91 protein-coding genes, 1 tRNA gene, 1 rRNA gene, 1 other RNA gene and 2 pseudogenes (1 of these 96 running past the window's edge) are annotated in these 115,343 nt (G+C 71.9%); 61 read left to right on the forward strand and 35 right to left on the reverse strand.

The genetic code is table 11. The features are described from left to right. Nucleotides 1-136: 136 nt before the first annotated feature. Nucleotides 137-253 (forward strand): 5S ribosomal RNA (rrf, locus tag AC07AW_RS06680). A 94-nt stretch (nucleotides 254-347) separates the two neighbouring features. Here rrf and AC07AW_RS06685 read toward each other — a convergent pair. Genes AC07AW_RS06685 through AC07AW_RS06705 form a run of 5 tightly spaced genes read right to left on the reverse strand, consistent with a single transcriptional unit; the run spans nucleotide 348 to nucleotide 5,776 of the window. Beyond that, nucleotides 348-1,658, reverse strand: coding sequence for a DUF58 domain-containing protein (locus AC07AW_RS06685; protein ID WP_478814403.1), 1,311 nt, complete (start codon nucleotides 1,656-1,658; stop codon nucleotides 348-350). 12 nt (nucleotides 1,659-1,670) lie between these two features. Beyond that, nucleotides 1,671-2,654 carry an AAA family ATPase gene (locus tag AC07AW_RS06690; RefSeq protein ID WP_478814404.1) on the reverse strand — a complete coding sequence of 328 codons (984 nt, stop codon included), beginning with the start codon at nucleotides 2,652-2,654 and terminating at the stop codon, nucleotides 1,671-1,673. Further along, on the reverse strand, nucleotides 2,651-3,868 hold the full coding sequence (locus AC07AW_RS06695) for a DUF4350 domain-containing protein (protein WP_478814405.1): 1,218 nt from the start codon (nucleotides 3,866-3,868) through the stop codon (nucleotides 2,651-2,653). The genes AC07AW_RS06690 and AC07AW_RS06695 overlap by 4 nt, the downstream gene beginning before the upstream one ends. After that, nucleotides 3,865-4,557 (reverse strand): DUF4129 domain-containing protein, encoded by a 693-nt coding sequence (locus AC07AW_RS06700; RefSeq protein ID WP_478814406.1) that lies wholly within the window; start codon nucleotides 4,555-4,557, stop codon nucleotides 3,865-3,867. The genes AC07AW_RS06695 and AC07AW_RS06700 overlap by 4 nt, the downstream gene beginning before the upstream one ends. 4 nt (nucleotides 4,558-4,561) lie before the next feature. After that, complete coding sequence (locus AC07AW_RS06705; RefSeq protein WP_478814407.1) at nucleotides 4,562-5,776, reverse strand: DUF7847 domain-containing protein; 1,215 nt, start codon at nucleotides 5,774-5,776, stop codon at nucleotides 4,562-4,564. A gap of 329 nt (nucleotides 5,777-6,105) precedes the next feature. On the opposite strand from AC07AW_RS06705, the gene mtrA reads away from it, so the two are divergent. The 6 genes from mtrA to AC07AW_RS06735 all read left to right on the forward strand — a co-directional run bounded on the left by mtrA (nucleotide 6,106) and on the right by AC07AW_RS06735 (nucleotide 13,455). Next, nucleotides 6,106-6,783: a two-component system response regulator MtrA gene (gene mtrA / locus AC07AW_RS06710; protein ID WP_010356958.1), complete on the forward strand. Its 678-nt coding sequence runs from the start codon at nucleotides 6,106-6,108 to the stop codon at nucleotides 6,781-6,783. 1 nt (nucleotide 6,784) lies between these two features. Further along, the gene (gene mtrB, locus AC07AW_RS06715) at nucleotides 6,785-8,770 is read left to right on the forward strand and encodes an MtrAB system histidine kinase MtrB (protein WP_478814408.1); all 1,986 of its coding nucleotides are present in this window, start codon (nucleotides 6,785-6,787) and stop codon (nucleotides 8,768-8,770) included. Then, entirely contained in the window at nucleotides 8,760-10,625 is a 1,866-nt protein-coding gene (locus AC07AW_RS06720) for an LpqB family beta-propeller domain-containing protein (RefSeq protein WP_478814409.1), read from the forward strand. The genes mtrB and AC07AW_RS06720 overlap by 11 nt, the downstream gene beginning before the upstream one ends. Before the next feature lie 88 nt (nucleotides 10,626-10,713). Further along, a complete protein-coding gene (locus tag AC07AW_RS06725) occupies nucleotides 10,714-11,517 on the forward strand; it encodes a ComF family protein (protein WP_478814410.1) in 804 nt (267 codons plus the stop codon). A 294-nt stretch (nucleotides 11,518-11,811) separates the two neighbouring features. After that, complete coding sequence (gene hpf, locus AC07AW_RS06730; RefSeq protein ID WP_478814411.1) at nucleotides 11,812-12,492, forward strand: ribosome hibernation-promoting factor, HPF/YfiA family; 681 nt, start codon at nucleotides 11,812-11,814, stop codon at nucleotides 12,490-12,492. 210 nt (nucleotides 12,493-12,702) lie between these two features. After that, nucleotides 12,703-13,455, forward strand: coding sequence for a response regulator (locus AC07AW_RS06735; protein WP_017237000.1), 753 nt, complete (start codon nucleotides 12,703-12,705; stop codon nucleotides 13,453-13,455). 12 nt (nucleotides 13,456-13,467) lie between these two features. Here the strand turns inward: AC07AW_RS06735 and AC07AW_RS06740 are convergent, their stop codons facing one another. Next, the gene (locus tag AC07AW_RS06740; protein ID WP_478814412.1) at nucleotides 13,468-14,631 is read right to left on the reverse strand and encodes a winged helix-turn-helix domain-containing protein; all 1,164 of its coding nucleotides are present in this window, start codon (nucleotides 14,629-14,631) and stop codon (nucleotides 13,468-13,470) included. 39 nt (nucleotides 14,632-14,670) lie between these two features. Continuing rightward, the gene (locus tag AC07AW_RS06745) at nucleotides 14,671-15,246 is read right to left on the reverse strand and encodes a GNAT family N-acetyltransferase (protein WP_478814413.1); all 576 of its coding nucleotides are present in this window, start codon (nucleotides 15,244-15,246) and stop codon (nucleotides 14,671-14,673) included. Between the two features lie 239 nt (nucleotides 15,247-15,485). Between AC07AW_RS06745 and secA the strand changes: the two genes are divergently transcribed. Continuing rightward, complete coding sequence (gene secA / locus AC07AW_RS06750) at nucleotides 15,486-18,296, forward strand: preprotein translocase subunit SecA (RefSeq protein WP_478814414.1); 2,811 nt, start codon at nucleotides 15,486-15,488, stop codon at nucleotides 18,294-18,296. Between the two features lie 52 nt (nucleotides 18,297-18,348). On the opposite strand, the gene AC07AW_RS06755 is transcribed toward secA, so the two are convergent. Beyond that, a complete protein-coding gene (locus AC07AW_RS06755; protein ID WP_478814415.1) occupies nucleotides 18,349-18,831 on the reverse strand; it encodes an Rv3235 family protein in 483 nt (160 codons plus the stop codon). Nucleotides 18,832-19,105: 274 nt separating this feature from the next. Here AC07AW_RS06755 and AC07AW_RS06760 point away from each other — a divergent pair, with 274 nt between their 5' ends. Together AC07AW_RS06760 and AC07AW_RS06765 are read left to right on the forward strand one after the other, a co-directional pair. After that, nucleotides 19,106-19,612: a DUF6912 family protein gene (locus AC07AW_RS06760; protein WP_478814416.1), complete on the forward strand. Its 507-nt coding sequence runs from the start codon at nucleotides 19,106-19,108 to the stop codon at nucleotides 19,610-19,612. A gap of 34 nt (nucleotides 19,613-19,646) precedes the next feature. Then, a complete protein-coding gene (locus AC07AW_RS06765; RefSeq protein ID WP_478814417.1) occupies nucleotides 19,647-20,303 on the forward strand; it encodes an HAD family hydrolase in 657 nt (218 codons plus the stop codon). 175 nt (nucleotides 20,304-20,478) lie between these two features. On the opposite strand, the gene AC07AW_RS06770 is transcribed toward AC07AW_RS06765, so the two are convergent. Next, nucleotides 20,479-21,033, reverse strand: a complete 555-nt coding sequence (locus AC07AW_RS06770) for a DJ-1/PfpI family protein (RefSeq protein WP_478814418.1) — start codon at nucleotides 21,031-21,033, stop codon at nucleotides 20,479-20,481. A gap of 430 nt (nucleotides 21,034-21,463) precedes the next feature. On the opposite strand from AC07AW_RS06770, the gene AC07AW_RS06775 reads away from it, so the two are divergent. Next, on the forward strand, nucleotides 21,464-26,431 hold the full coding sequence (locus tag AC07AW_RS06775; RefSeq protein ID WP_478814419.1) for an NAD-glutamate dehydrogenase: 4,968 nt from the start codon (nucleotides 21,464-21,466) through the stop codon (nucleotides 26,429-26,431). A 140-nt stretch (nucleotides 26,432-26,571) separates the two neighbouring features. On the opposite strand, the gene AC07AW_RS06780 is transcribed toward AC07AW_RS06775, so the two are convergent. The 5 genes from AC07AW_RS06780 to AC07AW_RS06800 all read right to left on the reverse strand — a co-directional run bounded on the left by AC07AW_RS06780 (nucleotide 26,572) and on the right by AC07AW_RS06800 (nucleotide 32,060). Next, a complete protein-coding gene (locus tag AC07AW_RS06780; RefSeq protein ID WP_478814420.1) occupies nucleotides 26,572-27,030 on the reverse strand; it encodes a hypothetical protein in 459 nt (152 codons plus the stop codon). Nucleotides 27,031-27,049: 19 nt separating this feature from the next. After that, nucleotides 27,050-28,891 (reverse strand): serine/threonine-protein kinase, encoded by a 1,842-nt coding sequence (locus AC07AW_RS06785; protein WP_478815294.1) that lies wholly within the window; start codon nucleotides 28,889-28,891, stop codon nucleotides 27,050-27,052. A 109-nt stretch (nucleotides 28,892-29,000) separates the two neighbouring features. Continuing rightward, on the reverse strand, nucleotides 29,001-30,314 hold the full coding sequence (locus AC07AW_RS06790; protein ID WP_478814421.1) for a glycosyltransferase 87 family protein: 1,314 nt from the start codon (nucleotides 30,312-30,314) through the stop codon (nucleotides 29,001-29,003). 26 nt (nucleotides 30,315-30,340) lie between these two features. After that, nucleotides 30,341-31,150 carry an ABC transporter ATP-binding protein gene (locus AC07AW_RS06795; protein ID WP_478814422.1) on the reverse strand — a complete coding sequence of 270 codons (810 nt, stop codon included), beginning with the start codon at nucleotides 31,148-31,150 and terminating at the stop codon, nucleotides 30,341-30,343. Next, nucleotides 31,143-32,060, reverse strand: a complete 918-nt coding sequence (locus AC07AW_RS06800; RefSeq protein WP_478814423.1) for an ABC transporter permease — start codon at nucleotides 32,058-32,060, stop codon at nucleotides 31,143-31,145. Before AC07AW_RS06800 ends, AC07AW_RS06795 begins: the two co-directional genes overlap by 8 nt. Before the next feature lie 312 nt (nucleotides 32,061-32,372). On the opposite strand from AC07AW_RS06800, the gene AC07AW_RS06805 reads away from it, so the two are divergent. Next, nucleotides 32,373-32,972 (forward strand): TetR/AcrR family transcriptional regulator, encoded by a 600-nt coding sequence (locus AC07AW_RS06805; protein WP_478814424.1) that lies wholly within the window; start codon nucleotides 32,373-32,375, stop codon nucleotides 32,970-32,972. Nucleotides 32,973-32,982: 10 nt separating this feature from the next. Here AC07AW_RS06805 and AC07AW_RS06810 read toward each other — a convergent pair whose 3' ends face one another. The 4 genes from AC07AW_RS06810 to AC07AW_RS06825 all read right to left on the reverse strand — a co-directional run bounded on the left by AC07AW_RS06810 (nucleotide 32,983) and on the right by AC07AW_RS06825 (nucleotide 40,585). After that, nucleotides 32,983-33,834 carry a carbohydrate ABC transporter permease gene (locus AC07AW_RS06810; protein ID WP_478814425.1) on the reverse strand — a complete coding sequence of 284 codons (852 nt, stop codon included), beginning with the start codon at nucleotides 33,832-33,834 and terminating at the stop codon, nucleotides 32,983-32,985. Beyond that, on the reverse strand, nucleotides 33,831-35,123 hold the full coding sequence (locus AC07AW_RS06815) for a carbohydrate ABC transporter permease (protein ID WP_478814426.1): 1,293 nt from the start codon (nucleotides 35,121-35,123) through the stop codon (nucleotides 33,831-33,833). The genes AC07AW_RS06810 and AC07AW_RS06815 overlap by 4 nt, the downstream gene beginning before the upstream one ends. 9 nt (nucleotides 35,124-35,132) lie before the next feature. Beyond that, the gene (locus tag AC07AW_RS06820) at nucleotides 35,133-36,485 is read right to left on the reverse strand and encodes an ABC transporter substrate-binding protein (protein ID WP_478814427.1); all 1,353 of its coding nucleotides are present in this window, start codon (nucleotides 36,483-36,485) and stop codon (nucleotides 35,133-35,135) included. Between the two features lie 131 nt (nucleotides 36,486-36,616). Further along, the gene (locus AC07AW_RS06825) at nucleotides 36,617-40,585 is read right to left on the reverse strand and encodes an FHA domain-containing protein (protein ID WP_478815295.1); all 3,969 of its coding nucleotides are present in this window, start codon (nucleotides 40,583-40,585) and stop codon (nucleotides 36,617-36,619) included. Between the two features lie 486 nt (nucleotides 40,586-41,071). Here AC07AW_RS06825 and AC07AW_RS06830 point away from each other — a divergent pair, with 486 nt between their 5' ends. From AC07AW_RS06830 to prfB, 3 genes are all read left to right on the forward strand, one after another. Further along, entirely contained in the window at nucleotides 41,072-42,796 is a 1,725-nt protein-coding gene (locus AC07AW_RS06830) for a serine/threonine-protein kinase (protein WP_478814428.1), read from the forward strand. Nucleotides 42,797-42,903: 107 nt separating this feature from the next. Further along, entirely contained in the window at nucleotides 42,904-44,136 is a 1,233-nt protein-coding gene (locus AC07AW_RS06835; RefSeq protein WP_478814429.1) for a serine/threonine-protein kinase, read from the forward strand. Between the two features lie 29 nt (nucleotides 44,137-44,165). Further along, nucleotides 44,166-45,269, forward strand: coding sequence for a peptide chain release factor 2 (gene prfB / locus AC07AW_RS06840; RefSeq protein ID WP_478814430.1), 1,104 nt, complete (start codon nucleotides 44,166-44,168; stop codon nucleotides 45,267-45,269). A 243-nt stretch (nucleotides 45,270-45,512) separates the two neighbouring features. On the opposite strand, the gene AC07AW_RS06845 is transcribed toward prfB, so the two are convergent. Further along, nucleotides 45,513-46,349, reverse strand: a complete 837-nt coding sequence (locus AC07AW_RS06845; protein WP_478814431.1) for a hypothetical protein — start codon at nucleotides 46,347-46,349, stop codon at nucleotides 45,513-45,515. Nucleotides 46,350-46,467: 118 nt separating this feature from the next. Between AC07AW_RS06845 and AC07AW_RS06850 the strand changes: the two genes are divergently transcribed. Then, on the forward strand, nucleotides 46,468-46,665 hold the full coding sequence (locus AC07AW_RS06850) for an LPXTG cell wall anchor domain-containing protein (protein ID WP_478814432.1): 198 nt from the start codon (nucleotides 46,468-46,470) through the stop codon (nucleotides 46,663-46,665). A gap of 102 nt (nucleotides 46,666-46,767) precedes the next feature. Here the strand turns inward: AC07AW_RS06850 and AC07AW_RS06855 are convergent, their stop codons facing one another. Next, on the reverse strand, nucleotides 46,768-46,950 hold the full coding sequence (locus tag AC07AW_RS06855; RefSeq protein ID WP_478814433.1) for a hypothetical protein: 183 nt from the start codon (nucleotides 46,948-46,950) through the stop codon (nucleotides 46,768-46,770). A gap of 235 nt (nucleotides 46,951-47,185) precedes the next feature. Here AC07AW_RS06855 and ftsE point away from each other — a divergent pair, with 235 nt between their 5' ends. The 6 genes from ftsE (at nucleotide 47,186) to AC07AW_RS06885 (ending at nucleotide 52,343) form a co-directional block, all read left to right on the forward strand. Next, entirely contained in the window at nucleotides 47,186-47,875 is a 690-nt protein-coding gene (ftsE, locus tag AC07AW_RS06860; RefSeq protein WP_030692056.1) for a cell division ATP-binding protein FtsE, read from the forward strand. Between the two features lie 21 nt (nucleotides 47,876-47,896). Next, the gene (gene ftsX / locus AC07AW_RS06865) at nucleotides 47,897-48,814 is read left to right on the forward strand and encodes a permease-like cell division protein FtsX (protein ID WP_478814434.1); all 918 of its coding nucleotides are present in this window, start codon (nucleotides 47,897-47,899) and stop codon (nucleotides 48,812-48,814) included. A 78-nt stretch (nucleotides 48,815-48,892) separates the two neighbouring features. Further along, nucleotides 48,893-50,071, forward strand: coding sequence for a S41 family peptidase (locus AC07AW_RS06870; protein WP_478814435.1), 1,179 nt, complete (start codon nucleotides 48,893-48,895; stop codon nucleotides 50,069-50,071). Nucleotides 50,072-50,089: 18 nt separating this feature from the next. Then, nucleotides 50,090-50,626, forward strand: coding sequence for an SsrA-binding protein SmpB (smpB, locus tag AC07AW_RS06875; protein WP_478814436.1), 537 nt, complete (start codon nucleotides 50,090-50,092; stop codon nucleotides 50,624-50,626). 100 nt (nucleotides 50,627-50,726) lie between these two features. Beyond that, nucleotides 50,727-51,120: a transfer-messenger RNA gene (ssrA, locus tag AC07AW_RS06880) on the forward strand. A 140-nt stretch (nucleotides 51,121-51,260) separates the two neighbouring features. Next, the gene (locus tag AC07AW_RS06885) at nucleotides 51,261-52,343 is read left to right on the forward strand and encodes a glycoside hydrolase family 18 protein (protein WP_478814437.1); all 1,083 of its coding nucleotides are present in this window, start codon (nucleotides 51,261-51,263) and stop codon (nucleotides 52,341-52,343) included. A 40-nt stretch (nucleotides 52,344-52,383) separates the two neighbouring features. On the opposite strand, the gene AC07AW_RS06890 is transcribed toward AC07AW_RS06885, so the two are convergent. After that, on the reverse strand, nucleotides 52,384-53,631 hold the full coding sequence (locus tag AC07AW_RS06890; RefSeq protein WP_478814438.1) for an MFS transporter: 1,248 nt from the start codon (nucleotides 53,629-53,631) through the stop codon (nucleotides 52,384-52,386). Nucleotides 53,632-53,714: 83 nt separating this feature from the next. On the opposite strand from AC07AW_RS06890, the gene AC07AW_RS06895 reads away from it, so the two are divergent. From AC07AW_RS06895 to AC07AW_RS06920, 6 genes are all read left to right on the forward strand, one after another. Continuing rightward, the gene (locus AC07AW_RS06895) at nucleotides 53,715-54,665 is read left to right on the forward strand and encodes a LysR family transcriptional regulator (protein WP_478814439.1); all 951 of its coding nucleotides are present in this window, start codon (nucleotides 53,715-53,717) and stop codon (nucleotides 54,663-54,665) included. A gap of 131 nt (nucleotides 54,666-54,796) precedes the next feature. Next, nucleotides 54,797-56,152: a nitrate/nitrite transporter gene (locus tag AC07AW_RS06900; protein ID WP_478814440.1), complete on the forward strand. Its 1,356-nt coding sequence runs from the start codon at nucleotides 54,797-54,799 to the stop codon at nucleotides 56,150-56,152. Between the two features lie 84 nt (nucleotides 56,153-56,236). Continuing rightward, a complete protein-coding gene (locus tag AC07AW_RS06905; protein WP_478814441.1) occupies nucleotides 56,237-57,373 on the forward strand; it encodes a uroporphyrinogen-III synthase in 1,137 nt (378 codons plus the stop codon). A gap of 88 nt (nucleotides 57,374-57,461) precedes the next feature. Continuing rightward, the gene (locus tag AC07AW_RS06910; RefSeq protein ID WP_478814442.1) at nucleotides 57,462-59,741 is read left to right on the forward strand and encodes a HelD family protein; all 2,280 of its coding nucleotides are present in this window, start codon (nucleotides 57,462-57,464) and stop codon (nucleotides 59,739-59,741) included. A 434-nt stretch (nucleotides 59,742-60,175) separates the two neighbouring features. Continuing rightward, nucleotides 60,176-61,606, forward strand: a complete 1,431-nt coding sequence (locus AC07AW_RS06915) for an NAD-dependent malic enzyme (RefSeq protein ID WP_478814443.1) — start codon at nucleotides 60,176-60,178, stop codon at nucleotides 61,604-61,606. A gap of 312 nt (nucleotides 61,607-61,918) precedes the next feature. Next, nucleotides 61,919-62,200: an HU family DNA-binding protein gene (locus AC07AW_RS06920; RefSeq protein WP_015033921.1), complete on the forward strand. Its 282-nt coding sequence runs from the start codon at nucleotides 61,919-61,921 to the stop codon at nucleotides 62,198-62,200. 130 nt (nucleotides 62,201-62,330) lie between these two features. Here AC07AW_RS06920 and murA read toward each other — a convergent pair whose 3' ends face one another. After that, nucleotides 62,331-63,671, reverse strand: coding sequence for a UDP-N-acetylglucosamine 1-carboxyvinyltransferase (gene murA / locus AC07AW_RS06925; protein WP_351191071.1), 1,341 nt, complete (start codon nucleotides 63,669-63,671; stop codon nucleotides 62,331-62,333). 278 nt (nucleotides 63,672-63,949) lie between these two features. On the opposite strand from murA, the gene AC07AW_RS06930 reads away from it, so the two are divergent. From AC07AW_RS06930 to AC07AW_RS07010, 17 genes and pseudogenes are all read left to right on the forward strand, one after another. Further along, nucleotides 63,950-64,510 carry a YqgE/AlgH family protein gene (locus AC07AW_RS06930; RefSeq protein ID WP_369144515.1) on the forward strand — a complete coding sequence of 187 codons (561 nt, stop codon included), beginning with the start codon at nucleotides 63,950-63,952 and terminating at the stop codon, nucleotides 64,508-64,510. A gap of 30 nt (nucleotides 64,511-64,540) precedes the next feature. Then, on the forward strand, nucleotides 64,541-64,825 hold the full coding sequence (locus AC07AW_RS06935; RefSeq protein ID WP_056558193.1) for a DUF3039 domain-containing protein: 285 nt from the start codon (nucleotides 64,541-64,543) through the stop codon (nucleotides 64,823-64,825). A gap of 260 nt (nucleotides 64,826-65,085) precedes the next feature. Beyond that, nucleotides 65,086-65,604 (forward strand): annotated as a pseudogene (locus AC07AW_RS06940) (extracellular solute-binding protein); the annotation flags it as partial. A 267-nt stretch (nucleotides 65,605-65,871) separates the two neighbouring features. Then, the gene (locus tag AC07AW_RS06945) at nucleotides 65,872-67,134 is read left to right on the forward strand and encodes an RNA-guided endonuclease InsQ/TnpB family protein (RefSeq protein ID WP_478815296.1); all 1,263 of its coding nucleotides are present in this window, start codon (nucleotides 65,872-65,874) and stop codon (nucleotides 67,132-67,134) included. A 38-nt stretch (nucleotides 67,135-67,172) separates the two neighbouring features. Beyond that, nucleotides 67,173-67,298 (forward strand): annotated as a pseudogene (locus tag AC07AW_RS06950) (sugar ABC transporter permease); the annotation flags it as partial. Continuing rightward, a complete protein-coding gene (locus tag AC07AW_RS06955; protein WP_478814444.1) occupies nucleotides 67,295-68,134 on the forward strand; it encodes a carbohydrate ABC transporter permease in 840 nt (279 codons plus the stop codon). The pseudogene AC07AW_RS06950 and the gene AC07AW_RS06955, both read left to right, overlap by 4 nt. 4 nt (nucleotides 68,135-68,138) lie before the next feature. Further along, nucleotides 68,139-69,770 carry a beta-N-acetylhexosaminidase gene (locus AC07AW_RS06960; RefSeq protein WP_478814445.1) on the forward strand — a complete coding sequence of 544 codons (1,632 nt, stop codon included), beginning with the start codon at nucleotides 68,139-68,141 and terminating at the stop codon, nucleotides 69,768-69,770. Nucleotides 69,771-70,019: 249 nt separating this feature from the next. After that, on the forward strand, nucleotides 70,020-70,907 hold the full coding sequence (locus AC07AW_RS06965) for an FAD binding domain-containing protein (RefSeq protein WP_478814446.1): 888 nt from the start codon (nucleotides 70,020-70,022) through the stop codon (nucleotides 70,905-70,907). Further along, a complete protein-coding gene (locus AC07AW_RS06970) occupies nucleotides 70,904-72,289 on the forward strand; it encodes a (2Fe-2S)-binding protein (protein WP_478814447.1) in 1,386 nt (461 codons plus the stop codon). Before AC07AW_RS06965 ends, AC07AW_RS06970 begins: the two co-directional genes overlap by 4 nt. Further along, nucleotides 72,286-74,607, forward strand: coding sequence for a xanthine dehydrogenase family protein molybdopterin-binding subunit (locus AC07AW_RS06975; RefSeq protein WP_478814448.1), 2,322 nt, complete (start codon nucleotides 72,286-72,288; stop codon nucleotides 74,605-74,607). Before AC07AW_RS06970 ends, AC07AW_RS06975 begins: the two co-directional genes overlap by 4 nt. Before the next feature lie 119 nt (nucleotides 74,608-74,726). Then, a complete protein-coding gene (locus tag AC07AW_RS06980) occupies nucleotides 74,727-75,197 on the forward strand; it encodes a hypothetical protein (RefSeq protein WP_478814449.1) in 471 nt (156 codons plus the stop codon). Nucleotides 75,198-75,241: 44 nt separating this feature from the next. After that, a complete protein-coding gene (locus AC07AW_RS06985) occupies nucleotides 75,242-76,744 on the forward strand; it encodes a WXG100 family type VII secretion target (RefSeq protein ID WP_478814450.1) in 1,503 nt (500 codons plus the stop codon). 77 nt (nucleotides 76,745-76,821) lie between these two features. After that, entirely contained in the window at nucleotides 76,822-78,000 is a 1,179-nt protein-coding gene (gene mycP, locus AC07AW_RS06990; protein ID WP_478815297.1) for a type VII secretion-associated serine protease mycosin, read from the forward strand. 48 nt (nucleotides 78,001-78,048) lie between these two features. Then, a complete protein-coding gene (locus AC07AW_RS06995) occupies nucleotides 78,049-78,471 on the forward strand; it encodes a hypothetical protein (protein WP_478814451.1) in 423 nt (140 codons plus the stop codon). Between the two features lie 46 nt (nucleotides 78,472-78,517). Further along, entirely contained in the window at nucleotides 78,518-80,836 is a 2,319-nt protein-coding gene (locus AC07AW_RS07000) for a hypothetical protein (RefSeq protein ID WP_478814452.1), read from the forward strand. Nucleotide 80,837: 1 nt separating this feature from the next. Continuing rightward, the gene (locus tag AC07AW_RS07005; RefSeq protein WP_478814453.1) at nucleotides 80,838-81,494 is read left to right on the forward strand and encodes a hypothetical protein; all 657 of its coding nucleotides are present in this window, start codon (nucleotides 80,838-80,840) and stop codon (nucleotides 81,492-81,494) included. Nucleotides 81,495-81,506: 12 nt separating this feature from the next. Further along, a complete protein-coding gene (locus AC07AW_RS07010) occupies nucleotides 81,507-82,157 on the forward strand; it encodes a hypothetical protein (RefSeq protein WP_478814454.1) in 651 nt (216 codons plus the stop codon). A gap of 9 nt (nucleotides 82,158-82,166) precedes the next feature. Here the strand turns inward: AC07AW_RS07010 and AC07AW_RS07015 are convergent, their stop codons facing one another. From AC07AW_RS07015 to AC07AW_RS07025, 3 genes are all read right to left on the reverse strand, one after another. Then, nucleotides 82,167-84,272 carry a protein kinase domain-containing protein gene (locus AC07AW_RS07015; RefSeq protein ID WP_478814455.1) on the reverse strand — a complete coding sequence of 702 codons (2,106 nt, stop codon included), beginning with the start codon at nucleotides 84,270-84,272 and terminating at the stop codon, nucleotides 82,167-82,169. Nucleotides 84,273-84,365: 93 nt separating this feature from the next. After that, nucleotides 84,366-86,558, reverse strand: coding sequence for a protein kinase domain-containing protein (locus tag AC07AW_RS07020; RefSeq protein ID WP_478814456.1), 2,193 nt, complete (start codon nucleotides 86,556-86,558; stop codon nucleotides 84,366-84,368). A 4-nt stretch (nucleotides 86,559-86,562) separates the two neighbouring features. Beyond that, nucleotides 86,563-87,459, reverse strand: coding sequence for a protein kinase family protein (locus AC07AW_RS07025; protein WP_478814457.1), 897 nt, complete (start codon nucleotides 87,457-87,459; stop codon nucleotides 86,563-86,565). Nucleotides 87,460-87,851: 392 nt separating this feature from the next. Between AC07AW_RS07025 and AC07AW_RS07030 the strand changes: the two genes are divergently transcribed. Genes AC07AW_RS07030 through AC07AW_RS07040 form a run of 3 tightly spaced genes read left to right on the forward strand, consistent with a single transcriptional unit; the run spans nucleotide 87,852 to nucleotide 91,299 of the window. Further along, a complete protein-coding gene (locus AC07AW_RS07030; protein ID WP_478814458.1) occupies nucleotides 87,852-88,280 on the forward strand; it encodes a hypothetical protein in 429 nt (142 codons plus the stop codon). 14 nt (nucleotides 88,281-88,294) lie between these two features. Then, nucleotides 88,295-90,616, forward strand: a complete 2,322-nt coding sequence (locus AC07AW_RS07035) for a hypothetical protein (protein ID WP_478814459.1) — start codon at nucleotides 88,295-88,297, stop codon at nucleotides 90,614-90,616. An 11-nt stretch (nucleotides 90,617-90,627) separates the two neighbouring features. After that, the gene (locus AC07AW_RS07040) at nucleotides 90,628-91,299 is read left to right on the forward strand and encodes a hypothetical protein (protein WP_478814460.1); all 672 of its coding nucleotides are present in this window, start codon (nucleotides 90,628-90,630) and stop codon (nucleotides 91,297-91,299) included. 63 nt (nucleotides 91,300-91,362) lie between these two features. On the opposite strand, the gene AC07AW_RS07045 is transcribed toward AC07AW_RS07040, so the two are convergent. Both AC07AW_RS07045 and AC07AW_RS07050 read right to left on the reverse strand, forming a co-directional pair. Further along, nucleotides 91,363-91,749, reverse strand: coding sequence for a hypothetical protein (locus AC07AW_RS07045; protein WP_478814461.1), 387 nt, complete (start codon nucleotides 91,747-91,749; stop codon nucleotides 91,363-91,365). 60 nt (nucleotides 91,750-91,809) lie between these two features. Then, nucleotides 91,810-91,881, reverse strand: a tRNA-Cys gene (locus AC07AW_RS07050). Nucleotides 91,882-92,060: 179 nt separating this feature from the next. On the opposite strand from AC07AW_RS07050, the gene AC07AW_RS07055 reads away from it, so the two are divergent. The 5 genes from AC07AW_RS07055 to AC07AW_RS07075 all read left to right on the forward strand — a co-directional run bounded on the left by AC07AW_RS07055 (nucleotide 92,061) and on the right by AC07AW_RS07075 (nucleotide 97,137). After that, the gene (locus AC07AW_RS07055; RefSeq protein ID WP_478814462.1) at nucleotides 92,061-93,536 is read left to right on the forward strand and encodes an MFS transporter; all 1,476 of its coding nucleotides are present in this window, start codon (nucleotides 92,061-92,063) and stop codon (nucleotides 93,534-93,536) included. Between the two features lie 64 nt (nucleotides 93,537-93,600). Continuing rightward, the gene (locus AC07AW_RS07060) at nucleotides 93,601-93,801 is read left to right on the forward strand and encodes a ribbon-helix-helix protein, CopG family (RefSeq protein ID WP_015033897.1); all 201 of its coding nucleotides are present in this window, start codon (nucleotides 93,601-93,603) and stop codon (nucleotides 93,799-93,801) included. Then, complete coding sequence (locus tag AC07AW_RS07065) at nucleotides 93,798-94,190, forward strand: type II toxin-antitoxin system death-on-curing family toxin (RefSeq protein ID WP_478814463.1); 393 nt, start codon at nucleotides 93,798-93,800, stop codon at nucleotides 94,188-94,190. Before AC07AW_RS07060 ends, AC07AW_RS07065 begins: the two co-directional genes overlap by 4 nt. A 100-nt stretch (nucleotides 94,191-94,290) precedes the next feature. Next, entirely contained in the window at nucleotides 94,291-96,087 is a 1,797-nt protein-coding gene (locus AC07AW_RS07070) for a DEAD/DEAH box helicase (protein WP_478815298.1), read from the forward strand. A 408-nt stretch (nucleotides 96,088-96,495) separates the two neighbouring features. Further along, a complete protein-coding gene (locus AC07AW_RS07075) occupies nucleotides 96,496-97,137 on the forward strand; it encodes an IclR family transcriptional regulator (RefSeq protein WP_041129456.1) in 642 nt (213 codons plus the stop codon). Nucleotides 97,138-97,214: 77 nt separating this feature from the next. Here AC07AW_RS07075 and AC07AW_RS07080 read toward each other — a convergent pair whose 3' ends face one another. Further along, the gene (locus AC07AW_RS07080; protein ID WP_478814464.1) at nucleotides 97,215-98,156 is read right to left on the reverse strand and encodes an ArsR/SmtB family transcription factor; all 942 of its coding nucleotides are present in this window, start codon (nucleotides 98,154-98,156) and stop codon (nucleotides 97,215-97,217) included. Between the two features lie 84 nt (nucleotides 98,157-98,240). On the opposite strand from AC07AW_RS07080, the gene AC07AW_RS07085 reads away from it, so the two are divergent. Next, entirely contained in the window at nucleotides 98,241-99,350 is a 1,110-nt protein-coding gene (locus AC07AW_RS07085; protein WP_478814465.1) for an alpha/beta hydrolase family protein, read from the forward strand. A 46-nt stretch (nucleotides 99,351-99,396) separates the two neighbouring features. Beyond that, nucleotides 99,397-100,179 carry a YlbL family protein gene (locus tag AC07AW_RS07090; RefSeq protein ID WP_478814466.1) on the forward strand — a complete coding sequence of 261 codons (783 nt, stop codon included), beginning with the start codon at nucleotides 99,397-99,399 and terminating at the stop codon, nucleotides 100,177-100,179. Here the strand turns inward: AC07AW_RS07090 and AC07AW_RS07095 are convergent. The 4 genes from AC07AW_RS07095 to AC07AW_RS07110 all read right to left on the reverse strand — a co-directional run bounded on the left by AC07AW_RS07095 (nucleotide 100,112) and on the right by AC07AW_RS07110 (nucleotide 102,864). Beyond that, a complete protein-coding gene (locus tag AC07AW_RS07095) occupies nucleotides 100,112-101,467 on the reverse strand; it encodes an MFS transporter (protein WP_478814467.1) in 1,356 nt (451 codons plus the stop codon). The two genes, AC07AW_RS07090 and AC07AW_RS07095, sit on opposite strands and share 68 nt — an antisense overlap. Beyond that, nucleotides 101,464-101,646, reverse strand: coding sequence for a hypothetical protein (locus AC07AW_RS07100; protein WP_478814468.1), 183 nt, complete (start codon nucleotides 101,644-101,646; stop codon nucleotides 101,464-101,466). Before AC07AW_RS07100 ends, AC07AW_RS07095 begins: the two co-directional genes overlap by 4 nt. Nucleotides 101,647-101,665: 19 nt before the next feature. Further along, entirely contained in the window at nucleotides 101,666-102,301 is a 636-nt protein-coding gene (locus AC07AW_RS07105; protein ID WP_478814469.1) for an ArsR/SmtB family transcription factor, read from the reverse strand. 83 nt (nucleotides 102,302-102,384) lie between these two features. Continuing rightward, entirely contained in the window at nucleotides 102,385-102,864 is a 480-nt protein-coding gene (locus tag AC07AW_RS07110; RefSeq protein ID WP_478814470.1) for an Lrp/AsnC family transcriptional regulator, read from the reverse strand. 121 nt (nucleotides 102,865-102,985) lie between these two features. Between AC07AW_RS07110 and hppD the strand changes: the two genes are divergently transcribed. Then, nucleotides 102,986-104,131 (forward strand): 4-hydroxyphenylpyruvate dioxygenase, encoded by a 1,146-nt coding sequence (hppD, locus tag AC07AW_RS07115; RefSeq protein ID WP_478814471.1) that lies wholly within the window; start codon nucleotides 102,986-102,988, stop codon nucleotides 104,129-104,131. Nucleotides 104,132-104,498: 367 nt separating this feature from the next. On the opposite strand, the gene AC07AW_RS07120 is transcribed toward hppD, so the two are convergent. Next, the gene (locus tag AC07AW_RS07120; RefSeq protein ID WP_478814472.1) at nucleotides 104,499-105,896 is read right to left on the reverse strand and encodes a tetratricopeptide repeat protein; all 1,398 of its coding nucleotides are present in this window, start codon (nucleotides 105,894-105,896) and stop codon (nucleotides 104,499-104,501) included. Between the two features lie 207 nt (nucleotides 105,897-106,103). Between AC07AW_RS07120 and AC07AW_RS07125 the strand changes: the two genes are divergently transcribed. Both AC07AW_RS07125 and AC07AW_RS07130 read left to right on the forward strand, forming a co-directional pair. Then, a complete protein-coding gene (locus AC07AW_RS07125) occupies nucleotides 106,104-107,909 on the forward strand; it encodes a nuclease/transposase family protein (protein ID WP_478814473.1) in 1,806 nt (601 codons plus the stop codon). After that, on the forward strand, nucleotides 107,834-109,222 hold the full coding sequence (locus AC07AW_RS07130) for an FAD-binding oxidoreductase (RefSeq protein WP_478814474.1): 1,389 nt from the start codon (nucleotides 107,834-107,836) through the stop codon (nucleotides 109,220-109,222). The genes AC07AW_RS07125 and AC07AW_RS07130 overlap by 76 nt, the downstream gene beginning before the upstream one ends. A 23-nt stretch (nucleotides 109,223-109,245) precedes the next feature. Here the strand turns inward: AC07AW_RS07130 and AC07AW_RS07135 are convergent, their stop codons facing one another. After that, nucleotides 109,246-109,737, reverse strand: coding sequence for an SsgA family sporulation/cell division regulator (locus AC07AW_RS07135; RefSeq protein WP_478814475.1), 492 nt, complete (start codon nucleotides 109,735-109,737; stop codon nucleotides 109,246-109,248). 332 nt (nucleotides 109,738-110,069) lie between these two features. On the opposite strand from AC07AW_RS07135, the gene AC07AW_RS07140 reads away from it, so the two are divergent. Then, a complete protein-coding gene (locus AC07AW_RS07140) occupies nucleotides 110,070-111,509 on the forward strand; it encodes an RDD family protein (RefSeq protein WP_478814476.1) in 1,440 nt (479 codons plus the stop codon). A gap of 121 nt (nucleotides 111,510-111,630) precedes the next feature. After that, nucleotides 111,631-112,371: an RDD family protein gene (locus tag AC07AW_RS07145; protein WP_478814477.1), complete on the forward strand. Its 741-nt coding sequence runs from the start codon at nucleotides 111,631-111,633 to the stop codon at nucleotides 112,369-112,371. A gap of 13 nt (nucleotides 112,372-112,384) precedes the next feature. Here AC07AW_RS07145 and AC07AW_RS07150 read toward each other — a convergent pair whose 3' ends face one another. After that, nucleotides 112,385-112,642 (reverse strand): hypothetical protein, encoded by a 258-nt coding sequence (locus tag AC07AW_RS07150; protein WP_478814478.1) that lies wholly within the window; start codon nucleotides 112,640-112,642, stop codon nucleotides 112,385-112,387. A gap of 328 nt (nucleotides 112,643-112,970) precedes the next feature. On the opposite strand from AC07AW_RS07150, the gene AC07AW_RS07155 reads away from it, so the two are divergent. Beyond that, a protein-coding gene (locus AC07AW_RS07155) for an immune inhibitor A domain-containing protein (protein ID WP_478814479.1) crosses the window boundary here: on the forward strand, nucleotides 112,971-115,343 show its 5' portion. The gene runs 36 nt beyond the window's last position; only the first 2,373 of its 2,409 coding nucleotides appear in the window; the start codon lies at nucleotides 112,971-112,973; the stop codon falls past the right edge of the window.

The following is a 115,343-nucleotide window of genomic DNA, read 5'->3' on the forward strand; positions in this document are numbered from 1 at the left end:
AAGCCCAGTAATGGGTGGAGCTGACCGGTACTAATAGGCCGAGGGCTTGTCCTCAGTTGCTCGCGTCCACTGTGTTAGTTCTGAAGCAACGAACACGCCCCCTGCGGGGTGCGGCGGTTCGTGAACTTCATAGAGTTTCGGTGGTCATAGCGTTAGGGAAACGCCCGGTTACATTCCGAACCCGGAAGCTAAGCCTTTCAGCGCCGATGGTACTGCAGGGGGGACCCTGTGGGAGAGTAGGACGCCGCCGAACAATCATTGTGGGAAAGCCCCGCACCTCATGGTGCGGGGCTTTTCTGCGTTTACGGCACGTCCCCTTTCGGAGGGGGCGTTCGTCGCCGTCCGGCTCAGAGGCGGCCGGCTGCTTTCAGGGCCAGGTAGGCGTCTGCCAGGGCGGGGGCGAGGGTGTCGGGGGTGGCGTCGACGACCGTGACGCCATGACGCTGGAGCTGGTCCGCGGTGCGGGCGCGCTGGGACTGGGTCTGAGTGGCCGCTGCGGCCTCGTAGACGGCTTCGATGGTGCCGCGGGCCTCGGCCATGCGCGTGACGTGAGGATCGGCGACCGAGGCCACCAGGACCGTGTGGCGCTGGGCGAGCTGCGGGAGGACCGGGAGGAGGCCCTCCTCGATCGGGGCCGCGTCGAGGCTGGTCAGGAGGACGATCAGCGAGCGGCGCGGGGCGCGTGCCAGAGCCGTCGCGGCCAGGCCGCGGGCGTCCGTCTCGACTAGTTCGGGTTCCAGCGGGGCGAGGGCGTTGACCACGGCCGGGAGGACGTCGCCGGCGGAGCGGCCCTGGACCTGGGCGCGGAGGCGGCGGTCGTAGGCCAGCAGGTCCACACGATCACCGGCGCGGGAGGCGAGCGCGGTGAGGAGGAGAGCCGCGTCCATCGAGGCGTCCAGGCGGGGCACGTCGCCGACGCGGCCCGCCGAGGTACGACCGGTGTCGAGGACGATCAGGATGTGCCGGTCGCGCTCGGGGCGCCAGGTGCGGACCGCGACAGCGGTCTGCCGGGCCGTGGCCCGCCAGTCGATCGAGCGGGTGTCGTCGCCGGGGACGTACTCGCGGAGGCTGTCGAACTCCGTGCCCTCGCCCCGGGTGAGCACGCTGGTGCGGCCGTCGAGTTCGCGGAGCCGGGCCAGGCGCGACGGCAGGTGCTTGCGGCTGGTGAAGGGCGGCAGGACACGGACGGCCCAGGGGACCTCGTGGTGGCCCTGGCGGGCCGCGAGGCCGAGGGGGCCGAAGGAACGGACCGTGATCCGTTCGGCGTGGCGGTCTCCGCGACGGGTCGGGCGCAGGCTCGTGGTGAGGCGGCGGCGCTCGCCGGCGGGGACGGTCAGCCGGCGGCGTGAGGAGGCCTGTTCGGTGCCGGGGAGCCAGCTGCTGGGCGGCCAGGCGTCGCGGAGCTGGGCGCGGAGGCGGCGGCGGGACGGGTTGGTGACGGTGAGCTGGACCTCGGCTCCGTCACCGAGTCGAACGGATGTGTCACCACTTCGGGTGAATTGGAGCGTTCGCACTGGCGCCGCCAGAGCGTAGTCGCACAGAATTGCGAGGGAGAGAGGCGCGTTCACCGCGAGCATCCCCGCCCAGCTGGGGGCGAGGATGCCGACGGGGAGCGATCCGAGGGCGGCGAGCAGCGCGGTTCGTCCGGTGAGGGCCATGGGGCGCCGTTCTCAGCGGGGGACGGGGACGTGGGCGAGGATCGAGTTGATGACGGAGTCGGGGGTGACTCCCTCCATCTCGGCCTCGGGCCGCAGGTGGATGCGATGACGCAGGGTGGGGAGAGCGAGGGCCTTCACATCGTCCGGGGTGACGTAGTCCCGGCCGGTGAGCCAGGCCCAGGCGCGGGCGGTGGAGAGCAGGGCGGTGGCGCCTCGGGGAGAGACCCCGAGCGTGAGTGAGGGGGATTCACGCGTGGCACGACAGATATCGACGACATAGCCGGCGATCTCGGCGGAGACCGAGACCTTGGCGACGGCGGCCCTGGCCGCTTCCAGCTCGGCGGGTCCTGCGACGGGGCGGACGCCGGCGGCCTTCAGGTCGCGGGGGTCGAATCCCTCGGCGTGACGGGTGAGGACATGGATCTCGTCCGCACGCGAGGGCAGAGGGACCGTCAGCTTCAGGAGGAACCGGTCCAGTTGGGCCTCGGGGAGCGGGTAGGTGCCCTCGTACTCGACGGGGTTCTGGGTCGCGGCGACCAGGAACGGCTCCGGGAGGAGGCGCGGGGTGCCGTCGACCGTGACCTGGCGCTCCTCCATCGCCTCCAGGAGGGAGGACTGGGTCTTCGGGGGCGTGCGGTTGATCTCGTCGGCGAGCAGCAGGTTGGTGAAGACCGGGCCGGGCTGGAAGGAGAACTCCGCGGTGCGGGCGTCGTAGACCAGGGAGCCGGTGACGTCGCTCGGCATCAGGTCGGGGGTGAACTGGACGCGCTTGGTGTCGAGTTCGAGCGCGGCGGCCAAGGAGCGGACCAGGAGGGTCTTGGCGACTCCGGGGACGCCTTCGAGGAGGACGTGTCCCCGGCAGAGCAGGGCGACGACGAGACCGGTGACGGCGGGGTCCTGGCCGACCACGGCCTTCGCGATCTCGGTGCGCAGGGCCTCCAGGGAGGCGCGGGCGCTGTCCGAGTGCGTGGCGGTCTCGGGGGTCGGGGCGCTCATGAGGTGCGTACCTCTCTTTCTAGGGCGTCGAGTTGGTCCGCCAGGCGGATGAGGGTGGCGTCGTCGGCGGGAGCCGGGCCGAAGAGGAGGTTCTTGGGATCCGCGGTGGTCTCGGGGAGACGGGCGGAGAGTGCGGGGAGGAGACGGTCGGGGGAGTGGGCGTCCTGGACGGGGACGCCGAGCAGCGGGGCGAGCCGGGAGCGGGTCGCGGTGCGCAGGACGGAGGCGGCGCGGTCGCGGGCGTTGGCCTTGCGGTAGAGGCGGGCGCGGCCCTCGGTGGCCTCCGAGGCGCGGAGGGCCACGGGGAGGCGCTCGGTGACCAGGGGGCCGAGGCGGCGGCCGCGCCAGAGGGCGGCGAGCAGGGCGGCGAGGGCGAGTTGGAGGGCGCCCCACAGCCAGCCGGAGGGGATGAGGGCGAGGAAGTTGCCCGTGGTGTCGTCGGCCGGTGTGTCGGCGGTGGCCGAGGCATCGGAGAGGGAGGGGAGGTACCAGACGAGATGGGGCTGGGAGCCGAGGAGTTGCAGGGCCAGCGAGGCGTTGCCCCGTTGGTCGAGGCGGGAGTTGTAGAGGATGTCGGGCGAGCCGAGGAGGACCGTGTCGCAGGTGCCGGTGCCGGTGCCGGTGTTGTCGGCGGGGAGCTGGAGCAGGGTCGGCAGGCCGTCGGCGCGGTAGCAGGCGGAGGCGGTGGTGGCGGGGGAGGTCTCGTAGCGTTCGCCGCCGAGGTCGACGCTGCCGGCGCGGGTGGCGGCCGGGAGGGTGCAGGCGGGAGTGCGTTCCCGTACCGGAGTGCTCGGGGCGCTGGTGACTCCCGGAGCGAGGGTGGAGAGGGAGGCACGGCCGGCGCCGATGAGGACCGTGCGGCCGGTGGAGTTCTCCATGGCCCTGTGGAGTGTGGACTGCTGGTTGTCCGTCAGCAGGTCGGGGGTGGTGACCAGGAGGGTCGTTCCGGTGTCCGTGGCCGCGGTGGCCTCGTCGAGGCTGGTGGCGAGGGTGACGGTGACACCGCGGGCCTTGAGGAGCTCGGCGACGGCCAGGCTGCCATGGGGGTCGGCGGAGCGCGGGTCGAGGGAGCCGTGGGCGTCGGTGGACCGGATCGTCGCGAGGGCGAGGCCGCCGATCAGGACCAGGGCGAGGACGAGGGCGGTGCCGCGGACGCGGGTCCACACCTGGCGGGCGGTGGGGGCGGTCGACGTGACGGCGGCCGGGCGGCTCATGCGGGGGTCCCCGTGGAGGCGGTGTCGAGGGTGGGGCGGGTCCGCTCCAGGGCGGTGTCCAGTGCCTCGACGCGGCGGTATGCGGGCTCGTCGGCGGTGCGGCCGCCGTATGTGACGTCGTCGAAGGTGCGGGCCGCGAGGCGCAGGTCGTCCGCGTGGGAAGGGAGGGAGCGGCCGGCTTCGGCGGCGGCCTCGTCGGCGGTGCGGCCGGGGCGGGGTTCGAGGAGGGTGCGCTCTTCGAGGGAGCGGACGATGGCGCGCATCCGTTCCTGGACGGCCTCGTTCCAGCGGCCGGCGGAGGCGTGCCGGGCGGCGGCCGTGCGGTGGTCCCGTGCGGTGAGGGGGCCGTCGGCGAAGAGCGAGTCGCCGGTGGTGCCGGGGGAGCGGTGCGGGGTGCCGAGGCGCCACCAGAGGGCGGCGGCGAGGGCGGCCACGAGCAGGACGACGACGACCAGGCCGAGGACGCCGCCCGGGGTGGCCCCCGCAGCGGTGCCGAAGAGGTCGTCCAGCCACTCCCAGAAGCGGTCGAGGCCGCGCTGGAGGAGGTTCGGGTCGTTCTGGTGGTACTTCGGGTCGGACAGCTCCCGCTCCGCCGCCTCGCGGGCGGGGATGCGGGAGATGTCCACCGGTGTGTCGCCGTCGGCGCGCAGCCGTGTCAGTGCTGCGGCCGCTCCCCCCGTGACGGTCACCGCATCAGCCCCCGACGGTGTCGGTGCCCGGCGTGGGGCCGTAGCCGGGGAGACCCGCGGCCCGGGCCAGTTCGAGGTCCAGGGCTTCGCGGCGGATGCGCTGGTCCACGTAGAGCAGGACCGTGACACCGGCCGAGATCGGGTAGGTGATCGCGCTGGTGATCACGCCGCCGATGCCCGTGACGATGAGGAACGGCCAGCCGAAGGTGGTGGCGGTGCCGGAGAGCAGGCCCTCGAAGCCGTCGCCGTCCACGGCGAAGCCGATGACGGTGAACGGGATCGCGATGATCATGGCGAAGAGGAAGATCAGCAGCTGCGTGAGCATCGTGATGCCGAAGATCCGCCACCACGAGCCCTGCACCAGCTTCGCCGAGCGCTTCAGCGACGGGACGACGCCCCGGCGCTCCAGCATCAGGGCGGGGGAGGAGAGGCTGAAGCGGATCATCAGCCAGACGACCGCCACGATGGCGCCGAGACCGCCGAGGAAGGTGAGGGCCACGCCGGCGGCGCCGCCGATCAGGAGGCCGGGGAACAGGCCGACGCTCACGATGGCGACGGCCATCGCCGCGAGCAGCAGGGTCAGGCCGAGCAGCTGGAGCAGCCGCGGGCGGGCCTCCTGCCAGGCGGAGCCCAGCGAGACCGGGCGGCCGAGGACCGCGCGGCTGATGACGACGGTCAGCAGGGCGGCGCTCACGAGCGACGCCATCATCGTCACGAGCAGTGCGGGGCCCAGGCCGATCAGGGAGGCCTGGGCGGAGTCCAGGGACTGCTCCAGCTGTTCGGCGGGCGTGGCGTCCGGGTTGAGTTCCGGGGCGGCCGGCACGAGGTAGCGCTGGGCCAGGATGTCGGCGATCTGGGAGATCACCGCGACCGTGACCGTGATGGAGAGGACCGTGCGCCAGTAGGTGCGGAGGGTCTTCACCGCGCCGTCGAGGATCTCGCCCATGCCCAGCGGCCGCAGCGGGATGACTCCGGGCTTCGCGGCCGGAGGCCTGCCCCAGTTGACGTTCGGAGGCGGGGTTCCCCAGTTCTGGCCGGGTGCGGAGGGCGGGGTCCGGTCGGTCGGCGGGGACCACTGGCCGGCGGGCGGCTGGTCCTTGGACCACTGGGTGGCGGAGCCGTTCGCGTCGGCCGCGGCGGGGGGCACGGGGGTCCCCGAGCCGTCCGGGCCGTCGGAGGGGGCGGATCCGGGCGAGGTCCAGCCCGGAGTGTCGTTCACGGTCGTCCACCTCGGAGGAATGGTCGCGGTGCCGGATCGGCGAACCGGCTCGGTCACGGCGGCCGACACCTGACACGGCGGCGGGCCGGGTGCCATCGTGCCACGCGGGGCCCGCCCGTGGGCCGGAGCCGTGATCTCCTTCGTACCTTTGTCCGGACCTTCATTGTGCGAGCGGTACGCGGCACACTGTGCGGATGCCCGATCAGGTCGCACGAACCGTGCACCGGCGGGCCGAGCGGGCCGTCGACCACAAGATCAGGCCCGGGCTGGGGGAGGCGCTGTGGGACAGGTCACGGCAGGTAACGATTGGCTAATGGGATGATGTCGATATGAAGGGACGCGTTCTTGTCGTCGACGACGACACCGCACTGGCCGAGATGCTCGGCATCGTGCTGCGGGGTGAAGGGTTCGAGCCGTCGTTCGTCGCGGACGGTGACAAGGCGCTTGCCGCTTTCAGAGAGGCAAAGCCCGACCTGGTGCTGCTCGACCTGATGCTGCCCGGAAGGGACGGCATCGAGGTGTGCCGGCTCATCCGGGCCGAGTCCGGGGTGCCGATCGTCATGCTCACGGCCAAGAGCGACACCGTCGACGTGGTCGTGGGCCTGGAGTCGGGCGCCGACGACTACATCGTGAAGCCGTTCAAGCCGAAGGAGCTCGTCGCCCGGATCCGGGCGCGGCTGCGGAGGTCCGAGGAGCCCGCTCCCGAGCAGCTCACCATCGGCGACCTGGTCATCGACGTGGCCGGGCACTCCGTGAAGCGGGACGGCCAGTCCATCGCGCTGACCCCGCTGGAGTTCGACCTGCTGGTCGCGCTGGCGCGCAAGCCGTGGCAGGTGTTCACGCGTGAGGTGCTTCTGGAGCAGGTGTGGGGCTACCGGCACGCGGCCGACACCCGGCTGGTGAACGTGCACGTCCAGCGGCTGCGCTCGAAGGTCGAGAAGGACCCCGAGCGCCCGGAGATCGTGGTCACCGTCCGCGGTGTCGGTTACAAGGCGGGACCGAGCTGACATGAGTACAGGCAGTACTGCTCCGAGGCCCGGGGACCCGGGAGTCCGTACGGGGCGGACTGCCGGACCGGGGCGGGGGGGCTCGCGTTTCGGCCGTCTGCTCCGCAGCAGGGCCGTCCTTCGGCTCTTCGCGCGCTGGGTGCGCCGTCCGCTGCTGCCCGCCGTGCGGCTGTGGCGACGGAACATCCAGCTGAGGATCGTCGCGGGCACCCTGCTGATGTCCCTCGGAGTCGTGCTGCTGCTCGGCATCGTCGTCATCGGGCAGGTCCGCAACGGTCTGCTCGACGCCAAGGAGAGGGCCGCCCAGAGCCAGGCCGCCGGAGGGTTCTCCGCCGCCCAGGACCGGGCGGCGACCACCCCCTCGGCGCCCGGGCAGCAGGACGGCGGACGGGCCGGCGCCTCCGTGAACTGGCGCTCCACGCTGGTCGAACAACTCGCCAGCGGTGGTCAGAGCGCCTTCAACGTGGTCGCGCTCTCCCTCGACACCGGTGACACCGCGAGCCGCGGCGCCCGCGCCTCCGGCGAGGTCGACCCGACCACGAGCATCCCGGCGGACCTGCGGCCCTCGGTCGCCCAGGGCACCGGGACCTTCCAGAAGTTCACGCGCATCCACTACACCAGCGGCAAGGCGTCCGAGGCCGGACTGGTGATCGGCAAGCGGCTGAACGACGCCGACGGCGACCAGTACGAGCTGTACTACCTCTTCCCGCTGACCCAGGAGGAGGACTCCCTCACCCTGGTCAAGGGCACCCTGGCGACCGCCGGACTCTTCGTCGTCGTCCTGCTCGGCGCCATCGCCTGGCTCATGGTGCGCCAGGTCGTCACGCCCGTACGGATGGCCGCGGGGATCGCCGAACGGCTCTCGGCCGGCCGCCTGCAGGAACGCATGAAGGTCACCGGCGAGGACGACATCGCGCGCCTCGGCGAGGCCTTCAACAAGATGGCCTCCAACCTCCAGCTGAAGATCCAGCAGCTGGAGGAGCTCTCGCGGATGCAGCGGCGCTTCGTCTCCGACGTCTCGCACGAGCTGCGCACCCCGCTGACCACCGTCCGGATGGCCGCCGACGTCATCCACGAGGCCCGCGCCGACTTCGACCCGATCACCGCCCGCTCCGCCGAGCTCCTCGGCGACCAGCTCGACCGCTTCGAGTCGCTGCTCTCCGACCTCCTGGAGATCAGCCGCTTCGACGCGGGCGCGGCCGCCCTGGAAGCCGAGCCGATAGACCTGCGCCAGGTCGTCCGCCGGGTCATCGGCGGTGCCGAACCCCTCGCCGAGCGCAAGGGCACCCGGATCGTCGTCCTCGGCGACCAGCAGCCCGTGGTGGCCGAGGCGGACGCCCGCCGGGTCGAGCGGGTGCTGCGCAACCTCGTCGTCAACGCCGTCGAGCACGGCGAGGGCCGCGACGTGGTCGTGAAGCTCGCCGCCGCCGGCGGGGCCGTCGCGGTCGCCGTCCGCGACTACGGCGTCGGGCTCAAGCCCGGCGAGGCCACCCGGGTCTTCAACCGCTTCTGGCGCGCCGACCCGGCACGCGCGCGGACGACCGGCGGCACCGGCCTCGGCCTGTCGATCGCCGTCGAGGACGCGCGGCTGCACGGCGGCTGGCTCCAGGCCTGGGGCGAGGCCGGCGGCGGATCGCAGTTCCGGCTCACCCTGCCGCGCACCGCGGACGAGCCGCTGCGGGGCTCCCCGATCCCGCTGGAGCCCGAGGACTCGCGGCGCAACCGCGAGCAGGCGGCCGCCAGGCGCGAGCAGGAGAGCGGCCGGCTCACCTCGGTGCCGGCGCAGCCCGCGGGCGACCGGCCGGCGCTCGCCGTACCGCCGAGGCTGCCCGCGCCGCCGCGGGCTACCGTCGACCCGACGGCGCTGCCCGGCAGCGGCGCCCGTGTCGTGGCGCGATCGGCGACGGACGGTGACGGTGGGGCGGGTACGACGACGGCCGGCGGGAACGGGCAACTGGAGCGGGAGGACGGGACACGTGGGCGCTGACTCCCGAGCGGAGCACGCGGGGCGGGGACGGAGTACACGCACGGTGGTCCTCGCCGCGTGCGGCGGGCTCCTGGTGACCGGCTGCGCGTCGATGCCCGACAGCGGGGACGTCCAGGCGGTCAAGGGCTCCAACACGGGCGACTCGCAGGTGCGGGTCTACGCCGTCGCGCCCCGGGAGAACGCGGACCCGGACGAGATCGTCGACGGCTTCCTGGAAGCCATGACCAGTGACGACCCCGGCTTCGCCACCGCCCGCAAGTACCTCACGAAGAAGGCCGCGTGGAGCTGGAAGCCGGAGCAGAGCATCACCGTGCTCACCACCGCACCCGACCGCGAGCCGACCGACCGCAACGCCGACCCCGACAACCAGGGCCGCGCCTATCCGCTGTCCGGCCGCAAGATCGCGACCGTGGACGCCCGGCACGCCTACCAGCCGGTCAGCCCCGCCGAGTACCTCCAGTCGATCCATGTGGTGCAGCAGCCGTTGCCGAACGGCAAGGGCAAGGAGTGGCGCATCGACAGCCTCCCGCCCGGCCTGGTCCTCGGCGAGGCCGACTTCCTCCGCAACTACCGGTCGGTCAACAAGTACTACTTCGCCTCCGGGGAGGATCGGGTCGTCGCCGACCCCATCTACATCCGGCAGCGGCAGGACCCCGTCACCCGGATGGATACGGTGACGCAGACGGTCAAGGCGCTCCTCGAAGGCCCGACGAACTGGCTGAAGCCGGCCGTCGACTCGCGGTTCCCCTCCGGTACGGAGCTGAAGAGCGGCGTCACCACCCTGACCACGGACGACCAGTCCACGCTGAGGGTGCCGCTCAACCGCAAGGCGGACCGGGCCGGCGCGGAGGCGTGCCGGCGGATGGCGGCGCAGCTGCTGTTCACGCTGGGCGACCTGACCTCCGTACGGGTCGAGCAGGTGGAGCTCCTCGGGTCGGGCGGGCAGTCGCTGTGCCGGCTGGGCAAGGGCCAGGCCGTCGAGTTCGCGGCGGTGAGCGACACCGAGCGCGAGGAGCACCCCTACTTCGTCGACGAGCACGGCAAGCTGATGAAGCTCCTGGTCGGCGGCAAGGAGGCGGACGCGCCGATCGAGGTTCCGGGGCCGTTCGGGAAGGGCACCGTGCCGCTCGGCTCCGTCGCCGTCGACCGGGGCGAGACCCGGGCCGCCGGGGTCGGCGAGGCCGGCCGCCAGCTCCTCGTCTCCTCCATCACCACGGAGCAGGACCCGCTGCCGCCGGTCCTGACCAGCCGGGCCGCCCGCCCGGCCGACCGGCTGTCCGCCCCCAGCTGGGACGGCAGGGGCGACCTGTGGGTCGCGGACCGGGACCCCGCCGCGCCCCGGCTGTGGATGGTGCCCGACGGCACCGGTCACCCCGTCAGGGTCCACACGCCCTGGCTGGGGGACGACACCCGCATCGAGTCCCTGCGGGTCTCGGCGGACGGCGTACGGATCGCCATGGTCGTCACGCGGGGCGAGCGCACGACCCTGCAGATCGGCCGGATCCAGCGGCAGACGACGGGCGAGGAAACGGTCGTCTCCGTCCTCGACCTCCAGCCCGCCGCGCCCCGGATGGAGTCGGTCACGGCCGTCTCCTGGGCGGGGCCGAGCCGTCTCGTCGTGGTCGGCAAGGAGGCGGGCGGCGTCCAGCAGATCCGCTACCTCCAGACCGACGGCTCGACGTCGACGACCTCGGTGCTCCCCGGTCTGAACGGGGTGACGTCGGTGGCCGCGCCGCACACGGACAAGGCGTCGGTGGTGGCCGACTCCGGCGACGACGGCATCGTCCGGCTGGCGCCCGGGACGAACTGGCAGCCGGTGGCCAAGAAGGGCTTCTCGCCGGTCTACCCGGGCTAGCGCACCCGCGCACCTGACGTACTTCCAGGCTCCCGGCGGGTTTTCCACAGGGGTGGCCGGGAGGCGTCCCGAGGCGCACAGTGGAGCCATGCGGGGGTGGTGGCGCGAGATCGCCGGGCTGGTGCTGCCGGTCGCCTGCGGAGGCTGCGGCAGACCGCGGACGGAGGTGTGCGCGGCCTGCGCGGACGCGCTCGCCGGGGCGGCGCCGCGCAGGGTGCGGCCCTCGCCCGAGCCCGCCGGGCTGCCCGTGGTGCACGCCGCCGCGCCGTACGCCGACGCCGTACGTGAGCTGCTCATCGCCCACAAGGAGCGCGGGGCGCTCACGCTCGCCGGGCCTCTGGGCGGCGCCCTCGCCGGGGCCGTGGCGGCCGCTGCCGGGCCCGTGGCGGGACCCGCGGACGGACCCTTGCTTCTCGTACCCGTGCCGTCCTCGCGGCGTTCCGTACGGGCGCGTGGCCATGATTCGACGCGGCGGATCGCGCTGGCCGCGGCGGCCCGGCTGCGGCGGGCGGGCAGGCCGGCGCGGGTCCTGCCCGTGCTGCGGCAGCGGCGGTACGTGGCGGACCAGGCGGGTCTCGGGGCGCGCGGACGGCTCGCGAACCTGTCGGGGGCGCTGGAGGTCGTGCCGGGCGGGGCGCGGCTCCTGACGGCGGGAAAGGTGATCCTCGTGGACGACCTGATGACCACGGGGGCCTCGCTCGCGGAGGCGGCGCGCGCGCTCGGAGCCGTACACCCGTCGTTCATTCGTGGAATACCGCACGGCTTACCGGCCGGTTCGGCGCAGCGCGGAATCGAACAGCGGGGAGCGGCTGTGATCGCATCCTCTCCCGTCTCGTTCGAAATAAACCGGAACTCGCCGGAAACTTGGATCGTTGCAGGTGGTGAGAGGTGAAAGCACTCGAACGGAGGTATGTCGCGGTAGCGGGTGCCGACACCCGTCCGAAGGGGCTATGTTCGGTTGTGAGGAATGGCGAATGCCATCGCCTCGGCGAATACATGGTTGCGCCTACAGGACAGGAGTTCAGGGCGAATTAACCTCTTGTCGATGGGGTGGAGATCTTGTCGACTGGGGAGGTGGAGGTCGAAGTCGCCAAGTCCGAGCTCCGGTAACCACCGGAGTCTGGTGCAAAGGGAGATGCCCGGCGGCCAAGGAGCCGACCAGGGCGATCCGGGAACGGAGTTCTGCGTGGACATCGTCGTCAAGGGCCGCAAGACCGAGGTGCCCGAGCGGTTCCGCAAGCACGTGGCCGAGAAGCTGAACCTGGAGAAGATCCAGAAGCTCGACGGCAAGGTGATCAGCCTCGACGTCGAGGTGTCCAAGGAGACCAACCCGCGGCAGGCCGACCGGTCCGACCGTGTGGAGATCACCGTCCATTCCCGAGGCCCGGTGATCCGGGCGGAAGCAGCGGCAGGCGACCCTTACGCAGCGCTCGACCTCGCCCACGGCAAGCTCGAGGCCCGACTGCGCAAGCAGCACGACAAGCGGTACACCCGCCGTGGTAACGGCCGGCTGTCCGCGGCGGAGGTCGGGGACGTGGTGCCCGGCGCCGCGAAGCTCAACGGAGACGGCCAACTGGCCGTGGACGAGGCCGACAAGGTGCCCACCACGATGATGGGCTCCATCGAGGTCCAGGGCGAAGGCCCGCTCGTGGTCCGCGAGAAGACCCACCGGGCCGCACCGATGACGCTCGACCAGGCGCTCTACGAGATGGAGCTGGTCGGGCACGACTTCTACCTCTTCGTCGACTCCGACACCAAGCAGCCCAGCGTCGTCTACCGGCGACACGCCTACGACTACGGCGTCATCCACCTGGAGAGCGACCCGCTCGCCGAGGGCGGCGGCGCCGGCGGAGCGCTCGGCGGCTGACCCGCCGCCCCGCACCGCCTCCGAACTGAGGTGTCCCTCTCGGTGCCCCTGGAGCGCATTTTGCGCCCCCAGGGGCACCCCCGTGCGTCCGTGGATCGCCCCGTGGCCGTCCGGGCATGAAATCATGGCGTGCACGCCAACCGGTGCCGAGCGAGCACGGGTTGGAGGACCGGAAACGAATTCAGGCCACGGCCTTCAGGGGGAGGAACGATGGCGGACAGCTTCGGACCGGTGCTCAGCGGGCGCGAGCACGGCGGTGCGGTCCCGGAGGGATCGGATTCGGACAGCGGAGCATTCCGTAAGGAGCCGATCCGGGTCCTCGTCGTGGACGACCATGCCCTCTTCCGTCGGGGACTCGAGATCGTCCTCGCCCAGGAAGAGGACATCCAGGTGGTCGGCGAGGCCGGTGACGGCGCCGAGGCCGTCGACAAGGCCGCCGATCTGCTGCCCGACATCGTTCTGATGGACGTACGGATGCCCCGGCGCGGCGGCATCGAGGCGTGCACCTCCATCAAGGAGGTGGCCCCCAGCGCGAAGATCATCATGCTGACGATCAGCGACGAGGAGGCCGACCTCTACGACGCGATCAAGGCGGGGGCGACCGGCTACCTCCTCAAGGAGATCTCCACCGACGAGGTCGCCACCGCGATCCGCGCGGTCGCCGACGGGCAGTCGCAGATCAGCCCGTCGATGGCGTCCAAGCTCCTCACCGAGTTCAAGTCGATGATCCAGCGCACCGACGAGCGCCGGCTCGTGCCCGCGCCCCGGCTGACCGACCGGGAGCTGGAGGTCCTCAAGCTCGTCGCGACCGGGATGAACAACCGGGACATCGCCAAGGAGCTGTTCATCTCGGAGAACACGGTGAAGAACCACGTCCGGAACATCCTGGAGAAGCTCCAGCTGCACTCCCGGATGGAGGCCGTGGTCTACGCGATGCGGGAGAAGATCCTGGAGATCCGCTGACCCCTTCCGGGCTTAGCCCAGGGCCGCCACCAGGGACTTCGCCAGGTCCGGGTGGTCCACCCGCTCCACCGTCACCGCGTCGCAGCCCACCCACTCGGCCGCCTCGCGCAGGGCCTTCGCCACCGCCGGTACGGCCTTGGGGCCGTCGAGCGAGACCTGCTTCGCCACCAGCGTCCGGCCCTCCCGCGCCGGGTCCACCCGGCCGACGAGCCTGCCCCCGGAGAGGACCGGCATCGCGAAGTAGCCGTGGATCCGCTTCTGCTTCGGCACGTATGCCTCCAGGCGGTGCGTGAAGCCGAAGATCCGCTCCGTGCGGGGCCGCTCCCAGATCAGCGAGTCGAAGGGCGACAGCAGCGTCGTGCGGTGCCGGCCGCGCGGCTCCGTCGCCAGCGCCGCCGGATCCGCCCAGGCGGGCTTCCCCCAGCCCGCCACCGTCACCGGCACCAGGCCCGAGGCCTCCACCACCGCGTCGAACTGCTCGGCCTTGATCCGGTGGTAGTCGGCGATGTCCGCGCGCGTGCCCACGCCGAGCGCCTCGCCCGCCTGCCGCACCAGCCGCCGCACGCACTCGGCGTCGTCCAGCTCGTCATGGAGCAGCGCCTCCGGGATCGCCCGCTCGGCCAGGTCGTACACCCGCTTCCAGCCGCGCCGCTCCGTGACCACGACCTCGCCGTACATCAGGGCCCGCTCGACGGCGATCTTGCTGTCGGACCAGTCCCACCACTCGCCCTTGTTCTTCGCGCCGCCCAGCTCGGTCGCCGTCAGCGGGCCCTGGTCCCGCAGCTGGTCGATCACTTTCTCGTACGCCCCGGCCGACAGCTCGTGTCCCCAGTGCGGCCGGTCGCGGTAGGCACGCCGGCGGAAGGCGAAGTGCGGCCACTCCTCGACGGGCAGGATGCAGGCGGCGTGCGACCAGTACTCGAAGGCGTGCGCCTCGGACCAGTACGCCTTCTCCACCGTCGGGCGCCCCACCGCGCCCAGGCGCGCGTACGGGATGAGCTCGTGCGAGCGGGCGAGGACCGAGATGGTGTCGAGCTGGACCTGCCCGAGCGACCGGAGGACCCCGCGCACCCCGGCCCTGCGGTCGGGCGCGCCCAGGAAGCCCTGGGCGCGCAGGGCGATCCTGCGGGCGTCGTCGGCGGACAGTTCGGCGGCGGGGCGCGGCGCAGTCGTCATGGACCGCACCCTAGGCCCCGCCTCTGACAGCGGGAGCGCTCAGACGTCACGGGCCGGGAGGTACGGCAGCGGGCTCGGCAGGCCGAAGTCGGAGGGGAGCAGGGAGCCGACCCAGGCGTCCCGGAGCGTGCCCTTGTTGGCGAGCCCGGCGCGCTGGACGCCCTCCAGGGCGAAGCCGACGCGCTCGGCCACCGCGCGCGAGCCGGCGTTGCCGACCTCGGCGCGCCAGATCAGACGCGTGCAGCCGAGTCCGGTGAAGGCCCAGTGGGCCAGCGCCCGGACGATCTCGGTCATGTGGCCGGCGCCGCGGTGTTCCTTCGCCAGCCAGTAGCCGACCTCCCAGACGCCCGCGCCGCGACTGGTCAGGCTGGCCGCGGCGAGCAGCGGGCCGCCCTCCACGGGCTCCGCGGCGAAGGCGTACTCGGTGTCCTCGCGCCAGCCGTCCGGGACGAGGCGGTGGACGAAGAGTTCGGCGTCCTCGCGCTTGTACGGGGAGGGGACGACGGTCCAGCGCTGGATGTCGGGGTCCTGGCAGATGGCGTACACGGTGTCGATGTCCTCGGGGACGAAGCTCCGCAGACGCAGCCGGTCGGTGGTGAGGGTGATGGGATCCATGCCGGGATTGTGGTGACCGCGCGGACCGGAAGCGAACACTTTTCGGATGGTGCGGCACCTTCCGCCCACCTCGTGCGTTCTCTTTACGGGCGGACGTACGGCTCCGGCACTGCGGGCCTCCCTGTGCGAGGGCGGTCTCGCTTACGATGGCCGTTGCGGTGGGGACCACCTGCCGTGCCCGCGCTCGCGTCCATCACAAGACCCAGTGCCAGGCCCGACCGGCAAGGAGACCAGCCTCAGTGTCCGTCTTCAACAAGCTCATGCGTGCAGGCGAAGGCAAGATCCTGCGCAAACTGCACCGCATCGCGGACCAGGTCAACTCCATCGAAGAGGACTTCGTCAACCTCTCCGACGCCGACCTGCGGGCGCTCACCGAGGAGTACAAGCAGCGGTACGCCGACGGCGAGAGCCTCGACGACCTGATGCCCGAGGCCTTCGCGACCGTTCGCGAGGCCGCCAAGCGTGTCCTCGGCCAGCGCCACTACGACGTCCAGCTGATGGGCGGCGCCGCGCTCCACCTCGGCCATGTCGCCGAGATGAAGACCGGTGAGGGCAAGACCCTCGTCGGCACCCTCCCGGCGTACCTCAACGCGCTCTCCGGCAAGGGCGTGCACCTGATCACGGTCAACGACTACCTGGCCGAGCGTGACTCCGAGCTCATGGGCCGGGTGCACAAGTTCCTCGGCCTGTCCGTCGGCTGCATCCTGGCCAACATGACGCCGGCCCAGCGCCGCGAGCAGTACGCCTGCGACATCACGTACGGCACGAACAACGAGTTCGGCTTCGACTACCTCCGCGACAACATGGCGTGGTCCAAGGACGAGCTCGTCCAGCGCGGCCACAACTTCGCCTGTGTCGACGAGGTCGACTCCATCCTCGTCGACGAGGCCCGTACGCCGCTGATCATCTCCGGCCCGGCCGACCAGGCGACCAAGTGGTACGGCGACTTCGCCAAGCTGGTCACCCGCCTGAGCAAGGGCGAGCCCGGCAACCCGCTCAAGGGCATCGAGGAGACCGGCGACTACGAGGTCGACGAGAAGAAGCGCACCGTCGCCATCCACGAGGCGGGCGTCGCCAAGGTCGAGGACTGGCTGGGCATCGACAACCTCTACGAGTCGGTGAACACCCCGCTCGTCGGCTACCTGAACAACGCCATCAAGGCGAAGGAACTGTTCAAGAAGGACAAGGACTACGTCGTCATGGACGGCGAAGTCATGATCGTCGACGAGCACACCGGCCGTATCCTCGCCGGCCGCCGCTACAACGAGGGCATGCACCAGGCGATCGAGGCGAAGGAGGGGGTGCCGATCAAGGACGAGAACCAGACCCTCGCCACGATCACCCTCCAGAACTTCTTCCGCCTGTACTCGAAGCTCTCCGGCATGACCGGTACGGCCATGACCGAGGCGGCCGAGTTCCACCAGATCTACAAGCTCGGCGTCGTCCCGATCCCCACGAACAAGCCGATGGTCCGCAAGGACCAGTCGGACCTGATCTACCGGACCGAGGTCGCCAAGTTCGCCGCCGTCGTCGACGACATCGCGGAGAAGCACGAGAAGGGTCAGCCGATCCTCGTCGGCACGACCTCCGTCGAGAAGTCCGAGTACCTCTCGCAGCAGCTCTCCAAGCGCGGCATCCAGCACGAGGTCCTCAACGCCAAGCACCACGAGCGCGAGGCCAGCATCGTCGCCCAGGCCGGCCGCCGCGGCGCCGTCACCGTCGCCACGAACATGGCCGGCCGTGGTACCGACATCAAGCTCGGCGGCAACCCGGACGACCTCGCCGAGGCCGAGCTGCGCCAGGCGGGCCTGGACCCGGTCGAGCACGTCGAGGAGTGGGCCGCGGCCCTGCCCGGCGCCCTGGAGCGGGCCGAGAAGGCCGTGAAGGCGGAGTTCGAGGAGGTCAAGGACCTCGGCGGTCTCTACGTCCTCGGCACCGAGCGCCACGAGTCGCGCCGTATCGACAACCAGCTGCGCGGTCGTTCCGGCCGTCAGGGCGACCCCGGCGAGTCCCGCTTCTACCTCTCGCTCGGCGACGACCTGATGCGTCTGTTCAAGGCGCAGATGGTCGAGCGCGTGATGGCCATGGCCAACGTGCCGGACGACGTCCCGATCGAGAACAAGATGGTCACCCGCGCCATCGCCTCCGCCCAGTCCCAGGTCGAGACCCAGAACTTCGAGACCCGTAAGAACGTCCTGAAGTACGACGAGGTCCTCAACCGGCAGCGCGAGGTCATCTACGGCGAGCGCCGCCGCGTCCTGGAGGGCGAGGACCTGCACGAGCAGATCCGCCACTTCATGGACGACACGATCGACGACTACATCCGCCAGGAGACCGCCGAGGGCTTCGCGGAGGAGTGGGACCTCGACCGTCTGTGGAACGCCTTCAAGCAGCTCTACCCGGTGAAGGTCACCGTGGACGAGCTGGAGGACGCGGCCGGGGACCGGGCCGGCATCACCGCCGAGTTCATCGCCGAGTCCATCAAGGACGACGGCCGCGAGCAGTACGACACCCGCGAGAAGCAGCTCGGCTCGGACATCATGCGCGAGCTGGAGCGGCGCGTGGTCCTCTCCGTCCTCGACCGCAAGTGGCGCGAGCACCTCTACGAGATGGACTACCTCCAGGAGGGCATCGGCCTGCGCGCCATGGCGCAGAAGGACCCGCTGGTCGAGTACCAGCGCGAGGGCTTCGACATGTTCACCGCCATGATGGAGGGCATCAAGGAGGAGTCCGTCGGCTACCTGTTCAACCTGGAGGTCCAGGTCGAGCAGCAGGTCGAGGAGGTCCCGGTGCAGGCGAGCGCGCCGTCGCTCGACAAGGAGGACGTCGTGCCGGCGGGTGCCGGGCGTCCGGAGATCCGCGCCAAGGGGCTCGACACCCCGCAGCGGCCGGACCGGCTGCACTTCTCCGCGCCGACCGTGGACGGGGACGGCGGCGTCGTCGAGGGCGACTTCGCCTCCGACGACATGGACTCCGGCGACGGGCTGACCCGTGCGGAGCGCCGCAAGGCGCAGAAGAACGCGGGTGGCGGGCGTCGCCGCAAGAAGTGACGTTCTGAAGCGGTAGGAGGGGTCGGTCGCCCGGTGGCGGCCGGCCCCTTCGTCATGGGTGGCGGGCGGCCACGCCGAGGCCGTCCAGTTCCACGGCGGCGCAGCGCCAGCGCTGGTCCTCGCCGCGCTCCAGGCGGAACGCCATGGCCCGTACGCGGGCGCCGGTCGCGATGGTCGCGAAGGCCTCGATCGCCGCGTGCGGGTGGTGCACCTGGATCGAGCAGCGGCGGAGGACCGGGCGGGGGCCGAGTGAGCGCAGGGGTGTCTCCGGGGCCAGCCGGACGAGCTGCTCGTACGCGTCTCCGACGGTGTGGCCGAGCATCCAGTGCACGGGCCGCTCCCCGCTCAGGACGGCGAGCAGGCGCTCGGCGAAGACGGTGTGCGGGGGGAGCGTGCGGGGCGGGCCGCCTTGGGCGGGGGTGCGGGGGCGGGTTCCGGCGGAACCACGCGGGCGCGTGCCGGCCGGGCCGCCGGGGGCGTTGCGGGGGCGGGGCCGGGGGAGCGGGGAGGGCGTGGTGGTGAGCGTGGCGTTCATGGCGGTCCCCTGTCGTTGCGTAACCGAGTGATACCAGTCGGTAACTTCCGTTGGGGATCTTGTACGGGGGGACCCCGAGGCCCCGCAAGGACCCCGCCGCGCCGGAGCACCCTCGAAATCGGATCACCTATCCGGGTGACGCGGTCGAAAATCGGCTCTCCGGCGGCTCGGCGGGCGGCCTTCCGCGGTGGACGGACGGCGTGTCCGGCCCGCCGCCCCGAAGGGGGACTCCGCACGTATCCTGAGGGCTCTCCGTCTACGAAAGCGGCCTGCCATGCGCGTCTACGTCCCTCTGACCCTCCCCGGTCTCGCACAGGCGCACAAGGCGGGCGAGCTGGGGCCCGGTCCGCTGACCGCCTACGCCGTCACCCCCGCGCTGCGCGAGTGGTACGTCTCCGACGACATCGAGGAGCTGGAGTACGCGGCGCTCAACCGGGCCGCCTCCGCCTCCCTGCGGCTCCTCGCCGGTGACCCCGAGGCGCCCCGGCGCCGGATCGTCGTCGCCGTGGACGTGGCCGACAAGGACGCGACCGTCGACCCCGACCGCGGGCTCGACGCCGGCTCCATCGGCGAGGTCCGCGTCGCCGGAGCCGTACCGCTGGCCAAGGCCGCGGCCGTGCACGCCGACGCGGACGACGCCGAGGCGGACGTCACGGCGGCGGCGGACGCGCTCGGCGCGGCGGACCAGGGCGACGACGATGCGCAGTTCGTCGTGGACGGGGCCGAGGACCACGAGCTGCTCTGGTTCGGGGTGCAGGAGATTCCCTCCCTGCTGGGCTGACGTCGCTGTCGGCGGGGCCGGGTACCGTCTTCGCATGGGGAAGCACGGAAAGCACCTGGTCTGGGACTGGAACGGCACACTGCTCGACGACATCGGCGCGGTGATCGGCGCGACGAACGCGGCCTTCGCCGAGCTCGGACTCGAAGAGATCACGCTTGAGCGGTACCGCGAGCTGTACACGGTGCCGGTGCCGAAGTTCTACGAGCGGCTGATGGGACGGCTGCCGACGGACGAGGAGTGGACCGTCATGGACGGGACCTTCCACCGGCACTACTGGGAGCGGGCCGAGTCCTGCGGGCTCACAATCGGGGCGGCGGAGCTGCTCGCGGCCCGGCAGGCGTCCGGGTTCACGCAGTCGCTGCTGTCGCTCGCGCCGCACGCCGATCTGATACCGCTCGTGCGGCGGTACGGGATCGCCGAGCGGTTCGTCCGCATGGACGGGCGTCCCGACACCTCGACCGACGGGAAGTCCGGGCACATGGTGCGGCACCTCGACGCGCTCGCCGTCCCGGCCGAGCGTGTGGTCGTCATCGGTGACGCGGCGGACGACGCGGTGGCGGCGGCGCATGTGGGGGCGCGGGCGGTGCTGTACACCGGGGGGTCGCACAGCCGGGCTTCGCTCGCGCGGGTCGGCGTGCCGGTCGTGGACTCCCTGGAGGAGGCCGTCGCCGTCGCGGAGGAGCTGGTCTAGGGCCGTCACCTGTGCGGGCGGGGGCGGTGGTGGCTGTGCCCGCCGCCCGCAGGGCGCGGAGTCTGTCCGGTGGCGGGTGGGCGGTGCGGGGCCGGGTGCGGCCCGGTGGGGGTTGTGCCCACCCGTTCCGCACTTGCGGAACGTATGCCCACAACCCCTGCAACCGCCCGGGGCGTCAGCCCTTCGCGCGGAGGACCTTCAGGAATTCGCGCATCCAGGTGGGGTGGTCCGGCCAGGCCCGGGAGGAGACCAGGAGGCCGTCCACGACCGCCGCGCTGTCCTGGAAGGTCGCTCCCGCCGACTGCATGTCGAGCTCCAGGGCCGGGTAGGCCGTGACGCGGCGGCCCTCCAGGCCGCCGATCGCCGCCGTCAGGAGCGGGCCGTGGCAGATCTGGGCCACCGGCTTGTCGGCGTCGAAGAAGGCCTTGAGGATCTTGCGGAGCTCCGGGTCGTTGCGCAGGTACTCCGGTGCCCGGCCCCCCGGGATCACCACCGCCACGTACGCCCCCGGGTCGACCTCCGAGAAGGCCAGGTCGGCCTGCCAGGTGTAGCCCGGCTTCTCCGTGTACGTGTCGTAACCCGGCTCGAAGTCGTGGACGACGAAGCGGAGCAGCTTGCGGGCCGGAGCCGCGATGTCGACCTCGTAGCCCTCCTCCAGAAGCCGCTGGTAGGGGTACAGCACCTCCAGGGACTCCGCCGCGTCCCCGGTCACGATCAGGATCTTCGCCATGGCTCTCCCAGATCACAGATGGTCGGTCTGTCGTGCTGTGCCCATGGTTGCGCACCCGGTGCCCCCGGCGTGGTGGTTTGCCGAGGAGACACGTGTCGCTGTCCATATCGTCAAACTTCCCCCGCTCTTTTGTACGCATAAGGCTCATGACGGTTCGGGGGTCGGGAGCGATAGGCTTTTGCCGTGATCAGCGCGATACGCCAGGGGGGCAGTGAAGCCCCCGGCTGCCGCCCGGACCGCGACAGCGGCCGGGTCGACCGTGCGTTCGCCGATCCTCTCCGTCCGGGCGTGCCGCTCTCCGTGGCCGGATTCGGCCCGGGCGTCTCTCATTCGGGCATAACGTCTCCTTCGACCGGAATCACCGCGTCGTGGCGTTGTGTCCTTTCTTCCACCGACGTCACGCAACGGCGCGCGACAGGAGTCAGAGGACATGCAGACCAAGCTGGACGAAGCAAAGGCCGAGCTGCTCGAGAGGGCCGCTCGGGTAGCTGAGCACAGCCCGGTCGGGGGGCGACTTCCGACGGGCCCGGAGGGCTCTGGAGAGCGTCCGGACCGGGACACCGTGCTCGATTACCTCCAGCGCTACTACCTGCACACCGCGCCCGAGGACCTCGCCGACCGCGACCCGGTCGACGTGTTCGGCGCCGCGCTCTCTCACTACCGGCTCGCGGAGAACCGCCCGCAGGGCACCGCGAACGTGCGCGTCCACACCCCGACGGTGGAGGAGAACGGCTGGACCAGCAGCCACTCCGTCGTCGAGGTCGTCACCGACGACATGCCGTTCCTCGTCGACTCGGTCACCAACGAGCTGTCCCGCCAGGGCCGCGGCATCCACGTCGTGATCCACCCGCAGGTCCTCGTCCGCCGTGACGTCGCCGGGAAGCTCATCGAGGTCCTGTCGGCGCAGATCCAGGGCGAGCTGCCGCACGACGCGCTCACCGAGTCCTGGATCCACGTCGAGATCGACCGCGAGACCGACAAGGCCGACCTCAAGCAGATCACCAACGACCTGCTGCGCGTCCTCTCCGACGTCCGCGAGACCGTCGAGGACTGGGACAAGATGCGCGATGCCGCCCTGCGCATCGCCGAGGGCCTCCCGGCCGAGCCCACCGCCTCCGACCTGCGCCCGACCGAGGTGGAGGAGGCCCGCGAGCTGCTGCGCTGGCTCGCCGACGACCACTTCACCTTCCTCGGCTACCGCGAGTACGAGCTGGTCAACGGCGACGCCCTGTCCGCCGTCCCCGGCACCGGCCTCGGCATCCTGCGCTCCGACCCGCAGCACGGCGCCGACGACGAGGGCCACCACGCCCACCCCGTCTCGCCCTCCTTCAGCCGGCTGCCCGCCGACGCCCGCGCCAAGGCGCGCGAGCACAAGCTGCTGATCCTGACGAAGGCCAACAGCCGGGCGACCGTGCACCGCCCCTCGTACCTCGACTACGTCGGCGTGAAGAAGTTCGACGCCGAGGGCAACGTCATCGGCGAGCGCCGCTTCCTCGGCCTCTTCTCGTCCGCCGCCTACACCGAGTCCGTCCGCCGGGTCCCCGTCGTCAAGCGCAAGGTCCAGGAGGTCCTCGCGGGCGCCGGCTTCTCGCCGAACAGCCACGACGGCCGCGACCTGCTCCAGATCCTGGAGACCTACCCGCGCGACGAGCTCTTCCAGACCCCGGTCGACCAGCTGCAGTCCATCGTCACCAGCGTCCTGTACCTGCAGGAGCGGCGCCGGCTGCGGCTCTACCTGCGCCAGGACGAGTACGGCCGCTACTACTCGGCCCTCGTCTACCTGCCGCGCGACCGCTACACCACCCGCGTCCGGCTGCGACTCATCGACATCCTGAAGGAGGAGCTCGACGGCACCAGCGTCGACTTCACCGCCTGGAACACCGAGTCGATCCTGTCCCGTCTGCACTTCGTCGTCCGCGTCAAGCCCGGCACCGAGCTGGCGAAGCTCACCGACGCCGACGTCGACCGCATCGAGAACCGGCTCGTCGAGGCCGCCCGCTCCTGGGCCGACGGCTTCGGCGAGGCCCTCAACGCCGAGTGCGGCGAGGAGCGCGCCGCCGAGCTGCTGCGCCGCTACGGCAACGCCTTCCCCGAGGGCTACAAGGCCGACCACTCGCCGCGCGCGGCCGTCGCCGACCTCGTCCACCTGGAGGCCCTCGCCGGCAGCGGCAAGGACTTCGCGCTCTCCCTGTACGAGCCGGTCGTCGCCGGCCCCGGCGAGCGCCGCTTCAAGATCTACAAGACGGGCGACCAGATCTCCCTCTCCGCCGTCCTGCCGGTCCTCAACCGGCTCGGCGTCGAGGTCACCGACGAGCGCCCGTACGAGCTGCGCTGCGCCGACCGCACCCACGCCTGGATCTACGACTTCGGCCTGCGGATGCCGGTCGCCACCGGCAACGGCGGGGACTACTTCGGCGACGACGCCCGCGAGCGCTTCCAGGAGGCCTTCGCCGCCACCTGGACCGGCCTGGCCGAGAACGACAACTTCAACTCGCTCGTCCTCTCCGCCGGGCTCAACTGGCGCGAGGCGATGGTGCTGCGCGCCTACGCCAAGTACCTCCGCCAGGCCGGTGCCACCTTCAGCCAGGACTACATGGAGGACACCCTCCGCAACAACGTCCACACCACCCGGCTGCTGGTCAACCTCTTCGAGGCCCGCATGGCCCCGGAGCGCCAGCGCGCCGGCACCGAGCTGATCGACGCGCTCCTCGAAGAGCTGGACGCCGCCCTCGACCAGGTCGCGAGCCTGGACGAGGACCGGATCCTGCGGTCCTTCCTCACCGTCATCACGGCGACGCTGCGGACGAACTTCTTCCAGACGGCCGCCGACGGCAAGCCGCACTCCTACGTGTCGATGAAGTTCGACCCGCAGGCCATCCCCGACCTCCCGGCCCCGCGCCCCGCCTTCGAGATCTGGGTGTACTCCCCGCGCGTCGAGGGCGTCCACCTGCGCTTCGGCAAGGTCGCCCGAGGCGGCCTGCGCTGGTCCGACCGCCGTGAGGACTTCCGTACGGAGATCCTCGGCCTGGTCAAGGCGCAGATGGTGAAGAACACCGTCATCGTGCCGGTCGGCGCCAAGGGCGGCTTCGTCGCCAAGCAGCTCCCGGACCCGACCGTGGACCGCGACGCCTGGCTGGCCGAGGGCATCGCCTCGTACAAGACCTTCATCTCGGCGCTCCTCGACATCACCGACAACCTGGTCGCGGGCGAGGTCGTGCCGCCGGTCGACGTGGTCCGCCACGACGAGGACGACACGTACCTCGTGGTCGCCGCCGACAAGGGCACCGCCACCTTCTCCGACATCGCCAACGGCGTCGCGGAGTCGTACGGCTTCTGGCTCGGCGACGCCTTCGCCTCCGGCGGCTCCGCCGGATACGACCACAAGGGCATGGGCATCACCGCCCGCGGCGCCTGGGAGTCCGTCAAGCGGCACTTCCGCGAGCTGGGCCACGACACCCAGACCGAGGACTTCACCGTCGTCGGCGTCGGCGACATGTCCGGCGACGTCTTCGGCAACGGCATGCTGCTCTCCGAGCACATCCGCCTGGTCGCCGCCTTCGACCACCGCCACATCTTCATCGACCCGAACCCGGACGCGGCCGCCTCGTACGCCGAGCGCCGCCGGCTCTTCGACCTGCCGCGCTCCTCGTGGGCCGACTACGACACCTCGCTGCTCTCGGCGGGCGGCGGCATCCACCCCCGCAGCGCCAAGTCCATCCCGGTCAACGCGCAGATGCGGGCCGCCCTCGGCATCGAGGCCGGCGTCACCAAGATGACCCCGGCCGAGCTGATGAAGGCGATCCTCCAGTCGCCCGTCGACCTGCTGTGGAACGGCGGCATCGGCACGTACGTGAAGTCCTCGGCCGAGTCCAACGCCGACGTCGGCGACAAGGCCAACGACGCCATCCGCGTCGACGGCCAGGACGTCCGCGCCCAGGTCATCGGCGAGGGCGGCAACCTCGGCGCGACCCAGCTGGGCCGCATCGAGTTCGCCCGCACCGGCGGCCCCGAGGGCCAGGGCGGCAAGGTCAACACCGACGCCATCGACAACAGCGCCGGCGTCGACACCTCCGACCACGAGGTCAACATCAAGATCCTGCTCAACGGGCTCGTCGCCGAGGGCGACATGACCGTCAAGCAGCGCAACAAGATCCTCGCCGAGATGACGGACGAGGTCGGCTCGCTCGTCCTGCGCAACAACTACGCGCAGAACACCGCCCTGGCCAACGCCGTCGCCCAGTCGCCGTCCCTGCTCCACGCCCACCAGCGGTTCATGCGCCGCCTGGGCCGCGACGGGGCCCTCGACCGCTCCCTGGAGTTCCTGCCCAACGACCGGCAGATCCGCGAGCTCCTCAACAACGGCCGCGGCCTGAGCCAGCCCGAGCTCGCCGTCCTCCTCGCGTACACCAAGATCACGGTGGCCGACGAGCTGATCGGTACGGAACTGCCGGACGACCCGTACCTGCGCGGGCTGCTCCACGCGTACTTCCCGACGCTGCTGCGCGAGAAGTTCACCGAGGCCGTCGACAACCACGCCCTGCGCCGCGAGATCATCACCACGGTCCTGGTCAACGACACCGTCAACACCGGTGGTTCGACCTTCCTGCACCGCCTCCGCGAGGAGACCGGCGCGTCGATCGAGGAGATCGTCCGCGCGCAGACCGCCGCCCGGGTCGTCTTCCGCCTCGGCAAGGTCTGGGACGCCGTCGAGGCCCTCGACAACGTGGTGCCGGCCGACATCCAGACCCGGATGCGGCTGCACTCCCGCCGGCTCGTCGAGCGCGGCACCCGCTGGATGCTCAACAACCGGCCGCAGCCGCTCCAGCTCACCGAGACGATCGAGTTCTTCTCCGACCGCGTCGAGGAGGTCTGGGCCCAGCTGCCGCAGCTGCTGCGCGGTTCGGACCTGGAGTGGTACCAGTCGATCCTGGACGAGCTGACCGAGGTCGGCGTGCCGGAGGAGCTCGCGCTGCGGGTCGCCGGCTTCTCCTCCGCCTTCCCGATCCTCGACATCGTCGCGATCGCGGACCGCATGGGCAAGGAGCCGCTCGCGGTCGCCGAGGTCTACTACGACCTGGCCGACCGGCTGCGGATCACCGACCTGATGGACCGGATCATCGAGCTGCCGCGCAGCGACCGGTGGCAGTCGATGGCCCGTGCCTCGATCCGCGAGGACCTCTTCGCGGCGCACTCGGCGCTGACCGCCGACGTCCTGACGGTCGGCAACGGCACCACGAGCCCCGAGGAGCGGTTCAAGGCCTGGGAGGAGAAGAACGCGGCGATCCTGGGCCGCGCGCGGACGACCCTGGAGGAGATCCAGGGCTCGGACACCTTCGACCTGGCGAACCTGTCGGTGGCGATGCGGACGATGCGGACGCTGCTCCGCTCGCACAGCTGACGGTCTGAGAGGGAAGGGCCCCGCCGGTGTTCCGGCGGGGCCCTTCCCCGTGTTCCCGATGAGTGTTCCCGCCGAGCGTTTCCCGCGGAGTCAGACGTACGTCGTCGCCGCCGCGCCCGGCTCCTCCGGCGGCCTCCGGCTCAGCCGGCGCTGCGCGAGCTCCGTCGGGAAGCGGCGCCCGCTGCGGGCGAGGGCCACGCCCCGGACCAGCTCCAGCTCGTCGCCGCCGTGGAAGCCGTGGTCACGGCTCGGCACCAGCGGCGTCCACGGGTCGGGGCCGGTGCGGCGGGCGGTGGTCGCTGGTCGGCGTCCCCGAGCTCCTCGACGAGCCCGAGCCCCACCCAGCGGCCGAGCCGCTCGGCCTCCCCGGGGTCCGCCCATTCGTGGCGTCCGCCGAGCTGCAGGCTGCGGTCGGAGACGAGGTGGAGCGGGACGTCCGGGTCACGGGCGAGGGCGACGGCCGCGTCGACGACCAGCCGGCAGCCGGTGCAGGGAGCGGCCCGCCGGCCGCCGAGCGTCCGGTCGCGGACCACGTTGGAGAGGTCCACGAGGAAGGCGGCCCGCTCGAAGTCCGCGGTGAGGTGACGTTCCAGCGGCATGGTCCCCCCAGGGCCTGTCCTAGAGCTTCCAGACGGTGAGTCTGGCGAAGTAGTCGGGCAGGTCGTTCTCGGCGTTCTTGGTGATCTTGGTGATCTCCAGCATGGCGAGCCGGTCGTCGCTGGTCTTTCCGCACAGGAGGGTGCCCACGGGGATCTCCTCGCGGAGCTTGTCGGCCTCGATCTCCTGGGGGAGGACGTCGCCCTGGGAGCCCTCCAGGCACTGGCGGGCGGTCTTTCCGGCGCTCTTGCCCATGCCGCTGGGGAACTCCCAGTCCCCGCCGGAGACCTCGCTCATGATCACTTCGGAGTCGTAGCGGTTGAAGTCGCCGGTGCCCTTGATCTCGGGGACGTCGAGGTCGACCCCGGCGATCTCCGGTTCGGCGGGTGCCCGCAGGGCGAAGGGCCGGTCCTTGAAGACGGGGGTGTACCCGGCGTCGTCGGCGGCCGGCGTCGGGGTGGTGGTCTTCGGGGCGGTGCTCGCCCCGTCCTTTGACGGGCCGGCGGTCCGGTCGGCGGTCGGTGTGCTGCCACCGCCGCGGGCGTCGTCGCCGCCGTCCCCGTCGCCGCCGAAGATCTGGGCGACCTGCCAGGTGCCGACGACCAGGAGGACGGCCGCGGTCACGGCGAGCGCGATCGGCGTCCGCCGGCGCGGGGAGGGCGGGGGCATCATGGGCTGGGGTCGGTGGGCCGGAGGAACGGGCGGGGCCGGCGGGGTCGGGCCGGCGGCCGGTGGGGCGAAGGTGTGGGTCGCCTGGGCGGTCGGCGGTGCGAAGGCCTGCGTCGGGCCGGTGCCGGGCGGCGGGGTGGTGTCCCGGAGGGTGGGCTCGTGGGTGGGCGGGGGAGGGGTGGGCACTGTGCCGCCCGGGGTGGTTCCGGGGGCCGTCGCCGGGGGCGGCACGGTCGGTTCGCCGGCCGGGCCGGTGCCGTCGTCCGGACGCGGCGGACGGGCGGCCGCCCGTATGCGACGGTCGACGGTCGCCGCCACGGGGCCCGGCAGCCAGTCGCCGAGTGCGGTCAGCGGGCGTCCCGCGGCGCGCTCGCACCAGTCGGTCAGCTCGGCGGGGGTGATCCGGTCCGCCGGGTCGGCGGTGAGGCAGCGCTCCAGGAGCGGGCGCAGCTCCGTCGGGTAGCCGTCGAGGTCCGGGGGCCGCAGGGCGGTGTTGGCGATCCGGGTGCCCACGGTGAAGGCCCCGCCGTCGCCGTAGGGGTGGCGTCCGGTGGCGGCGACCGCCGCGATCAGGCCGAGGGAGAAGACGTCGCCGGCCGCGGTGACCGGCTCGCCGAGGGCGTGCTCCGGCGACATGTACTGCGGGGTGCCGATGATCCGCCCGCTGCGGGTGATCTGGGTGGCGTCGGCGGCCCGGGCGATGCCGAAGTCGATGACGTACGGGCCGGTCGGGGCGAGCATGATGTTGCTCGGCTTCAGGTCGCGGTGGACGACCCCGGCCGCGTGGATCGAGGTCAGGGCCCGGGCCGTGCAGCCGACGAGCGGGAAGACGGTGGTCAGGGGCAGCGCCCCGAAGGCGCCGAGCGCGTCGTGCAGCGCGATGCCCGGGACGAAGGCGGAGGCCAGCCAGGGGGAGGTGCCCGTGGTGTCGTGGTCGACCACGGGCACCAGGTGGTAGCCCTGCACCCGGCGGGCGGCCTGCACCTCCTGCTCGAAGCGCTGCCGGAACTCGGGGTCCTGGCCGTACTCGCGCAGGATCAGTTTCAGGGCGACGGGCTGGCCGCCGCGCGTGTGCGAGAGGTAGACGGTGCCCATGCCGCCCGCGCCGAGCCGGGCGACCAGCCGGTATCCGGCGATCTCCCGGGGGTCGTCGGGGCCCAGGGGCGTGAGTATGTCGTCGACGCCGGTACCGATGAGAGCCTCCCCCGCTTGCCCGCCGCTGCCGCAGCCAGCTGCTGACAGCGCTTTCCGAACGAGCCTACGACACGGTGGACCCCCCAACTTCCCGCCTGCGGCGGCGGGTTCAGGTGGACGGCGGCCCGCCGGCGGTCGAGGTCCACAGGCGGCGGGCGGCGAGCAGGGCCGCCGCGAGGAGCAGGGCGTTGCGGAGCACCATGACGGCCAGGCCGGTGGGGGTGCCGGCGACGACCTCGTCGTAGAGGACGGGGTACGCGAGGGAGCTCAGCGCGGCCGCCGGGAGCAGCAGCAGGGCGACCGGGCGCATCACGGTGTGGCGGGAGGTCAGGCAGGCGGCGGCGAGGCCGAGCAGCCAGATCATGTACTGGGGGCTGATCACCCGGCTGGTGACGGTGAAGAGCAGGACGGCGGCGAGGGCCGCGTCGAGCGGGGTGGCGGGGGTCCAGCGGTGGGCCGTGAGGCGCCACAGGAGCAGCCAGCCGAAGGCGATGACGGTGAGCAGCAGGGCGAGGTGCCCGAGGGTGGAGACGTAGGGGCCGACGTACTCGAAGGCCCCGTAGCGGAACTCGACCCTGCCGGGCCACGCGCCGGTGGCGCGGGCGACCGCGAGGGCCGTGCCGCCCAGGGACTCGATCTGGATGCCGCGGCTGCCCTGCTGGCGCAGGAAGCCCAGTGAGTCGGAGAAGAACAGCGCGAGGGTGGCGAGGAGGGCGAGTGCGGTGACGACGGCGGCGGTCCAGGCCTCGCGGGTGGTGCGGCCCCGGGGCGTGCCGATCAGGGCGAGCGCCGGCCACACCTTGACCATGGCGCCGATCCCGGCGAGCGCCCCGCCGAGCTGGTGGGCGGCGGTGGAGCGGGCGCCCAGGGCGAGGAGCGCGAGCACGGCGAGGGCGGTGGTCTGGACGTCGTACCGGGCGAGCGGGAGGTGCAGGAGGAGCGGGAGGCCGCAGACCCAGATCCAGGCGCCGTGGGTGAGGCGGGCGCTGTCGGCCCGGGCGAGGGCGAGGGTGACGAGGGCGTCGGCGAGGAGGGTGAGGGTGACGAAGGCCTGGAAGTAGGTGAGCCAGGGGAGGATGCCCGGCGACATGATCACGAGTCCCGCGCCGGGCGGGTACTGCCAGGTGACGTCGCCGGGCGGGAAGGTGCCGTCGGCGAACTTCCCGTACCAGTACTGGTAGAGGGCGACCTCGCGGCCGACCCCGCCGATGCCGAGGTCGTCGCGGGCGAGGAGCAGGAGCATCCCGGCCCGGGTGAGGAGCCAGACGGCGGCGAGGGCGAGGTAGGGGCCGCGGCCGACGGTGACGAAGGTGGCGGAGGTGAAGGTGTCCGAGTCGAAGGGGGACCCGGTGAGGGCGGGGGGCTCGCTCGCGGAGCGGGGTGGCGACTGAAGGGGATCCGGCTGCGGGTGATCGTTCGTCATCCCACCGCACTTTAGCCCGCTATGTCTTATTTGTTGGGCTTCTTGGTGTCCGGCTTGGCCGTGAACTCCTCGTATGCCGCCACCACCTCCTTCGCCGGGCCGTCCATCCGCAGCGTGCCCGCCTCCAGCCACAGCGCCCGCTCGCAGGTCTCCGTGATCGTGGAGTTCGAGTGGCTGACCAGGAAGACCGTGCCCGCCTCCGCCCGCAGCTCGTCGATCCGCTGCTGGCTGCGGCGGCGGAAGCGCGCGTCGCCGGTCGACAGGGCCTCGTCGATGAGGAGCACGTCGTGGCTCTTGGCGGCGGCGATGGCGAAGCGCAGTCGGGCGCCCATCCCGGAGGAGTACGTCCGCATCGGGCGGGAGATCGCGTCGTCCTTCTCGTTGATGCCGGAGAAGTCGACGATCCCGTCGTAGCGCTCCCGGACCTCCGCGCGGGTCATGCCCATCGCGAGGCCGCCCAGGATCACGTTCCGCTCGCCGGTCAGATCGTTCATCAGAGCCGCGTTGACGCCGAGGAGCGAGGGCTGTCCCTGGGTGTGGATCGCCCCCCGGTCGACCGGCTGGAGGCCCGCGATCGCCTTCAGGAGGGTGGATTTACCAGATCCGTTCGAACCGATCAGGCCAATTGCCTCGCCCCGGTACGCGACGAAGCTGACGCCCTTCACGGCATGGACCCGGCGGCCGGCCGGAGCCGTACCGCGCCGCATGATCCGGCCGAGCGCGGCGGTGGCGCCGCCCCGGCCGCCGGAGTGCCCGCCGTGGACGGTGTACGTGATGTGGACGCCGTCGGCGATGACGGTGGGGGTTCCCTGTACCTGCTGGTGCGTGTCAGCCACGGCCGTACGTCTCCTCCGCCTTCCAGAACCAGATGAAACCGCCCGCGAAGGCCAGCACGGCCCAGCCGAGGGCGAGCGCCCACACGTGCGGCGGCAGCTGCGCCCGCGTGTAGCTCTCGATCAGCGCGAAGCGCATGAGGTCGATGTAGACCGCCGCCGGGTTGCACTGGAGCGCGAGGACCACGGCCCCCGGGAAGCGTCCGCTGCTCGCCAGGTTCTGGATCGACCACATCGCGCCCGAGGCGTACATCCAGGTCCGGAGCACGAACGGCATCAGCTGGCTGATGTCCGGGGTGCGGGCCGCGACCCGGGCCAGGGCGAGCGCCACGCCCGTGCTGAACAGCGCCTGGCAGGCCAGTGCAGGGACCGCGAGCAGCCAGCTCCAGGTGGGGAACTCCCCGAAGCAGACCAGCATCACGACCAGCGCGGCGAGCGAGAACAGCAGCTGCTGGAGCTGCTGGACCGCGAGCGAGATCGGCAGGCTCGCGCGCGGGAAGTGCAGGGCGCGGACCAGTCCCAGGTTGCCGCTGATCGCCCGGGTGCCGGCCTGGGCCGTGTTGGCCGTGAAGGTCCACACGAAGATGCCGGTCATCAGGAAGGGGACGTAGTCGGGCACGCCGCTCTTCGCGTTCAGCAGGACGCCGAAGATCAGGTAGTACACGGCGGCGTTGAGGAGCGGGGTCGCCACCTGCCAGACCTGGCCGAGGCGCGCCTGGCTGAACTGGGCGGTGAGGCGGGCGGTCGCGAAGGCGGCGATGAAGTCGCGGCGGGACCAGAGCTGCCGCACGTAGACGGGGAGCGAGGGGCGGGCCCCGCTGACGCTCAGGCCGTGGCGGCGGGCGAGGGCGCCGAGGTCCTCCCGCTCCGCGAGGGCGGCCGGCTGCGCGGGTGGGGCGAGTGTCGTGGTCACGGGCGGGCGCTTTCGACGAGGGTGCGGGCTTGCGGGGCGCTTTCGGTGGGGGGTGCGGGCGCTTTCGGTGAGGGTGCGGGGGTGCGGGCGCTTTCGGTGAGGGTGCGGGCTTGCGGGGTGCTTTCGGCGGAGGTGCGGGCGCTTTCGACGACGGCGTGGGCGTGCGGGCGCGGCGGGCAGGGATGAGCGCTGCCGCCGACGACGGAACGGGTCCGTATCGTCGCTACGGGGAGGTTAGGACGCTCCCACGTCGGAACGCAACCGTCTCGTCGTAACGCCGCCGGGATGTCGCGGTTGGTTAGGATGCCGTCCATGACCGATCCGACCCCCCGCCGCGCCCCCGCCGGAGCCGCCGTACTCCGCGAGGACGTGACCGAGGCCATCCGCGCCGCCGTCTTCGAGGAGCTCGCGGCCGTCGGCTACGCCCGGATGTCCATCGAGGGCATCGCGCGCCGCGCGGGAGTCGGCAAGACGGCCGTCTACCGGCGCTGGAAGTCCAAGCTCGCCCTCGTCCTCGACCTCGTCGGCGCCTTCGCCGCCCAGGGCCTGCCGGCACCCGGCAGCGGCTCCCTGTACGGGGACGTGCGCGCCCTCCTCGAAGTGGCCTCGCACGCCCTGCGCCACCCGGTCGCCTCCCAGGTCATCCCCGACCTGCTCGTCGAGGCCGCCCGGCACCCCGAGATCGCCGAGACCGTCAAGGCCGTGCTGCTCGACGGACAGCAGGGCGTCATGACCCAGATCGTCCGCGAGGCCGTCGCACGCGGCGAACTCCCCGAGGGCACCGACCCGGGCAAGGCCCTCGACCTGGTCGTCGGCCCGCTGTACTGGCGCCTCGTCGTCGTCCGTACGCCCCTGCCGAAGGGGTACGCGGACGAGCTCGCCCGCTCGGCGGTCGCGGCGCTCAAGGCCTGACCGCGGCGGGCTACTTCACCGCGCCCGCCATCACCCCGGACGTGAACTGCCGCTGGAACGCGAAGAACACCACCAGCGGCACCACCATCGACACGAACGCCCCCGGCGCGAGCACGTCCACGTTGTTGCCGAACTGGCGCACCTGCTGCTGGAGCGCCACCGTGATCGGCGGCGACTGGGAGTCCGCGAAGATCAGCGCGATCAGCATGTCGTTCCACACCCACAGGAACTGGAAGATCCCGAGCGAGGCGATCGCCGGACCGCCGAGCGGCAGCACCACCCGGGTGAAGAGCCGGATCTCGCCCGCCCCGTCGAGCCGCGCCGCCTCCAGGAGCTCGCGCGGGATCTCCGCGAAGAAGTTCCGCAGCAGGAAGATCGCGAACGGCAGGCCGAAGGCCGTGTGGAAGAGGACCACCCCGGTCGTCGTCTCGAAGAGCCCCACCGCGCCGAACAGCTTCGACACCGGGACCAGGGCCACCTGCACCGGGACCACCAGGAGGGCGACCACGCCCAGGAACCACCAGTCCCGGCCCGGGAACTCCAGCCACGCGAAGGCGTAACCGGCGAGCGAGCCGATGAGGAGGACGAGGAGGGTGGCCGGGACGGTGATCAGGACGGTGGAGAGCAGCGAGCCGGTGATCGTGTCGTTCGCGAGGAGCCGGCTGTAGTTCTCGGTGGTCAGCTGCGCCGGGGCCGTCAGCACCCGCCACCAGCCGCTCGCCGCGATGTCGGAGGGCGAGCGGAGCGAGGAGAGCAGCAGCCCGATGGTCGGCAGCAGCCAGAACAGGCCGGTGAGCAGGAGGAAGACCCGGACGGCTCCCCCCGTCACGCGTGCCGAGGCCCTTGCCGCGAAGCTCTTCACCGGCGGGACTCCCTTCGGATGCGGCGGATGTTGACCACCATCACCGGCAGGACGAGAAGGAGCAGGACGACCGCGATGGCCGAGCCGACCCCGAGATCCGCGTCCGTGCCGAAGGACGAGCGGTACAGCTGGAGCGCGAGCACGTTCGCGTCGTCCTGCGCCGAGCCGGGCGCGATGACGAAGACCAGGTCGAAGACCTTCAGCACGTTGATCATCAGCGTGACGAGGACGACCACGAGGACCGGCGCGAGCAGCGGCACCGTGATCCGGCGGAACACCTGCCACTCGTTCGCCCCGTCCACCCGCGCCGCCTCCAGGAGTTCGCGCGGTACGGCCGCGAGTCCGGCGCCGATCAGGACCATCGCGAACCCGGCCCACATCCACACGTACGCCCCGATGACCGCGGGGGTGACGAGCGAGGGGCCCAGCCACTCCACGCCGTTGTACTGCTCCCGGAAGTTGCTCGCGGGGAGTCGGAGCACCGCTCCGTCGGCGCGGTCGGGCAGGGTGAAGCTGCCGTCGGCCGCCGCCGTGGCCGTGGCGACCACCTTCCCGTCCCGTACGGCCTCGATCCGCAGCCCCTTCAGGCCCAGCTCCTTCGGGTCGACCGCGTTCGGCTTCCCGCCGCCGCCCCGGGTGAAGTCCAGCCACGCCGTTCCGGAGACGTCCGCGCCGGTGGCGGCCGGTGTGCGCGCCGGGCGCGCGTCCTGGGGCATCCGCGCCGGAGCCACCCCGACCAGCGGCAGTCGTACGGGTACGCCCGCGTGGACCGGCTCCTTCGTGACGTACGCGCCGCCCCCGGCCTCCTTCAGCGGGTGCACGGGCAGCGGCCGGGCCTTCGGGAAGCCGGAGGACTCGGCGAAGGTGTCGTGGACCCCGACCCAGACGGCGTTGGCGACCCCGCGGTCCGGGTCCTGCTCGTAGACGAGCCGGAAGATGATCCCGGCCGCGAGCATCGAGATCGCCATCGGCATGAAGACGACCAGCTTGAACGCCGTCCCCCAGCGCACGCGTTCGGTGAGCACGGCGAAGACCAGACCGAGCGCGGTGGCGACCGCCGGGGCCACGAGGAGCCAGATCAGGTTGTTGCGGACGGCGGTGCGCAGTGAGTCGTCGGTGACGAGTGCGAGGTAGTTGTCGAGGCCGACGAAGGACGAGTCCGAGCGGTCGAAGAGCGAACGCCGGACCGAGTACCCGATCGGGTAGACGACGAGCGCGCCGAGGAGGAGCAGGGCGGGCAGCAGGAAACCCGCCGCCACGGTCCTGCTCCTGCCGTTGGTCCGCGGCATTCCGGCGCCTCAGCCCTGCGTGGCGGTCCGGTACGCCTTCGCCGCGTCCGCCTCCAGACGCGCCTGGGCCCCGGCGATGTCCTTCGGGTTCTTCAGGAAGTCCTGGAGCGCCTTCCACTCGCCCTTGCCGGGCGTCCCGCCGAAGGACTGCGGCATCTGGTCCGACATGTCGAAGCGGAAGTCGTCTCCGGCGCCGATGAGCGCCTTGGCGATCTCGCGCTGGACGTCGTTCGGGTACGCCGCCGGGTCCAGGTTCTTGTTGGGGGAGAGGAACCCGCCCTCGGCCGCCCAGATCCTCGCCGCGTCCGGGGAGGCCAGGAAGGCGAGCAGCGCCTGCGCGCCCTTGGTGTCCTTCAGGGCCACGGCCGCGTCGCCGGCCGTCACCACGGGCGCGGTGCCGGCGTCGCCGACCTTCGGGAACGGGAAGACCTTCGCGTCCTTCCCGATCTCCGCCTTGGTCTGGGCGATGTTGACGGCCGCGAAGTCGCCCTCGAAGACCATCGCCCCCTTGGGCTGGTCGCCGCCCGTGAAGGTCTGCGTGACCGAGGCCGGGTACTCCGTCTGCAGCGCACCGGACGGCCCGCCCGCGATCAGCGACGGCTTGCCGAAGAGTTCGGCGAGGGTCTTCAGGGCGGCGGCGACGGACGGGTCCGTCCACTTGATCTCGTGCTTCGCCAGCTGGTCGTACCTGGCCGGTCCCGCCTGCGAGAGGTAGACGTTCTCGAACCAGTCGGTGAGGGTCCAGCCGTCTGCGCCGCCGACCGAGACCGGGGTCACGCCGGAGGCCGAGACCGTCTCGGCGGTGGAGAGGAAGTCCTTCCAGGTCTTCGGCTCGGAGGCGCCCGCGTTCTCGAAGACGGCGGTGTTGTACCAGACCAGGGACTTGTTGGCCGCCTTGAAGTACACCCCGTACTGGGTGCCGTCCACCGCGCCGAGCTCCTGCCAGCCGCGCGAGTAGTTCGCCGCCAGCTCGGCCTTGGCGTCCGCGCCGACCGGCTTCAGCCACTTCTGGGCGGCGGCCTGCTGGATCGCGCCCACCTGCGGGAGCATCGCCACGTCGGGCGGCGAACCGCCGGCGATCTTCGTACCGAGGAAGTTCACGATCGGGTCCTGCGCGGGCACGAAGGTGACGGTCGCGCCGGTGCGCCTCTCGAACTCCTTCAGGACCTTGGTGAAGTTCTCCTGCTCGGGACCCGTCCAGACGGCCGCGACCTCGATCTTCTCGCCCTTGAGGGAGAGTTCGCGGTCGGGCGCGGGCTGTGGGTCCTTCGCGCTCTCGCCGCCGCAGCCCGCGAGGGTGAGGGCGAGGACGGCCGCCGTCGCCATGACCACGGCCTTGCGTGGACGAAGAGTTGTACGCATCGCTGCCCCGTCTCTCCCGTGCGCTTCGCTGTCCGTCCGACAGGTCTACGCCGGGCCGCGAGGCCCCGCAATACCGCCTTTCGTGTCTCCCGTGGTCAACTCGGCGATCGTGACGCCCTCGTGACGTGCCGTCAGCTGTGCGTGGCCGGGGTGAGCGGCGGCACGGGCGTCGCCTCGACCGACCGCGCGGCCCGGTCGAGCGCGCTCGCCAGGAGGGCCAGGTCCGTCGGTCCGTTGCCCAGCTCACGGACCGGGCGACGGGTGGGCGGGTCGCCCATCCGCTCCCACTCCAGCGGGACGACCGTCGGGCGGAGCGTCGCCGTCCGGGGGATCCGGCCCGTGACGCGGCCCGCCTGGAAGGGGGTCACCCGGCCGTCCGGATGCCCGAGGCGGCCCCGCCCGGCCGCCGGCACGTCCGGGCCCGCCGCCACCGGGGGCGCGTCGAGCACGATCCGCAGCCGGGCCCCGTGGGCCAGCTCCGTGTCGGCGGTACGGTCCGGGCGCGACGAGGTCGCGACGAGGTGCACCCCGAGCCGCTCGCCGTTCCGCGCGACGGCCTCCAGGGCCCGCACGACGGACCCGGCGGCCGGCCGGCCGGGGGCGCCGAGCGCGGGCGCGACCAGGGCGTCGAAGTCGTCGACGAGCACGACGAGCCGCGGCAGCGCCCTCGCGGAACCCTGCTCCCCGGAGGCGGGCCGCGGAATCCGCCCAGCGGCCTCCTCGGAGGCGGGGTGGGGGACGCGCGCGCTGCTGCGGGCGGCGACGTCGTCGGCGCCGGGGTACGGGACGCGCCCGCTGGTGCGGCTGGCGAGGTCGTCGCCGGCGGGGTGGGCGACCCGGCCGCTGGTCCGGCTGGTGACGTCGTCCGCGCCCGGGTACGGGACCCGGCTGCTGGCGCGGCTGGTCACGTCGTCCGCGTTCGGGTACGGGATCCGGCCGCTGGTCCGGCCCGTCACGTCGTCCGCCCCCGCCGCGCGCGGGACCCGGCCGCTGGGGTGGTCCGAGAGGTCTCCTTCGCCGGCGCGGAGGGTGCGGCTGCTCGGGCGGTCGTCGAGGCCGCCGTCCCGCCGCGGCAGCCGCCCGCTGGGCGTATCGGCCAGGAAGGCGTCCCCGCCGGAGCGTGTGCGGGCACCGGCCCGCTCGTCGGCCGAGCCGTCCGCGGGCCGGGGGATGCGTCCGCTGGGCCGGTCGGTCAGCTCACCCGTACGAGGGACGCGGCCGCTCGGGCGGTCGGTGAGATCGCCGGAACGCGGCACCCGCCCGCTCGGGTGATCCGTGAGATCACCGGCCCCCGGGTGGGGGATGCGGCCGCTGGTGCGGCCGGTGACGTCCTCGGCCCCCGGGTGCGGCACGCGCCCGCTGGTGCGGCTGTTGAGGTCTTCTGCGCCGGGGTACGGGACCCGCCCGCTGGTGCGGGCGCTGACGTCGTCTGCGCCGGGGTACGGGACGCGGCTGCTGGACCGGCCCGTGACGTCGTCCGCGCCCTGGTACGGGGCCCGGGCGGTCGGGAGCGCGCCGATCGGGCCGTCGCCCGTGCGGAGCGTGCGGCCGCTCGGGCGGTCCGTCAGGTCGCCGGTGTCCGGGACGCGGACCGTCGCGCGGGCGCCCTGCGGTACGGACTCCGCCGCGCTCGGGGCGCGCTGACCGATCAGCCGGTCGGCGGCGCGCGCCACCCCCCGGCGGTCGGCGAAGTGGGCGTCGCCCAGGAGCTCCGCCCTGCGCTTCAGCTCGGCGCCGAGCGCCTGTGCGAACTCCCGCATCCGTACCGGGTCCGAGGCCACCAGGTGCTCGGTGACGTGCGGCAGCTCCGTACAGACCGCGAGGCCCTCACCGCGCTCCCCGCCCGCGCCGTCCACGAGGAGCAGGCCGAGCCGGTCCGGGCGGCCGCCCGCCGCGAGCGAGGCGGCGATCGAGCGGAGGAGCTCCGTGCGCCCGCTGCCCGCGGGGCCCTCGATCAGGAGGTGCGGGCCCTCCTGGGTGAGGTCCACGGACAGCGGTCCGCGCGGGCCCGCGCCCAGGACGGCCGTGCCGTCCGCTGCGGAGGCCCAGCGGGCCATCAGGGAGGCGGGGGTGGCCCGGGCGAGCCCGAGCTCGTCGAGCAGGCGGGAGGCAGGGGGCAGCGCGGCCGTCCGGCCGTGCGGGGCGGCCGCCGTCTCGGGACGCAGCGGGGCCAGGGCCCGGCCGAACCGCTCGGCCCAGGCGACGGAGACCGCGTCGACGACGCCGACGGTGCCGTGGCCCGCGAGCCGCCCGCCGGAGGTCCGGAGCAGCCGCAGCGCGGTCGCCACGTCGCCGCTGAGGAGCGCGGCGGCCCCGCACTCGCGGAAGGCGACAGAGGCGGCGCACGCGGCCTCGTACGTGGCGGCCACCGGCGAGTCCGGGGTGGCGGCGGGCGCCTCGGCGAGGCACAGGAGGTGGATGCCGGCCGCCGCGCCGACGCCCGCGAGGCGCGCGACCGTCTCGCGCAGGGCCGCCGATCCGGGGTCGCCGTCGACGATCACGACCGTCGTCGGCCCGTCGTGGCGGGCCGCGGCCTCGGCGACGGACGCGCGGTCGGCGCTGGGCCAGCCGGGGCCGAGCGGGCCGTCGTCGAGCCGCCGGGTCAGCTCGGCCGTACGGGCCTGGGCCTGCTCGCGGTCGTACGCCAGGAGCAGCCGGCAGTCCTGGCCGTGGGCCGGGCGGACGTGCGGGAGCCAGCCGAGCCAGCCCCAGGCGCGGCGCCGCGCCTCCAGGGAGCGGTTCCGGTCGGCGCTGATGAGCACGATCTCCAGGTCGGAGGGGGAGTGCAGGGCGGCGAGCTGGGCCACGACCGAGCGCGCGAGCCCGGTGAGCCGGTCGCCGGGGCCCGCCAGGCCGAGGGAGCCGGCCTCGCGCAGGCCGACGGTGACGGGCACGCCGGAGAGTTCCGCGCGGTCCGTGGTGCCGAGCCGGACCACCAGGGACTCGGGGTGGTCCTGGGCCCGCTCCCAGAGCCGGGGGCCGGGACCGAGGGCGGTGAGCAGGACGGTGGCCGGGTCGGGCCAGGTGTCGGCGAGCGGTACGGGACCGGGGGCGTCGGCCCGCGTGCCGGGGCCGGGCCGGGTGTGGGCGTGCGTGTCCGGGGAGGCGTGGGTGGCGTGGACGTCGGTGGTGGGGAGCTCCTCGCGGCCGCCCGCGAGGCGCCGGGCCCAGGCGCCGAGCCCGCGCTTGCCTCCGCCACGCGCGGGAGCGGCGGGAGCCGTGGGCGCGTCTCCCCGGTCCCGGGTCCTGCCGTGGGGCTCGCCGCCGTCCTGGTCTGCGTACCCGTCGTGCGGGTCCCTCGCGTGCGCGTGGCCTCCGTCGTAGACCTCGCCGTACGCGATGCCGCGCGCCCCGCCGTGGGTGGCGTCGTCCGCCGGTCCCACCGGGTCGGGCCGGTCCGGCAGGTCCGTCGCGTGCGCGACGCGCAGGTGGCCCTCCCCGTCCGGGGCCGTCGCCACCGTGTCCTCCCCCACAGCCTTGAGGGCGCGGGAGGTGCCCCCGTCACCGGAGGCGCCGCCGGGGCCCGTCAGACGGAGGGCGGACTCGCCGAGGCGCAGCAGGGCGCCCGGGCGGAGCGGGACCGGGCGGTCGCCGACGGGCACGCCGTCGAGCGTCGTCCCGTTCGTCGAGCCGCGGTCGGCGACCGTGACCCGGCCGTCCTCGCCGACGGTGACCGTGCAGTGGGAGCGGGAGACGTCCGGGTCGTCGAGCGGCACGTCGGCGTCGACGGAACGGCCGATTCTGATCGCTCCGCCGTGCAGCAGGTGCACCCCGCCCGCGTCCGGGCCCGCCACCACGTGCAGCCGGGCCGCGGCCGTCTCGTCGGCCCGGTCGTCCGGTCCGGGGACCTGGAGGGAGAGGACCGCTCCGTCGACCAGCGGGGGTTCGCCGAGCACGCAGCGCCGGTTGTCGAGCCGCTCCGCGCCCGCGTAGAGCACGGTGGTGCCCGAGGCGGAGGTGTCGGGGCCGGTGACGGCGGCGGCGAGGTTCGAGGCCACGGCGGCCAGGGCCGTCCCGGCGGGGGCCGTGACGAGCACGTCGCAGGCGCGCCCGGCGCCGTTGCCGGCGTACGGCGCGAGGACGGTCAGCCGGATCTGCATCGCCGTCAGCGGTCCCTTCTGCGCGAGATGGCCCGGCAGGAGGGAACCGCCCTGTGTCTCCCCCCACCCGGCACGGACGCGTCGCCCGGTACAGGTCGGCACGGCGCGGGGGCTCCCGACCCCGTCGATGCGACGTGCTGTAGGCATCCTCGCACCTGCCACCGACAACACGCCCGCGGGTCGGCCACAAGTGATCTTGAATGGTCGGCCGTGGACGAGAAATAGCCTGGTTGGGCATGCCTTCGGAGCATGCGTGGCAACCGTCGCCTCCCGTGGAGCGTCTTCTTCCGGACAAGTTCGGTTCGCCCAGGACCTCCGACGGGGCCCGGACACGACATCGGAAACGGCCTGTGGACGACCGGCCTGCGACCCGTTCGGCGGCACTAAAGTGGGTCGGACACCCGGACGGGGTCACAACAGAGGACAGGGACCCCGGGGACAGCTCAGGAACCACCCCAGGACCACGATCAGCAGGGAGCGCGTGACGTGCGGCCTATCGGCAGCAAGTACCTGCTCGAGGAGCCGCTCGGCCGCGGCGCCACGGGCACCGTCTGGCGAGCCCGCCAGCGGGAGACGGCGGGCGCCGAGGCGGCCGTGCCCGGCGAGCCCGGCGAGACCGTCGCGATCAAGGTCCTCAAGGAGGAGCTGGCCAACGACGCGGACATCGTGATGCGCTTCCTGCGCGAGCGGTCCGTGCTGCTCCGGCTGACCCATCCGAACATCGTGCGCACCCGCGACCTGGTCGTCGAGGGCGATGTCCTCGCCCTCGTCATGGACCTCGTCGAGGGCCCCGACCTGCACCGGTACATCAGGGAGAGCGGCCCGCTCACCCCGGTCGCCGCCGCACTCCTCACCGCGCAGATCGCCGACGCGCTCGCCGCCAGCCACGCCGACGGGGTCGTCCACCGCGACCTCAAGCCGGCGAACGTGCTGCTCGCCGAGCAGGGCAGCCAGATGCACCCGATGCTGACCGACTTCGGCATCGCGCGCCTCGCCGACTCCCCGGGCCTGACCCGCACCCACGAGTTCGTCGGCACGCCCGCGTACGTGGCGCCCGAGTCCGCCGAGGGCCGCCCGCAGACCTCCGCCGTCGACATCTACGGCGCGGGCATCCTCCTCTACGAGCTGGTCACCGGCCGGCCCCCGTTCGCGGGCGGCACCGCCCTGGAGGTCCTCCACCGGCACCTCAGCGAGGAGCCGCGCCGCCCCTCGACCGTGCCCGGACCGCTGTGGACGGTGATAGAGCGCTGCCTCAGCAAGAACCCGGACCAGCGGCCGAGCGCCGTGAACCTCGCCCGCGGCCTGCGCGCCGTCGCCGCCGGCATCGGCGTGCACGCCACGCCCGCCCAGATCGAGGCGGCCGAGGGCGTCGGCGCGCTCCTCGCCCCCGACCCGGCGCCCGCGCCGGTCCCGGGGACCCCCGAGGCGCAGACTCCGGGTGCCGCCGACCCCACCCAGGTGCTGCCCACCGGCGCCGCCGGGGCCGGGATGGCCCCGCAGTACGACCCCGCCGCCGCGACCAGCGTCATGCCGACCGGCGGACCGGCGGGCGCCGCCGACCCGACGGCCGTCATGCCTCCCGTACCGCAGAATCCGCCGGCCGAGGACCCGCACCCCTGGCAGAGCCAGCTGCGCCAGGTCCGCGACCGCAACGAGCAGACCCAGGTGCAGTACCTGGACCCGAGCGACGACCCGCTGCGCCGCCGCCCGCAGCGCCGGCCGCAGCCGCCGCAGGACGCCCGCCCCGGTGCGTACGGCCAGCAGCCGCCCCAGCCGTACCAGCAGCAGCGCCCGGCCCCGCAGCGGCCGCCGCAGCCCCAGCCGTACCAGCAGCAGCCGCAGCAGTACGCGCCCCCGCCGGCCCCGCAGCAGTACGCGCCGCCCCAGCAGCAGTACACGCCGCCGCAGCCGCCGCCCCAGGCCCCCGCGCCGCGTGAGCCGCGCCCGCCGCGCCAGCGCAGCGCCAACCCGGTCCACATCCCCGGTCTCGGCTGCCTCAAGGGCTGCCTGATCATGATCGTCCTGTTCGTGGTCGCCGGCTGGCTCGTCTGGGAGCTCACCCCGCTCCAGGACTGGGTCGCCCAGGGCAAGGGCTACTGGGAGACCATCGGCGACGGCATCTCGTCGTTCACCACCTGGGTCTCCGACCTGTTCGACAGCGCGAGCACGAGCACGGGCAACTCGGGTGCTACCGGCGGTACAGGGCAGTAACGCTGCCGATTTGTCGACTTCCGAGGGGTGATTTCCCCTCGGAGGTCGAGACCGGCGGCCGTGGACGCGTAGCTTTGTCGAGAACCGCAGCCGCTGAGGGAGCAGTCTTGGCACGGAACATCGGCAGCCGCTACACCGCCCACCAGATCCTCGGACGGGGCAGCGCCGGAACGGTGTGGCTCGGCGAGGGACCCGAAGGGCCCGTCGCCGTCAAACTGCTGCGCGAGGACCTGGCCTCCGACCAGGAGCTCGTCGGCCGCTTCGTCCAGGAGCGAACCGCGCTGCTCGGCCTCGACCACCCCCGGGTGGTCAAGGTCCGCGACCTCGTCGTCGACGGCACCGACCTCGCCCTCGTCATGGACCTCGTCCGCGGCACCGACCTGCGCACCCGGCTCGACCGCGAGCGACGCCTCGCGCCCGAGGCCGCCGTCGCGATCGTCAAGGACGTCGCCGAGGCCCTCGCCGCCGCGCACGCGGCCGGGGTCGTCCACCGGGACGTCAAGCCGGAGAACATCCTGCTCGACATGGAGGGCCCGCTCGGCCCCGGCGGCGCCCACCCCGCGCTCCTCACCGACTTCGGCGTCGCCAAGCTGATCGACACCCCCGGCCGCACCAAGGCCACCCGGATCATCGGCACCCCCGACTACCTCGCCCCCGAGATCGTCGAGGGCCTCCCGCCGCGCGCCGCCGTCGACATCTACGCCCTCGCGACCGTCCTGTACGAGCTGCTCGCCGGCTTCACCCCGTTCGGCGGCGGCCACCCCGGCGCGGTCCTGCGCCGCCACGTCACCGAGACGGTCGTCCCGCTGCCCGGCATCCCCGAGGAGCTGTGGCAGCTGATCGTCCAGTGCCTCGCCAAGGCCCCGGCCTCCCGGCTGCGCGCCTCCGAGCTCGCCGCCCGCCTGGGCGACGTCCTGCCGCTGCTCAAGGGCATCCCGCCGCTCGACGTCGACGAGCCGGACGCGGAGCCGGCCCCGGAGCCGTACGAGGAGGACACGTACGCCACCGGTACGGCCGCGGGCGAGTCCGGCCCGCGCCGCGCCGCCGTCCCGCTCGTCCCCGGCGCCTCCGCCGACTCCAACCGCGACACCCACACCTCCATGCGGGTCCCGGCCCCCGACGAGCTCTCCGGCGGCCCCCTCGGCACCGCCCGGGCCCCACGCCCCGCCGGGGCCCGCCGCCCCGGCTCGGCCCGCCACAAGGCGGGCACGGTCCGCAAGAGACGGATCACCCTCGCCGTCGCGGTGGTCGTGGTCGCGCTCGGCGCGGGCGGCTACCTGGCGGTCTCCGGGGACGCGGAGGCCCCGCCGCAGGACTCCAAGCACTCCTCCCTGCCCTAGGACCGGCGGCGAGCCGTTACGCTGGACGCGTGGCAGTCGTCGATGTATCCGAAGAGCTGAAGTCCCTCTCCTCGACCATGGGGTCGATCGAGGCCGTCCTGGACCTCGAGAAGCTGAGGGCCGACATCGCCGTGCTCGAAGAGCAGGCCGCGGCCCCGTCCCTGTGGGACGACCCGGAGGCGGCGCAGAAGATCACGAGCAAGCTTTCGCACCTCCAGGCCGAGGTCCGCAAGGCCGAGACCCTGCGCGGCCGGATCGACGACCTCGGGGTGCTCTTCGAGCTCGCCGAGGAGATGGACGACCCGGACACCCTCGCCGAGGCCGAGACGGAGCTGGTCTCCGTCCGCAAGGCCCTCGACGAGATGGAGGTCCGCACCCTCCTCTCCGGCGAGTACGACGAGCGCGAGGCCCTGGTCAACATCCGGGCCGAGGCCGGCGGCGTCGACGCCTCCGACTTCGCCGAGCGGCTCCAGCGCATGTACCTGCGCTGGGCGGAGCGCCACGGCTACGCGACGGAGATCTACGAGACCTCGTACGCGGAAGAGGCGGGCATCAAGTCCACCACCTTCGTGGTGAAGGCCCCGTACGCCTACGGCACGCTCTCCGTCGAGCAGGGCACCCACCGGCTCGTCCGCATCTCGCCCTTCGACAACCAGGGCCGCCGCCAGACCTCCTTCGCCGGCGTCGAGATCCTGCCGGTCGTCGAGTCCTCCGACCACGTCGAGATCGACGAGTCCGAGCTGCGCGTCGACGTGTACCGCGCCTCGGGCCCCGGCGGTCAGGGCGTCAACACGACCGACTCGGCCGTGCGCATCACGCACCTTCCGACCGGCATCGTCGTCTCCTGCCAGAACGAGCGCTCCCAGATCCAGAACAAGGCGAGCGCCATGAACGTCCTCCAGGCCAAGCTCCTGGAGCGCCAGCGCCAGGAGGAGCGGGCCAAGATGGACGCCCTCAAGGACACCGGCAGCTCCTGGGGCAACCAGATGCGTTCGTACGTGCTCCACCCGTACCAGATGGTCAAGGACCTCCGTACGGAGTTCGAGGTCGGCAACCCGCAGTCCGTCCTGGACGGCGAGATCGACGGCTTCCTGGAGGCGGGCATCCGCTGGCGCAAGCAGCAGGACAAGTAGTCCCCTCCGCCGTACTCGGTGGACGAACCCGGGCCCCGCACCTCTCGGTGCGGGGCCCGGTGCCGTTCCGGGGCGCCCCGCGTATTCGCTGACGCAAGCGGAAGCGAGGCCGTCGGGGCGCTTTGTCGACAAGGGAACTGCCGTCACCGGGCCCGGAGTTCCGGGTTTACGTCACAGTTGCATCGTCGCATGTCGGTCACCTGGTGATCTTTCGGGCATCGCACGCGCAACGACCTTGACGCCTCATCGGAAACTCGGAAGGGTGGCGTACTGGCATGCGCTTTTCTGGGACGCGTGTGAACGGGGGCCGGTCCAGTCGTGACACGCCCCTGCTGCGCGGGGCCACGAGCGCTGCCCCATGACGAGATGAGCTACTGGGGGTAGCAGCCAGATGACCAACAAGACGCGAGTCCGCCTGGTGCGGGTCGCGGCCAGTGCCGTGATCATCGCCGGTGCGTCCCTGACGGCGGCCGGTGCCGCGCAGGCCGTCGGCGGATTCGGAACCGACTCGAACCAGACGCAGGGCGTGGATCTCGGGATCCAGTCGGAGAGCGACACCGAGGGCAACACGATCCTCGGCGGTATCTCCGGCAGCACGTCGACGTCGGGTGACCAGTCCTCTTCGACGTCGGGCGACCAGTCGTCGTCCACGTCGACGTCGGGTGACCAGTCGTCCTCGACCTCGACCTCCGGCGACCAGTCGTCCTCGACGTCGGGTGACCAGTCGTCCTCGACCTCGACCTCGGGCGACCAGTCCTCTTCGACGTCGGGCGACCAGTCGTCGTCCACGTCGACCTCGGGCGACCAGTCCTCCTCGACCTCGACGTCGGGTGACCAGTCGTCGTCCACGTCGACCTCGGGTGACCAGTCGTCGTCCACGTCGACGTCGGGTGACCAGTCGTCCTCGACCTCGACCTCGGGTGACCAGTCGTCGTCCACGTCGACGTCGGGTGACCAGTCGTCCTCGACCTCGACCTCGGGCGACCAGTCGTCGTCCACGTCGTCCTCGGGCGACCAGTCGTCCTCGTCCTCGTCGTCGTCCTCGACGTCGTCCACGGGCTCGAACGGGAACAGCTCCAACGGCTCCAACGGATCCAACGGGTCCAACGGCTCCGCGGCCACGACCACCACCGGTGGCGGCTCGTCCACCGACGGTGGCGCCGGCACCTGCACCGTCGACCTCGACGGCGCCGAGTGCGTGGACACCCCGAACAACACCGACCCCGACCAGGGCGGCTCGCAGCCCGTCCAGCAGGGTCAGGCGAAGGAGGAGCTCGCCGAGACCGGTGCGGCCGAGACCTCGTTCCTGATCATCGGTGCCGCGACGATGATCGCCGGCGGCATCGGCTTCCGGATGCTGCCGCGCCTCGTCGGCGGCGGTCGCGCCGCCGTCTGACGCACCCGCGCAGGCGCGTACACGCATGACGAAGGGCCGGGGAGCTCGCTCCCCGGCCCTTTCGCGTGGTTCCGGCTCGTGTGGGCTCCGTACGCCCTCCGGTCAGGCCGTCTGGATCGCGGCGAGCAGTGCGATCGCCGCGAGCAGGGCGACCGCCAGCGTCAGCAGCATCGCGGGCGACAGCCCCTGAGGGGTCAGACGCTCCCGGTTCGCGCGGCAGACGGGGCAGCGGCCCTCGGCGACCGGGGCCGCGCAGTTGGCGCACACCAGTCGGTCGTAGGTCATGCGCTCTCCTCCTCCCGCACTGGGGTACACACCAGGACAACGCCCGGAGGGATCCGGACGTTCCCCCTACCACTGTGCCAGCTCCGCGGCGTTTCGGCGCGCCCCGCCCGATTGCCCGCCTTCCGTCCGGAAGGGCGAAAAGGATAAACGTCGCAAGCCAGGACCGCGACTGCGCGGGCCATCCCCGGTCGCGTAAGGTCACGCACACCTACTCCCGGCCGACCGTGGTGCATCCGTGATCCGATTCGACAACGTCTCCAAGTCCTATCCGAAGCAGAGCCGCCCCGCCCTCCGGGATGTCTCCCTGGAGATCGAGAAGGGGGAGTTCGTCTTCCTCGTCGGTTCCTCCGGCTCCGGAAAGTCGACTTTCCTGCGACTGCTGCTGCGCGAGGAGCGCGCCAGCCAGGGCCAGGTGCACGTCCTCGGCAAGGACCTGGCCCGGCTCTCCAACTGGAAGGTGCCGCAGATGCGGCGCCAGCTGGGCACCGTCTTCCAGGACTTCCGCCTGCTGCCCAACAAGACCGTCGCCGAGAACGTGGCCTTCGCCCAGGAGGTCATCGGCAAGCCGCGCGGCGAGATCCGCAAGGCCGTGCCGCAGGTGCTCGACCTGGTCGGACTCGGCGGCAAGGAGGACCGGATGCCGGGCGAGCTCTCCGGCGGTGAGCAGCAGCGCGTCGCCATCGCCCGGGCCTTCGTCAACCGGCCGATGCTGCTGATCGCCGACGAGCCCACCGGCAACCTCGACCCGCAGACCTCCGTCGGCATCATGAAGCTGCTCGACCGGATCAACAGGACAGGGACCACCGTCGTCATGGCGACCCACGACCAGAACATCGTCGACCAGATGCGCAAGCGCGTCATCGAGCTCGAAAAGGGCCGCCTCGTCCGCGACCAGGCGCGCGGCGTCTACGGCTACCAGCACTGACGGCGGGGGATCCAGAACACCATGCGCGCTCAGTTCGTGCTCTCCGAGATCGGCGTCGGTCTCCGGCGCAATCTCACGATGACCTTCGCCGTCATCGTCTCCGTGGCCCTCTCGCTCGCCCTCTTCGGCGGCGCGCTGCTCATGCGCGAGCAGGTCAGCACGATGAAGGACTACTGGTACGACAAGGTCAACGTCTCCATCTTCCTCTGCAACAAGGCGGACGCGGCCACGGCGGCCAAGTGCGCCAAGGGCGCGGTCACGAAGCAGCAGATGGACCAGATCGAGGCCGATCTGAAGAAGATGGACATCGTCGAGTCCGTCCAGCACGAGACGGCCGGCGAGGCGTTCAACCACTACAAGGAGCAGTACGGCGACACCGCCATCGCCTCCGTGGTGACGCCGGACCAGATGCAGGAGTCGTTCCGGGTCAAGCTCAAGGACCCGGAGAAGTACAAGGTGGTCGCCACGGCCTTCGCCGGCCGCGACGGCGTCGAGTCGGTCCAGGACCAGCGGAACATCCTGCAGAACCTCTTCGACCTGATGAACGGCATGAACATCGCCGCCCTCGGCGTCATGGGCCTGATGCTGGTCATCGCGCTGATGCTGATCGTCAACACCGTGCGCGTCTCGGCGTTCAGCCGCCGCCGTGAGACCGGCATCATGCGGCTCGTCGGCGCGTCCAGCTTCTACATCCAGATGCCGTTCATCATGGAGGCCGCGTTCGCCGGACTCCTCGGCGGCGGCGTCGCCTGTGTGCTGCTGCTCGTCGGCCGGTACTTCCTGATCGACCACGGCATCGCGCTCGCCGAGAAGATGCAGCTGGTCAACTTCATCGGCTGGGACGCCGTCCTCGCCAAGCTGCCGCTGGTGATCGCCATCGGCCTCCTCATGCCCGCCGTGGCCGCCTTCATCGCGCTGCGCAAGTACCTGAAGGTGTGAGAAGACACGTCCGACGGTGGATGGCGTCGTATGGGCAAAGCCCGTGCGGCGCCACCGCCTTGTCCTAGAGTGGGCGCCATGCCGGCCGGGCCCGCCCCCTTCTGTATCCGGCCCCGCGGAGTCGTCCGCGGGGCCGTTCTGACGTTGGTCTTCACCGGCGTCCTCGCCACCGCCGCCGCCACCGGCGCGCTGCCCCGGCAGGAGCCCGCGGGCGCCGAGCGGCGGCCCGCCCCGGCCCGTACGCCGGACGGCACGACCGTCGACAGTGCCGCGCTCAGCCGCGCCGCCGCCGCGGCCATGGCCGACGGGAAGTCGGGCAAGCAGGCCGCGGAGGAGTTCGTCAGCCGCAGCGGGGACCGCTGGGGCGCGGTGTACGACAAGAAGGAGTACGCCGAGTTCGAGCAGGCCCTCGACGGTGCCTACACCGGGGTCGGTCTCTCCGCCGGGCGGTCCGGTGAGGGCGGGGTCCGGGTGACGCGCGTGCGGTCCGGGGGGCCCGCCGAGCGGGCCGGCCTGCGGACCGGCGACCGGCTCCTCTCCGTGGACGGACGCCCGGTCGACGGGCTCTCCGTCTCCGAGGTCGTCTCCCTGCTGCGCGGCGACGGCGTCGCCGGCTCGGCCGTCGCCCTCCGGGTCGAGCGCGGACGCTCCTCCTGGACGCAGACCCTGCGCAGGGCCCGGCTCGCGACGGACCCGGTCACCGTCCGCCGCCTCGACGACGGGACCGTACTGATCCGGGTCGCCGCCTTCACCAAGGGCGCGGGCACGCGCGTGCGTGACGCGGTACGGGCCGCCCCGGCCGGCGCGGGGGTCCTCCTGGACCTGCGGGGCAACTCCGGCGGCCTCGTCGCGGAGGCCGCCGTCGCCGCCTCCGCCTTCCTCGACGGCGGTCTCGTCGCCACGTACGACGTGAAGGGCGAGCAGCGGGCCGTGTACGCGGAGGGCGGCGGCGACACCGGCAGGCCCCTGGTGGCGCTGATCGACGGGGGCACGATGAGCGCGGCCGAGCTGCTCACCGGCGCTCTCCAGGACCGGGGCCGGGCGGTCACCGTCGGCTCGCGGACCTTCGGCAAGGGCTCGGTGCAGATGCCGAGCGCGCTGCCCGACGGCTCCGTCGCCGAGCTGACCGTCGGCCACTACCGCACTCCCGCGGGGCACACCGTCGACGGGCGGGGCATCACGCCGGACCTGGCGGCGGGGGATCGGGCAGAAGAGCGGGCGAGAACGGTATTGAGTGGCCTCGGAGGGGGCTCGTAGTGCGAAAATGAGCGCACTATGGCAAAGGGACTCGTGAACGTGCAGGGCAAGCCTGCGAAGAAGACGGACAAGGCGCCGGAGCGCAAGCTCATCGCGCAGAACAAGAAGGCGCGGCACGACTACCACATCATCGACACCTACGAGTGCGGTGTGGTGCTGATGGGCACCGAGGTGAAGTCGCTGCGCATGGGCCGGGCCTCGCTGGTCGACGGCTTCGTCCAGATCGACGGCCACGAGGCGTGGCTGCACAACATCCACGTGCCCGAGTACATGCAGGGCAGCTGGACCAACCACCACGCGAAGCGGAAGCGGAAGCTGCTGCTGCACCGGGCCGAGATCGACAAGCTGGAGTCGAAGTCGCAGGAGACGGGTCACACGATCGTGCCCCTCTCGCTGTACTTCCTGAACGGCCGGGTGAAGTGCGAGATCGCGCTGGCCAAGGGCAAGAAGGAGTACGACAAGCGCCAGACCCTGCGGGAGAAGCAGGACACGCGCGAGACGAACCGGGCGATCGCGTCGGCCCGGCGGAAGCAGCGGGCGGCGCAGAGCGCCTAGCTCGCGCCTCCCGCCGTTAATACGCTGGCAACCGGCCCCGTCGGTCACGTACGATGGCACCAGCACCCCAGAGAGGGTGCGACCTTTGAAAAAACAACATGGGGATGATCGGTTTCGACAGCGGATGTCGAAGCAGTGGGAAGCGTGTCGAGGAAGCGGCAATGATCTCGTAAACCATATGTCGCAACCAATAATCGCCAACACCAAGAGCGATAACTCCCGCTTCGCCCTCGCTGCCTAATTTTAGGTAACGAACAGAAGCCTCTGTGAGGAGCGTCAGCCCGGGGGTGGTCCCGACCCGGATCCTGGCGTCATTCAGGGATCTAAACCTCCAGCCCCGGTCACGGGGGTTGGAGGGAAATCAAACAGTGGCTGAGCCCGTTCCGGACTTGTCTGGGTGATCCGGAGGGCTGAGAAACTCGTACCAGACTGCACACGGAGAAGCCCTGATTCTGCACCGTTGGACGCGGGTTCGATTCCCGCCATCTCCACTCATCCCATGTGGGCACAGGCCCGGTGGTCGCGCGAGCGACTGCCGGGCCTTTGTCATGCCGTCGGCCCTCTTGTGGGCTTGGTCTGGACCTGACACTCTGCGGTCGCCGCCCCCCACACCACGGCATTCCCGGAGGTACGTATGCGTCACAGACCCCTCGCGGTCCTGCTCATGCTCCTCGCCCTCCTCGTCCCCGCCACCCTGCCCGCAGGAGCCGCCGCGCCCGCGCCCGTGCAGGTCTACGGCGCCTGGCACTGCGGGGACGACTACTGCACCTGGTCCACCGTCCGTGACGTCGCCGAGTTCGACGCCAAGAACCACTGGCTGATCGACCGCGGTGACGGACGGCCCTCCGTCAACCTGGTGGTGCTCAGCTTCGTCGAGCCGCTCAAGCTGCTGCACCGCACCACCGACGCGACCACCGCGAACGGCGTCCCCGTCGGCATGAGCCGCGAGATCGTCCAGTACTTCACCTCGCGCGGGATCCGCGTGATGCTCTCCATCGGCGGGATCACGTACACCGACGAGTGGGACGCCGCGCTCGCCGAGGACGCCGGCCGGCTGGGGCTCAACGCCGCCGCCGTCGCCGCCGACCTCGGGGTCGGCATCGAGATCGACTACGAGCAGAACACCGGCCCGAACCTCACCGGGCTCCAGGCCTTCATCGACGCCTACCGGTCCGTGCACCCCTACGACGCCTCCGGCACGGACCCGGCCGCGCGGCTCACCATCGACACGGCCGCCGGTGACCGCTGGCTCATCGACATCAACCGCAAGGCCACGGCCGACTGGCTGCGGACCGACCAGCCCGTGCTCGACTACGCCAACGCGATGGTGACCGCCCGGCCCACCTCCGCGAGCTCGCACATCGCGAACTGGCAGGAGCACCTCGACGGCAAGTCCCAGTTCTCGCCGCCGGTCGCCCCGCTGGCCCCCGCCAAGTTCACGGCCGGGCTGTACCTCGCGTACGGCCGCAGCCCGCTGCCCGAGTGCACCGACTTCGCGAACTCGCTGCAGAAGGCGACCGGGGACTGGGTGCGCAACGCCGCCCCCCACGGGGCCGGGACCACGGCCGGGCTGCTCGGCTACATGTTCTGGGCCGCCGAGAAGCCGTCCACGCGGGGGCTGGGCACCCAGGAGCCCGACGGCTGCGAGGGCGGGGTCGGGGCCGGAGCCACCTCGTACGGGGTGCAGGTGCCGATGCCGCCGCTGCGGCAGAGCTAGGGCCTGATCCGACGCGAAAGGCCAGACAGGCCCTGGGGCGTCAGACCCGTGCGCGGCGGCCCACGCCGGTCGCCGTGCACAGGGTCAGGGCCACGGCTGCCGCCGTCACCGGGATCAGGAAGCCGAAGGAGGCGAAGGGGGCGTGGTCGGCGGCCCAGCCGCCGGTGGCCGAGCCGGTCGCGATGCCCGCCAGGAGGGCGGTCACCGCGAGGGTCATGCCCTCGTTGAGCTGGGCCGCGGGCGTGAGGCGCTGGATCAGACCCATGCCCGTCACCATCGTCGGGGCCGTCGCCATGCCCGCCAGGAGGAGGCCGGCGGCCAGGGCGGGCAGGAAGCCCGTCGAGGCGGCGAACAGCGGCATCGCCATCAGGACGGTCATCGCGGCCAGGCAGGTGCGCAGCCGGGCCGTCCGGCGGGCCCGGCCGTAGAGCAGGCCCGCCGCGCAGGAGCCCGCGGCCTGGAGGGCGAGGACCGGTCCCGCGACGGGGCCGTCCACGTACGCGAGGGTGACCACCTCCATGGAGCCGAAGACCGCCCCCGTGGCCAGGAAGACCGCGAGCAGGGATGCCATGCCGGGGGCGCGCAGCGGGGAGCCCGCCGTGGTGCGGGGGGCGACCGGGGGTTCGGTGGAGCGCTGGGCGGCGAAGATCAGGACGCCGCCGAGGAAGAGGGCGGCCGCGGCGAGCGTGCCCGCCTCCGGGAAGAGCGCCGAGCAGAGGACGGCGGCGAGCACCGGGCCGAGCATGTAGCAGAGCTCGTCGGCGGCCTGCTCGAAGGCGTTCGCGGTGTGCAGCGCGTCCGGGTCGTCCCGGAGGAGGTGAGCCCAGCGGGCCCGGGACATGCCGCCCGTGTTCGGGGTGGTCGCGGTGACGGCGGTCGTGAGGAACAGCGCCCAGGCGGGGGCCTTCTCGTGGACGCAGAGCAGCAGGACCAGATGGCCCAGGACCGCGTAGGCGGTGGCCGGGACCGCGATCCTGGCCTGGCCGTACCGGTCGACGAGCCGGGCGATCAGCGGTCCTGTGACGGAGCCGACGGCGAGGCCGGTGGCGGTGACCGCGCCGGCCAGGGCGTAGGAGCCGTATCCGGCCGCGATCATGATCACGGCGCTGACGCCGAACATGCCCATGGGCAGCCGGGCGATCAGGTTCCCGGCGGTGAAGGCGCGGGTGCCGGGGCAGGAGAAGAGGCGGAGGTAGGGGTTGGTGGGGAGGGTTCGGGTCGCGCGGTCGCGGTAGCGGGGGGCGAGGGCCGGGCCCGCCGGGGTGAGGGTGAGGTCCGGTTGCGGCATGGACCAAGGCTCCGTCTGCCCGGCCCTGCCGGTCCAACACCTTCTCGGTGGCCATTCACGCGCCTGTGTTGTTAAATGCGGCGATGTCCACCGACCCGCGTCTGCTGCGCGCCTTCACCGCCGTCGCCGAAGAGCTGCACTTCACCCGCGCCGCCGCCCGCCTCTACGTCGCCCAGCAGGCCCTCAGTCGCGACATCCGGCGCCTGGAAGGGGAGTTGGGCACCGAACTCTTCGTACGGACCACCCGGCAGGTCGCCCTCACCCCCGACGGCGAACGCCTCCTCCCGTACGCCCGCCGGGTGTTGGCCGCCCACGACGAGCTGAGCGACGCCTTCCGCGCGGCGCCCCGGCCGCTCCTCGTCGACCTCAACAGCCCCGGCCTCGCCCCCGAGGACGTCCTGCGCCGGGCCCGCGAACTCGCCCCGGAGCAGGAGCTGATGGCCCGCTACGAGAGCGGACTCACCGGAGCCGTGCAGGAGATCCTCGCCGGGCGGATCGACACCTCCTTCGGCCGGTACGGAGGGCTCGACGCACGGCTCCGGGCGCGGCTCGACTTCCAGTTCGTCCGGTACGAGCCGATGGCCGTCATCCTCCCCGAGGACCACCCGCTCGCCGGCCTGCCCGAGGTGCCGCTCGCCCGCCTCGCCGGAGAGCGGATCTACGCCGGGGCGGGCAACGACCGCACCCCCGAGTGGACCGACCTCGCCGCCTGCCTCTTCGCCGGCCGGGGCATCGGGATCGCGCCGCCCGCGCCGCTCGCCGTCGGCAAGGAGGAGTTCCGGCGGCTCATGGCCAAATATCGCGACCCGGTGCTCGCCGTCGTCGACTTCCCGGCCATGCCGGACTGTGTGATCCGGCCACTCGTCGACCCCGTCCCCCTCTCACCCGTGAGCCTCGTGTGGCGCAAGGGACTCCGCCACCCCGGCCTGGACGCCCTCCGCCGGGCCGCCGCGGAGCTGGGCGCCCGGGAGGGCTGGCTGGAGCGCCCGCCCGGCTCCTGGCTCCCCGAGGGGGAGCCGGGGCTGCCCGCGTAGGGGGGCGCTCACAGGGCCCGCGCGCTCCGGGTGAGAGCAAGGTTCCGTCACCGTCACCTCACGGCATCGGCCTGAAACGCACCCTTCCTACCGTCGTTCGCATCAGGGATCCGACTCCGTGGAGGTGCGAGATGGGTGGCCGCTGGATCGAACGCTGGGAACCGGAGGACGAGACCTTCTGGCGGGAGAAGGGAGAGCGGATCGCACGGCGCAATCTGGTCTTCTCCGTGCTCTCCGAGCACATCGGCTTCTCCGTCTGGAGCCTCTGGTCGGTCATGGTGCTCTTCATGGGCCCGCAGTACGGGGTCGACCCGGCCGGCAAGTTCTTCCTGATCGCCACCGCGACCCTCACCGGCGCGCTGATCCGCATCCCGTACACCTTCGCCGTCGCCCGCTTCGGCGGCCGGAACTGGACGGTCTTCAGCGCCCTGCTGCTCCTGCTGCCCACCGGCCTCGCCTACGCGGTGATGCAGCCCGGCACCTCGTACACCACCTTCGTCCTCGTGGCGGCGCTCACCGGCGTCGGCGGCGGCAACTTCGCCTCCTCCATGACCAACATCAACGCCTTCTTCCCGCTCCGGAAGAAGGGCTGGGCCCTCGGCCTCAACGCGGGCGGCGGCAACATCGGCGTCCCCGTCGTCCAGCTCGTCGGCCTCCTCGTCATCGGCACCGCCGGCGCCCTCCACCCGAGGATCGTGCTCGGCGTCTACCTGCCGCTCATCGTCGTCGCCGCCGTCTGCGCCGCGCTCTTCATGGACAACCTCGCGCCGGTGAAGAACGACACCGGCGCCGCGAAGGAGGCCGTGAAGGCCCGGCACACCTGGATCATGGCCTTCCTCTACATCGGCACCTTCGGCTCCTTCATCGGCTACAGCTTCGCCTTCGGCCTGGTCCTCCAGACCCAGTTCGGCCGCACCCCGCTCCAGGCCGCCTCGCTCACCTTCATCGGCCCGCTGCTCGGCTCCCTCATCCGGCCCGTCGGCGGCACCCTCGCCGACCGGCACGGCGGCGCCCGCATCACCCTGTGGACCTTCGGCGCGATGGCCACCGCCACCGCCGTCGTGATCTACGCCTCCGTGATCGAGTCCCTCGCCGTCTTCCTCGTCGGCTTCATCGGGCTCTTCGTCCTCAGCGGGCTCGGCAACGGCTCCACGTACAAGATGATCCCGGCGATCTTCCTCGCCCAGGGACACCGCAAGGGCCTCGCCGGCGAGGCCGCCGAAGCCTACGGACGACGGCTCTCAGGGGCGTCCATGGGCCTCATCGGCGCCGTCGGAGCGCTCGGCGGACTCGGCATCAACCTCGCCTTCCGCCAGTCCTTCCAGACCGCCGGCACCGGCACCGCCGCCTTCGTCGCCTTCCTCGCCTTCTACGCGGCCTGCATGGTCGTCACCTGGGCGGTATACCTTCGGGCCCCGGCCGCCGTCCCCGAGACCGCCGCGGCGGTCACGGAGACGGAGCCCCGGTCCGGCTACGCTCGGGTGTGACCCCTCATGACCGGCGAGGACCGTAACGACCAGGAAATACGGGCGAACCGAGACCGTCACGCGTCCCCGTCAGGCTCTGGACCCATGGACGAGCAAGAACACGGCCCCCTCGCCGGCTTCACCGTCGGCGTCACCGCGGCACGCCGCGCCGACGAGCTGATCGCGCTGCTGCGCCGGCGCGGCGCGGCCGTCGTCCACGGCCCCGCCCTGCGGATCGTCCCGCTCGCCGACGACACCGAACTCCTCGCCGCCACCAAGGAACTCATCGGCCACGCCCCGGACGTCGTCGTCGCCACCACGGCGATCGGCTTCCGGGGCTGGATCGAGGCCGCGGAGGGCTGGGGGTACGGGGAGGAGCTCCTCGGCGTCCTGCGGGAGGTCGAGCTCCTGGCCCGCGGGCCGAAGGTCAAGGGAGCCGTACGGGCCGCCGGACTCACCGAGTCCTGGTCGCCCTCCTCGGAGTCCATGGCCGAGGTCCTCGACCGGCTCCTCACGGAGGGCGTGGCCGGTCGCCGGATCGCACTCCAGCTGCACGGGGAGCCGCTGCCGGGCTTCGTGGAGGCGCTCACCGCCGGCGGGGCGGAGGTCGTGGGCGTCCCCGTCTACCGCTGGATGCCGCCCGAGGACATCGGGCCGCTCGACCGGCTCCTCGACGCGACCCTCGCACGCGGGCTCGACGCCGTGACCTTCACCAGTGCGCCGGCCGCCGCGTCGCTGTTCTCCCGGGCGGCGGAGCGGGGCGTACGGGACGAACTCGTCGCCGCGCTCCGGCACGACGTCCTCGCGGTGTGCGTCGGGCCCGTGACGGCGCTGCCGCTCCAGGCGGAGGGCATCGACACGTACCAGCCCGAGCGCTTCCGGCTCGGGCCGCTCGTCCAGCTCCTCTGCCGGGAGCTCCCCGGGCGCGCGCGGGTCCTGCCGGTCGCCGGCCACCGTGTCGAGGTCCGCGGGCACGCGGTCCTCGTCGACGGCGCCCTGCGGCCCGTCCCGCCCGCCGGGATGGCCCTCCTGGGCCTCCTCGCCCGCCGCCCCGGCTGGGTCGTCTCCCGGGCCGACCTGCTCCGGGCGCTGCCCGGCGCGGGGCGCGACGAACACGCCGTGGAGACGGCGATGGCCCGCCTCCGCACGGCCCTCGGCACGCCGAAGCTGATCCAGACGGTGGTGAAGCGCGGCTACCGGCTCGCGCTCGACCCCTCGACGGAGGAGAAGTACGACGGGTAGCCCAGGGCAGGCGCACCTCGCCTGACATCAGGCCCCCCTGTGGCGTACGCTCGACGGCTGCCCAGTGCACGTGAGAAGGGGGCCTTAGGTGGCCGCGCAGGAAGCCGTGGACACGGTCAGAGACCGTGAGATCGGTGTCGAGCAGGAACATCTGGATCAGGTCTACCGCCGACTGGAGGAGAAGATCCACGAGGCGGAGTTCCTGATGAACGACGCCGCCCAGCGGGGCCAGGTCGGCACGCCCGGCGCCCTCGCCGAGCGGGACGCCCAGGTCTTCCGGGCCGGCATCCACCTCAACCGGCTCAACAACGAGTTCGAGGACTTCCTCTTCGGCCGGATCGACCTTCTGTACGGGAAGGACGGCAAGAAGGGCCCCGACGGCGCCTACACCTCCGTCGAGCCCGCCGAGGACGCCGTACGCCCCGACAACACCGCCGACATCGGCGAGACCCTCCACATCGGCCGGATCGGCGTCCTCGACTCCGACTACGCCCCGCTCGTCATCGACTGGCGGGCGCCCGCCGCCGCGCCCTTCTACCGGTCCACCCCCGTCGACCCCGGCCGCGTCGTGCGCCGTCGCGTCATCCGCTCCAAGGGCCGCCAGGTCCTCGGCGTCGAGGACGACCTCATGCGCCCCGAGCTCCGCGCCACCCTCGACGGCCGCGAGCTGCCCGTGATCGGCGACGGCGCCCTGATGGCCGCCCTCGGCCAGGCCCGCAGCCACACCATGCGGGACATCGTGTCCAGCATCCAGGCCGAGCAGGACCTCGTCATCCGCGCGCCCGCCGCCTCCGTGACGTACGTCGAGGGCGGGCCGGGCACCGGGAAGACGGCCGTCGCCCTGCACCGCGCCGCCTACCTGCTCTACCAGGACCGGCGGCGGTACGCGGGCGGCATCCTCATCGTCTCCCCGACCCCGCTCCTCGTCTCGTACACCGAGGGTGTGCTTCCTTCGCTCGGCGAGGAGGGCCAGGTCGCCATCCGCGCCGTCGGCTCGCTCGTCGACGGCGCCGAGGCCACCGCGTACGACGACCCCGCCGTCGCCCGCGTCAAGGGCTCCTCCCGCATGGTGCACGTGCTGCGGAAGGCCGCCCGGGGCGCCCTGGAGAGCCCGGAGGCCCCGCAGCTCCTGCGCGTCGTCGCCTTCGGGCGGCGGCTCGAACTCGAAGCCGACGAGCTGCGGCGCATCCGCCACAACGTCCTCGGCGGCACCGCCCCCGTCAACCTGCTCCGGCCCCGTGCCCGGCGGCTCCTCCTCGACGCGCTCTACGCCAGGTCCGGCGCCGCCGGCCGGCACAGCGACCCCGAGCTCGCCGCCGAGCTGCGTTCCTCCTTCGACGAGGACGTGTCCACCGAGGACTCCTTCCTCGGCTTCCTCGACGCCTGGTGGCCCGAGCTCACCCCCCGTCAGGTCCTCGACGCGATGGCCGACGAGCGGCGGCTCGGCCGCTGGGCCCGCCGGATCCTCAACCCGGGCGAGGTGCGGCGGCTCGCGCGCTCGCTGCGCCGCCGGGAGCTCTCCGTCCACGACGTCGCCCTCCTCGACGAGCTGAACACCCTGCTCGGCGCCCCGGCCAGGCCCCGCAAGAAGCGGGAGTACGACCCGCTGGACCAGCTCACGGGCCTGGAGGAGCTGATGCCCGTACGGGAGGAGACCCAGCGGGAGCGGGCCGAGCGGCTCGCCGCGGAGCGCACCGAGTACGCGCACGTGATCGTCGACGAGGCCCAGGACCTGACGCCCATGCAGTGGCGGATGGTCGGGCGGCGCGGCCGGCACGCCACCTGGACGGTCGTCGGCGATCCGGCGCAGTCCTCCTGGTCGGACCCGGACGAGGCCGCGGAGTCCCGCGACGAGGCCCTCGGCTCCCGGCCGCGGCGCCGCTTCGAGCTCACCGTGAACTACCGGAACCCGGCGGAGATCGCCGAGCTCGCCGCCAAGGTCCTCGCGCTCGCCATGCCGGGCAAGGAGTCGCCGCGCGCGGTCCGCTCCACGGGCGTCGAGCCCCGCTTCGTATCGGTCCCGGCGAAGAGCGATCTGGCCGAAACCGTACGTTTGGAAGCGGAGCGGCTCCTCACCCAGGTGGACGGAACCGTCGGTGTCGTCGTCGCCATGAACCGGCGGGACGAGGCCGCGCGCTGGCTCGCCGGGCTCGGCGACCGGGTGGTCGCCCTCGGCTCCCTGGAGGCGAAGGGCCTCGAGTACGACGCGACGGTGGTCGTCTCGCCCGCCGAGATCGCGGACGAGTCCCCGGCCGGCCTGCGGGTGTTGTACGTGGCCCTCACCCGGTCCACGCAGGCGCTCACGGTGCTCGCGGGCGACCGGGACATGCCGGACGAGGCGGGGGTCCCGGACCTGCTGCGGGACTGATCCCACCGGGCTGAGGGACCGGTCGGGCGGGCGCCGCGGGACCGGTCCCACCGGGGGTGAGGCGCCGATTTCAGGTCAACCTGTGGCGCTGGAATCACCAAGCAGGGTGGTTTGTTAGCCTTGTCGTGGCACCGGCTCGATCCAAGCCCCCGGGCCCAACCTTCGTCCCTCAGAGGGACCACTTGCCGCGAGGCGAGCATGGCGGGTCGGTGCCACTTAGATGTACGTACAAAGTTGAGGCCCCTGTCACCTCCGGGTGACGGGGGCCTCTTCTGTTTCGCAGCGACTTCTCGTATGGTGGAAACTACTTTCCGAAAACAAAATGACCGTATTACCTGCTACCGGCAGGTAGGTGCGACCATCGGAGGGCGCCGCCAGGCAACCAGCCGGGGCGGCGTAGCAACGAAGCTCAGGGAAAGCAGAGGAACTCGGCCATGGCAACGGCGCCCAGCGTCTCGTACTCGATGACGGTCCGGCTGGAGGTTCCCGCGAGCGGAACCGCGGTCTCCCAGCTCACCACGGCGGTGGAGTCCCACGGCGGATCCGTCACCGGCCTCGACGTGACCGCCTCCGGCCACGAGAAGCTCCGCATCGACGTCACCATCGCGGCGACCTCGACCGCGCACGCCGACGAGATCGTCGAGCAGCTGCGCACCATCGAGGGCGTCGTGCTCGGCAAGGTCTCCGACCGTACGTTCCTGATGCACCTCGGCGGCAAGATCGAGATGGCGTCGAAGCACCCCATCCGCAACCGTGACGACCTCTCCATGATCTACACCCCGGGCGTCGCCCGGGTGTGCATGGCGATCGCCGAGAACCCCGAGGACGCCCGCCGCCTCACCATCAAGCGCAACTCCGTCGCGGTCGTCACCGACGGCTCCGCCGTCCTCGGCCTCGGCAACATCGGCCCGATGGCCTCGCTGCCCGTCATGGAGGGCAAGGCCGCCCTCTTCAAGCGCTTCGCCGGCATCGACGCCTGGCCGATCTGCCTCGACACCCAGGACACCGACGAGATCGTCGCGATCGTCAAGGCGATCGCCCCCGGCTTCGCGGGCATCAACCTGGAGGACATCTCCGCGCCCCGCTGCTTCGAGATCGAGGCCCGGCTGCGCGAGGCCCTCGACATCCCCGTCTTCCACGACGACCAGCACGGCACCGCCATCGTCGTCCTCGCCGCCCTCACCAACGCGCTGCGCGTGGTCGGCAAGGGCATCGGCGACGTACGGGTCGTCATGTCCGGTGCCGGCGCCGCCGGTACGGCCATCCTCAAGCTGCTGATCGCGGCGGGCGTGAAGCACGCCGTCGTCGCCGACATCCACGGCGTCGTGCACGCGGGCCGCGAGGACCTCGTGGATGCCGCGCCCGGCACTCCGCTGCGCTGGATCGCCGACAACACCAACCCCGAGGGCGTCACCGGCACCCTCAAGCAGGCCGTCGTCGGCGCGGACGTGTTCATCGGCGTCTCGGCCCCGAACCTGCTCGGCGCGGAGGACGTCGCCGCCATGGCCGAGGGCGCCATCGTGTTCGCGCTCGCGAACCCCGACCCGGAGGTCGACCCGGCCGCCGCGCGGCAGACCGCCGCCGTGGTCGCCACCGGCCGCTCGGACTTCCCGAACCAGATCAACAACGTGCTCGTCTTCCCGGGCGTCTTCCGCGGTCTGCTCGACGCGCAGTCCCGTACGGTCAACACGGAGATGATGCTGGCGGCGGCCACCGCCCTCGCCGACGTGGTCACCGAGGACGAGCTCAACCCGAACTACATCATCCCGTCCGTCTTCAACGACAAGGTCGCCGGCGCGGTCGCCGGAGCCGTCCGGAACGCGGCGAAGGCCGCGGGCTCGGGCACGGCGCCGGGCGGGCGCTGACGGCGCGTCGCGATTCGCGGAGCCGTAAACCCGCCTTTAGGGTGGCTTTTCGGCTCCGCGCGGTTTTCGCGGCGTCGACAGAACGTCACCACCACGGGGCTCGGGCGCTTTTCGTGTGACCCGCGGGGGTGCCGGATTGGCGTTCCCGCCGCTGGTGGGGGCAGGATGCGTGTTTGGGCGCGAGGGTCTGTCGTTTGACCCGGGTCCGGGGACTGTCCGAGGGCCCTGGCAGCATCGGCTTCGCTGTACCCAATCGCGCGGCTTCCGCCGCGTGGCACGCCTCACAGGCAAGAAGAACACGGGAGTAACAACATGAACCGCAGTGAGCTGGTGGCCGCCCTGGCCGACCGCGCCGAGGTGACCCGCAAGGACGCCGACGCCGTGCTGGCCGCTCTCGCCGAGACCGTCGGTGAGGTCGTCGCCAAGGGTGACGAGAAGGTCACCATCCCCGGCTTCCTGACCTTCGAGCGCACCCACCGTGCCGCTCGCACCGCTCGTAACCCGCAGACCGGCGACCCGATCGACATCCCGGCCGGCTACAGCGTGAAGGTCTCCGCGGGCTCGAAGCTCAAGGAAGCCGCCAAGGGCAAGTAAGGCTGCCTAGAGGCGCCGAAAGGGCGGCCACCCTGTCAGGGGGTGGCCGCCCTTTCGTTCGTGCGTGTACGGGCCCGTGGGGGCCCGTGGCGCCTTACGGGGCCCCGGTCGGGGCCCCGTGAGTGCCGCGTCAGACCAGCGCGCTGCCCGGCAGCTCGACCTTCGCGCCGAGCTCCACGAGCTTCTCCATGAAGTTCTCGTAGCCGCGGTTGATCAGGTCGATGCCGTGGACCCGGCTCGTGCCCTGGGCCGCGAGCGCGGCGATGAGGTACGAGAAGCCGCCGCGCAGGTCGGGGATGACCAGGTCGGCGCCCTGGAGCCGGGTCGGTCCCGACACGACCGCCGAGTGCAGGAAGTTCCGCTGGCCGAAGCGGCAGTCGGAGCCGCCCAGGCACTCCCGGTACAGCTGGATGTGGGCGCCCATCTGGTTCAGCGCGGAGGTGAAGCCGAGCCGGGACTCGTACACCGTCTCGTGGACGATGGAGAGGCCGGAGGCCTGCGTCAGGGCCACGACCAGCGGCTGCTGCCAGTCCGTCTGGAAGCCGGGGTGCACGTCCGTCTCCAGGTGGATCGCGTTGAGCGAGCCGCCCGGGTGCCAGAAGCGGATGCCCTCGTCGTCGATCTCGAAGGCGCCGCCGACCTTCCGGTACGTGTTGAGGAAGGTCATCATCGAGCGCTGCTGGGCGCCGCGCACGTAGATGTTGCCCTCGGTCGCCAGCGCCGCGGACGCCCAGGAGGCCGCCTCCAGGCGGTCCGGGAGCGCCCGGTGGGTGTAGCCGTCGAGGCGGTCGACACCGGTGATCCGGATGGTCCGGTCGGTGTCCATGGAGATGATCGCGCCCATTTTCTGCAGGACGCAGATCAGGTCCTCGATCTCGGGCTCCACGGCCGCGTTCGACAGCTCGGTGACGCCCTCGGCGAGGACGGCGGTGAGCAGCACCTGCTCGGTCGAGCCGACCGAGGGGTACGGCAGGCGGATCTTGCAACCGCGAAGACGCTGCGGGGCCTCCAGGTACTGCCCGTCGGCGCGCTTCTCGATGGTCGCGCCGAACTGGCGGAGCACGTCGAAGTGGAAGTCGATGGGCCGGCCGCCGATGTCGCAGCCGCCCAGGCCCGGGATGAAGGCGTGGCCGAGGCGGTGCAGCAGCGGGCCGCAGAAGAGGATCGGGATGCGCGACGAACCGGCGTGGGCATCGATGTCAGCGACGTTCGCGGACTCGACGTGCGTCGGGTCGAGGACGAGCTCGCCGGGCTCCTCGCCCGGGCGGACCGTCACTCCGTGCAGCTGGAGCAGCCCGCGGACCACGCGGACGTCACGGATGTCGGGAACGTTGCGCAGGCGGCTGGGGCCGCTGCCGAGCAGGGCGGCGACCATCGCCTTGGGCACGAGGTTCTTCGCGCCGCGGACGCGGATCTCGCCCTCCAGCGGGGTGCCGCCGTGGACAAGCAGGACATCGTCTGTGCCGGTCATGAATCTCGCGTTCCGAAAGTGGGTCCGACGGGTGGCCAGAGAAAAGGGTAAGGGTCCATGAGACCCCGATCGGGTGCCTCATGGGGCCTGTCAGATGTAATGAATTCGGCACAACACCCTCTGTTTCCATGATCTTGCGGAGCGTCACCGTCCGCTTGTCCCCGAGGGGCGGCCCGGCACCGCCGTCCCGTCCGTCCTGAACTGCGGTGGTCCCCGCCTTCCCGCCATCCCGGCCGACAACCCCCCGCGAACGCCGAAGATGCGGGATCATGTGTCGCATGACCGAGGTGTCCTCGCTCACAGGACGGCTGCTCGTGGCCACCCCCGCGCTGGCGGACCCGAATTTCGACCGCGCGGTGGTCCTGCTGCTCGACCACGACGACGAGGGCTCCCTCGGCGTCGTCCTCAACCGGCCCACGCCGGTCACCGTCGGCGACATCCTCGCCCCCTGGGCCGCCCTCGCCGGCGAACCGGGCGTCGTCTTCCAGGGCGGCCCCGTCTCGCTCGACGCGGCCCTCGGTGTCGCCGTCATCCCCGGCGACGAGGGCCCCCTCGGCTGGCGGCGGGTGTACGGCGCGATCGGCCTGGTCGACCTGGAGACCCCGCCCGAGCTGCTCGGACCGGCGCTCGGCTCGCTGCGGATCTTCGCCGGCTACGCGGGCTGGGGCCCCGGCCAGCTGGAGTCCGAGCTCGGCGACGGAGCCTGGTACGTGGTCGAGTCGGAGCCCGGTGACGTCTCCTCGCCGCGCCCCGAGACGCTCTGGCGGCAGGTGCTGCGGCGGCAGCGCGGCGAGCTCGCGATGATCGCGACGTACCCGGACGACCCGTCCCTCAACTGAGGGCCACGGCTTTCAGTACCCTTGGCGGTTATGAGCACTCTCGAGCCCGAGCGCGGGGCAGGTACGGGAACCCTCGTCGAGCCGACGCCGCAGGTGTCCCACGGTGACGGCGACCACGAGCGCTACGCCCACTACGTCCAGAAGGACAAGATCATGGCGAGCGCCCTCGACGGCACGCCCGTCGTGGCGCTGTGCGGAAAGGTCTGGGTACCGGGGCGCGACCCCAAGAAGTACCCGGTCTGTCCGATGTGCAAGGAGATCTACGACTCCATGGGCGCAGGCGGCGACAAGGACAAGGGCGGCAAGGACAAGTAGTCGTGCCGTCCTGACGTCGGGGCAAGCCCTTCGCGGCCCCCGTCGCGCGTACTCCGGTACGTGCGACGGGGGCCGCTTCGCGTTGCACGGGCTGCTCTCGCCGGTCACGAAGTGGTCGAGGTGGTCGAGACCTCTTGTCGGCCCGCCCGGGGCGCGCCTAACCTCACGCGTGTTGTGCAGCACGAAACGCTCATTGCGCATGATGCAACGCCTGCATCCGGAGGGGATCCGCCGTGAAGCCCGTGAAGCCCATGAAACCCATGAAGTCCGTCGACTCCGTCACATCCGTTGAGTCCGTCAAGTCCGCCGGGAAGCCCGCCCGCCTCCTCGCCCCGGCCGACGAGAAGAGCGGGACCCTGCGCGTCTGGCTCTTCCAGGAGGTGAGCAACAAGCCCAAGGAACACGTCGTCGGACAGGCCGTCGCCGCCTTCGAGAAGAGCCACGCGGGCGCGAAGGTCGAGGTCGAGTACATCCCCGTCGAGACCCGCGCCCAGCGCGTCAAGGCCGCCTTCAACGACCCCGAGTCCGCCCCCGACCTCATCGAGTACGGCAACACCGACACCGCCGGCTACGTCGAGGACGGCGGACTCGCCGACATCAGCACCGAGTTCACCGCCTGGGACGAGGCCAAGGACACCGACCCCACCGCCAGACAGTCCGTCACCGTCGGCGGAGAGGTCTACGGCGCCCCGCTCATCGTCGGCGTCCGTGCCCTCTACTACCGCACCGACGTGTTCCGGGAGCTCGGCCTCACCGCCCCCAAGACCCAGGCCGAACTCGCCACCGCAAACGGCTCTTGGTGCACGTCCGCAATCAACAGTGAGGCCGCACGGAGGGCGCGGGCCGGGGAGCGTCGGTGATCACTCGGCGTCGGAACTCACGACAGGAAGTCGCGTGAACGTACGAATTGTGTCCAGTATGCGAGGAGTCCTGTCATCGAAGCTCGGTGTCCGAGGCGACCGTATAGCGTCGTGGTTGTCGGTGATCGGGGTGTTCCGGGCTGTTGCCTCGTCGGCGCTGGGCAACGGGCAGGATGGGGAGGGGTGTTGAAGCGTCAGTGTGGTCACAGGGCCCGGCTCTGTCTCACCCCCGCTCAGGCGCGGGCGGCTGAGGAGCAGGGGCATGCGGCCCGCGCGTTGTGGAACCTCGTGCATGACTGGTGGACGATGCTCCCCGAGGGCAAGCGGAGCCTCGCCACTGCGGATGAGGCGATCCGGCAGGGCCGCAAGGATCTTCCCTGGCTCGGTGTCCTGCCCGCTCAGGCGGCCCAGGCCGTGCTGAAGACGTACTTCCAGGCGTGGCGCAACTGCTGGGACCGCCGTGCCAAGGCCCCGGGCTTCAAGGGCCGTTTCCGCTCGCGCATGGCCATCGACATCCCTCAGAGCCGCGATCTTCAGATCGTCAGGCTGAACCGACGGTGGGGGCGTATGTGGGCGCCGAAGATCGGGCACGTCCGCTTCCGCTGGACGAAGGGCCTCCCGGTCGGTAAGCGCGCCGACAAGGGCAACCGGGTCACGGGGGCCCGGCTGGTGAAGGAAGCGGACGGCTGGCATGTCGTCTTCCGCGTCCAGACCGAGGTGCCCGAACCGGCTCCACGCGCTGGGCCGACCGTGGGTATCGATCGGGGTATCACCAAGCCGCTCGCCCTGTCCGACGGCACCTTCCGCGAACACGGCCCCTGGCTCACCAAGGGTGAGGCGGAACGGCTGCGCCGACTGGAGAAGACCAAGGACCGCAGGCGCCGGACCCGTAGGCCCGGCGAGAAGAACTCGCGTCGCCTGACGCGTACGTATGACCAGATCGCCCAGCTCCGCGCAACAGCCAAGCGCCGAGCGGTGGACTGGCAGCACAAGACCACCACCGACATCGCCGAGACGTTCTCGCGCATCGGGGTGGAAGACCTGGCCATCACCCACATGGTCAAGTCCGCCAGAGGGACGGTGGAAGCCCCCGGGAGGAACGTCCGCCAGAAGGCCGGACTGAACCGGGCGATCGCCGCCGAGGCGTGGGGCCGCACGGTGACCCTGCTGGAGTACAAGACCGCCGACCGCGGCGGCATCATGGTCAGGGTCCCCGCCCCCAACACCTCAAGGCGCTGCTCCGCCTGCGGCCTCGTCACCCCCGGCAACCGGGAGACCCAGGCCCGCTTCGTGTGCAAGAACCCCGACTGCGGGTTCGAAGACAACGCGGACACCAACGCGGGGCGCAACATCGATCACGCCGCCGGGCAGGCGGTGTCAGGACGTGGAGACCTCGGGGACACCCGGTCTGCGAAGCGTCAACCACCCACCAGGCCGCACGCGGCCTGAGAAGGGACCCTGCCCTTTTCAAGGGCGGAGGATGTCAACAGAAGGCCTTCGCCTCGTCCCAGTACAGCCTGGGCTCGGCGATCGGCGTCGTCATGCTGCTGCTCCTGCTGGCCGTGACGCTGGTCTACCTGCGCCTGCTGCGACGCCAGGGAGAAGAACTGTGAGCTCCGTACGGATACGGCGTCCCGGGCGCCTCGCGGCGGAGGCCGTCACCCTCCTCGTCGCGGCCGCCGTCGCCTTCCCGCTGTACTGGATGGTCCTCTCGGCCCTCAAGCCGGCGGGCGAGATCCAGTCCGCGCACCCCCGCCCGTGGACGCTCTCCCCGTCCCTCGACTCCTTCCGGCGCGTCTTCGAGCAGCAGGAGTTCGGCCGGTACTTCGTCAACTCGCTGATCGTCGCGGGCACGGTCGTCCTCGCCTCGGCCCTCATCGCCTTCCTCGCGGCGACGGCCGTCACCAGATTCCGCTTCCGGTTCCGGACGACCCTGCTCGTCCTGTTCCTCGTCGCCCAGATGGTGCCGGTCGAGGCGCTGACCATCCCGCTGTTCTTCCTCATGCGGGACGCCGGCCTGCTCAACACCCTCGGCTCGCTGATCCTGCCGCACCTCGCCTTCTCCCTGCCGTTCGCGATCTGGATGCTGCGCGGCTTCGTGAAGGCCGTCCCCGAGGCGCTGGAGGAACAGGCCCGGATCGACGGCGCGAGCCGCACCCGCTTCCTGTGGCAGATCCTCTTCCCGCTGGTCCTCCCCGGGCTCGTGGCGACGAGCGTCTTCTCGTTCATCTCGACCTGGAACGACTTCCTCTTCGCGAAGTCCTTCCTCATCAGCGACACCTCGCAGTCGACCCTCCCCATGGCGCTGCTCGTCTTCTTCAAGCCCGACGAGAACGACTGGGGAGGAATCATGGCCGGGTCGACCGTGATGACGATCCCGGTGCTCGTCTTCTTCGTACTCGTACAGCGCCGCCTGGTCTCGGGCCTCGGCGGGGCGGTGAAGGACTGACGCGATGACCACCGACCACGACCTCATCCCGGCACCGCTGACCGTCGAGCGCCGGGCTCCCGGGTCCGTGTCCCTCGACGAGCGGACCACGCTCGACGCCGGACCCGGCACCGGGTCCACCGCGCGCTGGCTGCGGTCCGCGCTCGGCGCCGCCACCGGCCTCGCGCTCCCCGACGGCACCGGCCCGCACGCGATCCGGCTGCGGATCAGGGAGGACACCGACCGCCCCGAGGGCTACCACCTGGCCGTCGGCGGCCCGGACACCGCCGTCGCCGTCGAGGGCGGCGGCCCCGCCGGGGTCTTCTGGGGCGTCCAGACCCTCCGCCAGCTCCTCGGCCCCGACGCGTACCGCAAGGCGCCCGTACGGAACGACGGAGCCTGGAGCCTCCCGTACGTGACGATCGAGGACTCACCCCGCTTCGGCTGGCGCGGCCTCCTGCTCGACGTCTCCCGGCACTTCACGCCCAAGGACGACGTCCTGCGGTACCTCGACCTGCTCGCCGCCCACAAGCTGAACGTCTTCCACTTCCACCTCACCGACGACCAGGGCTGGCGCATCGAGATCAAGCGCCACCCCAGGCTCACCGAGGTCGGCGCCTGGCGTGCCCGCACCAAGTGGGGGCACCGGGCCTCGCCGCTCTGGACCGAGACCCCCTACGGCGGCTTCTACACCCAGGACGACATCCGCGAGATCGTCGCGTACGCCGCCGAGCGGCACATCACCGTCGTCCCCGAGATCGACCTCCCCGGCCACGCGCAGGCCGCCATCGCCGCCCACCCCGAGCTCGGCAACACCGACGTCGTCGACACCGCCGCCCTCACCGTCTGGGACACCTGGGGCGTCAACCCCAACGTCCTCGCCCCGACCGAGGCCGTCCTCCGCTTCTACGAGGGCGTCTTCGAGGAGGTCCTCGACCTCTTCCCGTCCACCTTCGTCCACGTCGGCGGCGACGAGTGCCCCAAGGACCAGTGGAAGGCCTCCCCGGCCGCCCAGGCCCGCATCAAGGAACTCGGACTCGCCGACGAGGACGAGCTCCAGTCCTGGTTCATCCGCCACTTCGACCGCTGGCTCGCCGCCCGCGGCCGCCGCCTCATCGGCTGGGACGAGATCCTGGAGGGCGGCCTCGCCGAAGGGGCGGCCGTCTCGTCCTGGCGGGGCTACGCGGGCGGGATCGCCGCCGCCGAGGCCGGCCACGACGTCGTCATGTGCCCCGAACAGCACGTCTACCTGGACCACCGCCAGGCACCCGGCGACACCGAACCGATGCCCATCGGATACGTCCGCACCCTGGCGGACGTCTACCGCTTCGAGCCCGTCCCGCCGGGCCTCACACCCGAGGCCGCGGCCCACATCCTGGGAACCCAGGCCAACGTCTGGACCGAGGTCATGGAGAACCGCTCCCGCGTCGACTACCAGGTCTTCCCGCGCCTCGCCGCCTTCGCCGAGGTCGCCTGGTCCACGCTCCCCGCGCCGGAGGCGCGCGACCACGCCGGCTTCGAGCGCCGCATGCACACCCACTACCGGCGCCTGGACGCCCTCGGCGTCGACTACCGCCCGCCCACCGGACCCCACCCCTGGCAGCAGCGCCCCGGGGTGGCCGGCCGACCCCTGGAGGGCACGCCCCCGAACGTGTGAGAGACCCGACGTCACCCGGTCACCCACAAGCGGCGAAACGGAAGTTACCGTCGCACCCGGGGTGTCCCGGACGGAACAGTCCTTCGCGGACCCTCGCGCCGGACTCCTCGGAAGATGTGCCAGAGTTGCCACGTCCGGCCTGTGAGCACGTACGGTACGCCCACACGCAGGCGCGTCGTACCGCCCGCTCGCAGGCGCGACGGCCGGGCACAGTCGGGGACCACCGGGACACCGGGAAGGGGCAGCGGGTTGACCACGCACGCACCACAGACGGCATCACGGGCGGCGCAGTCCGTGACGCTGCCCGCCTCGCTCGACGAGGCCGTGGCAGCGCTCACGGCCATGCCGGCCGCCGTTCCCGTGGCCGGTGGCACCGACCTCATGGCCGCCGTCAACAAAGGCCAGCTCCGCCCCGCAGGACTCGTCGGCCTGAGCCGCATCAACGAGATCCGCGGCTGGCAGTACCAGGACGGCCACGCCCTCCTCGGCGCCGGCCTCACCCACGCCCGGATGGGCCGCCCCGACTTCGCCGCCCTCATCCCGGCCCTCGCCGCCGCCTCCCGCGCGGCCGGGCCGCCCCAGATCCGCAACGCCGGCACCCTCGGCGGCAACATCGTCACCGCCGCGCCCACCGGCGACTCGCTGCCCGTCCTCGCCGCCCTGGAGGCCGACCTCGTCGTCCTCGGCCCGCTCGGCACCCGCGAGATCCCCGTCTCCCACCTCCTCGCGGGCCGTGACCTGCTCGCCCCCGGTGAGCTCGTCGGCTTCGTCCGCGTCCCGCTGCTCCACGCCCCCCAGGTCTTCCTCAAGGCCACCGGCCGCACCGGCCCGGCCCGCGCCACCGCCTCCGTCGCCGTCGTCCTCGACCCGGCCCGGCGGGGCGTCCGCTGCGCGGTCGGCGCCGTCGCACCCATGCCGCTGCGGCCCCTGGAGGCCGAGCGCTGGATCGCCTCGCTCGTGGACTGGGACAACGACCGGGGGCTCGCCCCGGAGGCGCTCGCGGCGTTCGGCGAGTACGTCGCCGCCGCCTGCATCCCGGATCCGCCGGGCGACGAACAGTTGCCCCCGGCCGTACTGCACCTGCGGCGCACGGTCGCCGCACTCGCCCGACGGGCACTGGGGAGGGCACTGGCATGAGCGACGAGCACACGGGTCAGACGGGCGGCTGGGAGCCGCTCCCGCAGAGCGAGGGCTACGACGGCGACGCGACCGCCTTCGTCCAGCTGCCGCCCGACTTCATGCTGGACGGCGTCCCCCTGGAGGCGCCCGGCCACGGCTACGTACCGCCGATGATCACCCCGCTCCAGCCGCTCACCCCGGCCGCGGCGACGGACCCGTCGGCGACGGGCTCGTGGACGGTGCACGTCCCGACGGAGGCGCAGCAGCCGCAGTACTTCGAGGGCGTCGAGCAGGACTCCTCGTACCAGGGCGTCGAGCACTTCCAGGCGCCGGCGTACGTCGAGCACGCCGTCGAGCACCTCGACTACACCGAGCAGGACCCGCACGCGACGGCCGAGTGGCGCTTCGAGGAGGCGGTGGCACCGGCCGCCGACCCGGGGGCCACGGGGCAGTGGCAGATCCCGGCCGAGGCCGTGGCCGTGGCCGTGACCGAGCCGGAGGAGGCCGCCTCGGCGCCCGCCTCGCCCGCCTCGCCCGCCTCGCCCGCCTCGTACACCGAGGCTCCGGCGACGCTGCCGGGCGGCGCGCCCGCGCCGTGGGCGCTGCCGGGGGAGCCGGTCGCGGAGGAGGCGGTGGAGGCCGCTGAGGCCTCACAGGCCTCACAGGCCTCGGAGGAGGCGCCGGAGGCCGTATCGGAGGCCGTACCGGAGCGCGTGTCGGAGGTCGTACGGGAGGAGGCTCCCGAGGCCGTACGGGAGGAGGCTCCCGAGGCGCTCGCCCCCGTGCTGCCGCCCGTCGACACGTCCACTGCCACGGCCACGTCCACGGACAGCGACGAGCACCCCCACACCTCGTACACCCTGCGGGTCAACGGGACCGACCGGCCCGTCACCGGCTCCTGGATCGGCGAGTCGCTGCTCTACGTCCTGCGGGAGCGCCTCGGCCTCGCCGGGGCCAAGGACGGCTGCTCGCAGGGCGAGTGCGGCGCGTGCAACGTGCAGGTCGACGGCCGTCTCGTCGCCTCCTGCCTGGTTCCCGCGGCGACCGCCGCCGGGAGCGAGGTGCGGACGGTCGAGGGCCTCGCGGTCGACGGCGAGCCCTCGGACGTGCAGCGGGCGATGGCCAAGTGCGGCACCGTCCAGTGCGGCTTCTGCATCCCCGGCATGTGCATGACCGTGCACGACCTCCTGGAGGGCAACCACGCCCCCACGGAGCTGGAGACCCGCCAGGCCCTCGCCGGCAACCTCTGCCGCTGCTCGGGCTACCGGGGCGTGCTCGACGCCGTCCGGGACGTCGTCGCCGAGCGCGAGGCGGCCGCCGCGGCCGCCGAGCCCGAGGCCGCCGACGAGGCCCGTGTCCCGCACCAGATTCCCCACCCGCACGACGGAGGCATGGCGTGAGCAGCGACGCGACCACCGCCGCTCCCACGGCTCTGGACACCCCCGGGGGCCTCGGCCAGGAGCCGGCCGCGCACGGCCTCGGCACCTCGCTCCCGCAGGCCGAGGCGCGCGCGAAGACCGAGGGCACCTTCCCGTACGCCTCCGACCTGTGGGCCGAGGGGCTGCTCTGGGCCGCGATCCTCCGCTCGCCGCATCCGCACGCCCGGATCGTGTCGATCGACACGACGGCGGCGGAGGCCATGCCGGGCGTACGGGCCGTGGTGACGGCCGCCGACGTGCCGGGCGCGGCGACGTACGGGCGCAGGGTCGCCGACCGGCCCGTCTTCGCCTCCGAGCTGGTCCGGCACCACGGCGAGGCCCTCGCGGCGATCGCGGCCGACCACCCGGACACGGCGCGGCTCGCGACTGCGGCGATCGCCGTCGAGTACGAGGTGCTCGAACCGGTGACGGACCCGGAGAAGGCGTTCGAGGCGGAGGCGCTGCACCCCGACGGGAACCTGATCCGGCACATCCCGCTGCGCTTCGGCGACCCCGAGGCGACGGGCGAGGTCGTCGTCGAGGGCTTGTACCGGATCGGCCGCCAGGACCCGGCGCCGATCGGGGCGGAGGCGGGCCTCGCGGTTCCGCGCCCCGACGGCGGCGTGGAGCTCTACACGGCCTCCACCGACCCGCACACCGACCGCGACCTGGCCGCCGCCTGCTTCGGGCTGCCGCCCGAGCAGGTCAAGCTGGTCGTGACGGGCGTCCCGGGCGCGACGGGCGACCGCGAGGACCCGGGCTTCCAGATCCCGCTGGGCCTGCTCGCGCTGCGCACCGGATGCCCGGTCAAGCTCACCGCTACGCGCGAGGAGTCCTTCCTCGGCCACGCCCACCGCCACCCCACCCTGCTGCGCTACCGCCACCACGCGGACGCGGAGGGGCGGCTGGTGAAGGTGGAGGCGCAGATCCTGCTGGACGCGGGCGCGTACGCCGACTCCTCGTCCGAGTCCCTGGCGGCGGCGGTGGCCTTCGCGTGCGGCCCGTACGTGGTCCCGCACGCCTTCGTGGAGGGCTGGGCGGTCCGTACGAACAACCCCCCGTCCGGCCATGTGCGGGGCGAGGGCGCGATGCAGGTGTGCGCGGCGTACGAGGCGCAGATGGACAAGCTGGCGGCGAAGGTGGGCGTGGACCCGGCCGAGCTGCGCATGCGGAACGTCATGGCGACGGGCGACATCCTGCCGACCGGCCAGACGGTGACGTGCCCGGCGCCGGTGGCCGAACTCCTGGCCGCGGTCCGTGACTTCCCTCTCCCCGCCCTCCCCAAGGACACCCCGGAGGGCGACTGGCTGCTGCCCGGCGGCCCGGAGGGCGCGGGTGAACCCGGCGCGGTGCGGCGGGGCGTGGGCTACGCGCTCGGCATGGTGCACATGCTGGGTGCGGAGGGCACCGACGAGGTCTCGACGGCGACCGTGCGGGTCATGGACGGGGTGGCGACGGTCATCTGCTCGGCCGTGGACACGGGTTCGGGCTTCTCGACTCTCGCCCGCCAGATCGTGCAGGAGACCCTGGGCATCGACGAGGTGCACGTGGCCCCGGTCGACACGGACCAGCCGCCGGCGGGCCCGGCGGCCCACGGCCGCCACACCTGGGTCTCGGGCGGGGCGGTGGAACGCGCGGCGAAGATGGTCCGTACGCAGCTGCTCCAGCCGCTGGCCCACAAGTTCGGCATGTCGACGGAGCTGCTTCAGATCACGGACGGCAAGATCACCTCGTACGACGGGGTCCTGTCGACGACGGTCACGGAGGCGATGGACGGCAAGGAACTCTGGGCCACGGCCCAGTGCCGCCCCCACCCCACCGAGCCGCTGGACGAGTCCGGGCAGGGCGACGCGTTCGTGGGCCTCGCGTTCTGCGCGATCCGCGCGGTCGTGGACGTGGACATCGAACTCGGCGCGGTACGCGTGGTGGAGATGGCCGTCGCCCAGGACGTCGGCCGCATCCTGAACCCCGCGCAGCTCGCCGCGCGCATCGAGGCGGGCATCACCCAGGGCGTCGGCGCGGCCCTCACGGAGAACCTCCGCACGGCCCGCGGTCTGGTCCGGCACCCCGACTTCACGGGGTACGCACTCCCGACATCCCTGGATGCCCCGGACATTCGCATCGTGAAACTCGTCGAGGAACGCGATGTGGTGGCCCCCTTCGGCGCGAAGGCGGCGAGCGCGATCCCGGTCGTCACCTCACCGGCCGCAGTGGCCTCAGCGGTACGCGCGGCGACGGGCCGCCCGGTCAACCGCCTCCCGATCCGCCCGCAGGCGGCGGTCGCCGTGCCCAATTCGTAACCATGTGATGTCCGTTGCTTGTGCAACCGGGAGGTGCGGACTGTCGTCGTTCCTGACTACAGTGAACTTCTAGACTTGTGCCGTTGACGGCATGGTGGGTTCACGGGGGAGGAGCGGGCATGCGAGCCGAGTTGGAGGGCATGACGTCCGGGATGCGGACGCAGGCCGTGAAGTACAGCGCCGACTCCATGCAGAAGTTCAAGCAGGGTGTGGACGATCTCATCACCCAGCTCAAGGGTTCTGACGCAGGCGCCGGAAAGCTGAAGAGCGACCCGGTCAGCCGCACTCAGTTCGGCGGGGGCGGTGGGGCTTGGGCGGAGGCTCAGGGCGCCTACGCGGCCTACGACGAGGTCCTCGGCAAGCTGGTGCAGCTCTCCGGCCTGCTCAACGACTGCCTGGAAGGCCTTGGTATCGCAGTCGTCGCCTCCAAGAACGGCTTCGAGGAGATGGACGACGACATCAAGCGCAAGATGATCGCGATCCATCAGCGGACGCAGGACGCCAAGGACAGGGCTGACAAGGAAGCGGGCCGCGGCGCACCGGGGAGCGAAGGCAGTCGGGGTGCCGAGGGCGACGACTCCCTCAAGTAGGCGGGCGCGGACGGAATTTCGGGGACACGGGGAAGAGGCGAGACATGAGGCCTGCAGAGGGCGGCGGTGGCGGCGGAACCAACTTCGCCGGCATGACGCATGAGCAGATGCTGGTGTGGCTGGACGAGGCGAGCAGCTACTACGTGGGTGATGCGGCGCGGCGGTTGAAGACCGCCTCGGATCAGCTGGCCACGATCGCCAGTGACCTGCGCGCCAGCATGAGGAACATGGACTGGGAAGGCGAGGCCGAGAAGGCCTTCGTCGAGTGGGCCACCAACGTGGCCAACTCGACTACGCATCTCTCGGACTACGCCGAGCGCGGGTCCGTCTGCATGGAGGACAACTCCTCCGCCATCGCTTCGGCGCAGAGTGCCATGCCCCGCTACACCTCCCAGGCGGACGCCAAGGAGAACCTGGACGCGGCGCTGAAGTACCACAACGACCCCGACTCGCAGACCATCGCCCGCAACGCGCGGGCCTCGATGGCGACCAGCGACGACGCCGCGGCCATCAAGGCCAAGGAAGAGGCGAACCGGCAGGCGGCGGCGGACGAGATGTACCGCCTCTCGTCCGCCTACGAGTGGTCGACCTTCCGGATGAACAACGAGACGCCGCCCACGTTCCCACCGCCGCCGGGGTCGTTCGTACCGAAAGCACCCGACGCCCGGGACAGCGGCTCCTACGTCGGCTCCACGCAGGAGACCGGCGATCGCTCCACCGGCACGGATACGACCACGGGGACGCATACCACGCGCTCTCAGCCGGACACCCGGACCACGCCTGACACGCCCACGGTCCCGCCCACGGGCGACCCGACCGGGCCGACGCACGTCATCAAGCCCGAAGTCCGGCCCGATGCGCCCGTGGACCTGGGCATCGACAGTGTGGAGACCCTGCCGAAGCCGGACACCACCGGCCCGACGACGCACACCCCGGGTGGTCCGCCGCCGCTCACCAAGCCGGACGGCGGCACGCCTCCGTTCGTGACGACCACCGGCATGCCTCCGCTCACCACGAAGGGCGGCGGTCCGGGGCCCCTCGGCCCCACCTCGCCCGTCACCGGCGGCACCGGCAACCCCCGCGGTCCGGTCACCGGCGGCCTGCGTAACGGACCCGGCATGCCCCGTGAGGGCATCAGCGGCGGGCGTCAGGTCCCCAGCACCACGGGCCGGCCGCAGACCGGCATCCCGCGCAGCACCGTCATCGGCAACGAGCCCACCGGGCAGAACCGGACGGGCATGGGCCGCGGCATGGGTGGCGCACACGGCATGGGCGGTTCCATGGGCGGCGCGTCCGGCCAGAACGGCATCACCGGCGGTCGTCGCCTCGCCGGCGAGACCGGCGGAGTCGTCGGCGGCAAGGCGCAGCGCGCCGGTGCCGCGGGTGGCGGGAAGCCCTTCACAGCCGGCGGCTCGGGCCTCGTGCGCGGAAACGCCGCGAAGCCGGGCGAGCGCGAGGAGCAGAACGGAGAGCGTCCCGACTACCTGGTCGAGGACGAGGAGACCTGGCAGCAGGGCCGCCGCGTGGCGCCGCCCGTCATCGACTGATCAGCGCGAGGAAGCAGATGCGTACCAGCAGTATTCGTCGGAGCCGTGCCCGAGTCACCGCCTCGGCCGCCTTGGGGATGCTGCTGGTGGGCATCGCTTCCGTTCCCGCCCACGCGGAGAACTTCCGTGCCCAGCAGTGGTACTTGGATGCGATGGGCGCGGAGGAGATCTGGCAGCTGAGCACCGGTAAGGGTGTCACCGTCGCGGTGATCGACTCCGGCGTGGAGAAGAGCAACCCCGACCTGCGCGGTCAGGTGCTGGAAGGCAAGGACCTGGCGACCGACGAGTCCGGCGACCAGTTCACCGATTACACCGGGCACGGAACGGGCATGGCGGGTCTGATCGCGGGAACCGGCAACCGGGACGGAGGGAACGGAGCCTTCGGCCTGGCGCCGGGTGCCAAGATCCTTCCGGTACGGGTCTCCGGGCTCGACGCGGGCGAGGGCAGCATGGCGGACGGCGACAAGAACTTCAACCGCGTCATTCCACCGGCGATCAAGTACGCCGCCGACGCCGGTGCCAAGGTCATCAACATCTCCCTGGGAGCGGGAACGGGCTCCCAGGAACTCACCGACGCGGTGAAGTACGCCCTGGACAAGGGGGCGCTCGTCTTCGCGTCCGTCGGAAACAGCGGCGACAAGGGCAACAGGCCGGAATACCCGGCCGCTACGCCCGGAGTCGTCGGAGTCGGAGCCGTCGACCAGAAGCTGACGCACATCCCGACGTCTCAGCACGGCGATCAGGTCGACATCGTCGCTCCCGGCAAGGACACCGTGCACGCCTGCGGCGGTGGCACCGGCATGTGCAAGACCACCGGTACCAGTGACGCCACCGCCCTCGCCTCCGCCGCCGCCGCGCTCCTCTGGTCGAAGCACCCCGACTGGACCAACAACCAGGTCCTGAAGGTCATGCTCAACACGGTCGCCAAGCCCAAGGGCGGTGAGAAGCGCAGTGACTTCATCGGTTACGGCGCGATCCGCCCCCTTCGTACGCTGAAGACGCCCGGTGACCCGGGTCCGGCCGACGTCCGGCCCATCGATGACCTCACCGAGGCGCCGACCGCGACTCCCACGCCCACCGACCTGCCGTCGGCCGACCCGGCTCCCGCGGAGTCCTCCACCGCCCCCGCCCCCGCCGCGCAGGCCTCCAAGGACGACGGCGGCAACACCGGCCTCTGGATCGGCCTCGGGATCGGTGCCGCCGTGCTGATCGCGGGAGCCGTCGCCGTACCCGTACTCCGGTCGCGGCGGGGCTGAGTCCCGCCCCTGCCGTCGGCCGTCCGTAACTCACTCATGGGGAAGTAGATGTCGTTCGACGAGGAGTGGAGCCAAGTCCGCAGCGAGACCGCGGCGATGAGGCTCAACAGCGTGCCCATGGACCCCGGTGGCGGTGGCGGCGGCGGGGCCAGCGACTACAAGGTGACGTCCGCCGACCTCAAGGCCATCGGCAACGAGGCCCAGGAGCTCTTCCACTGGTTCGAGCGCGACGCCTTCCACGCCGGCGCCCAGACCGACACCGCCGCCAAGGGCCTCGACGGCGACGGGTTCCTGACCGGTTCGGCGATGTGGACGATGTGGGACACCTGGCGCGGCCAGGCCGAGGCGCTCCTCAGCGCCTGCGCGCACATCCACAACCACCTCGAGGACACGGTCATCAGCCACACCAACCATGAAGAAGTGCTCGTCACGAACTTCTCCATGTCCGAGATCGACAAGCACTTCACATAAGCCGGTGACGGCGACGACGACCGCGCACGGCTGACGAGGGAAAAAGATGCTGAAGTTCGACCAGGTCCTCCACGCTCATCTCAGTGGCCTCAAGGAGGCCGTCACCGTCTGGTCGGAGACGGTGTCCAAGCTGGAGAAGACCAAGGAGAAGGCGGAGACCGGCCTCCAGGGCAAGGCCGACAAGGCCGACTGGAAGGGCGAGAACGCCGGCGTGACCCAGGCGTTCGTCCGGAAGACGGCCAAGGAGTTCGGCGACGCCCTCACCGAGGCGAGCAGTATCCGCAACATCCTGCGGGACGCGGAGAGCGAGTTCCAGGCCGCCAAGACCGAGCTGGAGAAGCTCGTGGCGGAGGCCCCCGGCAAGGGCATCCGCATCGATCCGGACGGAGTCGTCAGCTATCTGATCCACCCCGACCGCCGCGCCAAGGACTACGACGGTCCCAAGCCCGAGCAGGCCGACTTCGAGGCGATGCGTTCGGCGATCAAGGCTGCGGTCGACCGGGCCAACAACGCCGACGACGTCGCCTCCCGCGCCCTGCGCGGACTCGTCGGCAGCGACAAGATGAACTTCTCCGGCACGAACTACGACTCCCTCAAGGCCGCCTCGAAGGCGCAGGACGCCGAGGACGCGCACGCCGCCTACGAGCTGTACAAGAAGGGCGACGACGCCACCCCCGAGGAGATCGACAAGCTCAACGCCCTCTTCAAGGCCAACCAGAAGGACCCGTACTTCGCCGAGAAGTTCGCCCTGGAGGTCGGGCCGAAGGGCAGCATGGAGTACTGGGCCGACATGGGCGACCCGAGCGACGGCTCGCGGCTCGGCGTCGACCACCGCGACAAGCTCAAGGAACTCCAGACGAACTGGAGTCTGACGCTCGCCACGGCGACCCATTCCACCAGCCCCGAGATGGAGCAGTGGAAGGCCGACCTCATCAAGGCCGGCAGCGAGCCGATCCAGACGCGCGGCACCAGCCCGTACGGCTTCCAGGTCATGAGCAACCTGATGCGCGTCGGCGACTACGACGACAAGTTCCTCAAGGACTACGGCAACGGCCTCGTCATCACCGAGCGCAAGATGACCCACGACGGCGCGCTGCCCGCCGACCGGGCCTGGCACCAGATCACCGGCGGGCCGAGCCACCTGAACTGGATGGGCGGCGACCTGGGCAACGACCCCATGATCGGTTTCATGGAAGGGCTCGGGCACAACCCCAAGGCGTCGACGGACTTCTTCAACGGCGACATCGACCTCACGCCCGAGAACACCAAGGACGACAAGAAGATCGACCCGTTCGACTACTTCACCAAGGACCGTGAGTGGCCCGAGGAGTTGAACGACAAGGGGGACCGGACCAAGGAGCCCGGTTACAACGCGCTCGGCCACGCCCTGGAGTCCGCGACCACCGGCCACCCGTACGACGCCGACCCCGAGGGCCTCAAGGACGTACGGACCAAGGAGAACGCCGAGGTCATGCAGAAGGTCGTCGAGCGGTACGGCGACGACCCGAAGTACATGCACAAGCAGCCGGGCATCGACGACAGCCTCGGCAAGATGGGCGCCGCCTACATCGACGAGCTGAACCGCTCCCTGGAGACGGACAGCGACACCACGATGGAGGAGAAGAAGAACTCGCCGTTCGGCTTCAACGGCGCCGACGGCAAGTCCCGGTTCGGCTCCGAGTTCGACACCGGCCTCCTCTGGAACCGCGGCGACGCCGTCAACTTCATGGGCATCGTGTCGCAGAGCGAGACCGGCCACTCCACGCTCTCGGCGGCCGAGTCCCTGTACACGACGAGCGTCCTCGACCAGGTCGGCCCCAAGCCCGGCTCCACCTTCGACGACCGCGACCTCACCGACGCGCGGACCACACTGCGCGTCGGGTCGGAGGCGCAGGGCATCCTGGACGAGTCCCGGATGGCGCAGATCGACAAGGACTACGAGAAGGACTCCGAGGAGCACAAGAAGGCCGTCGGCAGGACGACCGAATGGGTCAAGTTCGGCGTCGGCGCGGCGGCGGCGGGCGGCATCGCGGTCCTGACGGGCGGCGCCGGTGGCGTACTGGTACCGCTGGCCGCCGAGACCGTGGGCGGCGCCGTGACGACTGTCATCGGCATGGAAGCCGACGACATGGCGGAGAAGTACGAGAAGGACGAGCTGCTGAAGAAGAAGTCGGACGACCTGTCGGACGAGGCGCTGGCCATGGGCAAGGAGAACTCGCTCCGCCCCGGCATCGCCTACGCGAACGCCCCCGGCTGGAGCGAGAAGGACCGGAACTACCTCGACGAGGAGCTGGTCAAGTACGTCCGGGACTCGCGCATGCACGCCCGCGACAACTCGCTGCCCGACCCGTACGAGAAGGACTGACATGCGGTCTGCGCTGGCACGACTGGGTACGGCCGCCGCCGCGGCCGCCCTCCTCGCGGGCTGCTCCGGCGGCGGGGGATCCACGGGGGAACCGAAGGGCCTGACGGCGGCCGAGGCCTGCGGCGGCTTCGCCAAGGACGCGGCGACGGCTGCGGCGCTCAAGGGCGTCCTGGGCGGCGACCGTTTCGAGGACAACCTGTCGAAGCCGGAGAAGGCCCTCGACAAGCTGCGTGACGACGCGGCCGCGCCGTGGGCCGACTCGTACCGGCCGCAGCCTGTGACGTACTGCGGCCTCCTGCCCGCCGAGGGCGGACCGAAGAGCCTCAAGATCGAGGTGAACGCGGTGGGGAAGGGCCCGTATCTGAGCCCCAAGCTTGCCAAGAAGGTGACTTCCTATACCTCGGGACTCGAGGCCTTCACTTCCTCCGGCCTGGGCAATGTCTACTTCTCCTGCCACCTCAAGGCGCCCGCCCACGAAATCGTCGTCGAGACGACCATCTGGGGTCCGGCGGGCGTCCCGGACACGGACCTGGAGCAGCGCACCCGCCTGATCACCCTCGCCAACGCGGCGGCGCGGGACGTCTCGGCGAAGCTGGGCTGCCAGGGGGAGGACAGGCTGGCGACCGGGGTGCCTGCGCGCGCTGCGGCGGCGTCCTGAGAGAGTCGTTCCATGCGCACCACCACAGTCCACAGGATCGTGCTTCCGGTCGTCGCCCTGGTGCTGGCGGCGACCGGCTGTACGAAGGGAACCGACGATGCCGCCGCCAAGGGCCGGTCGGCCCCGGAGGTGTGCGGTGGATTCGCCAAGGAGCCTCGTGTGGCCTCGGCCCTCGAGGCCATCGCGGGCAAGGGCGTCCGGTTGACGAGCGACCAGTCCGAGCCGGAGAGGGTCGTCAGCGAGCTGCGGAAGGCCGCGCGGACGCCGCAGAGCGGCAAGGAGCGGATGCGGGGCATCCCGTTCTGCACGCTGGAGACGGCCGGGGACGAGAAGAACGTCCTGAGCATCACCCTCCGCGAGGCTCTCGCCGTTCCCGCGGGCGAGGCCTCGAAGGCGTCCGTGACCGCCTACTCCACCGGGCGCCTCGCGACCTCGTCCGATCTCTTCGCCTCGATCTACTTCACGTGCCGGCTGAAGGCGCCGGCCCATGAGATCGTCCTCGCAACCGAGCTGGAGCGGGCCGACGAGAACAAGGCCGATCATGCGGGCATCAGGGACGAACAGATCACCCTCGCCAACGCGGCGGCCCGGGACGTCTCGGCGAAGCTGGGGTGTGAGGGGGACGCGCTGGTGAGCGGCGTACCGGCGACGGCGCGGCCCTGAGGCGGCCACCTACACCCCGAACACCGGCATCGCCGCGATCCGGCCGCCCCGGGCGATGAAGACGCGGTTGGCGTCGCTCGCCAGCTGATAGGAGCCTGTACGCAGCATCGTCGCGGTGAAGAGGCGTTCGCCCGACACCTTGTGGAGGACCTGGACGGAATCGTTGTCGGGGGTGTGGACCCAGACCGTCGTGCCCTCCACGGCCGGAGGGTTGACGCTGCCGGGGCCGTAGCCGTCCAGCACCTCGGACCATTTCTGATCCGGGAGGTCGATCTCCGGAATGGTGCCGAGGCGGGACACGGTGTACGTGTCGACCGCCACGACGAGATCGCCATCAGCGGTGGGCGTGCCGTAGCCGTGGTACGAGGACGTGCGGAGGGTTTCCTGCTCCCACAGGAAGTCGCGGGGGTCGAGTCGGCGGGCCGTGAGAGTGCGGCCGCCGAGGTAGACGGTGTTGTTCTCTCCGATCGCCGGGGCCTGGCCGTCGGTGCCCTGCTTCGTGATCTCCCAGTCCCTCTCACCGTTCTCGGTGTGGAGCGCGGCGACACGGCCGTCCCTGCCATGGACCACGAGCCGCTTCCTGCCCACGGCCGCCTTCGCCGGGCCGTTGTGAGAGCGGGGTGAGGTCATCGGGCGGGACCACGTCGTGGCCAGGGTCCAGGCGTTGACGGCACGGAGTTCGTTGGCCTTCGTCACCAGGTAGACATGGGTGTCGTCGGCGGCGAGGACATCGTCGACGTCGTTGCCCGTCTGCCAGACGGGAGCCCCGGTGGCGGCGACGAAAGCCTTCAGGGCGCCTTCCTTGTCGACGCCCACGACCATCCGGTCGGCGACCGAGACGAAACCGGCGTCGGCGTCGATCTCCTCGGCCCGCCAGCGTTCCTTGCCGTTCGTGACGGAGAGGGCGAGCAGGCCGCCCATCTTCGCCTGGACGATCACCACGTCCCGTACAGGAAGGGGGAGTTCGCCCTCCGGCGCCGTCACGTCGAGAGGCCCCCATAGAGGCTTCGGGACGTCGCCCGGCTTGATGTCGATGGCCGAGATGAACGCGGCCTCCGGGGTCGCCACGGCGGCCGGCACATCGGCGGTCGGTGACTTCCCTTCGCCCCGGCTCAGCCACCACGCCCCCGCGCCGCCGCCCGTCCCCAGGACCGCCACGGTCACGGCCGCGCCGGTGAGGAAGCGGCGCCGGGACGGCGACGAGGAGGGTACGGCGGTGTCCTCGGGTGTCGCCAGGCGCTTCGTGGCCGTCTCGCGCCGCTTGATGTCCTCGGCCAGCGGGCCCTTGCGCCACGCCCGGTCGGCGCCCTTCGGCGGGGCGAAGGCCTCCGCCACCTGCGGGGGCGCCGGGCGGAACGCCGGGTCCTTCGCCAGGCACGGGCCGATCAGCGTCTGGAGCTCCGGCGGTACGAGGCTCAGGTCCGGTGTGCCGTGCACGACCTCGTACTGGACCGCCGCCACGTGCGCGCCGTCGAAGGCGCGCCGGCCGCTCGCCGCGTACGCGAGGACCGCGCCCAGCGAGAACACGTCCGAGGCCGGGCCGACGCGCTGCCCGAGGACCTGTTCCGGCGCCCCGTAGCCGGGGGTGACAGGGATCTGGCCCGTGGTGGTGAGCGTGAGGCCGTGCTCGGGGCGCGCGATGCCGAAGTCGATGATCCGGGGGCCGGTCGAGGTGAGCACGATGTTCGCGGGCTTGAGGTCGCGGTGGACCAGACCCGCCACGTGGATGTCGTGCAGGGTTCGCGCGAGCTGGGCGGCGAGGGCCCGGACCGTCGGCACGTCCATCGGGCCGTACGCACGGACGGCCTCGTCGAGCGTCGGCCCGGCGAGGTACTCGGCGGCGATCCACGGCCGCCCGCCCTCGGTCTGCGCGGCGAGGACCCGTGCCACGCCCTTGCTGGTGACGGCCCGCGCCATGTCCGCCTCGCGGACGAAACGCTGCGCGAGGTGCTGGTCGTGGGCGAGTTCGGGACGCAGGACCTTGACGGCGGCGGGCGCTCCGGCGCCGTCCCGACCCACGTACACCTTGCCCATGCCGCCCTCGCCGAGGACGCCGAGGAGCCGGTACGGGCCGAGCCGGAGCGGGTCGCCGGTGGCGAGGGGCTGTGTGGTCACGGGGTGCTCTCCGGGGCAGGGGTGGAGGGGAGGGGGCTGGGCAGTGGGCCGGTCGGCGGCCGGGGACGGGGCGACCTGCCGGGTGGTCGTCCGTCAGGCATAGGGGATGGCCATGACGGACGTCGCTCCCGCCCCGATGATCCTGGTCCGTTCCTTGTCGACGACGTAGCGGCTGGCGTCGGTCGGGAACACCCACTCCGAGCGTTTCGACAACATCGCGACCGCGCTCAGCCCGCCGCGGACGGGGGCGTACACGTACTTGTCGCCGGCCACGGGGGAGGCGAGGTAGTCGGGGGTCAGGGCACGGCCCGAGGGGAACTCCGTCCAGAACACCGTGCCCTGCTTGCCCAGGACGGCCACGAGCCCGGGAGATTCCCTCCGCTCCTGCGCGTAGATGATGTCGTTCCGCCCGACGGCCGGAAGGCCGAAGTAGGTGGAACCGGAGCCGTACTCCCAGGCGGTCCCGCCGTCGGTGAGGCGCAGGGCGCGAAGCCGGTCACCGCCGATGTACACGTGCCGCTCGTCGATCGCGAGCTGGCCCGGCTTGTAGAACTGGGAATCCTTCAGGGCGATGCTGCGCTGCCAGAGCCGGCGGCCGTTGCGCAGGTCCCGTGCCTGGACGACGAAGGACTCCAGGTCGCCACTGTTCTTGCCGAGGATCAGCCGGTCGCCGACGACCTGGGAGAGCCAGGGGCGGACGCCGTCCCACTCGTACGCCTGGCGCCATGCCTCCTTGCCGGTGCGGAGGTTGACGGCGATCAGGTGCCAGCCCGTGTTGTTCGCGTCCGGGTCGGTTTCCTTCTTGCCCCGCCGCGAGGCCGCGAAGAGCATGCCGCCGGAGGCGGTGAGGAGTTCGGTGCCCGAGTTCGATCCGTCGAATCCCTTGACGACGATCTGCGGGGCCGTCTCCTTGCCGGTGCGGGGGTCGAGCGTGCGGATCTGCAGGGCACCCGGCCCCTCGTAGGGGCCGTCGGACGCGTAGAAGGACGCGCCGTCGGTGATGATCTGGCGGGGATCCATGACCGCGCTGTCGGACCAGAGTACGCGGCCGTCCTTCGTGTCCAGTGCCCGGAAGGAGACGGTCTCCGCGAAGCCGACGACATCGCCGGCGAGCAATTGCGTGGTCGCCTCCTCGCGGTCGAGGGACGAGCCCTTCCACAGGGCCACCGGCGACCCGTCGGCGGCCGTCGCGGCGGGGATCGCGGTGGGGCCCGCGGAGGCCGGGGTGCCGCCGTCGGACTCCGGGGTGTTCCGCGACCCCAGCCATGCCCACACACCCCCGCCCGCTCCCGCTACGCCGAGCAGGGCGCCACCGCCCGCCGAGAGCAGGCGGCGGCGGGAGAGGGGGGTGTTCGGAACGGTCTCGGCCACGGCGGTGCCCGCCGGCGCCGGCAGCCGGTGCGGGGTGTGGAGCCAGACGTCCGTCGCCCTGCGGGCGATGTCGGCCAGGAGCAGCGGCGGCAGGTGGTCCGCGAACTCGCCGTGGCCGTCGTGGAGATGGTCCGTCAGGACGCCGGTGGTGGGGCGGGACGACGGGTCCTTCGCCAGGCAGGCCGTCAGGAGGGGGAGGAGGGGGTCCGGTACTCCCGCGAGGTCGGGTTCGGCGTAGCGCACGCGGTAGAGGAGGTCGGCGGGGGAGCCCGTGCCGAAGGGGCCGTGGCCCGTGGCGGCGAAGACGAGGACGCCGGCGAGGGCGAACACGTCGCCCGCCGCGGTGTGTTCCTCGCCGCTCGCCTGTTCCGGGGACATGTAGGCGGGGGTGCCGGCCGCCGCTCCCGTGCGGGTGAGGTGGTCGTCGCCGGCCGCGCGGGCGATGCCGAAGTCGATGATCTTCGGGCCGTACGCGGTCACCAGGACGTTCGAGGGCTTCAGGTCGCGGTGGACGACGTCCGAGGAGTGCAGCTGGGCGAGGGCGCCGGCGAGTGCGGCGCCGAGGGCGCGGACCGTCGGTTCGGGGAGCGGGCCGCCGAGCGCGACGGCGTCGTCCAGCGGCGGACCGAGGACGTACTCGGTGGCCAGCCACGGCGTCTCGGCCAGCGGGTCCGCGTCGACGACCGCCGCGCCGTGCCGCGCGCCGATGATCCGCGCCGCGTCGGTCTCCAGGCGGAAGCGGCTGCGGAAGGACGGGTCCGTCGCGAGCCGGGCGTGCACCGTCTTCAGGGCGACCGTGCGGCCGCCGGGCGTCCGTGCCAGGTACACCGTGCCCATGCCGCCGGAGCCGAGGCGGGCGAGGAGGCGGTACGTGGCGACGGTGGCCGGGTCGTCGTGGGTCAGGGGCGACAGCATGAGGTCAGGTCCGTGAGGTGGTGTCGGTGGGGAGTTCGGCCGCCAGGAGTTCCGAGGACTGGCGGGCCAGCGCCGCCACCACCCTCCCCGGCAGCCAGCCGGGGGTGAGGAGCGCGCCGGCCGAGTTCAGGATCGTCCGGTGCGGGGTAGGTGGCGCCAGGGCCGCCATCAGGTCGGCGGCGGTCGGGCGGTCCGCCGGGTCGCGGGCCAGGCAGGAGGAGACGACCGGACGCAGGGCGGGCGGGAGCTCGTCACGTTCGGGGACGGTGTGGCCGGTCGCGGCGTACGCCAGGACCGCGCCCAGCGCGTAGACGTCACCCGGCGGGCGCGGGCGTCCGCCGGAGGCCTGCTCGGGGGCGAGTGCGCCCGGGTCGAGGCCCGGCAGGCCGGTGCGCGGTTCGCCGTCGGCCGCGGCCGCCCGTACCGCGCCGAAGCAGCTCAGCCGGGGGCCGTCGGCGGTGAGCAGGACCGCGGCGGGGGAGACCCCGGCGTGCGTGAGGCCCTGTCCGTGCGCGGCGGCGAGTGCTTCGGCGAGGGCGGTGCCCATGGCCCGTACGGTCGTCTCGGGCAGCGGTCGGCCATGGACGGCGAGGGCCACGGGGAGGGGGAGCAGGGGGAGGTACGGGGTGGTGTACCAGGGGTGTTCGCCCGGGGCCGCCAGGTCCGTCACCGGAGCGATCCACGGGCCCAGGAGGCGGCGGGCCGCGTCGGCCTCGGTGGCGAAGCGGGCCGGGTCGGCGCCGGGCAGCGGGGCGCTCAGCAGGACCGTGCGCTCGCCGTCCTGCGTACGGGCCACGAAGCGGCGGGCCGGTACGGCCGGGCCCGGCGGGTCGAGGCGGGTGATCAGCCGGTACGGGCCGATCCGGCGCGCGGATTCCTCCCGCGTGCGCGACTGCTCCACGTTGTACGTCCCCCCGTTGTTCCGGCGCCCCGTGACGACGGGGGCGGGAGGAGCCTATCGAGGTGGGGGCGCGGGGCCTGTCCCCGGTCGGTCCAGAGGGGGGTCCCCGGTCGGTCCCCGGTCGGTCCAGAGGCCGGTTCCCGGGCCGGTCCAGGGTCGGGAACGTCCGGGCTGTCCGAGTTGCGAAGGTGAAGCGCCCGCATGGACACTGCGTCGATCTCGAACCAGCGGCCATTTCCCGGCGAGGAGTGCTCGAACGGGCGCCCGAGGGCTACCATCGCGGTGCTTCCCCGGCCGTGAAACTTGCTGAGGCGAAGCCGGAACGATCACCACGGACGGGCACTGGCACTGGCACTGGCACTGGCACTGTCACGGGAGCAGCGGGGGAGAGCATGTCGTTCGAAACGGAGTGGGCGTCCGCACGGGCCACGTCGGCCGCCGACGTGAGCATGAGGCTCAATCAGGTCGCCCCGGAGCCCGGCGGTGGCGGCGGTGGCAGTGCCGATCTGAGCGTCGACCAGGACAAGCTCGGCGCGATCGGCGGCGCCGCGTACGCCCTGCACGGCCGGCTGGTCAAGGACGGCAACCACGCCCGTACCAGCACGACGGAGGCGGGAACGGGCCTGTCCAGCCACGGCTTTCTCACCGGCTCCGCGCTGACGACCGTCCAGGAGACGTGGAGCTCGCAGCTGAACACGCTGCTCGACGCCTGCGCGAACATCTCCAATCACCTCGACTACAGCGCGGCCTCGCATGCCAAGGAAGAGGCGGACATCGCGGCGGCCCTCTCGGCCTCCAAGATCAACGAGTACCTCAAGTAGGCGGGGGACCTGCTGTGCTGACTTTCGACAACGTGTACCAGGCGCCGCTCGACAAGATGAAGGCCGCGGCCGACGACTGGGCCGCGATGAAGGGCAAGCTCGACACGCTCGCCCAGGACGCGCAGTCGACGATGGCCGCGAAGGCCAGGGACGACTACTGGCGCGGGGTGAACGCCGAGGTCACCAAGCCCTTCGTGGACAAGACGGCGAAGGAGTTCGGCGACGCCGCCAAGGCGGCCGACGGCATCCACAAGGTCCTGGAGGACGGCTACAACGCCTTCAAGAAGGCGAAGGACGACCTCAAGAAGATCGTCGAGACGGAGGCCCCCGCCAAGGGCTTCCGCGTGAGGTCCGACGGCACGGTCGAGGCCGTCGAGCCGCTGTCGCAGACCAAGGACCAGGGGATGCGGCACGACCCCGACTTCCAGGAGATGGTCCGCAAGGAGCGCGCCGACATCGAGGCGATGCAGCGGCGCATCGACGCGATCGTCGAGACCTGCGACGACGCCGACGTGTCCTGCTCCAACGCGCTCAAGGCCGATATCACCGGCGACCAGCACAACTTCAGCGCCCCGAAGTACACCAGCCTCGACGCCGAGGAGGCGCAGCGCGCCGTCGACCTCGCCAAGAGGGGCCGGGACATCTCGCACGAGGAGCTGATGCGCCTCAACGAGCTGCTCAAGGACAACAGCGGCTCCAAGGAGTTCTCCCGGGCCTTCTACGACGGGCTCGGCCCGAAGGGGGCCCTGGAGTTCTTCGGGCAGCTGTCGACCGACACGTACGACTACTCGAAGGTCGACAAGGAGCGCCTCGCCGACGTCCAGGAGCTCCAGAAGAACCTGGGCTTCAACCTGGCGACGGCCACGCAGGGCGGCGACGCCTGGACCGACAAGTGGTCCACGGACATGCGCAAGCTCGGCACGGAGCGCATCGCGCTCGCCAAGTACGACAACAACCCGGCGTACGGCTACCAGTTGCTCGGCGGCATCATGCGCTACGGCAACTACGACCCCAGGTTCCTGGTCCCGATCGCGGAGCACGTCACCCAGCTCCACGCGAAGGACCCGTACATGTTCGGCGACAGCAAGCCGCTGGGCGGCGGCTGGCTCAAGAACCAGTACAACCCCTCGGGCGTCAACGGCTCCGGCTTCGACCCGATGAACTCGATGCTGGAGGCGCTCGGGCACAGCCCGGATGCGGCGAAGGAGTACTTCTCCAAGGAGCCCACGTCCTACAACGTGGACGGCAGCGTCGGCGGGACCGTGGACCTGGACCCGAAGAAGGACGGGGCGCAGAAGGGCTATCTCGACTACTTCCAGAACAAGGAGTACGAGTTCTTCCCGGACGTCGAGGGCCACAACCCGGACGACTGGAAGAAGACCGCCGCGTACATGCCGGACGCCCTCGGCCACGCCCTGGAGGCGGCGACCACGGGCCACGGCTGGGACGACCCCGACCCCCAGCTGCACCGCGACGAGAAGTCGGCCGAGATCATGAAGCAGGTCATCGACTCGTACGGGACGAACACCGAGCTCCGCGACCAGCACAAGTCGCTGATGGACAGCCTGGGGCGGATGGGCGCGGCGTACATCGACGACCTGAACTACTCGACGTACAACTTCGGTGATTCCGGCGACGCCCTCGGCCGGGACAAGCTCTTCGGCGTGAGCAGCGACGGAAGCCCGCGCACGGACTTCGGTGAGGGCGCGAGCCTCCGGTTCATGAACGCCGTCGCGGGCGACGAGGACGGGTACAAGACGCTCTCCGCCGCGCAGCAGGTCTTCGAGGCCGGCGGTCTGAAGGCGCTGGAGGGGGACAAGGACTCCCAGCTCACCTTCCTCCACAACTCGACCAAGCTGCACGGCATCCTCGACGAGTCGCGCATCGACGCCATCTCCCTGGAGTTCAAGGACCAGGAGGAGGCCAAGAACCTGGAGATGGAGAAGCAGGCCGAGTGGCGGAAGTCCGCCGTCAGCGGCGGTGTCACCGCGGTGGTCGGCGTCGGCTCGGCCGTCGTGCTCGGGCCCGCCGCGGGACTCGTGGCGGCGACCGCGGTCCCGATCATCATGGAGAGCGTCGGCTCCGCGGTCAGCACGGACTACGCCTCGGACACCCTGCAGTACCTCAAGGACAACGAGTACAAGAACGATGACGACGCGGACTCCGCCGTCGTGGACGCCCGCCAGGCGGGCCGTCGCGCCGTGGTCGTCCCCGCGCTCAACGTCGCCGAGATGCAGGGGCTGACGCGGACCGAGCGGCAGGAACTGATCCGCGAGATCGAGTACTCGTACAACACCGGCGCGAAGAGCGTCGACGACCTGACGGCGAACAAGTGAGGCGGCGGACTGTGAGCAAGACGCGGAAGGTGTCGGGGATCGCTGCCGGCGCCCTGGCGGCGGTCCTGGTCCTGAGCGGGTGTTCCGGCGGCGGGGACGGCGAGGAACACTCGGGGGGCGTGTCCCCGGTCGCCCTGAGGAACTGCGGGCAGGTGTTCGGGGAGCGGAACGTCGAGGCGCTCCGTGCCGACTTCGGGGAGAGTTTCCAGCCGCGCGATCGCTCGCTCACCGAGATGAAGCAGCGGATGCTCGCCGAGGCGCAGGTGTGGAATCCCGACACGGACAAGCTCGTGCGGTCGACCTACCATCCCTGCCAGATCAAGGGCCGGGCCGACGGGAAGACAGCCTGGGTCATCGCCACGGTCGGCTGGTCGACGTACGACGAGACCTTCGTGACCGAGGGGAAGCACGCGCGCGACTTCCGCGAGGTGGCGAAGGGGGTCTATATCGACCTCACCGACGGGGTCGACGACCACCCCCTCATCATGCCGTGCACGGTCCCCGGCACCCGGCCCGGACAGGGCGAGGAGCTGCCGCTCCAGGTCTCCGTGACCGATACCGATACGGAGCGCACGACCCGGTCCGTGCCCACGGACCAGCTGCTGAAGGCGGTCGCGGAGAACACCCGGAAGCTGCTCGGGTGCGCCGAGAAGGTCACCCTGCCGGAGAAGCTGCTGCCCTGAGGGTGCGGGAGCGGTGGGAGACGCTCAGTCCTCGGCCGTCTCGACGGAGGGTGTGGGAGACGCTCAGTCCTCGGCCGTCTCGACGGCCGGGGACAGCTGGGACAGGAGCAGGACCGTCGCGCGGGTGATCAGGGCCGCGAGGAGGATCGTCGCGAGGCCCTCGACGTGCAGGTAGCCGATCTTCGGGCCCAGCCAGGACAGCAGCCACCAGATCAGGGCGTCCTGGACGAAGCCGGCCAGGCCGAAGGCCAGGAGGGCGGGGAGCGGGACGCGGCCCGACGGGCCTATGAAGATCACCTGGGTGAGGACCGTCATGACGACGGCCGCCATCAGGACGGCGAGGACCGTGTCGACGGTCTCCGCGCCGCCCAAGGTGATCCCGGGCAGCAGGCCGCATGCGAGGCCCACGCCGATGAGGATGCCGAGTCTGCGTCCGCCCTGAGCGTTCATGGGCGGACTGTCGCACACTCTGCGAGGTGTTGTGAAGATCCCGTAAGGAAGATCGCTTAGAGACCGTGGCGGGATTCGAACCCACGTAACTCGCTTTGCAGGCGAGCCCCTCAACCACTCGGGCACACGGTCGTGTTGTGCACGAGTACGACCGTAGGGCGGGGCCGGGAGGGGCTCAAGGGTTTCCGGGGGCATGCCATGCGACTGCCACACGGCCGCAACATTCCGTTCGTGGTCGTACGTCCATGGGCCGAGGGCACCCGGGACTCCTGACAGGAGCCAACCTTGCGATCGCCTCTTACTCTGGGGGAATGAGCGCCCTCGAACCCCGCGACGCCGACGTCGCCCCCACCCCCGGACCCCCTGCCGCACCCGACGACACCAAGGGGTCCGTCCTCGACCCGGACCACCGGGCGCTCAGCATCGGCATCGTCTCCGTCGTCCTGCTCATCGCCTTCGAGGCGACCGCCGTCGGCACCGCCATGCCCGTCGCCGCCCGTGAGCTCGACGGCATCCCCCTGTACGCCTTCGCCTTCTCCGCGTACTTCACCACCAGCCTCTTCGGCATGGTCCTCGCCGGCCAGTGGTCCGACCGCAGTGGCCCGCTCGCCCCCCTCACCACCGGCATCAGCGCCTTCGCCGCCGGACTGCTCCTCTCCGGCACCGCCGGCGCCATGTGGCAGTTCATCCTCGGCCGCGCCGTGCAGGGCCTCGGCGGCGGCCTCGTCATCGTCGCCCTGTACGTGATCGTCAGCCGCGCCTACTCCGAACACCTCAGGCCCGCGATCATGGCCGCCTTCGCCGCCTCCTGGGTCGTCCCCTCCGTCGTCGGACCGCTCGCCTCCGGGACGATCACCGAGCACCTCGGCTGGCGCTGGGTCTTCGTCGGCATCCCCGCCCTCGTCGTCTTCCCGCTGGCCCTCGCCCTCCCCGCGATCCGCCGCACCGCCTCCGGCCCCGCCGACCCGGCCGCGCCCCTCGCGCCCTGGGACCGGCGCCGGATCCTGCTGGCCCTGTCCATATCGGCGGGCGCCGCGCTCCTCCAGTACGCCGGGCAGGAACTGCGCTGGCTCTCCCTCCTGCCCGCCGCCACCGGCCTCGCGCTCCTCGTCCCCGCCGTCCGCGGCCTGCTGCCGCACGGCACCTACCGGGCCGCCCGCGGGCTGCCGTCCGTCATCCTGCTCCGCGGCATCGCCGCCGGGTCCTTCATCGCCGCCGAGTCCTTCATCCCGCTGATGCTGGTCTCCCAGCGCGGCCTCAGCCCCACCCTGGCCGGCTTCTCCCTCGCCCTCGGCGGCCTCACCTGGGCCCTCGGCTCCTGGATCCAGGCCCGGCCGTGGACGGAGCCGTACCGCGAGCGGCTCACCGTCCTCGGCATGGTCCTCGTCGCCCTCGCGATCGCCGCCGCGCCCAGCGTGCTGATCGCGTCCGTGCCCGTCTGGGTCGTCGCGGTGGCCTGGGCCTTCGGCTGCCTCGGCATGGGCGCCGTGATCTCCTCGACGAGCGTCCTCCTGATGAAGCTCTCCGCCCCCGAGGAGGTCGGCGCGAACTCGGCCGCCCTCCAGATCTCCGACGGCCTCTCCAACGTCCTGCTGCTCGCGGCCGGCGGCGCGGCCTTCGGCGCCCTCGGCGGCGGCGCGGTGGGTCACGCGATGGACGCCGGCGCCACCACCGGCTCCCACCCGGCCGCCTTCGCGGCGGTCTTCCTGCCGATGGCGGGGGTGGCGGCGGCGGGGGCGTGGGTGGCGACCAGGCTGCATGGGAGGCCGGTGGGGGGTGAGGCCTGACGGCGGACGCAGGGCCCAGTCTCGTCGGTACCACTCTGGCCCCATGGAGTGGTACCGTTCTGGTATGGCCATGAACCTGCGTCTTCGCGACGACCAGACCGAGGCACTCAAGCTGCGCGCCGAGCAGGAGGGCACGAGCATGCACGCCCTACTGCTCCAGGCCGTGGACGACTACCTCGCTCGTACCGCCCAGCAGGCGATCGTGCGGAAGACCGCCATGGAGCAGGCGGCCAAGTGGCATGAGCTCATGGAGAGGCTCAAGTGAGCTGCGTCTATCTCTCGGCCGAGGACGTTCTGCTCGTTGCCGAGCACGCGGTGGACGACCAGAAGGTCGTCGTACGCGACGCGGGGCTGCTGGAATCAGCGGTGCACCGGCCGTCCGCCGCCATGTTCGGCGAGGAGGCCTACCCGGACCTCCTCGACAAGGCCGCCGCGCTGCTCCAGTCCCTCGCGATCAACCGTCCCTTCATCGACGGGAACAAGCGCACGGCCTGGCTGTCCTGCGTCACCTTCCTGGCCATGAACGGGGTCCAGCTGCGCCCCGACATCGACGCGGCGGAACGCCTGGTCATCGCCGTCGCGACCGGCGAGGCCGACGAGGTGAAGGCGATCGCGCAAGGGCTGCGCGAGCTGATCGACCACCACGTGAGCTGAATCGCAACCGCCTCGTCCCCACCCCGTTTCGTACGAGGTTCCGACCGGGCCACCGGTAAGGTGGCCCGGTTGTCATATCTGGACGAACGTCGAACCGGAGATCGTGACTACCACCGCCACCTCCTCCCATCACCTTTCTCCCGCCTTCCCAGGACGGGCCCCCTGGGGTACCGCCAACAAGCTGCGAGCCTGGCAGCAGGGTGCGATGGAGAAGTACATCCAGGAGCAGCCCCGTGACTTCCTCGCAGTCGCCACGCCCGGCGCCGGCAAGACCACCTTCGCCCTGACCCTCGCCTCCTGGCTGCTGCACCACCACGTCGTGCAGCAGATCACCGTGGTCGCCCCCACCGAGCACCTCAAGAAGCAGTGGGCGGCCGCGGCGGCGCGGATAGGGATCAAGCTGGACCCCGACTACAGCGCAGGACCGCTGAGCAAGGAGTACGACGGGATCGCGATCACGTACGCCGGCGTCGGCGTGCGGCCCATGCTCCACCGCAACCGTTCCGAACAGCGCAAGACCCTCGTCATCCTCGACGAGATCCACCACGCCGGAGACTCCAAGTCCTGGGGCGAGGCCTGCCTGGAGGCCTTCGAGCCCGCCACCCGGCGCCTCGCCCTCACCGGTACGCCCTTCCGCTCCGACACCAACCCGATCCCCTTCGTCACGTACGAGGAGGGGAACGACGGGATCCGGCGGTCCTCCGCCGACTACACCTACGGCTACGGGAACGCCCTCGGCGACGGCGTCGTCCGGCCGGTCATCTTCCTCTCCTACAGCGGCAACATGCGCTGGCGCACCAAGGCCGGCGACGAGATCGCCGCCCGCCTCGGCGAGCCGATGACCAAGGACGCGATCTCGCAGGCCTGGCGCACCGCCCTGGACGCCAAGGGCGACTGGATGCCGAACGTCCTGCGCGCCGCCGACCAGCGGCTCACCGAGGTCCGCAAGTCCATCCCGGACGCCGGCGGCCTCGTCATCGCCTCCGACCAGGACTCGGCCCGCTCGTACGCCAAGCTGATCCGCGAGATCACCGGCACCAAGGCCACCGTCGTCCTCTCCGACGACACCGGCGCCTCGAACCGCATCGACGAGTTCAGCGAGAACAACGACCGCTGGATGGTCGCGGTCAGGATGGTGTCCGAGGGCGTCGACGTGCCGCGCCTCTCCGTCGGCGTGTACGCGACGACCATCTCGACCCCGCTCTTCTTCGCCCAGGCCGTCGGCCGCTTCGTGCGATCCCGCAGGCGCGGCGAGACCGCGTCCGTGTTCCTTCCGACGATCCCCAGCCTCCTCGGTTTCGCCAACGAGATGGAGGTCGAGCGCGACCACGTCCTCGACCGGCCGAAGAAGGCCGGCGAGGACGAGGACCCGTACGCCGAGTCCGAGAAGGAGATGGCCGAGGCCGAGCGCCAGCAGGACGAGGACACCGGCGAGCAGGACATGCTGCCCTTCGAGGCGCTGGAGTCCGACGCCGTCTTCGACCGCGTGCTGTACAACAGCGCCGAGTTCGGCATGCAGGCCCACCCCGGCAGCGAGGAGGAGCAGGACTACCTCGGCATCCCCGGCCTCCTCGAACCCGACCAGGTCCAGCTGCTCCTCCAGAAGCGCCAGGCCCGGCAGATCGCGCACAGCCGCAAGAAGCCGGACACCGAGGCGGACCTCCTGGAGCTTCCGGCGGAACGACGGCCCGTCGTTTCCCACAAGGAGCTCCTTGAGCTGAGGAAACAGCTCAACACGATGGTCGGTGCGTACGTCCACCAGAGCGGCAAGCCGCACGGCGTGATCCACACCGAGCTGCGGCGGGTGTGCGGCGGGCCGCCGAGCGCCGAGGCGACGGCCGGACAGATCCGGGAACGGATCAAGAAGGTCCAGGAGTGGGCCACGCGCATGCGGTGAGTTCCTACGACGACAGCGAGGCCCGTACGCCGGGGAGCGTACGGGCCTCGGGCATCCCGCGGGGCGGGAGCGGGCCCGGAGACCGGCCCCCACGGTCGGCCTCCGGCCGCCTCCACGCTACGGGCACGACATAGCCGATCTTGTCCGCCAAAGTCCCACGTCCGACCGACGAAAGTCCCGAACCGTCTTGATCCGCCCGCCTGCGCCCGGATTCTGGACGAGGTCTTCCGCTGAGCGGAGCGCGCCGCTACTGTCCCGGCTCACAAGCAATCGCCCCGTGGCAGCGCCGCCGCGGAGCGCAGCCGGTGTACCCCTTCCTGCCGGCGGCCTCTGACGTGCGTCGCCGCGGGACCGGCGCCGCAACTCCGTGAGAGATCCGCCGCCACTCACCTCGAAGGAGAGGGCGTCGTGACCGCGGAGACCTCCCAGACGCTCGACCGGGGACTCAGAGTCCTCAAACTACTCGCCGACACCGACCACGGCCTGACGGTCACCGAGTTGTCCAACAAACTCGGCGTCAACCGGACCGTGGTCTACCGGCTCCTCGCCACGCTCGAGCAGCACGCCCTCGTCCGCCGCGACCTCGGCGGGCGGGCCCGCGTCGGCCTCGGCGTGCTGCGGCTCGGCCGGCAGGTCCACCCGCTGGTGCGGGAGGCCGCGCTGCCCGCGCTGCGCTCGCTCGCGGAGGACATAGGGGCGACGGCCCACCTGACCCTCGTCGATGGGGCCGAGGCCCTCGCCGTCGCGGTCGTCGAACCGACCTGGACCGACTACCACGTCGCCTACCGGGCCGGCTTCCGCCACCCGCTCGACCGGGGCGCTGCCGGTCGCGCGATCCTCGCCGCCCGGCAGGGCGGCCTGACCGAACCCGGCTTCACCCTCACCCACGGCGAACTGGAGGCCGGCGCGAGCGGCGCGGCCGCGCCACTGGTCGGCGTCACGGGCGTCGAGGGCAGCGTCGGCGTCGTCATGCTGGCGGACGCGGTGCCGGAGCGGGTGGGACCGCGGGTGGTGGACGCGGCGCGAGAGGTCGCCGACGCGCTGCGCTAGAGCACGCGGCAACGGGGCGGGCCCGCACCTGACACGGGGGTGGGCACCGCCCCTGCGGAACGCTCACAGCTGCGCGGCTACGACCTCAGAAGCGTGCCCAAGGGCGTTGGGGCGTGGTGGACCGATTTGCCCGTGCGGGTCGTCGTCAGGAGGCCCGCCGCGCGCAGGGCCTGCGCATGGGCCGAGGCCGTCGCGTTGCTGACGCCAAGGCAGCGGGCCAGTTCCGTCGTCGTGCGGGGTTCCGTCAGGGACCTGAGGAGTTCGGCCCGGGTCCTGCCCAGGACCCCGGCCAGGTTGTCCTCGCCGGACATGCCCGGCGGGGCCGGCGGCAGGCCCCCGCCCGCCGGGTACGTCAGGACCACCGGCTCGCCCGGGAGGTCCTGGACCAGCGGCCCGCCCCGCCAGTGGAAGGTGGGCAGGAGGATCAGGCCCCGTCCGGCGAGGTGGACGTCACGAGGCGTTCCCGGCCACTCCCAGGTGCCCTCCCGCAGCCCCGGCGACAGGGCCCTCAGCGCCGCCCCGAGCCCCCGCTCCGCCACCACGAGCGCATGCCGGGTGAACTCCGCCCGGTGCAGGTCCTGGACCAGCGGCCACACGGGCGCGAGCACCGTCTCGTACGCCGCCCGCTGGGCCCGTTCCACCAGCCGCCACGCCTCCGGGCTCCCGGCGTGCAGGCCCCGGACCCACGACGGTGCCGCGCCCTGCCCCGCGTACACCCGCTCCAGCTCCGACCGTACGAACTCGGGCCGGGCCGAGCGGATCAGTTCGAGGCCCTCCTCCCGCGTCTCGCCGAGGACGTCGAGGAAGTACGGCGCCACCCCGCCCGGCACCAGGTCCGCGAGCGGCTCGGCCGCAGCCGGCAGAGCGCGCAGCAGCCTGCCCCGCCACCGCCCGAAGAGCAGCCCCTCGTGCGGGGCGCCCAGCATCATCAGGGCGGCGTGCAGCTCGGGCACGGGCGACGGCCGGGGCGCGAACCGCACCCGGGTGAAGTCCTCCGCCGTGAAGTGGATGCGCAGCAATCGTCGGCCTTCCCCCGTGCGCCAGCCTTTCGGGTACAGGCTGAACCTTCGCGGTCCTCCCCGCCCCGCCCAAGGATGCCGTGCATGACACCGCACTCCGCACCCAGCCGCCGTACCGTCGCCAAGGGCGCCCTCCTCGGTGCCGCCGCCGTCCTGTTCGGCCCTTCCGCCGCCCGGGCCGCGGAAGGACCGGCCGCGCTCCGGCTGCCCGCGCCCACCGGCCCCCACCCCGTGGGCCTGCGCACCTTCGTCCTGACGGACACCGCCCGCCAGGACCCCTGGGAGCCCGCCGCCGTACGCGAGATGAAGATCAGCGTCCTGTACCCGGCCCGTACCGTCCGCGGCTTCCCGCGCGCCCCGCAGCTCACCCCCGACGAGGCAGGGTATTTCGCCTTCCTCGCCTCCCGCGTGCACCCCGGGCTTCCCGAGACCGGCGTCGACTGGGGCGCGGTCCTCACCCACGGCCACGTGGACGTGCCCCCGCTCCCCGGGCGCCGCCCCGTGCTGCTCTACACCCCCGGCGGCGGCGACTCCCGCACCCTCGGTACGACCCTCGCCGAGGACCTCGCGAGCCACGGCCGGGTCGTGGTCCTCGTCGACCACCCGGGCGACGCCAGCCAGGTCGAGCTGCCGAGCGGGATGCGCGTCACCATCCTGCGCGGCGACCCCGACCCGGCGACCTTCCGCACCATGATCGACACCCGGGTCGCCGACCTCCGTTTCGTCCTCGACCGGCTCGGGGAGCTGCCCCTCGCCCCCGTCATGGACCTCGACCGGATCGGTGTGTACGGGCACTCGGCGGGCGGCACCGCCGCCGTCCACGCCCTGGCCGGCGACGGCCGGATCACCGCCGGCGTCAACCTGGAGGGGTACCTCGACCTGGACCCGGACCTCGTGGCGGGCCTTGACCGGCCGCTGCTGATGTTCCGTACGGACGGCTTCGAGTTCGCCGACCGGCTCGTACGCTCCTGGACCGGGGTCCCGGCCCGCCGGGTCCTGCTGCCCGACGCCGACCACTGGGTCCTCAGCGACTACGCGCACCTCGTCCCGCAGCTCCAGGCCGCCGGACTCGTCACCGCCGAGGCCAGGGCGGCGCTCGTCGGGGCGGGAGACCCGGCGGCGGCCACGGCCCTCGTACGGCACGGGGTGCGGTCCTTCTTCGCCCGCCGCCTGCCGGCCGCCGGTCGCCGGTAACCGCGCCCAGGCCGGGGACCGGCGCGCGCCCCAGTAGATTGGGGGCGTGCTCTCCAGCCTCTCCCGTCCCCGTGCCCTCGCCCTGTGCGCCCTGCCCGTCGCCGCGCTCTTCGCCGTCGTCGGGCTCGCGCCGCTGCCGTACGCGATCGCGCAGCCCGGCACGACCGCCGACGTGCTCGGCAAGGACCAGGGCAAGGAGGTCATCACCATCACCGGCGCCCCGGTCCATCCGACGACGGGCCAGCTGCGGATGACGACGATCCTCGCGACCGGGCCGTCCACGGACGTGGACCTCGCGGACGTCACCGACGCCTGGTTCCGGACCGACCGGGCCGTCCTGCCGCACGACTCCGTCTACCCCTCGGGGCAGTCCGACGAGGAGATCGAGAAGCGCAACCTCGGGCAGATGAAGGAGTCGCAGGACGACGCCACCCTCGCCGCCCTCGGGTACCTCGAGATGGACCCGAAGCAGGTGAAGGTGACCCTGCACCTCGCCGACATCGGCGGGCCCAGCGCCGGGCTGCTCTTCTCCCTCGGCATCGTCGACAAGCTCGACGGCGGCGACCTCACCGGCGGCCGGATCGTCGCCGGTACGGGCACGATCGACCCGGACGGCACGGTCGGGGCGGTCGGCGGGGTCTCCCTCAAGACGCAGGCCGCGGCCCGGGACGGGGCGACCGTCTTCCTCGTACCGAAGGACGAGTGCTCGGACGCCCGGGCCGAGCAGCCGAAGGGCCTGCGGCTCGTGCCCGTGACCACGCTCAGCGACGCGGTGGCGTCCCTGCGGGCCCTGGAACAGGGGCAGGAGTCGAAGGTTCCGTCCTGCTGAGCCCGCCCTTGCCGGCGGCCGGTGTGTCACGGGGCGCGTCCATCGCCCGCCAGGACGGGAAGACCACCGGACAGAGCGTGGCCAGGAAGTAGACCCCGGCGAGGCCGAGCAACGTGGTGGTGATGCCCATCCGCTCCACCAGGAAGCCGGCGGCGAGTCCGCCGAGCGGGCTCGTGAGCAGCACGCTGGCCGTACTGGCGCTGCCGACCCGGCTGCGCAGCCCCTCGGGGACGATCTCGTAGAAGACCGCGCCGAGGATCGGGTTGAGCACCCCGGCTCCGAGGCCGCCGAGCGCCATCACCACGAGCAGGGGCGGGGTGGTGTCGGTGAGGGCCGCCGTCAGGTACACGGGGGCGCCGCAGAGGAGGAAGCCGACCGTGAGGACCGGGCGGCGGGGGAAGCGGTGGCCGACCGCCGCGTACAGCAGGGCGCCGGCGAGGGCGGAGCCGCCGAAGACGGCGACGAGCAGACCGAGCGCCGCCGAACCGCCGAGCTCCTCCCGGGCGTGCACCGGCAGCAGGACCGAACTCCAGCTCTGGGCGAGTCCGTTGGTGATCATCACCATGAGGTTGACGCCGAGGAGCAGCCGGGTGCGGAGCATGAACGCGTAGCCCTCGCGCAGATCCGCCCGGTAGACGGCCAGGGACAACGGCGGTGCTCCGCGCACCGGTTCGGCGGACGGGATGCCGCGCAGGCCCAGGAGGACGAGGAGCGCGGAGACACCGAAGGTCGCGGCGTCGATGTACAGGACCGAGTCGGCGCCGAGGAGTGCCACGAGCAGGCCGGCGAGCGCGGCTCCGGTCATCCGGGCGCCGCGCGAGACGGCGTCGTAGAAGCTGGTGGCGCGGGAGAGCGGGGTGCCGGCCCGCTCGGCCAGGTCGGGCGTGAGGACGTTGCGGGCGGTCTCGCCGGGGGCGTGGAAGAGGCCGGTGACGGCCATCAGCGCACACAGCATCCAGAACCGGAGCACGCCGGCGTGGTTGAGCAGCGGGATGGCGGTGAGCGCGAGGGCGCAGACGAGGTCGGAGGCGATGGAGACCCGGCGGCGGCCGATCCGGTCGATGACGGGGCCGCCGACGAGGGCGGAGAGGAGGACGGGCAGCGCGGCGCAGAAGGCCACGAAGCCGGCCTTGCCGGGGCTGCCCGTGGTCTCCAGGGCGAACCACGGGACGGCGATGAGGGTGAGTGAATTGCCGCTGATCGAGATGGCGTTGGCGGCCAGGACGGTGGCCAGTGGTGTGCGGTCGCGGTGCGTCGTACCCGCTGTGTGTCCCCCCGGCGCGGTCATGCGGCGAAGGCGATCGGCTGCCGCGCGGGAGTCGCCAGGCGCAGGCCCAGCTCGACGAGCCTCCAGCCGAGCTGGACGCGGAGGGGCGGGGAGACCGAGGCGGGGACACGGCTCTCGGCGGCGTGGTGGAGATCGGCGGCGTTCAGGTGGTGCAGCTGGAGGTGGATGTCGGCGTGCATGATGCCGTGGTTCCTTCCGTCAGTTGTCGTGCTGCGGGAACGCGTGCAGGTGCATCCGTACGCGCTCGGCGCCCGGCGCGTCGGGGTCGGAGGTGGCGCTGTACTCGTCGATCAGCGCGTGGATCTTCTCGTTCAGCTCGCGCAGCCGCTCCGGCGGGAGGTTCAGCCTGAAGTCGCTGAAGTCCGAGGCGCCGGCCCAGGCGTCGTCCCACGTGTGGCGGGTGGCGACCCAGGTCGACAGCTCCTGGGTGTGGATGGTCGCGATCTCGTGCATGACGACGTCGAGGGCGCCCTGGACCTCGGGGTCGGGGTTCCTGTGGAGCGTCTCGTCGAAGTGCGTCCCCCTGTGGGCCGCCTTCCACCACCGCTCCCGGCCCTTGCCGCGCGTCGGGTCGTCCACGATGAACTCGTGGGCGGCGAGCTGGCGCAGGTGGTAGCTGGTGGCCCCGCTGGACTCGCCGAGCCGCTCGGCCAGTTGGGAGGCGGTGGCGGGCCCGTAGCGGCGCAGGGCGCGCAGCAGCTGGATGCGCAGGGGGTGGGCGAGGGCGCGCAGGGAGCGCGGGTCGAGCGTGCGGCTCAGGGACTCGGCGGGCTGCGTGTCCGGCTGCGTCTCGGGCTGCGGGTCGGGCTGCGTCTCGGGCTGCTCTTCGGGCATGGCTTCACCGTAGAGTTGCAAAGAAGTCTCTGCAAGGGTTTTTTGCAGAGACTTCTTTGCAACTCTACGGTCGATGTCGGGCCCTACGTCGTCGGCTCACCCTCCGCCGCCTGCTCCACCAGCGGGATGATCCGCAGCGGCACCGGGTTCTCCATCACGATCGCCGTGGACGCCCGCACGATCCCCTCGAAGGCCACCACCTTGTCGATCACCCGCTGGAGGTCCGCGTTCGAGCGGGCGACCAGCCGGCAGAGCATGTCGCCGTGGCCCGTCGTCGTGTGCAGCTCCAGGACCTCCGGCACCGTCGCCAGATGGCCCCGCACGTCCGCACCCTGCCCCTGCTTGATCTCCAGGGTCGCGAAGGCCGTCACCGGATAGCCGAGCGCCGCCGGGTCCACCTGCGGGCCGAACCCGCGGATCACCCCGCTCGCCTGGAGCCGGTCGAGCCGGGCCTGCACCGTGCCGCGCGCCACCCCCAGGCGCCGCGAGGCCTCCAGGACCCCGATGCGCGGCTCGCGCGCGAGGAGCGCGATCAGCCGGCCGTCCAAATGATCGATCGCCACAGCGGTCTCCCCATAGTCAGGATGTACAAGTCGCACGACCATACTCGCCGGTCACTGTGCAGATTGACCAGTAGATCAGCAAACTCTTGCGCACCTTGCCGAACGGCGGGACATTGCTGCCATGACTGAGACCATCGATCACACCCCTTCCACCGCGCGTGAGGCCGATCCCTTCCCGGTCAAGGGAATGGACGCGGTCGTCTTCGCCGTCGGCAACGCCAAGCAGGCCGCGCACTACTACTCCACGGCCTTCGGCATGAAGCTGGTCGCCTACTCCGGACCGGAGAACGGCAGCCGCGAGACCGCCAGTTACGTCCTCACCAACGGCGCCGCCCGTTTCGTGTTCACCTCCGTCATCAAGGTCGCGACCGACTGGGGCCGCTTCCTCGCCGAGCACGTCGCCGAGCACGGCGACGGCGTCGTCGACCTGGCGATCGAGGTGCCGGACGCGCGCGCCGCGTACGCCTACGCCGTCGCGCACGGCGCCACCGGCATCACCGAGCCGTACGAGCTGAAGGACGAGAACGGCACCGTCGTCCTCGCCGCCATCGCCACGTACGGCAAGACCCGCCACACCCTCGTCGAGCGCTCCGGCTACGACGGCCCCTACCTGCCGGGCTTCGTCTCCGCGAACCCGATCGTCGAGCCGCCGGCCAAGCGCACCTTCCAGGCCATCGACCACTGCGTCGGCAACGTCGAGCTCGGCAAGATGAACGACTGGGTCGCCTTCTACAACAAGGTCATGGGCTTCACGAACATGAAGGAGTTCGTGGGCGACGACATCGCGACCGAGTACTCGGCGCTCATGTCGAAGGTCGTCGCGGACGGCACCCTCAAGGTGAAGTTCCCGATCAACGAGCCGGCGATCGCGAAGAAGAAGTCGCAGATCGACGAGTACCTGGAGTTCTACGGCGGCGCCGGCGTCCAGCACATCGCCCTCGCCACCAACGACATCGTCGCCACCGTGCGCGCGATGCGGGCCGCCGGTGTCTCCTTCCTCGACACCCCCGACTCGTACTACGACACCCTCGGCGAGTGGGCCGGCGAGACCCGCGTGCCCGTCGAGACCCTGCGCGAGCTGAAGATCCTCGTCGACCGCGACGAGGACGGCTACCTGCTGCAGATCTTCACCAAGCCGGTCCAGGACCGTCCGACCGTCTTCTTCGAGATGATCGAGCGGCACGGGTCGATGGGCTTCGGCAAGGGCAACTTCAAGGCGCTGTTCGAGGCGATCGAGCGCGAGCAGGAGAAGCGCGGCAACCTGTAGCCACCACGCGTGAGGGGGCCCGGAGCCTGACCCCGGGCCCCCTCACCCTGTTGCGGGCGGTGCCCCCGCCCACCGCCGTGTGGGCAATCGTCCCGCTGGGGCGGGACGGGTGGGCACACGGGACGGCGCGCTTGGCCGCGCCCCGCCTTCCGCGCCTGGACCCGCACCCCAGCGGCGGCGCGCAACGTGGTGCGGGTCAGGGCGCGGAAGCCTCTGGCGCCGGCAGGGCGCGGGTCCGTTGTGCCCACCCGTTCCGCCCCGGCGGAACGCATGCCCACAACGGGGTGGGCATCGCCCCGGCGGAACGCATGCCCACGCCCACGCAGGCTGGGGGCCGGCCCACAACGGGGGGTGGGCCGGACCCCGTTCAGGGGCGCCGTGCGAGCGCCGGCTTCATGGGTTCGCGGCGGAGTTCCGGAGGGAGTTCGTCCGAGAGCTCGCCCAGCGCCGCCAGAGCCGACTCCGCCCGCCGCGCGTGCAGCGGCGAGAACTCCGGGTTGATCCGCAGCGCCTCCTCCAGGTGCCGCCGGGCCGGGCCCGGCTGGTTCAGGGACCGTTCGATCTCGCCCCGGTGGTACAGGAAGAGCGCGCTGCGAAGCCCCTCCTCCGTGGCCCGTTTCGCGTACCCCAGCGCCTCCTTCGACGCGCCGGAGCGGTGCAGCGCCCAGCCCAGCGCGTCCGCCGCCCGTACCGAACGGTGCCCCCGCGCCCACTCCGCACGCATCCGGACGGCCGCGGCCGCCGGGTCGCCGTGGTCCGCGTCCAGGAGTCCCAGGGGCACCTCCGCCCCCGCCCACGAGCCCGTCCGCAGCCGCTCGTACAGCCCCCGCGCCTCGACGTCCCGGCCCAGCGACTCGTCCAGTTCGCCCGCCTCCAGGAGGTACTCCGGCAGCGGCAGCCGGGCCAGGGCCGCCGTCCAGCCGCGCACCGCCTCCTCCGTGCGGCCGAGGGCCGCGAGGGTCCGCGCCCGGCCCGCGAGCGAGGGCCCGTGGTCCCGTACGAGCCGCAGCGCCGCCCCGTACCGCCCGAGGGCCTCCTCCGGCTCGCCCCGCTCCCACGCCAGGTCCCCGAGCCGCGCCAGGGCCGCCGCCTTCTCCGCGTCCGTCTCCGCGAGGACCACCGCGTCGAGGGCCGCCGCGTCCGCGTCCTCCCGCCAGCCCCGGTCGCGGTACGTCTGCGCGGCCCTGGCCCGCACCATCGCGCCCGCGTGGAGCCCCTCCAGGCTCTCCATCGCCTTCTGGGCCGCCTTGTACTCCCCGAGGCCGTTGTACGCGTCGATCAGGACCGGGTAGGCGGGCCAGCGGCGCGGGTCGGCCTCCCGTACCCGCTCGCCCCACTCCTTCGCCGCCTTCCAGTCGCCCCGCGCCCCGGCGAGCGCCCCGAGCCCCAGCTGGGCCTCCAGATTGCCGCTCGCGGCGGGCCGTTCGGCGAGCGAGCGCCGCAGCGCCCGCTCGGCCCGCGGATAGTCCCGTACGTCTCCGAGCCGGCCGCCCCGCTCCGTGTACGCCGCGCCCAGCTCCGCCCAGGACGCCTCGTCGTCCGGGTGGTCCCGCAGCCACTTCTCCCGGTCGGCGATCAGCGCGGCCAGGTCCGGCAGCGAGGCCTGCGCGCCCGCGTGGGCCGCGATCACCGCCCGCTCCGCCGGCCCGGGCGGCTCCGCCGGGCCCTGCCCCGCGAACTCCGGGACGTACAGCAGCGCCGTCGCCGCGAGCACCGCGCCCACCCCGGCCGCCAGGACCGTCCTCGACACGTTCTCGGTCTTCATGGCGCTCACAATGCGCCCGCCGGAGCCGCATGCGAAGCGCCTGTCTCGGCGGGTCGGGGACTGTTGGGCCGGCTTTCGATGGTGGTTGGCCGGGTCATCCCCCGTTGGAGTGAACGGCGCCGGTTCTTTGAGATCTTGCGCTGGGCGGAACGCATGATCGGTGATGGTCGATGCATTCGACGCTGCTGGGGAGAGGGGAGGGGGCTGGTGGCACGCAAACACGAGAGGCGTGAACTGCGCACGATCGCGGCTCCTTTCACCGCTGCGGCGCCTTCCGGCGCCCGGATCCGGGATCGCCTCCGTGTCACCGTGGTCGAGGCGGCGGTTGTGCGGCTCGTCGGCGAACACCTGGGTCGCCTTCAGCGAGCTGATCTCGCGGAGCGTGTCCGTATCGGCAGGGTCCCGGTCAAGGAGAACCGCAGGGCGGAGCGGAAGAAGAGCCTCACCGCTGTGTCCTCCTCCCGTTGGGCGGGCGCGATGACCAGGGCGTCGGAGGACCAGTACCAGCTTTCTCTGCGCTGCCTGTTCGATGAGCGGGCCGGTCTGCGCCGGGCCGTGCGCGCCATGGAGAAGCGGCTTGCGGTGCCGTGCGGGAAGCGGAGCGGCAGGATGCCGGGCTATGCGTACCAGGGTGAACGGTGGGCCAAGCAGCGACGTCTCGCCATGCTCAAGTCCCGCCTTGCGCAGGCCGAGGAACTCATCGAGGCTGGTCAACCGAGCATCGTCGTGGGTGGCCGGCGTCTGGCGAAGACGCGTCACAACCTTGCCGGTGCCCGGCTCACAGAGGCGGAGTGGCGGCGGCAGTGGGACGCTGCCCGCCTGTTCCTGACCGCCGACGGCGAGTCCGGTGCGCCGCATGGCAACTACACCATCACCGTTGTGCCAGACGACGGTTCGGTGAGCATCGTGCTGCCCGAGCCATTGCGGCATCTGGCGAACGCCCCCCGCGGCCGGTACAAGCTCTCATGCCACGTTCGATTCACGCACCGGCGTGAGGAGTGGCTGGACCGGGTCACCGCCAACCGGGCCGTCCGCTACGACATCGTGCACGATCCGGTCCGTGACCGTTGGTACTTGGACGCGTCCTGGTCCGCCGACACCGCCGTGCCTCGCACTCCGCAGGAGATCCGCGAGTCCGGGCAGAATCTGCTCGGTGTCGACCTGAACGCCGACCACCTCGCCGCGTACGTCATCGACCCGCACGGCAATCCTGTCGGCGAGCCGGTCACCGTACCGATGGACCTCACCGGCCCGACTGCCCAACGGGACGGGCGGCTGCGGAACGCGATCTCCGAGCTGATCCACATCGCCCGTGCGCACCACTGCTCCGGCATCGCGATCGAGAACCTCGGCTTCGACGACGCCCGCACCAGCGGCCGGGAAACGATGGGCCGGGGCAAGCGCGGCAAGACCTTCCGCCGCACCGTGGCAGGCATCCCCACGGCACGCTTCCGCGACCGGCTGCGCGGCATGGCCTACCACCAGGGCCTGGTGGTGATCGTCGTCGACCCGGCATACACGAGCGTCTGGGGTGGCCGGTACTGGAAGAAACCGCTCCAGCAGCAGAACCAGCAGACCACCGTCACCAGACACCACAGTGCCTCGGTGACCATCGCACGACGCGCCCTCGGACACCGAGCACGGCGACGGCCAGGTGTGACCGCACGCGACCGGAGGATCGCGGAGCGAGGAGCTACCGGCCAGGCCGTACCGGCTTTGAGGACGCGTGGGACCGCCAGTCCACCCAGGACAGCGAGCACGCCCGACGAAGGCGGCAAGACTCGACTGCGCCAAGGTGATCAACTCGCGCTGTTCCCCAACCTTCAAGACCGTTCGGAGGGTCACCGGACCAGTCCGGTTTCGCGCGATTCGGCCAACACCGGCCCGCATCGCCAGGAACGGTTCACACCGATGGCCCCGGCTGCCACGCTGGGACCATGGACGATCTACAGACGCCTCACGCGGCCCTCCAAGCGGCCCTGCGAGCCGGACTTCCCGCCGACGCCGTCCTGACCGACCCGGACGTCACCGCCTCCTACACGCGCGACATGGCGAGTTTCTGCGCGGCCGGCACCCCCGCGGCCGTCGTGCTCCCGCGCACGGTCGAGCAGGTGCAGCACGTCCTGCGCACCGCGACCGAACTCCGCGTCCCCGTCGTCCCGCAGGGCGCCCGCACGGGCCTGTCAGGCGGCGCCAACGCCTCCGACGGCTGCATCGTGCTCTCCCTCGTCAAGATGGACCGCATCCTGGAGATCAACCCGGTCGACCGGATCGCCGTCGTCGAACCGGGCGTCGTCAACGCCGTGCTGTCCCGCGCCGTCGCCGAACACGGCCTCTCCTACCCGCCGGACCCCTCCAGCTGGGAGACCTGCACCATCGGCGGGAACATCGGCACGGCCTCCGGCGGCCTGTGCTGCGTCAAGTACGGGGTGACCGCCGAGTATGTGCTCGGTCTCGATGTCGTCCTCGCCGACGGGCGGCTTCTGCGCACCGGTCGGCGCACCGCCAAGGGCGTCGCCGGGTACGACCTGACCCGGCTCTTCGTCGGCTCCGAGGGCAGCCTCGGCATCGTCGTCGGGGCCGTCCTCGCGCTCAGGCCGCAGCCCCCGGCGCAGCTCGCGCTCGCCGCCGAGTTCCCCTCCGCGGCCGCCGCCTGCGAGGCCGTCTGCGCGATCATGGAGCGCGGCCACACCCCTTCGCTGCTCGAACTCATGGACCGCACCACCGTCCAGGCGGTCAACAAGCTGGCGCGCATGGGTCTGCCGAACACCACCGAGGCGCTGCTCCTGTGCGCCTTCGACACCCCGGATCCGGCCGCCGACCTGGCCGCCGTCGGGGAGCTGTGCGCGGCGGCGGGTGCCACCGAGGTCGTCCCGGCCGCGGACGTCGCCGAGTCCGAACTCCTCCTCCAGGCACGCCGGCTGTCCCTCACCGCCCTGGAGACGATCAAGTCGGCGACGATGATCGACGACGTGTGCGTGCCGCGGACCCGGCTCGCCGAGATGCTCGACGGCACGGCGGCGATCGCGGAGAAGTACCACCTGACCATCGGCGTCTGCGCGCACGCCGGCGACGGCAACACCCATCCCGTCGTCTGCTTCGACCACGCCGACGAGGACGAGTCGCGGCGGGCTCGGGAGTCCTTCGACGAGATCATGGCGCTCGGGCTCTCCCTCGGCGGCACGATCACCGGCGAGCACGGCGTGGGCGTCCTCAAGAAGGAGTGGCTGGCACGGGAGCTGGGGCCGGTCGGTCTCGAGCTCCAGCGGGGCATCAAGGCCACCTTCGACCCGCTGGGGCTGCTCAACCCCGGAAAGCTCTTCTGAATCCCTGTCCAGGGGTACGGGGGTCACAGCTCGCCGTCCTGGGACTCGTCCGACGGCCACGGGTCGCGCAGCCACAGGTCGTCGCCGACCACGGTCGTCGCGAGGATCTCCGCGAGCCCGTCGTCGATGCCGAGCCGCTCGGACTCGGTGCCCGGCGGCACCGCGCGCAGGGTCCGCTCCAGCCACGCGGACACCTGCGCGGACGGGGCTTCGAGCAGCGCGTCGCCGTCGGGGGAGGAGAGCGCCATCAGGATGACGCTGCGGCCGTCGACCTTCGTGGGCCAGATGCGGACGTCCCCGTGGCCGCAGGCCCGGAAGACGCCCTCGACGAGCAGCTCGCGCGCGAAGGTCCAGTTGACCGGGTGGTCGGTGCCGACGTGGAAGGTGATGTGGACGGCGTACGGGTCGTCGGTCCGGTAGGCGAGCCGGGCGGGGACGGGGACGGAGCGCTCGGGGGAGAGCACCAGCTTCAGTTCCAGCTCGCGCTCGACGGTGGTGTTGTCGGTGTTCTGCATGGTCCTGCTCCTTCTCGCGTGCGGGCCCCCTGTGGGCCTTCACCTGGAGAGAGCGGGGTGGTCGCGGTTCATTACGCGACTTCGAGAAGTTTTTTCGGGAAGTTTTTTCGGTAGGACTTCGGGCGGGACGGAGGACGCGACGACGGACGGGATGCACCGGCCCGAACATCACCGGGAGTGATCGATTCCGGTACGTGTCCCCCGAAGGCGGGCTTTCTCGCGGGCTCCTTGTCCCCTCGGGGACGTTCTTCGTTACTGTCCTCCTTGGGCGCGGCACGCCCGGCGCGCGGCCGTGCGGATCAAAGGCGTTGTGACTGAACGGAGTCGGGGCAGTGGCTACTCCTCCTGGAGGCGGCGGAGAGGTACCGCAGGCGGGGTACTACCCGGACCCGTCCATTCCCGGATACATCCGGTACTGGAACGGGGGCGCGTGGGTGCCCGGCACGAGCCGGCCCGCCCCCGCGGACGGCGAGGTTCCGTCCGGTCCTCCCGCCTCGGCGATCCCGGCCGGCCCGATCCTCGCCTCCAGCCCGGCCCCCGCCCCGGCCCCGGTGGCCGCACCGGCGCGGTCCGTCGAGCCGGCACCGGCGCAGTCCGCGACCCCGGCGCAGCCCGTGGCACCGGCGCAGCCCGCCGCGCCCGTTCAGGCCGTCCCGCACGTGCCCGCCCAGGCGCAGGCCCCCGCACCGACACCCGCCCCCGCCCCTGCCCCCGCCCCCGTACCCACGGTGGAGGAGACCGGGCCCGTCTTCTTCGACGAGGAACCGCTCGCGCCCGAGCCCGCGTCGGCCTGGCAGGCGGACTCCTCCCGCCAGACCGGCTTCGGCGGCGACCTCGACCAGAAGGTCTCCTGGGGCACGCCCCGGACGCCCGACCCGCGCACCCCGGCCGAGTGGCCGGTCGCCGGCGGGAGCGAGCCGGAGGAGAAGCGGGCCCCCGTCGCGGACCCCCGGGCCACCGGGGGAGCGGCACGCCTCGGCGGCATGCCCGTCACCCCGATCCCGGCCCCCTCCCCGACTCCCCAGCCCCGGCCGCAGCCCCAGCAGTCCGCGGCCCCCGCCGCGGCGGCCCCGGCGCCCGCGCCCGCCCCGGCCCCCGCGCCCGCCCCGGCACCGGTTCCCACACCGGCCCCGGCGCCCGCGCCCGCCCCCGTACACTCCCAGCCCTCCTGGGCCCAGCAGCCCCAGCCCCAGCCTCAGCCCCAACCTCAGCCCCAGGAGCAGCAGCCGGTCGTCCCGTGGAAGCCGCCCGTCGAGGACGTGTTCCAGGCGGCCGCCCGCGCGCAGGCCGCCGCGCGCCCCGCCGGGCTCGGCAGGCGTCTGCTCGCCCGGCTGATCGACAGCGTCGTCCTGGGTGCGCTGGTCGGCGCGGCCTCCTTGCCCTTCGTGACCGCGGCCGTCGACCACATCGAGGACAAGATCGAGGCGGCCCGGCAGTCCGGCACCACCGTCCAGGTCTGGCTGCTCGACACGACGACCTCCGTCCAGTTCGGCATCGCGCTCGCCTCGTTGTTCGTCATCGGCGTCCTGTACGAGGCGCTGCCCACCGCCAAGTGGGGCCGCACGCTGGGCAAGAAGCTGTGCGGGATCGAGGTGCGGGACATCGAGGCGCACCAGCCGCCGACCTTCGGCAAGGCGCTGCGCCGCTGGCTCGTCTACAGCGTCCTGGGGCTCCTGGCCGTCGGCGTCCTCAATGTCCTGTGGTGCCTCTTCGACCGCCCCTGGCGTCAGTGCTGGCACGACAAGGCGGCCCGTACGTTCGTCGCGCGCTGAGAAAGCGGCGGGGAGCGTCCGGGAGCGGCGGAGAGCGGCGGGGGACTGTCGGGGGGAGCGTCGTCCCCCGAACGGGCGGTGATTCCTTGCGGGGCCGTCACGGCCGGGATGCACTGCCCCCATGAGCACCGACCAGCCGCCGCCCGGCCAGCCGCCCGAGGACGACCCGTTCAGCAAGAGGCCCCCGGAGCCACCGCCGGAAGGGCCGCCGCCGGAAGGGCCACCGCCGGAAGGGCCGCCGCCGTCAGGGCCGCCGCCGGGAGGCCCGCCCCCGGGGAGTCCGTACGACTCCCCGTACGGCTCCCCGTACGACAACATGCCCCCGCCCCCACCTCCGTACGGCGGCTACGGCGGCGGCGGCTACGGAGGGACCGATCCGCTCTCCGGGATGCCGCCGCTCGCCGAGACCGGCCGGCGGATCCTCGCGCGGCTCATCGACTGGGTGATCATCGCGGTGCCGCTGGCGATCATCGGCATCCCGTTCGACATCTACCAGCGGGCGACCCGGGACGGCGACGGCTTCGACAACACGGTCAACAGCCTCAACGGCGGCAGCCAGCTGGTCTTCCAGCTCATCACGATCGTCGCGTACGTGGCGTACGACACGGTGCTGACGGCCAAGAACGGCCAGACCCTCGGCAAGAAGCTGATGAAGCTGCGGGTCGCGATGCTCAACGACGGGACGACGCCCCCGATGAGCCAGTCGCTGCTGCGGGCCGTCGTGCTCTGGCTGCCCGCGCTGATCTGCTGCGCCTGCCTGTGGCCGCTGCTCCTGCTGATCCTGATCACGGTCGACAAGCCGTACAAGCAGGGTCTGCACGACAAGGCGGCGAAGACAGTGGTGGTGAGCGTCCCTCAGTAATGCGGACGGAGCGTCACGAACCGATCCGGGTATCGGCCCCCGCGCCCACGCGCTGGGCCGGCACCCGGATCGCTTCGTCCACCGGGGTATTGACGGGCCGCTCGCGCACCGGCATCGTCACCGCCACGAGGGCGCCGAGCAGCAGGCCGGCGGTGCAGATCACCGCGATGCCCAGGGTCGTCGTCGTACCGGAGAGCAACAGCAGGGCGACGGTCGCGAGGACGACGGTGGCCGAACCGTAGGTGAGTTGTGCGGCGTTCGGACGCTGCATGACGGGTACCGCCCCTCGAGACTTCGGTTCGACTCTACGACGGTGGATGCCCGGGCGGTGTGACAGGTAAGCGTGACCTTACCCACGGCGCTGTTGCACGGGGGGCGCACGGGGGCACGAAACCGTCAATCTTCCTTCACTGCGCGCCCGCTGGATGTTCGATTATCGGAAATCCAGTCCTGCATAGTGCAGTTGACCCGTTCAAGTCAAGATCTGTCTTTTCTCGTCCCACTCCGGTCGAATGTCGTCACTTGTGACGCGCGACCCCCGCCGGACGGACACCCCACCTTCGGTCCGAGGGCGAGGGCGCCGGGGAGGACAACATCAAGTGACCAACAGACGACGGGCGATCAGAGCGTCCGCAGTCGTCGTGGCGCTCGCGGCCACCGCCGCCACCGCCTCGACCTTCACCACCGCCTGGGCCGACAATCACGGCAGCGTGACGCCGGCCGGCATCCAGACCGTCGACAAGACGACGGTCGACCACGACCTGCCCGGTCCGTACAGCGAGCAGCAGGAGCAGCAGCGTCAGGCTGCCCTGGAGCAGGTGCTGAACGGCGAGGCCACGGTCCAGAACCGGGGCGGCTCCAAGGTCGTCAAGCTCGACAACAAGAAGTACGTCGAGCTCGGCCGCGAGAAGACCGACAAGATCTTCACGATCCTCGTCGAGTTCGGCGACCAGGTGGACAACACCACCCTGGTCGACCGTGACGACGACGACACCAACGAGCTCAAGCCGAAGTACGGCGGCGAGCCCGGCCCGCTGCACAACGCGATAGCCCAGCCGGACCGTGCGCACGACAACTCCACGGCCTGGCAGGCGGACTACAACCAGCAGCACTTCCAGGACCTGTACTTCGGCACCGGCAAGAACGCCGACGGAAGCCAGAAGCAGTCCCTGAAGACCTTCTACGAGAAGACCTCGTCCGGCCGGTACTCGGTCGACGGCACCGTCTCCGACTGGGTCAAGGTCCCGTACAACGAGGCCCGCTACGGCTCGAACTGGTGCGGCGACCACAACTGCAACAACGTCTGGGACACCGTCCGTGACGGCCTCACCGCCTGGGTCGCCGACCAGAAGGCCAAGGGCAAGAGCGACGCCGAGATCAAGGCCCAGCTGGCCGAGTACGACCAGTGGGACCGCTACGACTTCGACGGCGACGGCAACTTCAACGAGGCCGACGGCTACATCGACCACTTCCAGCTCGTGCACGCGGGCGAGGACGAGTCGGCCGGCGGCGGCGCCGAGGGCAAGAACGCCCTGTGGGCCCACCGCTGGTACGCCTACGGCACCGACGCGGGCAAGACCGGCCCGGCGAACAACAAGTCCGGCGGCGCCCCGATCGGTGACACCGGCATGTGGGTCGGCGACTACACGATGCAGCCGGAGAACGGCGGCCTCGGCGTCTTCGCCCACGAGTACGGCCACGACCTCGGTCTGCCGGACCACTACGACACCTCGGGCGGCGAGAACTCCACCGGGTTCTGGACCCTCATGTCGTCCGGTTCCTGGCTCGGCCAGGGCAAGGACTCCATCGGAGACCTGCCCGGCGACATGAACGCCTGGGACAAGCTCCAGCTCGGCTGGCTGAACTACGCCAAGGTCAGCGACTGGCAGCGTTCCACCAAGACCACCCACAAGCTGGGCGTCTCGGAGTACAACACCAAGAACCCGCAGGCGCTCGTCGTCGAGCTGCCGAAGAAGCAGGTCACCACCGACATCGTGGCTCCCGCCGAGGGTGCCACCCAGTGGTGGAGCAACATGGGTGACGACCTCAAGAACACCCTCACCCGCTCCGTCGACCTGACGGGCAAGTCCTCGGCCTCCCTGGACCTCCAGGGCTGGTGGGACATCGAGAAGGACTACGACTACCTCTACGCCGAGGTGTCCACGGACGGCGGTGCCAACTGGACCGCCCTCGACGGCACCGCCGACGGCAAGGCCCTGCCGCGCGACGCGAGCGGCGCCCCGGCGCTGACCGACGTCTCCGGCGCGTACAAGAAGCTCTCGTACTCCCTCGACGCCTACGCGGGCAAGAAGTTCGACCTCCGCTTCCGCTACCAGACGGACGGCGGCGCGGGCGGCAAGGGCTTCACGGCCGACGCCATCGCGGTGACCGCCGACGGTGCCTCCGTCTTCTCCGACGGTGCCGAGAACGGTGACAACGGCTGGGTCGCCAAGGGCTTCTCGCGTGTCGGCAAGGGCTTCACGAAGGAGTACGAGCAGTACTACATCGCGGAGAACCGCCAGTACGTCTCGTACGACAAGACCCTCAAGGTCGGCCCGTACAACTTCGGTTTCACGGGTGACAAGGCGAGCTGGGTCGAGCACTACCCGTACCAGAACGGTCTGCTCATCTGGAAGTGGGACCTGTCCCAGAAGGACAACAACACCTCCAAGCACCCGGGCGTGGGTCGGGTCCTCCCGATCGACTCCCACCCGAGCCCGCTGAAGTGGTCGGACGGCAGCCTGATGCGCAACCGCATCCAGGCGTACGACTCGCCGTTCAGCCTCTCCCGCACGGACGGCTTCCAGCTGCACTTCAAGGACGTCGCCACCTGGGTCCCGTCGCAGGCCGGTAACCCGACCTTCGACGACCGCAAGGGCGTCTACTGGTTCGCCGAGAACCCGCGCGCCGGTGTCCAGGTAACTGACACCAACACCAAGATCCAGGTCGTCAAGGAGCCGAAGGATGGCCAG

This window comes from Streptomyces sp. NPDC044003 (assembly GCF_056435185.1).

Bases quoted from the DNA above. Each gene is read 5' to 3' on its own strand.
- AC07AW_RS06895 (WP_478814439.1), top strand. From the start codon at position 53,715: ATGTCCACCGACCCGCGTCTGCTGCGCGCCTTCACCGCCGTCGCCGAA.
- AC07AW_RS06960 (WP_478814445.1), top strand. From the start codon at position 68,139: ATGACCACCGACCACGACCTCATCCCGGCACCGCTGACCGTCGAGCGC.
- smpB (WP_478814436.1), top strand. From the start codon at position 50,090: ATGGCAAAGGGACTCGTGAACGTGCAGGGCAAGCCTGCGAAGAAGACG.
- mtrA (WP_010356958.1), top strand. From the start codon at position 6,106: ATGAAGGGACGCGTTCTTGTCGTCGACGACGACACCGCACTGGCCGAG.
- AC07AW_RS06815 (WP_478814426.1), bottom strand. From the start codon at position 35,123: ATGCCGCGGACCAACGGCAGGAGCAGGACCGTGGCGGCGGGTTTCCTG.
- AC07AW_RS06805 (WP_478814424.1), top strand. From the start codon at position 32,373: ATGACCGATCCGACCCCCCGCCGCGCCCCCGCCGGAGCCGCCGTACTC.
- AC07AW_RS06985 (WP_478814450.1), top strand. From the start codon at position 75,242: ATGAGGCCTGCAGAGGGCGGCGGTGGCGGCGGAACCAACTTCGCCGGC.
- AC07AW_RS07130 (WP_478814474.1), top strand. From the start codon at position 107,834: ATGGACGATCTACAGACGCCTCACGCGGCCCTCCAAGCGGCCCTGCGA.
- murA (WP_351191071.1), bottom strand. From the start codon at position 63,671: ATGACCGGCACAGACGATGTCCTGCTTGTCCACGGCGGCACCCCGCTG.
- AC07AW_RS06870 (WP_478814435.1), top strand. From the start codon at position 48,893: ATGCCGGCCGGGCCCGCCCCCTTCTGTATCCGGCCCCGCGGAGTCGTC.
- AC07AW_RS06900 (WP_478814440.1), top strand. From the start codon at position 54,797: ATGGGTGGCCGCTGGATCGAACGCTGGGAACCGGAGGACGAGACCTTC.
- AC07AW_RS06765 (WP_478814417.1), top strand. From the start codon at position 19,647: ATGGGGAAGCACGGAAAGCACCTGGTCTGGGACTGGAACGGCACACTG.
- AC07AW_RS07060 (WP_015033897.1), top strand. From the start codon at position 93,601: ATGGCCATGAACCTGCGTCTTCGCGACGACCAGACCGAGGCACTCAAG.
- AC07AW_RS07120 (WP_478814472.1), bottom strand. From the start codon at position 105,896: ATGAAGACCGAGAACGTGTCGAGGACGGTCCTGGCGGCCGGGGTGGGC.
- AC07AW_RS06885 (WP_478814437.1), top strand. From the start codon at position 51,261: ATGCGTCACAGACCCCTCGCGGTCCTGCTCATGCTCCTCGCCCTCCTC.
- AC07AW_RS06770 (WP_478814418.1), bottom strand. From the start codon at position 21,033: ATGGCGAAGATCCTGATCGTGACCGGGGACGCGGCGGAGTCCCTGGAG.
- mtrB (WP_478814408.1), top strand. From the start codon at position 6,785: ATGAGTACAGGCAGTACTGCTCCGAGGCCCGGGGACCCGGGAGTCCGT.
- AC07AW_RS06820 (WP_478814427.1), bottom strand. From the start codon at position 36,485: ATGCGTACAACTCTTCGTCCACGCAAGGCCGTGGTCATGGCGACGGCG.
- AC07AW_RS07150 (WP_478814478.1), bottom strand. From the start codon at position 112,642: ATGCAGCGTCCGAACGCCGCACAACTCACCTACGGTTCGGCCACCGTC.
- AC07AW_RS06735 (WP_017237000.1), top strand. From the start codon at position 12,703: ATGGCGGACAGCTTCGGACCGGTGCTCAGCGGGCGCGAGCACGGCGGT.
- AC07AW_RS06690 (WP_478814404.1), bottom strand. From the start codon at position 2,654: ATGAGCGCCCCGACCCCCGAGACCGCCACGCACTCGGACAGCGCCCGC.
- AC07AW_RS07145 (WP_478814477.1), top strand. From the start codon at position 111,631: ATGAGCACCGACCAGCCGCCGCCCGGCCAGCCGCCCGAGGACGACCCG.
- mycP (WP_478815297.1), top strand. From the start codon at position 76,822: ATGCTGCTGGTGGGCATCGCTTCCGTTCCCGCCCACGCGGAGAACTTC.
- AC07AW_RS06790 (WP_478814421.1), bottom strand. From the start codon at position 30,314: ATGACGAACGATCACCCGCAGCCGGATCCCCTTCAGTCGCCACCCCGC.
- AC07AW_RS06760 (WP_478814416.1), top strand. From the start codon at position 19,106: ATGCGCGTCTACGTCCCTCTGACCCTCCCCGGTCTCGCACAGGCGCAC.
- AC07AW_RS07030 (WP_478814458.1), top strand. From the start codon at position 87,852: ATGTCGTTCGAAACGGAGTGGGCGTCCGCACGGGCCACGTCGGCCGCC.
- AC07AW_RS07100 (WP_478814468.1), bottom strand. From the start codon at position 101,646: ATGCACGCCGACATCCACCTCCAGCTGCACCACCTGAACGCCGCCGAT.
- AC07AW_RS07085 (WP_478814465.1), top strand. From the start codon at position 98,241: ATGACACCGCACTCCGCACCCAGCCGCCGTACCGTCGCCAAGGGCGCC.
- AC07AW_RS06825 (WP_478815295.1), bottom strand. From the start codon at position 40,585: ATGCAGATCCGGCTGACCGTCCTCGCGCCGTACGCCGGCAACGGCGCC.
- AC07AW_RS06695 (WP_478814405.1), bottom strand. From the start codon at position 3,868: ATGAGCCGCCCGGCCGCCGTCACGTCGACCGCCCCCACCGCCCGCCAG.
- AC07AW_RS07010 (WP_478814454.1), top strand. From the start codon at position 81,507: ATGCGCACCACCACAGTCCACAGGATCGTGCTTCCGGTCGTCGCCCTG.
- AC07AW_RS06995 (WP_478814451.1), top strand. From the start codon at position 78,049: ATGTCGTTCGACGAGGAGTGGAGCCAAGTCCGCAGCGAGACCGCGGCG.
- AC07AW_RS06775 (WP_478814419.1), top strand. From the start codon at position 21,464: ATGCAGACCAAGCTGGACGAAGCAAAGGCCGAGCTGCTCGAGAGGGCC.
- AC07AW_RS07000 (WP_478814452.1), top strand. From the start codon at position 78,518: ATGCTGAAGTTCGACCAGGTCCTCCACGCTCATCTCAGTGGCCTCAAG.
- AC07AW_RS06755 (WP_478814415.1), bottom strand. From the start codon at position 18,831: ATGAACGCCACGCTCACCACCACGCCCTCCCCGCTCCCCCGGCCCCGC.
- AC07AW_RS06930 (WP_369144515.1), top strand. From the start codon at position 63,950: ATGACCGAGGTGTCCTCGCTCACAGGACGGCTGCTCGTGGCCACCCCC.
- AC07AW_RS06920 (WP_015033921.1), top strand. From the start codon at position 61,919: ATGAACCGCAGTGAGCTGGTGGCCGCCCTGGCCGACCGCGCCGAGGTG.
- AC07AW_RS06780 (WP_478814420.1), bottom strand. From the start codon at position 27,030: ATGCCGCTGGAACGTCACCTCACCGCGGACTTCGAGCGGGCCGCCTTC.
- AC07AW_RS07005 (WP_478814453.1), top strand. From the start codon at position 80,838: ATGCGGTCTGCGCTGGCACGACTGGGTACGGCCGCCGCCGCGGCCGCC.
- AC07AW_RS06905 (WP_478814441.1), top strand. From the start codon at position 56,237: ATGGACGAGCAAGAACACGGCCCCCTCGCCGGCTTCACCGTCGGCGTC.
- AC07AW_RS06740 (WP_478814412.1), bottom strand. From the start codon at position 14,631: ATGACGACTGCGCCGCGCCCCGCCGCCGAACTGTCCGCCGACGACGCC.
- AC07AW_RS07105 (WP_478814469.1), bottom strand. From the start codon at position 102,301: ATGCCCGAAGAGCAGCCCGAGACGCAGCCCGACCCGCAGCCCGAGACG.
- AC07AW_RS07020 (WP_478814456.1), bottom strand. From the start codon at position 86,558: ATGCTGTCGCCCCTGACCCACGACGACCCGGCCACCGTCGCCACGTAC.
- AC07AW_RS06855 (WP_478814433.1), bottom strand. From the start codon at position 46,950: ATGACCTACGACCGACTGGTGTGCGCCAACTGCGCGGCCCCGGTCGCC.
- AC07AW_RS06725 (WP_478814410.1), top strand. From the start codon at position 10,714: ATGCGGGGGTGGTGGCGCGAGATCGCCGGGCTGGTGCTGCCGGTCGCC.
- AC07AW_RS07095 (WP_478814467.1), bottom strand. From the start codon at position 101,467: ATGACCGCGCCGGGGGGACACACAGCGGGTACGACGCACCGCGACCGC.
- AC07AW_RS07055 (WP_478814462.1), top strand. From the start codon at position 92,061: ATGAGCGCCCTCGAACCCCGCGACGCCGACGTCGCCCCCACCCCCGGA.
- hppD (WP_478814471.1), top strand. From the start codon at position 102,986: ATGACTGAGACCATCGATCACACCCCTTCCACCGCGCGTGAGGCCGAT.
- AC07AW_RS06915 (WP_478814443.1), top strand. From the start codon at position 60,176: ATGGCAACGGCGCCCAGCGTCTCGTACTCGATGACGGTCCGGCTGGAG.
- AC07AW_RS07135 (WP_478814475.1), bottom strand. From the start codon at position 109,737: ATGCAGAACACCGACAACACCACCGTCGAGCGCGAGCTGGAACTGAAG.
- AC07AW_RS06685 (WP_478814403.1), bottom strand. From the start codon at position 1,658: ATGGCCCTCACCGGACGAACCGCGCTGCTCGCCGCCCTCGGATCGCTC.
- AC07AW_RS06890 (WP_478814438.1), bottom strand. From the start codon at position 53,631: ATGCCGCAACCGGACCTCACCCTCACCCCGGCGGGCCCGGCCCTCGCC.
- AC07AW_RS06970 (WP_478814447.1), top strand. From the start codon at position 70,904: ATGAGCGACGAGCACACGGGTCAGACGGGCGGCTGGGAGCCGCTCCCG.
- ftsX (WP_478814434.1), top strand. From the start codon at position 47,897: ATGCGCGCTCAGTTCGTGCTCTCCGAGATCGGCGTCGGTCTCCGGCGC.
- AC07AW_RS06980 (WP_478814449.1), top strand. From the start codon at position 74,727: ATGCGAGCCGAGTTGGAGGGCATGACGTCCGGGATGCGGACGCAGGCC.
- AC07AW_RS07045 (WP_478814461.1), bottom strand. From the start codon at position 91,749: ATGAACGCTCAGGGCGGACGCAGACTCGGCATCCTCATCGGCGTGGGC.
- AC07AW_RS06935 (WP_056558193.1), top strand. From the start codon at position 64,541: ATGAGCACTCTCGAGCCCGAGCGCGGGGCAGGTACGGGAACCCTCGTC.
- AC07AW_RS06745 (WP_478814413.1), bottom strand. From the start codon at position 15,246: ATGGATCCCATCACCCTCACCACCGACCGGCTGCGTCTGCGGAGCTTC.